Annotated in this window: 102 protein-coding genes and 1 pseudogene; 43 read left to right on the forward strand and 60 right to left on the reverse strand. The window is 59.7% G+C overall.

The window, feature by feature from the left end:
• Positions 1-204: 204 nt before the first annotated feature.
• Both HY795_08735 and HY795_08740 read left to right on the forward strand, forming a co-directional pair.
• Positions 205-693, forward strand: coding sequence for a hypothetical protein (locus HY795_08735; protein ID MBI4805306.1), 489 nt, complete (start codon positions 205-207; stop codon positions 691-693).
• Positions 694-730: 37 nt separating this feature from the next.
• Entirely contained in the window at positions 731-1,258 is a 528-nt protein-coding gene (locus HY795_08740) for a hypothetical protein (GenBank protein MBI4805307.1), read from the forward strand.
• Between the two features lie 135 nt (positions 1,259-1,393).
• Here HY795_08740 and HY795_08745 read toward each other — a convergent pair whose 3' ends face one another.
• Positions 1,394-2,365 (reverse strand): glucokinase, encoded by a 972-nt coding sequence (locus HY795_08745; GenBank protein MBI4805308.1) that lies wholly within the window; start codon positions 2,363-2,365, stop codon positions 1,394-1,396.
• 100 nt (positions 2,366-2,465) lie between these two features.
• On the opposite strand from HY795_08745, the gene HY795_08750 reads away from it, so the two are divergent.
• Entirely contained in the window at positions 2,466-2,960 is a 495-nt protein-coding gene (locus HY795_08750) for a hypothetical protein (GenBank protein MBI4805309.1), read from the forward strand.
• 53 nt (positions 2,961-3,013) lie between these two features.
• Positions 3,014-3,490: a protein tyrosine phosphatase family protein gene (locus HY795_08755; protein ID MBI4805310.1), complete on the forward strand. Its 477-nt coding sequence runs from the start codon at positions 3,014-3,016 to the stop codon at positions 3,488-3,490.
• On the opposite strand, the gene HY795_08760 is transcribed toward HY795_08755, so the two are convergent.
• Together HY795_08760 and HY795_08765 are read right to left on the reverse strand one after the other, a co-directional pair.
• A complete protein-coding gene (locus HY795_08760) occupies positions 3,487-4,821 on the reverse strand; it encodes a mechanosensitive ion channel (GenBank protein ID MBI4805311.1) in 1,335 nt (444 codons plus the stop codon). The genes HY795_08755 and HY795_08760 overlap by 4 nt on opposite strands.
• Position 4,822: 1 nt before the next feature.
• Positions 4,823-5,491, reverse strand: a complete 669-nt coding sequence (locus tag HY795_08765) for a class I SAM-dependent methyltransferase (GenBank protein ID MBI4805312.1) — start codon at positions 5,489-5,491, stop codon at positions 4,823-4,825.
• A 72-nt stretch (positions 5,492-5,563) separates the two neighbouring features.
• Here HY795_08765 and HY795_08770 point away from each other — a divergent pair, with 72 nt between their 5' ends.
• The 3 genes from HY795_08770 (at position 5,564) to HY795_08780 (ending at position 8,420) form a co-directional block, all read left to right on the forward strand.
• Positions 5,564-6,190, forward strand: a complete 627-nt coding sequence (locus HY795_08770) for a LysE family translocator (GenBank protein MBI4805313.1) — start codon at positions 5,564-5,566, stop codon at positions 6,188-6,190.
• A gap of 113 nt (positions 6,191-6,303) precedes the next feature.
• A complete protein-coding gene (locus HY795_08775; protein ID MBI4805314.1) occupies positions 6,304-7,197 on the forward strand; it encodes a carbon-nitrogen hydrolase in 894 nt (297 codons plus the stop codon).
• 152 nt (positions 7,198-7,349) lie between these two features.
• Complete coding sequence (locus HY795_08780) at positions 7,350-8,420, forward strand: agmatine deiminase family protein (GenBank protein MBI4805315.1); 1,071 nt, start codon at positions 7,350-7,352, stop codon at positions 8,418-8,420.
• Between the two features lie 180 nt (positions 8,421-8,600).
• Here the strand turns inward: HY795_08780 and cysQ are convergent, their stop codons facing one another.
• Positions 8,601-9,368, reverse strand: a complete 768-nt coding sequence (gene cysQ, locus HY795_08785) for a 3'(2'),5'-bisphosphate nucleotidase CysQ (protein ID MBI4805316.1) — start codon at positions 9,366-9,368, stop codon at positions 8,601-8,603.
• Positions 9,369-9,381: 13 nt separating this feature from the next.
• Entirely contained in the window at positions 9,382-10,767 is a 1,386-nt protein-coding gene (locus HY795_08790) for an ATP-binding cassette domain-containing protein (GenBank protein ID MBI4805317.1), read from the reverse strand.
• Positions 10,768-10,785: 18 nt separating this feature from the next.
• Between HY795_08790 and HY795_08795 the strand changes: the two genes are divergently transcribed.
• Together HY795_08795 and HY795_08800 are read left to right on the forward strand one after the other, a co-directional pair.
• Positions 10,786-11,355: a response regulator gene (locus HY795_08795; GenBank protein MBI4805318.1), complete on the forward strand. Its 570-nt coding sequence runs from the start codon at positions 10,786-10,788 to the stop codon at positions 11,353-11,355.
• A 7-nt stretch (positions 11,356-11,362) separates the two neighbouring features.
• A complete protein-coding gene (locus HY795_08800) occupies positions 11,363-13,996 on the forward strand; it encodes a pyruvate, water dikinase (protein ID MBI4805319.1) in 2,634 nt (877 codons plus the stop codon).
• An 11-nt stretch (positions 13,997-14,007) separates the two neighbouring features.
• Here HY795_08800 and HY795_08805 read toward each other — a convergent pair whose 3' ends face one another.
• The 8 genes from HY795_08805 to HY795_08840 all read right to left on the reverse strand — a co-directional run bounded on the left by HY795_08805 (position 14,008) and on the right by HY795_08840 (position 23,800).
• On the reverse strand, positions 14,008-15,144 hold the full coding sequence (locus HY795_08805) for an FAD-dependent oxidoreductase (protein MBI4805320.1): 1,137 nt from the start codon (positions 15,142-15,144) through the stop codon (positions 14,008-14,010).
• Positions 15,145-15,312: 168 nt separating this feature from the next.
• Complete coding sequence (locus HY795_08810; GenBank protein ID MBI4805321.1) at positions 15,313-15,714, reverse strand: response regulator; 402 nt, start codon at positions 15,712-15,714, stop codon at positions 15,313-15,315.
• Positions 15,715-15,786: 72 nt separating this feature from the next.
• Positions 15,787-16,224: a hypothetical protein gene (locus tag HY795_08815; protein ID MBI4805322.1), complete on the reverse strand. Its 438-nt coding sequence runs from the start codon at positions 16,222-16,224 to the stop codon at positions 15,787-15,789.
• A gap of 34 nt (positions 16,225-16,258) precedes the next feature.
• Positions 16,259-19,504 carry a PAS domain S-box protein gene (locus HY795_08820; GenBank protein ID MBI4805323.1) on the reverse strand — a complete coding sequence of 1,082 codons (3,246 nt, stop codon included), beginning with the start codon at positions 19,502-19,504 and terminating at the stop codon, positions 16,259-16,261.
• A gap of 116 nt (positions 19,505-19,620) precedes the next feature.
• Positions 19,621-21,408 carry a response regulator gene (locus HY795_08825; GenBank protein MBI4805324.1) on the reverse strand — a complete coding sequence of 596 codons (1,788 nt, stop codon included), beginning with the start codon at positions 21,406-21,408 and terminating at the stop codon, positions 19,621-19,623.
• A gap of 147 nt (positions 21,409-21,555) precedes the next feature.
• Positions 21,556-21,945, reverse strand: a complete 390-nt coding sequence (locus HY795_08830) for a sulfite exporter TauE/SafE family protein (GenBank protein MBI4805325.1) — start codon at positions 21,943-21,945, stop codon at positions 21,556-21,558.
• A 33-nt stretch (positions 21,946-21,978) separates the two neighbouring features.
• The gene (locus HY795_08835; GenBank protein ID MBI4805326.1) at positions 21,979-23,223 is read right to left on the reverse strand and encodes a sulfite exporter TauE/SafE family protein; all 1,245 of its coding nucleotides are present in this window, start codon (positions 23,221-23,223) and stop codon (positions 21,979-21,981) included.
• Positions 23,224-23,278: 55 nt separating this feature from the next.
• The gene (locus tag HY795_08840) at positions 23,279-23,800 is read right to left on the reverse strand and encodes a 4Fe-4S dicluster domain-containing protein (GenBank protein ID MBI4805327.1); all 522 of its coding nucleotides are present in this window, start codon (positions 23,798-23,800) and stop codon (positions 23,279-23,281) included.
• A gap of 486 nt (positions 23,801-24,286) precedes the next feature.
• On the opposite strand from HY795_08840, the gene HY795_08845 reads away from it, so the two are divergent.
• A complete protein-coding gene (locus HY795_08845; GenBank protein ID MBI4805328.1) occupies positions 24,287-26,368 on the forward strand; it encodes a molybdopterin-dependent oxidoreductase in 2,082 nt (693 codons plus the stop codon).
• 134 nt (positions 26,369-26,502) lie between these two features.
• Positions 26,503-28,731, forward strand: a complete 2,229-nt coding sequence (locus HY795_08850; protein MBI4805329.1) for a transglycosylase SLT domain-containing protein — start codon at positions 26,503-26,505, stop codon at positions 28,729-28,731.
• 11 nt (positions 28,732-28,742) lie between these two features.
• On the opposite strand, the gene HY795_08855 is transcribed toward HY795_08850, so the two are convergent.
• A complete protein-coding gene (locus tag HY795_08855) occupies positions 28,743-29,903 on the reverse strand; it encodes a DNA polymerase IV (protein MBI4805330.1) in 1,161 nt (386 codons plus the stop codon).
• Positions 29,904-29,992: 89 nt separating this feature from the next.
• On the opposite strand from HY795_08855, the gene HY795_08860 reads away from it, so the two are divergent.
• The 3 genes from HY795_08860 to HY795_08870 all read left to right on the forward strand — a co-directional run bounded on the left by HY795_08860 (position 29,993) and on the right by HY795_08870 (position 32,053).
• Positions 29,993-30,853 (forward strand): NAD(P)-dependent oxidoreductase, encoded by an 861-nt coding sequence (locus HY795_08860; GenBank protein MBI4805331.1) that lies wholly within the window; start codon positions 29,993-29,995, stop codon positions 30,851-30,853.
• Between the two features lie 97 nt (positions 30,854-30,950).
• Positions 30,951-31,469, forward strand: a complete 519-nt coding sequence (locus HY795_08865; protein MBI4805332.1) for a nitroreductase family protein — start codon at positions 30,951-30,953, stop codon at positions 31,467-31,469.
• A gap of 11 nt (positions 31,470-31,480) precedes the next feature.
• The gene (locus tag HY795_08870) at positions 31,481-32,053 is read left to right on the forward strand and encodes a flavin reductase family protein (protein ID MBI4805333.1); all 573 of its coding nucleotides are present in this window, start codon (positions 31,481-31,483) and stop codon (positions 32,051-32,053) included.
• Between the two features lie 185 nt (positions 32,054-32,238).
• On the opposite strand, the gene HY795_08875 is transcribed toward HY795_08870, so the two are convergent.
• On the reverse strand, positions 32,239-32,541 hold the full coding sequence (locus HY795_08875) for a 4Fe-4S binding protein (protein MBI4805334.1): 303 nt from the start codon (positions 32,539-32,541) through the stop codon (positions 32,239-32,241).
• A gap of 22 nt (positions 32,542-32,563) precedes the next feature.
• Complete coding sequence (locus tag HY795_08880) at positions 32,564-33,550, reverse strand: carbon monoxide dehydrogenase (protein ID MBI4805335.1); 987 nt, start codon at positions 33,548-33,550, stop codon at positions 32,564-32,566.
• Positions 33,551-33,863: 313 nt separating this feature from the next.
• On the opposite strand from HY795_08880, the gene HY795_08885 reads away from it, so the two are divergent.
• Positions 33,864-34,628 (forward strand): hypothetical protein, encoded by a 765-nt coding sequence (locus tag HY795_08885; protein ID MBI4805336.1) that lies wholly within the window; start codon positions 33,864-33,866, stop codon positions 34,626-34,628.
• 172 nt (positions 34,629-34,800) lie between these two features.
• Here HY795_08885 and serS read toward each other — a convergent pair whose 3' ends face one another.
• Positions 34,801-36,072, reverse strand: a complete 1,272-nt coding sequence (gene serS, locus HY795_08890) for a serine--tRNA ligase (protein ID MBI4805337.1) — start codon at positions 36,070-36,072, stop codon at positions 34,801-34,803.
• 82 nt (positions 36,073-36,154) lie between these two features.
• Between serS and HY795_08895 the strand changes: the two genes are divergently transcribed.
• Entirely contained in the window at positions 36,155-36,640 is a 486-nt protein-coding gene (locus tag HY795_08895) for a CinA family protein (protein MBI4805338.1), read from the forward strand.
• A gap of 165 nt (positions 36,641-36,805) precedes the next feature.
• Positions 36,806-37,072 carry an amphi-Trp domain-containing protein gene (locus HY795_08900; protein MBI4805339.1) on the forward strand — a complete coding sequence of 89 codons (267 nt, stop codon included), beginning with the start codon at positions 36,806-36,808 and terminating at the stop codon, positions 37,070-37,072.
• Positions 37,073-37,149: 77 nt separating this feature from the next.
• On the opposite strand, the gene HY795_08905 is transcribed toward HY795_08900, so the two are convergent.
• Positions 37,150-37,641 (reverse strand): hypothetical protein, encoded by a 492-nt coding sequence (locus HY795_08905; GenBank protein ID MBI4805340.1) that lies wholly within the window; start codon positions 37,639-37,641, stop codon positions 37,150-37,152.
• A 255-nt stretch (positions 37,642-37,896) separates the two neighbouring features.
• Between HY795_08905 and HY795_08910 the strand changes: the two genes are divergently transcribed.
• From HY795_08910 to HY795_08940, 7 genes are all read left to right on the forward strand, one after another.
• Entirely contained in the window at positions 37,897-38,436 is a 540-nt protein-coding gene (locus HY795_08910) for an RsbRD N-terminal domain-containing protein (GenBank protein ID MBI4805341.1), read from the forward strand.
• Positions 38,437-38,475: 39 nt separating this feature from the next.
• Complete coding sequence (gene dsrM, locus HY795_08915; protein MBI4805342.1) at positions 38,476-39,477, forward strand: sulfate reduction electron transfer complex DsrMKJOP subunit DsrM; 1,002 nt, start codon at positions 38,476-38,478, stop codon at positions 39,475-39,477.
• A 39-nt stretch (positions 39,478-39,516) separates the two neighbouring features.
• On the forward strand, positions 39,517-41,136 hold the full coding sequence (locus HY795_08920) for a (Fe-S)-binding protein (GenBank protein MBI4805343.1): 1,620 nt from the start codon (positions 39,517-39,519) through the stop codon (positions 41,134-41,136).
• A complete protein-coding gene (dsrJ, locus tag HY795_08925; GenBank protein ID MBI4805344.1) occupies positions 41,136-41,525 on the forward strand; it encodes a sulfate reduction electron transfer complex DsrMKJOP subunit DsrJ in 390 nt (129 codons plus the stop codon). The genes HY795_08920 and dsrJ overlap by 1 nt, the downstream gene beginning before the upstream one ends.
• A 1-nt stretch (position 41,526) precedes the next feature.
• Positions 41,527-42,303 carry a 4Fe-4S dicluster domain-containing protein gene (locus HY795_08930; protein MBI4805345.1) on the forward strand — a complete coding sequence of 259 codons (777 nt, stop codon included), beginning with the start codon at positions 41,527-41,529 and terminating at the stop codon, positions 42,301-42,303.
• 10 nt (positions 42,304-42,313) lie between these two features.
• Positions 42,314-43,477: a polysulfide reductase NrfD gene (gene nrfD / locus HY795_08935; protein ID MBI4805346.1), complete on the forward strand. Its 1,164-nt coding sequence runs from the start codon at positions 42,314-42,316 to the stop codon at positions 43,475-43,477.
• A gap of 71 nt (positions 43,478-43,548) precedes the next feature.
• Complete coding sequence (locus HY795_08940) at positions 43,549-44,469, forward strand: diguanylate cyclase (protein ID MBI4805347.1); 921 nt, start codon at positions 43,549-43,551, stop codon at positions 44,467-44,469.
• A gap of 83 nt (positions 44,470-44,552) precedes the next feature.
• On the opposite strand, the gene HY795_08945 is transcribed toward HY795_08940, so the two are convergent.
• Complete coding sequence (locus HY795_08945) at positions 44,553-45,128, reverse strand: VOC family protein (GenBank protein MBI4805348.1); 576 nt, start codon at positions 45,126-45,128, stop codon at positions 44,553-44,555.
• Positions 45,129-45,240: 112 nt separating this feature from the next.
• On the reverse strand, positions 45,241-46,095 hold the full coding sequence (locus HY795_08950) for a diaminopimelate epimerase (GenBank protein ID MBI4805349.1): 855 nt from the start codon (positions 46,093-46,095) through the stop codon (positions 45,241-45,243).
• Positions 46,096-46,247: 152 nt separating this feature from the next.
• On the opposite strand from HY795_08950, the gene HY795_08955 reads away from it, so the two are divergent.
• Together HY795_08955 and HY795_08960 are read left to right on the forward strand one after the other, a co-directional pair.
• Positions 46,248-47,057, forward strand: coding sequence for a hypothetical protein (locus tag HY795_08955; GenBank protein ID MBI4805350.1), 810 nt, complete (start codon positions 46,248-46,250; stop codon positions 47,055-47,057).
• Between the two features lie 181 nt (positions 47,058-47,238).
• Entirely contained in the window at positions 47,239-47,865 is a 627-nt protein-coding gene (locus tag HY795_08960) for a hypothetical protein (protein ID MBI4805351.1), read from the forward strand.
• Between the two features lie 81 nt (positions 47,866-47,946).
• Here HY795_08960 and HY795_08965 read toward each other — a convergent pair whose 3' ends face one another.
• The 8 genes from HY795_08965 to HY795_09000 are packed head-to-tail and all read right to left on the reverse strand — an operon-like array spanning position 47,947 to position 55,398.
• The gene (locus HY795_08965; protein MBI4805352.1) at positions 47,947-49,245 is read right to left on the reverse strand and encodes a phenylacetate--CoA ligase; all 1,299 of its coding nucleotides are present in this window, start codon (positions 49,243-49,245) and stop codon (positions 47,947-47,949) included.
• Positions 49,246-49,278: 33 nt separating this feature from the next.
• The gene (locus HY795_08970; protein ID MBI4805353.1) at positions 49,279-49,755 is read right to left on the reverse strand and encodes a hypothetical protein; all 477 of its coding nucleotides are present in this window, start codon (positions 49,753-49,755) and stop codon (positions 49,279-49,281) included.
• Positions 49,752-50,495 carry an ABC transporter ATP-binding protein gene (locus HY795_08975; GenBank protein MBI4805354.1) on the reverse strand — a complete coding sequence of 248 codons (744 nt, stop codon included), beginning with the start codon at positions 50,493-50,495 and terminating at the stop codon, positions 49,752-49,754. The genes HY795_08970 and HY795_08975 overlap by 4 nt, the downstream gene beginning before the upstream one ends.
• The gene (locus HY795_08980) at positions 50,495-51,259 is read right to left on the reverse strand and encodes an ABC transporter ATP-binding protein (GenBank protein ID MBI4805355.1); all 765 of its coding nucleotides are present in this window, start codon (positions 51,257-51,259) and stop codon (positions 50,495-50,497) included. The genes HY795_08975 and HY795_08980 overlap by 1 nt, the downstream gene beginning before the upstream one ends.
• The gene (locus HY795_08985; GenBank protein ID MBI4805356.1) at positions 51,252-52,205 is read right to left on the reverse strand and encodes a branched-chain amino acid ABC transporter permease; all 954 of its coding nucleotides are present in this window, start codon (positions 52,203-52,205) and stop codon (positions 51,252-51,254) included. The genes HY795_08980 and HY795_08985 overlap by 8 nt, the downstream gene beginning before the upstream one ends.
• Before the next feature lies 1 nt (position 52,206).
• On the reverse strand, positions 52,207-53,082 hold the full coding sequence (locus HY795_08990) for a branched-chain amino acid ABC transporter permease (protein MBI4805357.1): 876 nt from the start codon (positions 53,080-53,082) through the stop codon (positions 52,207-52,209).
• Positions 53,083-53,117: 35 nt separating this feature from the next.
• Positions 53,118-54,260: an ABC transporter substrate-binding protein gene (locus HY795_08995; protein MBI4805358.1), complete on the reverse strand. Its 1,143-nt coding sequence runs from the start codon at positions 54,258-54,260 to the stop codon at positions 53,118-53,120.
• A 4-nt stretch (positions 54,261-54,264) separates the two neighbouring features.
• Positions 54,265-55,398: an ABC transporter substrate-binding protein gene (locus HY795_09000; protein MBI4805359.1), complete on the reverse strand. Its 1,134-nt coding sequence runs from the start codon at positions 55,396-55,398 to the stop codon at positions 54,265-54,267.
• Between the two features lie 347 nt (positions 55,399-55,745).
• Here HY795_09000 and HY795_09005 point away from each other — a divergent pair, with 347 nt between their 5' ends.
• On the forward strand, positions 55,746-56,822 hold the full coding sequence (locus tag HY795_09005; protein ID MBI4805360.1) for an FUSC family protein: 1,077 nt from the start codon (positions 55,746-55,748) through the stop codon (positions 56,820-56,822).
• A gap of 180 nt (positions 56,823-57,002) precedes the next feature.
• Here HY795_09005 and HY795_09010 read toward each other — a convergent pair whose 3' ends face one another.
• Genes HY795_09010 through HY795_09020 form a run of 3 tightly spaced genes read right to left on the reverse strand, consistent with a single transcriptional unit; the run spans position 57,003 to position 61,886 of the window.
• A complete protein-coding gene (locus HY795_09010; protein MBI4805361.1) occupies positions 57,003-60,125 on the reverse strand; it encodes an efflux RND transporter permease subunit in 3,123 nt (1,040 codons plus the stop codon).
• The gene (locus HY795_09015; protein MBI4805362.1) at positions 60,122-61,252 is read right to left on the reverse strand and encodes an efflux RND transporter periplasmic adaptor subunit; all 1,131 of its coding nucleotides are present in this window, start codon (positions 61,250-61,252) and stop codon (positions 60,122-60,124) included. The genes HY795_09010 and HY795_09015 overlap by 4 nt, the downstream gene beginning before the upstream one ends.
• Positions 61,239-61,886, reverse strand: coding sequence for a CerR family C-terminal domain-containing protein (locus tag HY795_09020; GenBank protein ID MBI4805363.1), 648 nt, complete (start codon positions 61,884-61,886; stop codon positions 61,239-61,241). The genes HY795_09015 and HY795_09020 overlap by 14 nt, the downstream gene beginning before the upstream one ends.
• A 94-nt stretch (positions 61,887-61,980) precedes the next feature.
• On the opposite strand from HY795_09020, the gene HY795_09025 reads away from it, so the two are divergent.
• Both HY795_09025 and HY795_09030 read left to right on the forward strand, forming a co-directional pair.
• Positions 61,981-63,399, forward strand: a complete 1,419-nt coding sequence (locus HY795_09025; GenBank protein MBI4805364.1) for a DHA2 family efflux MFS transporter permease subunit — start codon at positions 61,981-61,983, stop codon at positions 63,397-63,399.
• Between the two features lie 63 nt (positions 63,400-63,462).
• Positions 63,463-64,998: a hypothetical protein gene (locus tag HY795_09030; protein ID MBI4805365.1), complete on the forward strand. Its 1,536-nt coding sequence runs from the start codon at positions 63,463-63,465 to the stop codon at positions 64,996-64,998.
• Positions 64,999-65,070: 72 nt separating this feature from the next.
• Here HY795_09030 and HY795_09035 read toward each other — a convergent pair whose 3' ends face one another.
• Entirely contained in the window at positions 65,071-65,727 is a 657-nt protein-coding gene (locus HY795_09035) for a hypothetical protein (protein ID MBI4805366.1), read from the reverse strand.
• Between the two features lie 310 nt (positions 65,728-66,037).
• Positions 66,038-67,147, reverse strand: a complete 1,110-nt coding sequence (locus HY795_09040; protein ID MBI4805367.1) for a hypothetical protein — start codon at positions 67,145-67,147, stop codon at positions 66,038-66,040.
• Between the two features lie 38 nt (positions 67,148-67,185).
• Here HY795_09040 and HY795_09045 point away from each other — a divergent pair, with 38 nt between their 5' ends.
• A complete protein-coding gene (locus HY795_09045; protein MBI4805368.1) occupies positions 67,186-67,479 on the forward strand; it encodes a metal-binding protein in 294 nt (97 codons plus the stop codon).
• 114 nt (positions 67,480-67,593) lie between these two features.
• On the opposite strand, the gene HY795_09050 is transcribed toward HY795_09045, so the two are convergent.
• The 7 genes from HY795_09050 to aprB all read right to left on the reverse strand — a co-directional run bounded on the left by HY795_09050 (position 67,594) and on the right by aprB (position 77,429).
• Positions 67,594-69,042, reverse strand: a complete 1,449-nt coding sequence (locus HY795_09050) for an FAD-dependent oxidoreductase (GenBank protein MBI4805369.1) — start codon at positions 69,040-69,042, stop codon at positions 67,594-67,596.
• A gap of 230 nt (positions 69,043-69,272) precedes the next feature.
• A complete protein-coding gene (locus HY795_09055; GenBank protein MBI4805370.1) occupies positions 69,273-69,935 on the reverse strand; it encodes a hypothetical protein in 663 nt (220 codons plus the stop codon).
• Positions 69,936-69,949: 14 nt separating this feature from the next.
• Positions 69,950-71,155: a quinone-interacting membrane-bound oxidoreductase complex subunit QmoC gene (qmoC, locus tag HY795_09060; protein ID MBI4805371.1), complete on the reverse strand. Its 1,206-nt coding sequence runs from the start codon at positions 71,153-71,155 to the stop codon at positions 69,950-69,952.
• Between the two features lie 12 nt (positions 71,156-71,167).
• The gene (locus HY795_09065; protein ID MBI4805372.1) at positions 71,168-73,480 is read right to left on the reverse strand and encodes a hydrogenase iron-sulfur subunit; all 2,313 of its coding nucleotides are present in this window, start codon (positions 73,478-73,480) and stop codon (positions 71,168-71,170) included.
• 6 nt (positions 73,481-73,486) lie between these two features.
• Positions 73,487-74,734: a CoB--CoM heterodisulfide reductase iron-sulfur subunit A family protein gene (locus HY795_09070; protein ID MBI4805373.1), complete on the reverse strand. Its 1,248-nt coding sequence runs from the start codon at positions 74,732-74,734 to the stop codon at positions 73,487-73,489.
• A 159-nt stretch (positions 74,735-74,893) separates the two neighbouring features.
• A complete protein-coding gene (locus HY795_09075) occupies positions 74,894-76,891 on the reverse strand; it encodes an adenylyl-sulfate reductase subunit alpha (protein MBI4805374.1) in 1,998 nt (665 codons plus the stop codon).
• Between the two features lie 43 nt (positions 76,892-76,934).
• Positions 76,935-77,429 (reverse strand): adenylyl-sulfate reductase subunit beta, encoded by a 495-nt coding sequence (aprB, locus tag HY795_09080; GenBank protein MBI4805375.1) that lies wholly within the window; start codon positions 77,427-77,429, stop codon positions 76,935-76,937.
• 469 nt (positions 77,430-77,898) lie between these two features.
• Here aprB and HY795_09085 point away from each other — a divergent pair, with 469 nt between their 5' ends.
• Positions 77,899-79,443: a PAS domain S-box protein gene (locus HY795_09085; GenBank protein ID MBI4805376.1), complete on the forward strand. Its 1,545-nt coding sequence runs from the start codon at positions 77,899-77,901 to the stop codon at positions 79,441-79,443.
• Positions 79,436-80,302 (forward strand): diguanylate cyclase, encoded by an 867-nt coding sequence (locus tag HY795_09090; GenBank protein MBI4805377.1) that lies wholly within the window; start codon positions 79,436-79,438, stop codon positions 80,300-80,302. Before HY795_09085 ends, HY795_09090 begins: the two co-directional genes overlap by 8 nt.
• A 279-nt stretch (positions 80,303-80,581) precedes the next feature.
• Here the strand turns inward: HY795_09090 and HY795_09095 are convergent, their stop codons facing one another.
• The 9 genes from HY795_09095 to HY795_09135 all read right to left on the reverse strand — a co-directional run bounded on the left by HY795_09095 (position 80,582) and on the right by HY795_09135 (position 90,606).
• The gene (locus tag HY795_09095) at positions 80,582-82,519 is read right to left on the reverse strand and encodes a SurA N-terminal domain-containing protein (GenBank protein MBI4805378.1); all 1,938 of its coding nucleotides are present in this window, start codon (positions 82,517-82,519) and stop codon (positions 80,582-80,584) included.
• A gap of 98 nt (positions 82,520-82,617) precedes the next feature.
• The gene (locus HY795_09100) at positions 82,618-84,534 is read right to left on the reverse strand and encodes an aconitate hydratase (protein MBI4805379.1); all 1,917 of its coding nucleotides are present in this window, start codon (positions 84,532-84,534) and stop codon (positions 82,618-82,620) included.
• 147 nt (positions 84,535-84,681) lie between these two features.
• The gene (locus HY795_09105) at positions 84,682-84,924 is read right to left on the reverse strand and encodes a hypothetical protein (GenBank protein ID MBI4805380.1); all 243 of its coding nucleotides are present in this window, start codon (positions 84,922-84,924) and stop codon (positions 84,682-84,684) included.
• A 136-nt stretch (positions 84,925-85,060) separates the two neighbouring features.
• Entirely contained in the window at positions 85,061-86,371 is a 1,311-nt protein-coding gene (gene sat, locus HY795_09110) for a sulfate adenylyltransferase (protein ID MBI4805381.1), read from the reverse strand.
• Between the two features lie 302 nt (positions 86,372-86,673).
• Entirely contained in the window at positions 86,674-87,282 is a 609-nt protein-coding gene (locus HY795_09115; GenBank protein MBI4805382.1) for a nitroreductase family protein, read from the reverse strand.
• Positions 87,283-87,342: 60 nt separating this feature from the next.
• The gene (locus HY795_09120) at positions 87,343-87,828 is read right to left on the reverse strand and encodes a YfcE family phosphodiesterase (protein ID MBI4805383.1); all 486 of its coding nucleotides are present in this window, start codon (positions 87,826-87,828) and stop codon (positions 87,343-87,345) included.
• Positions 87,829-87,832: 4 nt separating this feature from the next.
• Positions 87,833-88,459: an HD domain-containing protein gene (locus HY795_09125; protein MBI4805384.1), complete on the reverse strand. Its 627-nt coding sequence runs from the start codon at positions 88,457-88,459 to the stop codon at positions 87,833-87,835.
• Positions 88,460-88,617: 158 nt separating this feature from the next.
• Positions 88,618-89,982 carry a TolC family protein gene (locus HY795_09130; protein MBI4805385.1) on the reverse strand — a complete coding sequence of 455 codons (1,365 nt, stop codon included), beginning with the start codon at positions 89,980-89,982 and terminating at the stop codon, positions 88,618-88,620.
• 231 nt (positions 89,983-90,213) lie between these two features.
• Positions 90,214-90,606 (reverse strand): 3D domain-containing protein, encoded by a 393-nt coding sequence (locus HY795_09135; GenBank protein ID MBI4805386.1) that lies wholly within the window; start codon positions 90,604-90,606, stop codon positions 90,214-90,216.
• Between the two features lie 304 nt (positions 90,607-90,910).
• On the opposite strand from HY795_09135, the gene polA reads away from it, so the two are divergent.
• Positions 90,911-93,541: a DNA polymerase I gene (polA, locus tag HY795_09140; GenBank protein MBI4805387.1), complete on the forward strand. Its 2,631-nt coding sequence runs from the start codon at positions 90,911-90,913 to the stop codon at positions 93,539-93,541.
• A gap of 15 nt (positions 93,542-93,556) precedes the next feature.
• Positions 93,557-94,360 carry a hypothetical protein gene (locus tag HY795_09145; protein MBI4805388.1) on the forward strand — a complete coding sequence of 268 codons (804 nt, stop codon included), beginning with the start codon at positions 93,557-93,559 and terminating at the stop codon, positions 94,358-94,360.
• A gap of 113 nt (positions 94,361-94,473) precedes the next feature.
• Here HY795_09145 and HY795_09150 read toward each other — a convergent pair whose 3' ends face one another.
• The 3 genes and pseudogenes from HY795_09150 to dsrA all read right to left on the reverse strand — a co-directional run bounded on the left by HY795_09150 (position 94,474) and on the right by dsrA (position 98,800).
• Positions 94,474-95,895, reverse strand: coding sequence for a cobyrinate a,c-diamide synthase (locus tag HY795_09150; protein MBI4805389.1), 1,422 nt, complete (start codon positions 95,893-95,895; stop codon positions 94,474-94,476).
• A 127-nt stretch (positions 95,896-96,022) separates the two neighbouring features.
• Positions 96,023-97,471: pseudogene (dsrB, locus tag HY795_09155) on the reverse strand (dissimilatory-type sulfite reductase subunit beta).
• A gap of 15 nt (positions 97,472-97,486) precedes the next feature.
• Positions 97,487-98,800: a dissimilatory-type sulfite reductase subunit alpha gene (dsrA, locus tag HY795_09160; protein ID MBI4805390.1), complete on the reverse strand. Its 1,314-nt coding sequence runs from the start codon at positions 98,798-98,800 to the stop codon at positions 97,487-97,489.
• Between the two features lie 319 nt (positions 98,801-99,119).
• On the opposite strand from dsrA, the gene HY795_09165 reads away from it, so the two are divergent.
• Entirely contained in the window at positions 99,120-99,758 is a 639-nt protein-coding gene (locus tag HY795_09165) for a YkgJ family cysteine cluster protein (protein MBI4805391.1), read from the forward strand.
• Positions 99,759-99,921: 163 nt separating this feature from the next.
• Here the strand turns inward: HY795_09165 and HY795_09170 are convergent, their stop codons facing one another.
• Positions 99,922-100,314, reverse strand: coding sequence for a hypothetical protein (locus tag HY795_09170; GenBank protein MBI4805392.1), 393 nt, complete (start codon positions 100,312-100,314; stop codon positions 99,922-99,924).
• 10 nt (positions 100,315-100,324) lie between these two features.
• Positions 100,325-100,816, reverse strand: a complete 492-nt coding sequence (locus HY795_09175) for a YajQ family cyclic di-GMP-binding protein (protein ID MBI4805393.1) — start codon at positions 100,814-100,816, stop codon at positions 100,325-100,327.
• 110 nt (positions 100,817-100,926) lie between these two features.
• Here HY795_09175 and phrB point away from each other — a divergent pair, with 110 nt between their 5' ends.
• Positions 100,927-102,282, forward strand: coding sequence for a deoxyribodipyrimidine photo-lyase (phrB, locus tag HY795_09180; protein MBI4805394.1), 1,356 nt, complete (start codon positions 100,927-100,929; stop codon positions 102,280-102,282).
• 151 nt (positions 102,283-102,433) lie between these two features.
• Here the strand turns inward: phrB and HY795_09185 are convergent, their stop codons facing one another.
• Together HY795_09185 and HY795_09190 are read right to left on the reverse strand one after the other, a co-directional pair.
• Complete coding sequence (locus HY795_09185; protein MBI4805395.1) at positions 102,434-103,204, reverse strand: MBL fold metallo-hydrolase; 771 nt, start codon at positions 103,202-103,204, stop codon at positions 102,434-102,436.
• Between the two features lie 2 nt (positions 103,205-103,206).
• The gene (locus tag HY795_09190) at positions 103,207-103,665 is read right to left on the reverse strand and encodes a hypothetical protein (GenBank protein ID MBI4805396.1); all 459 of its coding nucleotides are present in this window, start codon (positions 103,663-103,665) and stop codon (positions 103,207-103,209) included.
• Between the two features lie 147 nt (positions 103,666-103,812).
• Between HY795_09190 and HY795_09195 the strand changes: the two genes are divergently transcribed.
• The 3 genes from HY795_09195 (at position 103,813) to HY795_09205 (ending at position 105,920) form a co-directional block, all read left to right on the forward strand.
• Positions 103,813-104,331: a hypothetical protein gene (locus HY795_09195; protein MBI4805397.1), complete on the forward strand. Its 519-nt coding sequence runs from the start codon at positions 103,813-103,815 to the stop codon at positions 104,329-104,331.
• An 8-nt stretch (positions 104,332-104,339) separates the two neighbouring features.
• Positions 104,340-104,660 carry a lipoprotein gene (locus tag HY795_09200; GenBank protein MBI4805398.1) on the forward strand — a complete coding sequence of 107 codons (321 nt, stop codon included), beginning with the start codon at positions 104,340-104,342 and terminating at the stop codon, positions 104,658-104,660.
• A 174-nt stretch (positions 104,661-104,834) separates the two neighbouring features.
• Positions 104,835-105,920: a glycosyltransferase gene (locus tag HY795_09205; GenBank protein ID MBI4805399.1), complete on the forward strand. Its 1,086-nt coding sequence runs from the start codon at positions 104,835-104,837 to the stop codon at positions 105,918-105,920.
• A gap of 188 nt (positions 105,921-106,108) precedes the next feature.
• Here HY795_09205 and HY795_09210 read toward each other — a convergent pair whose 3' ends face one another.
• The 3 genes from HY795_09210 to HY795_09220 form a co-directional block, all read right to left on the reverse strand.
• Positions 106,109-106,390 (reverse strand): hypothetical protein, encoded by a 282-nt coding sequence (locus HY795_09210; protein MBI4805400.1) that lies wholly within the window; start codon positions 106,388-106,390, stop codon positions 106,109-106,111.
• A 97-nt stretch (positions 106,391-106,487) separates the two neighbouring features.
• Positions 106,488-107,366, reverse strand: coding sequence for a M23 family metallopeptidase (locus tag HY795_09215; protein ID MBI4805401.1), 879 nt, complete (start codon positions 107,364-107,366; stop codon positions 106,488-106,490).
• Between the two features lie 2 nt (positions 107,367-107,368).
• Positions 107,369-108,808: a DNA integrity scanning protein DisA nucleotide-binding domain protein gene (locus HY795_09220; GenBank protein ID MBI4805402.1), complete on the reverse strand. Its 1,440-nt coding sequence runs from the start codon at positions 108,806-108,808 to the stop codon at positions 107,369-107,371.
• Between the two features lie 420 nt (positions 108,809-109,228).
• Between HY795_09220 and HY795_09225 the strand changes: the two genes are divergently transcribed.
• Genes HY795_09225 through HY795_09240 form a run of 4 tightly spaced genes read left to right on the forward strand, consistent with a single transcriptional unit; the run spans position 109,229 to position 114,679 of the window.
• Positions 109,229-109,729: a hypothetical protein gene (locus tag HY795_09225; protein ID MBI4805403.1), complete on the forward strand. Its 501-nt coding sequence runs from the start codon at positions 109,229-109,231 to the stop codon at positions 109,727-109,729.
• On the forward strand, positions 109,729-110,574 hold the full coding sequence (gene motA, locus HY795_09230) for a flagellar motor stator protein MotA (GenBank protein MBI4805404.1): 846 nt from the start codon (positions 109,729-109,731) through the stop codon (positions 110,572-110,574). Before HY795_09225 ends, motA begins: the two co-directional genes overlap by 1 nt.
• A gap of 3 nt (positions 110,575-110,577) precedes the next feature.
• Entirely contained in the window at positions 110,578-111,342 is a 765-nt protein-coding gene (locus HY795_09235) for a flagellar motor protein MotB (GenBank protein ID MBI4805405.1), read from the forward strand.
• 34 nt (positions 111,343-111,376) lie between these two features.
• Positions 111,377-114,679, forward strand: coding sequence for a response regulator (locus HY795_09240; protein ID MBI4805406.1), 3,303 nt, complete (start codon positions 111,377-111,379; stop codon positions 114,677-114,679).
• 62 nt (positions 114,680-114,741) lie between these two features.
• On the opposite strand, the gene HY795_09245 is transcribed toward HY795_09240, so the two are convergent.
• Positions 114,742-115,203, reverse strand: a complete 462-nt coding sequence (locus tag HY795_09245) for a response regulator transcription factor (GenBank protein ID MBI4805407.1) — start codon at positions 115,201-115,203, stop codon at positions 114,742-114,744.
• Positions 115,204-115,343 lie beyond the last annotated feature (140 nt).

The raw sequence follows: 115,343 nt of genomic DNA on the forward strand, positions 1-115,343 counted from the left end.
GCCTTTTCGGTTCCGAACCGGCGCTGGAATGTAATCAGGTCCATATCGTGGTAAGGTTTGGCCATGGCGAGCCTCCTCAACAGTCTAGATTCTTTCTATAAAGTATGGAAATTGCGGAGCGAAGGCAATAGCCACGTTTTTCCTAGCACAATCCGTATGTTTATTGGTATAGCTATTCCAAAGACTATTTATGCGGAGGGAAGTATGCCCATAGATACCGGCAAACTGTTTTCCGTTGTCAAGGCACTTAATCCTCAAGGATTCTCATTGGGCTTAATGCCCAAGGTAACCCACGGCTCCTTCAATGAGAAGGTGCACCTGCGCTGGCTCGGCCCCAATCGGTTCGAGTTCTTTCAACCAACAGGAGCCCCTCCCTTTTCATTCACCCGGCACACCGGGGAGAACATCATTCCTGGAGACATGCTTACTGACGGAGGGAGCATTCCACAGTTGTTCCAAGGGATTCCCGGTTTCTCTCCCTGGGAGTACGGTCCCGCTTTCATCATTCACGACTGGGAGTTTCAACAGCATGACCAAGGCGCTCCCAAGAGTTTTGAGGAGGCAAACCTCACCCTAGCCGAAGGCATCTGGACCCTTATGACGCAGGGAATTGCCCGCAAGGACAAAGTGGTACTTACCGCAATTTGGGCTGCCGTATCATCCCCGGTGGGAAGGCATATTTGGGATTCGTAGACTGAAAAGACACTTTCAATCCACGGAGGTGCTTGTCATGACGTCACAGTGGGAAAAATTGGGGAAGGTTTTGAAAGACAAGGCCCCGGAACTTGCCTCTGCTTTTTGCAGCCAAGACACCCGTCAAGGAGAAGCGGCCGCAGAGATCCTGAACATGATCCTAGCTGGAAAGGTCTCTTTAGTTGAATTACCGGCCATGATTGAAGAAGGCGAGGTTGTTGCAGCAGTTAAGGCAGCAAACACTATCTTCAAGAAGTACATTCTTGCTCAAGAGAAAAAAAGCGTTATCGACATATACGGTCCAGAGATCACAACAAAAACCAACCGGAACTTGGTCATCATCGCCTCAATTATAACAATCTCCTTCGCTATTATTTTTATCCTGATTTTAACAAAAGGTTTTGGACAACTCGACAAGGATACCTTCTCTAACAACGGTCCCCTCGGGATGCTCATTGGCGCGTTGATTTCTGCGTTTACTACAGTAGTGCAATATTTCTTTGGCTCCAGCGCATCGGGAAACCAAAAGGACGCTATGCTCTGGACTTCTTCTCCACCCAAGTAAGGATTCCATTTCTCTGGGGAGCATAAGGCCGGGGACATCCATTTGGAAGCCTCGTCCCGGGAACGCCCAGTCGCGAACATTGCCGAACTGAGAAGTACTGTTTTCTTTCCGCATGTGTAGGTCCATCAGCCAAACCTAAGAACACACGTTCAGTCCACGCGCCAGCAGCTTCAAACCGTGGGACGCTGCTCCCCAGAGCGCAACTTGTTGGTCAGTGACCAGGCGAATGGGCACCCTGGCCAACAAGTCAGAATGAGTGGCGCTTGAGAGGAATTCCTTCATGAACGCGGGGTGGATGAGCAGCAGATGGTTCCTGGTCACCACCCCTCCTGAGATGAAAAGCCCCCCCCGGGCCAGGACCTCCAGCACGTAATCCCGGCAGGCCCGGCCAAAGAATCTCGCGAACCATGCGGCTGTTGGCGACTCAGGAGTAAGTTTTGCGGCCACCTCGGCCGGGGCGAGTTTTTCCCCGGTCAGGAAAAGATGAATCAAGGCCAGCCCTGATCCAGAAACCACGCTCTCCCAGCGAACGTATGGTTCCCCCAGAACTTCAAGCGCGAATTCCTGAAAGCGGTGTTCCAGGTCACCGGTAACGGGGAGCGCCGCGTGCCCGCCCTCGGAAGCGCACAGTGCGTAGCCCTCGCTGCCAACCGGCACCAGGGCCGTTTTGCCAAGGCCTGTTCCAGGCCCGATCACCGCCTGGGTCAAGCTGACGTCCATTCGTCCCGGAGTCACTGTCGTGGAACGCTCTTCCCAAAAAAGGCGGCAGCCGTGCGCTTGGGCCGCGAAATCGTTCATCATGACTGTCCGCTTCGGGAGAAAACCGGACGGAAGATCGTCCAGATCCATGATATAGCCGATGTTGGGCGGGCGGCAGAAACGATCGCCCTCAACCGGCCCGGCCACGGCCAGCACGGCCGCCTGCAAAGAAGGCTCACCGAGGCCGGAGAGCGCTTCTCCTATGAGATCACGAAAACTGTCGAATCCCGATGTGACAAGCTTCACCTGCTTCAGGAGCTCAAGGTTATCCCCGGAAGAGAACAGGGCGAAACGGCTGTTCGTCCCCCCGATATCGGCCGCCAGTATGTGTGAAGTTTCCTTGCCCATCGTTGGTTTCTAGGTGGATTCGCTTTGGGGGGCAAGGCCGTGGTTGTCAAAACCGTAAGATTCTGGAAAATACGGGTACCGGACAACTTGAGGAGGCATCATGCGCGCACGCGCCCTGTTTACCGCTGTTTTCTTCGCCCTTGCCCTGGCTGGTAAGGCCCACGCCGAGCCCGTCAACTTCAAGGAACTCATCCCGCTGGTGAGCATCAACATTCCGGGCTGGACCCCTGGCACGCCCAACGGCACAACCGTGAAAGCCCCGGTTGAGGCCAGCGAGGCGGCCCTGGAATTCACCAAGGGGGACGCCAGCCTTGAAGTGGCCATTTTCGATGGAGGCCCTGCCCTTGGTTCAGCCACTGCCATGGTCAGCCAAGTGGACATGGAGAGCACCGAGGAAGTCATCAAGTCCCTGACCATCAAGGGATTCAAGGCCACCCTCTATCTGAACCTCAAAGAGAAAGAGTCGGATTTGGTGATCATGGTGCCCCCCCGGTTCGCAGTGACCGTGCACCTGTCCGGCGCATCGGATACCGAACTCTTGAAAAGCACGGCAGCCCAGATCGACCTGGCCAAGCTGTCCACCCTGGGGAAATAGCGAGCGTAGGTCCGGCCGAGAAGGCCGAAGATGCAACCTGAAGTGATCGCTCCATGATGAGTTCACAAGACATTCTGAACTTCACCACAATCGACGAACGGCTGGCCTCTTCAGGCCAGCCCATGCCTGAGCACTTTCCCATCCTTGCTGACGAAGGTTTCGAGGCCATCATCAACCTGGCCACCAACGCGTCCACCGGCCACCTGCCCAAGGAGCCCGAGCTGTGCTCCATGGCCGGACTTCAATTCACCTGGCTGCCCGTTGCCTGGGACGCACCGACCGTGGAGGACTACCTGGCCTTTCAGGACTGGCTGGACGCCCACCGCCACCGCAAGGTGCTGGTCCATTGCGCCAAGAACTGGCGCGCGTCCCTGTTCTGCGCTCTGTACCGGGTTATCCGTGAGGGGCTCGATCCGGCCAGCGCATGGGATGAAGTGCTCGGAGTCTGGGAGCCTGACGAGGTGTGGTCCAAGCTGGCCCGAAAGGTGCTCGCCCAGGCCGCCCCCGGGGTGGCGCCAACCTCTTTCTAGCTTTCCCCGTCCTGCTGTCCGCCTTGCCCGGGAGTCACGTATTCCACCTGAACCTTCAGGGGGTCCTTCACGTGCAGGTCCCTCTGCGGGAAGGGGAACTCGATTCCATTCTGGGTAAAGAAATCCCACATGGAAGTCTGGATGGCACTGGCAACGTTGGCCACTCCCCGCTCAGGATGCACCATCCAAACCCGAAGCTCCAGCACGATGCCGTCCTTTCCGAATTCCTTGAGGAGCACGTTGGGCGAGGGGTTGGCGAGCACACGCTCTTTGTCTTCTGTGGACTTGAGCATGAGTTCCATGGCCAGTTTCAAGTCGGTGGAATAGGCCACTGCCACGGGGATCTTCAACCGCACGCTGGGCCCGGTGAAGGTCCAGTTCACCACCTTCTCCTGAACGAGTTCGTCGTTGGGGATGAGGTACGACTTGCCGTCGCGGGTGACCATGGAAGCGAAACGCGCGTTCATGGACTCCACCCGGCCGTAGACGCCGCCCACTTCGATCACGTCCCCGGGCTTTATGGAATTGTCCAGCAAGAGGACCACGCCACTCACCAGGTTCGACACCACCTTCTGAAGGCCGATGCCGATCCCCAAGCCAACGGCGCCGCTGAACACCGTGAGCATTTGCAGGTTGATGCCCACCAAATCGAGGGCTGTCACAAAGGCCACGATGTAGAACCCGGCCTTGGTGAGTTTGATCATGAGCACCCTGACCCTGGGCTTCATCTCGGCCACTCGTTCCAGGCCTGCCTCCATCAGGGCACAGAACTTGTTTATGAGCGGCAGCATCACTGCCAGAAGCAGCACTGCCTTGACGATCTCCAGCACCGAGACCCTCTCGTTGTCGAAGGTCAGGGCCAACTTGTCCATGTAGGCCAGCATGGGATCGAGAATCCCCAGCACCTCAAGAAAAAAAGCACCCACAACAGCCGCGGTCACAGCTTTGGTCCATCCGGGAGGCAACAGGATGGACGCGAACAGCTGTATTACCAGCCAAGCCTCGGAAAACTTTATGCCGAATTCGGTCACGGCCAAGGGCCAACCCCGTGCCATGGAACTCCAGTAGACCACCTGGATCAACAACAGGCCAAAAAGCGGCGTGAGAAGCGATGAGAGCCTTGTGTCCACCCAGTCCTTCAGGCCGGGTTTGTCCAAACTTACATTGCCGAGCTTGGCGCACAGCTGCCTTGCCAGCAGGTATCCCAAAGCGGCCGCGCCCAGGAGGGCCAAGGCCTGCCAGAGTGCGCCCATGTGCCAGAAGTGGGTCTGGAACCACTCCGCCAGGTTGGCCTGCCCGTGAAAAACTTCCTTGAAGCGTGCACCCTCCATGTCAGCTCTCCTTCTTCACGGCCAAGCTCACCCCATCCCCGACCGCAGTCAGACATGCGTCCACCCTGGAATCGCAGCGTAAAAAATCGTTGAAGGCCCTGACGGCCCGGGTGTCCGGATCATCCACGGCCTGGTCGATCACCCGGCCGTACCACAGAGTGTTGTCCACAACGATCAACCCGCCGGGACGCAACAGGGTAAGGCAACGCTCGTAGTAGTTCCGGTAGTTCACCTTGTCCGCGTCGATGAAGGCCATGTCGAAGGTTTCAGCGAAACCCGATGCCAGCACAGTGTCCAGGGTGGCCAGTGCCGGAGCCAGGCGCAGCTCGATCTTTCGTTCCACCCCGGCCTCGCTCCAGTAGCGCCTGGCCACGCTTGTCCAGGATTCGGAGATGTCGCAAGCCAGCAGGTATCCGTCTTCGGGCAGGGCCAGGGCAGTACACAGGGAGCTGTATCCGGTGTAGACTCCTATCTCTATGGCTCGCCGTGCCTGGATGAGTTTCACCAGGAGCATGAGAAAGCGTCCCTGGTCCCAGCCTATGCGCATATTCGCCTTGGGGTCGGTGTCGGTCTCGGCCCCCAGGCGCTTCAAAATGTCCGGTTCATCGGGCTGCATGGCCCGCACATAGGCGATAAGGTCCTCGGTGATGCACAGAGGCTTGGTGGTCATGGCTGCTCCGCGTCTTGACAAGGTGCTCTGCCTGGGTTTTCTAGCACCTCCTCCATCCGGAAGAAACCGCCCATGCACGACGTTCTTACTTTTCTGCTCACCGGCACCACCCTGGGTCTGGCCGCCAGCCTGACACCCGGCCCTTTGCAGGCGCTCATCTGCGTGCAGACCATCACCCACGGTCCGCGCGAAGGCGCCAGGGTTGGCATGGCTCCGCTGTTCACGGACCTACCGGTGATGGCCCTGTGCCTGCTGGTGCTGGAAGCGCTTTCCAGCCAGGCATGGCTCATGGGGGCGATATCACTCATCGGGGGAGCGGTTGTGATGCGCTTCGGCTGGGGGTCAATGACGGCCAAGCCGGTGGACCTTGCCGGAGTGCCCACCCAGGCCAAGAGCTGGCGCAAAGGCCTGGCCACCAACATCTTAAACCCCAAGATGATCCTGTTCTGGGGAACGGTGGGTTCGCCCACCCTGCTTGCGGCCTATAAAAGCTCACTCGCAGCCGCCGCTGCTTTCCTTTTGAGCTTCTACCTTCTGCTTGTCGGCACCAACATCGCCCTGGCTTGGCTCTCCGGAAGGTTCTCGCGTTTTCTGTCCGGCCCTGGCTACGTCTGGACCATGCGGGTGCTTGGGGCGCTCCTCATGCTTTTGGCAGCCCACATGGTCTGGGACGGGCTTTCGCGCCTGGGTATCGCTTAAATCATTGCCGCAATACATCCGGGTTGCCCGGTGATGTATGCGAGGCACTTGTTCCCCGCGCCCCCACAGGTTATCAACTTTTTCTCAGCTCCGAGTATCAGCGAGGTACCCCCATGCCCCATCACAAGCCCTTCACAGTAGCCCTCATACAGATGGCCCCGGCCGACACCCCGAGCCGTTCCATAGAAAAGGCCGCCGACCTCTGCGCCCAGGCCGAGAAACAGGGAGCCAAGCTCCTGTGCCTGCCGGAGCTCTTCGCCACCCCCTATTTCTGCCAGACCGAGGACCACGCCCACTTCTCCCTGGCCGAGCCCATTCCCGGCCCGACCACGGACGCACTGGGCAAGGCCGCCAAGCTCTCCTCGGCCACCATCATCGCCCCCATCTTCGAGCGCCGGGCCGCCGGGCTCTACCACAACTCCCTGGCCGTCGTCGGTCCAGACGCGGGCATCATCGGTGTGTACCGCAAGATGCACATCCCGGACGACCCGCTCTTCTACGAAAAATTCTACTTCGCCCCGGGCGACCTGGGGTTCAAGCGCTTCGACACTCCTGTCGGCCCGGTGGGCACCCTAATCTGCTGGGACCAGTGGTACCCCGAAGCCGCGCGCCTCACCGCCATGCGCGGCTCCAATATCATCTTCTACCCCACGGCCATCGGTTGGCACCCTTCCGAAAAGGCCCAGTACGGGGTCGAACAGCGAGACGCCTGGATCACCATCCAGCGCGCCCACGCCATTGCCAACGGCTGCTACGTGGCCGCAGTGAACCGCGTGGGGCACGAAATTCCGGAAACGGGCGGCGACGGCCTGGAATTCTGGGGATCGAGCTTCATCTGCGGACCAATGGGCACCATTCTCGCCCAGGCCTCCACCGACAAGGAGGAGATCATCCTGGCCGAGGTGAACCCCAAGCAGGTGGACACCACCCGCACCCACTGGCCCTTCCTGCGAGACCGCAGAATTGATGCGTACGGGCCGCTGGAGAAGAGATTCATCGACGAGTAGGAGAAGACCGGGGGAAACCTAAGTGAACAAAAGGTTTCCCCTGCCCCCTTCCAAAAAACTTTAGCAAGCTTCGCGTCTGTCTCGAAAATACGTCGCGAAGCCGTATGGGAGTGCAGAGGGCGAAAGCCCTTTGCCCACCGGAGGCTTCTTACATGACCATGTCCGCCGACTACCGCCTTCCCGCAGAATGGGAGCCCCATGCAGCAACCTGGATTGCCTGGCCCAAGAACTCCAACGACTGGCCCGGCAAGTTCCACCCCATAGGCTGGGTGTTCGGCGAGATAGTGCGCAAGCTCGCCCCCTACGAGAAGGTGCGCATCCTGGTGGACGACGCCCTCTGGGAGGCTAAAGCCAGGCGCGTACTTGCCAAGGTGGGAGTGGACGCCTCACGCGTGCATTTCTACCATATCCCCACCGACCGTGGCTGGTGCCGGGACATGCTCCCGGCCTTCACCGTGCGCCAGAAGTCGCCCCGCGCCCGGGCCGTGCGCTTCGTCTTCACGGGCTGGGCCAAGTACTCCGACCATACCCTGGACGCCGCAGCCACCGCCAAGGTTGCCGAGGCTCTCAAAATCCCGGCCGTGGACGCTGTGCTGGGCGAACGCACCGTGGTGCTGGAGGGCGGCGGCATCGACTGCAACGGCCAGGGTGTGCTGCTGACCACCGAGGAATGTTTCCTGGACCCCGTCACCCAGGTGCGAAATCCGGGCATGGCGGCCAAGGACTACGAGCAGGTGTTCAAGAAGTATCTGGGAATCAAGCAGGTGGTCTGGCTTGGCCAGGGCATCGCTGGCGACGACACCCACGGTCACGTTGACGACCTATGCCGCTTCGTGGGGCCCCGCACCGTTGTACTGTGCAAGGAAAACGACCCTTCGGACGCCAACTACCGCCCCCTGCAGGAGAACCGGGAAAGGCTGGAGGGAGTGAGACTCGCGGACGGCGGCACGCTCGAGGTGATCGGCCTGCCCATGCCCGAGCCGCTCTTTTTCGACGGGGTAAGGGTCCCGGCCAGCTATGCGAATTTCTATATCGCCAACGGCACCGTGCTGGTGCCTACCTTCAACGACATATTCGACCGCAAGGCCCTGGGGATTCTAAGCGAGTGTTTCCCGGACCGGGATGTGGTGGGCATTCATGCCGTTGATCTTGTCTGGGGCTTCGGCACCCTGCACTGCCTGACCCACGAACAACCGGCCACCGGTCATTTGGGAGAAGAATAAAGAGGTAGAAAGCGGGGCTCCGCCCCGCCCCCCGCCAGGGGAAATGATTTCCCCTGGACCCCTCAATTCGTTTGCGCCCGATTTTCCGGCATGCCGGGAAATCGGGCGCAAACAATATGGGATTCCAAAGGGGCTTGGCCCCTTTGGCCGCCGGAGGCCTCTTCAACTCCAACAATCCAGCTATTCCACCCACCCCTTGGCTTCGAAACCGCCGTTCACCAGCTCTTCCTTGTTGTACAAAAATTCGCCGCCCCCCATGGCCTGAAAGCTCCCGCCAGCACCAAGGACAATGGCGTGCCCCGCGGCCGTGTCCCACTCCCAGGTGCGGTTGAATCGCGGATACAGGTGTGCCGCGCCCTCGGCCACCAGCCCGAGCTTCAAGGCTGATCCGGCCGCCACCATCCTGTGGTTCGGGAAGCGCTCAAGGTAGGCGGTCAAGCGCTCATCCGGGTGCGACCGGCTCCCAACCACGAGCAGAGGTTCCCCTGACTTTGGCGCATGGGCATGAATGGTCTGTTTCTCTCCGCCCTGGTACTTTAGGCTGCCCATGCCAGGCCCCCCGGCATAGAGGGTGTCCGTCACGGGCACGTACAAAACACCGAACACGGGCCTGCAATTCTCCACCAACCCGATGTTCACAGAAAATTCGCCGTTTCGCTTCACGAATTCCTTGGTGCCGTCCAGAGGATCCACCAGCCAGAAACGCTTCCACTTCCGACGCTCGCTGTAGGCTGGTTTGGGCGTCTCCTCGGACAATACCGGTATGTCCGGGTGCAGCGCCGCCAACGACTGGAGAATGATCTCGTTGGAGGCTCTGTCCGCCCTGGTGATCGGGGACTGATCGTCCTTTAATTCCACCTCGAAATCCGTTGAGTAGATCTGCATGATTGCCTGCCCGGCCAGGCGGGCCACGGCGCAGATGGCGTCGTAATCGATCGTGGAGGGCATGTCGGCTCCCTTTCTAAGGGTTGTAGGCGCCCAAAGCTTCTGTCACTGGGCCCGAGGCAAGTATGCGGCCGTGCTCGAGAACCAGGGCGTGATTCACGGCCGAGGGAATCTCAAGCGGATTGTGGGTGACCATCACCAGATTCTTGCCGTGGGCGGCAAGGTCGTCCAGGAGGGCCAAAATTCCGCTTCGAGCCCGTGGGTCTAGACCCCCCAGCGGCTCGTCCAGCAGGATGACCTCTGGGTCAAAGGCCAGGGCCCTGCCGATCATGGTTTTTCGGGCCTGCCCCTGCGACAGGGTGGACATAGGCCTGTCCGCCAGAGGTGACAGCCCCAGCCTGTCCATCCAGCTCGCGGCCGTGGCCAGCATGTCGGGGGTTGGTTCCTCGTAGAGCCCGAAGCTGCCGAAAAAGCCGGAGACAAGCGCTTCGCGCACCGTGAATCCGTGAGGATATTCCGCCTGCCATTCCCAGGAGACAAGGCCGATATGGGAGCGCAAATCCCACAAGCTGACCGGTTCCGCCAGGCCGAATCGCGTTATGCTGCCCGAAGCGGGATGCAGATCCCCGGCCAAAAGTTTCACGAAGCTCGACTTTCCAGCACCGTTTCGCCCGGCCACAACCCAATGCTGGCCCGGCTCAAGGGTCCAGTTGATGTCCGTGAGCACCTCGTTGCCGGAAAGAACCACACTTGCTTCACGCACTTCCAGGAGCGCCGGACCGGGAGGTGCCTTTGCTGGAACGGCCCGGCGAGCTTGCCGGACAGGAGAATGGCGTTTCGCCATTTCCTTGAGGCTGCCGCGCATCACCGCCCTGCCGTCCTCAAGCAGCGTGGCGTCAAAGCCCAAGTCAGGCAGGCTCGCGGGATGGTGGGTAGCGGCCGCCAATCCGACTCCCTGCCCGGCCAGCCGCTCCAACACACTGTGCAGCAGCCTTCTGGAAGAGACGTCCAGACCGTCGGTGGCCTCGTCCAGAAAAAGCCACTGCGGAGAGCGAACCATGGCCCTGGCCAAAAGAACAGCCATTGCCTGCCCCTGGGACAGTTCCTGGAACGGACGGTAGGCAAGCTCGGAGAGGCCCAGGGTTTCGAGTGCTTCCAGGGCGAGGCGCCGCTCATCTTCGCCCACTGTGCCGGAAGGTAGCGGGGAATCCGTCAGCCCGGACACAGCAATCAGCCAGCCCGAAGGGTTCCAGCCTCTGCGCCGATACAGGTCGCGCAGGTCGGCCCCGGCAAGACCGATTCGTTCGCGAGCTTCTATGGGGCTTGGCGTGACCTGCCCATCCACGATGTAGAGCCGTTGCCCCGCGTAGCCGCCGCCCGGAAGCTGATCTGGCCAGATTTCTCCGCGGGCAAGACGCAACAAGGTGGACTTCCCGGCTCCGTTGCCGCCCACCAAAGCCACTCTCCCTCCCGGGGGAAGATGCCACGATACACTGTCCAGGATGGGGGTGCCGCTGCGGCTCACCCGGACGTTGTCGAGTATGATCTCAAGACTCATGACCAACGGGATGTATCTCCGGGCCGGTCAAAAGGCCATACCCACGACCGCCTTGCATTTCGCGAGGTAAAGAGTAATTTTAAAACTCGTCTTGCCCAGGAGGATTTCGCCGTGAGCACGTGCAGGGTTTTGCTAGTGGATGACGAGGCCGAATTCATCGATACTTTGGGGAAACGCCTTTCCCGTCGTGGACTTACCGTCCACCTGGCACATTCCGGGCAGGAGGCCCTGGACACCGTGACTGCCCAGGAACTCGACGTGGTGGTGCTGGACGTGAAGATGCCTGGCATGGACGGCATCGAGGCACTGCAGAAGATCAAGGCCGTAAAGCCCGAACTCGAGGTGGTCATGCTCACCGCCCACGCCAATGTTGAGGTGGCCATGCGCGGCATGGAACTTGGAGCCTTCGACTACCTCATGAAACCCGTGGAGCTGGACGATCTGCTGTACAAGATCCAGGATGCCAACAAGAAGAAATGTCTGACGGGCTGATTCATCCGTGTTCACACGCCTGAAAACATTCTTCTCGAACCTGGTCGGCGGTGGCGAAGACTTGCGCCATGGTCTTTCCGACGAGGAGATTCTGGCCGAGTTCAAGAAACGCTACCACAATTTCCGGCTGCTTTTAACGGCCAACAAGAAAACCTTGGCCATCATGAGCGAGATGGAGCAGGCCATGCGCGGCCAGTTCATCTTCGGCATGTCCTTCGTGCGTTCCCAGGCCACGGCCGCTTCGGTCAACGTCTTCCGCATCGTCAAACACCTCTCGGAGATCGCACCGTCAAAATACGACGTGCTTTTTGACCGCCTAAAGGACATCCAGTCCCAGATCGGGGCCGTGCTGGACCGCCAGCCCCAGACCGTTGCCACTGAACTGGTGCTGCCTCTGGAAGAGGTGGGAAGGGAAAAAGCCGACCAGGTGGGCTCCAAGATGGCCAACCTGGGCGATATCATGACCCGGCTGAACCTCCCGGTTCCCGCCGGATTCGCCGTAACCTCGCTGGCCTACGCCCGTTTCATGGAGGACACGGGCCTCCTGGAAGAGGTCAACCGCATGATACAGGCAGTGGGCGCGGACGACCATGCCACGCTCTTGCCGCTGTGCTCGCAGATACAGCAGATGATCGTGAATGCCGAGCTTCCCCAGAGCGTGGCCGACGCGCTCACCGAAGCATATAAAAAGCTTGAATCTAAGACCATGCCCGGGGTGCGGGTTTCCCTGCGCTCAAGCGCCCTTGGAGAGGACGCCCTGGGGCAGTCCTTTGCCGGCCAGTTTCGCAGCGTCTTGAATGTAAGCGCCGAGGAACTTCTCATCACCTACAAGGAAATCGTGGCCAGCAAGTACAGCCCCCAGGCCGTGACCTACCGCCTGGCCAAGGGCATTCCCGACGAAGACGTGGCCATGTGCGTTGGCTGCATGGCCATGATCCACGCCAGGGCCGGCGGGGTCATCTACTCGCGCAACCCCATGTCCATCCGTGACGACGAGGTCTTCATCCACTCGTCCTGGGGCCTGGCCAAGACCGTGGTGGACGGGGCCGTGGCCTCGGACCTGTTCGTGATAAAAAGAGGCTCCCCCCCGAAGCTGGTGGACAGCCACATCTCCGTCAAGGACCGCATCTACAAGTGCGACGACGTTGCGGGCGTATGCCGCCAGGAGGAAGCCGGCCCTCTGGCCGGGCAACCAAGCCTCACCGAGGAGGAAGCCCTGCGCCTGGGCGAGATCGCCATCGCCCTGGACAAGACCTACGCGGAGCCCTTGGACATCGAATGGGCCATGGACGAGGACCGGCAAATCTTTCTTCTTCAGTGCCGGCCCTTGAAACAAATGGAGACCGGGCGGGCCAAGCGGCCTGAAGGCCAATTCGGCAAACCGCTGCTCTCCGGCGGAGTTACCGGAAGTCCGGGAGTGGCCGCAGGAAAAATTCACCTGGTCCGGCGCGACATGGACATGCTCACCTTTCCCGATGGCGGGGTTCTTCTCTGCGCCGAGGCCTTGCCGCGCTGGGCCACGCTTCTGAGCAAAGCCTCGGCCGTCATCGCCGAACGAGGCAGTTCCGCAGGGCACCTCTCCAACGTGGCCCGCGAATTCGGCGTGCCCGCGCTCATGGGTGTGGAAGGTGCTGTGGCCGCGCTCTCCGGAAAATCCGAGGTCACCGTGGACGCGGACGGCCTGGCTGTCTACTCCGGGAAGGTCGAAGGTCTTCTGGCCCTGGCACCGCCCAAAGAGGAACACCACAACCTCCTCTCGCCCATGCACGCCATTCTGCGGGACGTTCTGGACCTTGTGGCCCCCCTCAACCTTCTGGACCCAGGCTCGCCGGAGTTCATTCCGGAGAACTGCAAGACTCTCCACGACATCACCCGCTTCTCCCACGAAAAATCCGTGGTGGAGATGTTCCGTTTCGGCCAGGATTTCCAGTTCTCCAAACGGGCCTCAAAGCAGCTCAAGTACCGTGTTCCCATGAAATGGTTCTTCGTGAACTTAGACGACGGTTTCACCCATGAGGTGAAGGGCAAATACGTCACCATGGAGGATATCGCCTGCGACCCGGTCCACGCCCTGTGGGAGGGGTTCGTGGCCGTACCCTGGGAGGGCCCTCCTCCGGTGGACGCGGCTGGCCTTCTACACATCGTGGCCCACTCCACTGTGAACCGGAATATCGCCCATGTGGACCAGGAATACGCGCAGGGTAATTATTTCATGATCTCCAGGCATTACATGTGCCTGAGTTCGCGCTTTGGCTACCACTTCTGCACCGTGGAAGCCCTGGTGGATGAACGGGAGAATGAAAACTACGTGAGCTTCCAGTTAAAGGGCGGAGCCGCTGAGCAGGACCGGCGCGCACGAAGAGCCCGGTTCGTGTCCGAGGTGCTCGAAAGCTACAATTTCCGGGTGGAGAGACAAGTCGACGAAATGCGGGCCGTGTACGCCAAGGGCCCCATGGACGTGATGCTCGATAGGCTCCGGGTGATCGGCTATCTCTTGATGCACACCAGGCAGCTGGACATGGTCATGACCAACGAGGCCCTGGTGGCGCACTACCGGCAGCGTTTCGACAATGAGATCGGGGAGATCCTGCGTGAGGCCGGGGAAAAGCACATGGCCGAGGTGATGAGGGAGATGGCCTAAACATTGGCCGGCTACTCCTCTTCTTCCAGCTCCCCGCTTATCTGAAACTTCTTCATGAAGGCCCGGTCGATGCGGTCCTTCAGCCAGAACGCGGTCTGCCCCTCGTAGGCAAGCCACCCCTTGCCCAGAATTCCCCGGCCGTCGCCGCAGTTGAGTATCAGCAGATACCCCCCGGCGGTGCCGGTGAACTCCATGAGATCCCCACCGCCCAGCGCGGCCATCAGGTTCTGGTGCAGCACTGGGTTCTGCCGCACCGGGTAAACCCCGACCTTGTCCAGCTCCTTGGGTTCGAAACTGATGCAGTCCCCTCCGCCAAAGATGTTCGGATGGCTGACGCTCCGCAAATACTTGTCCACCAGGAGGCCACCCTTGGGACCCATCTTTACCCCGAAGCGCTTCAAGTCAGGCTGGGGCAACACGCCGATTGCCAAGAACGCCACGTCGTAAGGCACCTTCAACCCATCAGTAAGTATGGCCTCGGATTCATCCAGGCGCGACACGCCAAGCCCCTCGAATATTTTGATGCCCCGCCTGGCCAGCGACCTGTAGGCCAGCTGCCGCACTCTTTCCGGGAACCGTTTGAGCATGACCGAGCCCGGCGCGATGGACACGTCAGGAGTCTCCATGCAGCCACAATTTATCAACTGGCAGGCGTTCCCGGCCAGTTCGAATCCGGCCGGACCGCCGCCGATCACCAGCACCTTTGGGGTGCGCCCGCTCTTAAGCACCTCCTCGAGGCGGAGCTTGGCCTTGAGCAGGTTGTCGATGGGCTTTACCGGAAAAACCCCGGGCCTGCCGGAACCCGTCACCTTGGTCGGCGGCAGCGAACCGGTGTTGAAGGAGCAGACATCGTAGCCCACGGACATGTCGTTTTCCAGGTGGACAACGTTCTTCTCCGGTTCAATTGATACGGCCCTGCTCCGGATGAAGGTCGCTCCGCCTTGCTCAGCCATTTTGCGTACATGGAACCGGCATTCCTGAGGGGAATAATAGCCGGAGAGCATTCCCGGCCCCATTCCGGAATAATAGTGGTAGTCGGCCGGGCTCACCAGAGTGACGTGGTGTCCGGCGTCCTGATAGGCGGCGAGGTTCGCGAGAACCGTGAGGTGGGCGTGCCCGCCGCCCACGAGCAGAAGGTGTTTTCCCATGATCTCATCATGAGGGAAAGTCTGGGAGTTGGCAAGAGGCGATGACCACGAAAGCCCCACAGCGGAAATCGCAGCAAGGTTCTGCCTCAAAAAAAACGGACGGGAGATTTAAAAAGGATGCTGCCCTGCCCAAAGCAGGACGCGTAAAAAGAATGCGTCAGGCCCTGGCTACTCGTTTATGAGTTCGAGCCTTTTGAGCTCCGCGAGCAGGGCCTTCTCCTCGACGGGCTTCTGGAGGAAGGCAACCGCGTCGCCCAAGAACATGGCGTTGTGGGTGTCTTCAGCATCCTCGAGAACCGAGGTGATGATGATCTTGGCCCAACCGCCCCTGTCGATGCCGTGGTCCTTCTCCACCTCGCGGATCTCGCGCATAGCCTCGGCCCCGTCGACCTCAGGCATGCGCAAATCCATGCAGATCAGGTCGTAGGGTTTCTTTTCCTTGAGGGCCAGGTGAAAGGCCATGACAGCCTCCTCCCCATTTTCAGCCACGTCACAGACGGCATAGGGGTGGAGAATGTATTCCAGGAAGCTACGGCTGTAGTAATCGTCATCGACGATAAGCACGCGCATGTCCGTCTCCGGAGTTTGGCTGGCAATTTCAGGAGGATGCGCAAAGGGTCTAGCGCCCAGGTCCATGGGCTGTCAAGGCTGCTGGAATGGAATGAGATTCATGGTGTTTCCCGCGCAGTGACAATTCGAGTCATAGCGGGCCACATATTCAAGCCGTGACCGCAAGCAGCTGACCTGCCCGTCCTCGAACACCACCCAGACCCGGCCATACCCCAGGCACACATAGCGGCCGGATTGGACCGACGCCGCAACTCCGCGCGGCTCACCCAAAAAGCCCCGCACTTCGGCCATACCCATGCCGGGCCGTACGTATTTCCTTACCAGCTCTTCGTCGTCGCCAAGCTTCGTCTGAAGATCCCTGCCCTGCTCCTCGGCCTTGGCCTTGCGCTCGTGAAGCGACGGGGCTTCAGGCGAACCTGGCGTCGTTGGCCACACGTTTCCCCCCTGCTGGGCCCAGGCGGGAAGAGTAATGGCCAGTAAGGCAAGCAATGGCATCAACCGTTTGATCATGCCCCGAGCTACCATTTCCTTTGGAGTTTGGGAATCAGGAGGGCCTGAAATCCTTGCCGAGCAGAGCCTGGGCCTCCTCACACGGCACAGGTTTGGAAAAGAGGAACCCCTGCCCGTACTGGCAGGCCAACCCCTTGAGGCCGTCCCACTGTCCGTGCATCTCCACTCCCTCGGCGATCACCTCCAGGCCGAGGTTATGGGCCAGGTTGACTATGGCCCCGACGATATCCGCGTTCTCCTGGCCTTCGCTCATCTTGCCCACGAAGCTGCGGTCGATCTTCAGGCTGTCCAGGGGGAAGCTGTGCAGGTAGGCGAGAGACGAATATCCCGTCCCGAAATCGTCAATACTTATCTTCACACCAAGGTCCTTCAGGTGGCAGAGCATTCGCGACGCGAATTCCGCATTCTCCATGACCTTGGTTTCGGTTATCTCAAGCTTGAGTGACTCCGGCGGGATGCCTGTCTCCTCCAGGACCGCCCGTATTTCATGCACCAAATCCAGGTGCATGAATTGTTTGGCGGAGAGATTCACGCTCATGGTCAGGGTTTCATCCGCGGGCAGCAGCTTCTGCCAGAGGGCAAGCTGGCTGCAGGCGCTTTTGAGCACCCAGCTGCCGATGGGCAGGATGAGACCCGTTTCCTCGGCCAGGGGGATGAACTCGCCGGGAGGGGTAAGACCGCGCGTGGGATGGTTCCAGCGGACTAGCGCCTCGAACCCTTGGAGCCGCCCGGTTTCCATGTTCACTATGGGCTGGTAATGGAGCAGGAACTCCTTTCGCTCCAGGGCCAGCCTGAGGTCGGTCTCCAGCTGCAGTATAGAGGTGGCAGCCTGATGCATGGTCGGGTCGAATATTTCGTACCGGTCCTTTCCCAAAGTCTTGGCCCGGTACATGGCGATGTCGGCGTCGCGGATGAGGTGCTCGGGCCGTTCGTAGGTCCAGGTTTTGAGCACCACCCCGATGCTGGCGGAAGTGTACATCTGGCGGCCTTGGATCTTAAACGGCCTGGAGAGCTCGTCGTTTAGCCTGCTGAGCACCCGAGTGGCGTCCAATGTGCCGGATATGTCATCCACCAGCGCCGCGAATTCATCCCCGCCGAATCTGGCCACGGTGTCCATGGGACGAAGCGCCTGCTTGAGCCGGGCCGAGACCTCAACCAAAAGAGCGTCCCCGGCCATGTGCCCCAGGCTGTCGTTAATGATCTTGAATCGGTCCAGATCCAGGAAAAAGACCGCGAACCGGTAGCCGTGCTTGCGCTGGGAACGCCTGAGCGCCCATTCCAGCCGGTCCATGAACAGAATCCGGTTGGGCAGACCGGTCAGGGCGTCGTGAAAGGCCTGATGCCTGAGCTGCTGCTCCACGTTTTTACGAGCGGTTATGTCCTGGACCTGGCCTTCGTAGTGCTGGAGAACGCCGTCCTCGTTGCGCACTTCCCAGGCACTCTCGCTGACCCACACCATCACCCCGTCTTTGCGGTTGATTTCGGACACGAAATCCAGCACCTGCCCGGATTCGGAGAGGATCTTCCTGAATTCTTCCCGGCGGGCCCGATCGACATACAGCTGCTCGGCATGATCGCCCAGGTCCTCCATGAGCGCCTCGGGCGAGGAGTAACCGAAAATTCGCGCCAAGGCAGGATTGGCCGAGAGGTAGCGGCCGTCGGGAGTGGTCTGGTAGATGCCTTCCAGGGAATTTTCGAAAATGGAGCGGTATTTGGCTTCAGCCCGTCTGAGTTCCTCTTCGGCCCGTTTGCGCATGGTGATATCGCTCACCGAACCCTCGTAGTACAGGGGCTGCCCGTCCTCCCCCCGCACCAGCCGGGCGTGCTCGCTGATCCAGATAATCTTGCCGTCCTTGCGATACACCCGGGACTCGAAACCGGACACCCGGCCATCGCGCGCCATGATCTCCTTGAACTCGTCACGCTTGTCAGGGCGGACGTAGAGCATGTTCCCAATATCCGTGATCTCTTCAATGAGCTGTGTGGGAGAATCGTACCCGTAAATGCGGGCCAGAGCGGAGTTGGTTGAGATGTAGCGTCCGTCCGGAGTGGTCTGAAAGATGCCTTCCTGCGCGTTTTCGAAAATGGCCCTGAACTTTTCCTCGGCAAGGCGCAGACGCTCCTCGGCCAGTTTGCGGGCGGTGATGTTCTCCACCGTTCCTTCCAGGAAACGCTGGGAACCTGACGCCCCCTGCACGATCCTCCCGCTTAGCGCCAGCCAGATGGGCTGCCCGTCCTGCCTGTGGGTCGGCACTTCGAAACCGGACACTTCACCGTTTTGCTCCAGCAAACTCCAGAGTTCGCCGCACTTCTCGGGATCGTCCAGGAAGAGCTCGCACAGGTCGGGACGGGCGAGCAGTTCGTCGGTGGAGTTGCAGCCCAGAATGTCTGCCAGGGCAGGGTTGACCATGGTGAGCTTCAAATCGAGCGTGGCCTGGAATATGCCCATGACCGCGTTCTGGAAGACGCCGCGATATCTCTTCTCGGCAACGCGCAGCGCTTCCTCTGTTTTCTTGCGGGCGGTGATGTCCGTATAGATCCAGAAAAGACCGACGCGGATACCGCCGGCATTTATGGGGCTAACCACCACCAGCACATGGACCCGTTCCCCGTTTTTGCGCACCCGGACCGTTTCGCGCTGTACCATGCCGTCCTTGAACGCCCTGTTCCGCAAATCACTCGCCTCGTCCAGCATGTCCTGCGGGACAACCAACTCCGAGAGCGAACGCCCTTTGACCTCGCACGGCGTGTACCCGAACAGTTCCTCGAACCCCCGGTTCACCTCTATCACTTCGATATCATTGCCGGTAATGGCGATGGCCTGGGGGGAATTCTCAAAGAGCTGTTCAAAAAATGACCGCTGCAGAAAGAGAGAAGAGTCTTTTCCGGAAGCCGGAAACTCCGGCAGGCTGCTTCCAAGCACGCGCCGCAGGCTTTGGACCAGGTGATCGGTGTCGTCGAGCCCCACCCTCTCCAGGTACTGAAGACCTTCCGGAAGGGAGTCGTTCGCACCGGCGGCGGGATCTTGAAGCAAGAGAACCGGGGAGTCCGGACTCTTGGAGCGAATTGTTGCGAGAGCCTCTCTCATCGTGGTTCCCGGCAGGTGCGTCCCGGCCAGGACGACGTCCCAATCGTGAGAAGAAAGGCGCGTTTCGAGCGAGGCGTGTGAATCCACCCAGGCATAGACAGGAGAAAAACCCGCTTGCGACAGGATGCCCACCAGGTCTTCCGACACTTTCTCAAGGGCGTGGAGTATAAGGACACGGAGGCTGGATTTCACTACGGTCTCGGTAGCTGGAGGGTACTTCTACTCATGCACCAAAACGTCACTCCGAGGGTCCTTACGACCAACGAGCTCGAAAAGCCACCTAAATAAGTCGTATTGAATTCGGCAGGTTATATTGCCCTTGTCATTTCCTCCGCTGTCTGTTGCGCATGGAGGGAAAACTCACGCACCGCATGCTTGAAGGCCTCGAGCGCAGGGGGAATTCGAGTGGTATCGGACTCGCGGAGCGCGGATTCAAGCTCCAGTGAAGCCCGGCTGAGCTTTTCTCCCCCAAGGTTCGCCGCCAGCCCCTTGATGGAATGGGCCAGAACAACAGCGTCACCGGTCGCCCCGGATGTGATGAGTTCGTCCATGAGCTGCCCGGACTCCTCATACTCCCGCAGGAACCCCGTGAGCAGGCGGGCATAGAGTTCCCGGTTGCCCATAAGCAGGGCCAGTGCATGCCGGGAATCCATGGCGGCCGGTTCCCGCTCGCCACTGCGCCGGAGGGAGGCAAGCCGCAAGGCGGCGAACAGTGAAGCAGCGTCAATCGGCTTGGTGAGATGGTCGTCCATTCCCGCTTCCAGCGAACGGATTCTGTCTTCGTGGGAGACGCGCCCGGTGAGCGCGATGACAGGCAGATCCTTGCCACCCGGCAGTTCACGGATGGCCTTCAAAGTTTCAAACCCATCCATGTCCGGCATGGCAATATCAAGCAAGACAGCGTCGAACTCTTCACGCCGGAGCGCCTCCACGGCCAGAAGTCCGCTCTCGGCCACGGTCGCTACAATTTCCGCATGCCCGAGCACTTCTCTTGCCGTGTGGCGACCGAAGGGGCTGTCGTCCACTATGAGCACTCGCATGCCGGAAAGCCCCTCTACCAGTTCTGACAGGCTCTGGAGGTCGTTGCTATCGGAAAACGTCCCCGGTTTCCCCCGTGTTTTGGCATTCCCGCATTTAAGCCCACCGCCGTTGTTCTTTACCAATGCCCGGCTGAACTCTTTGGGAGGTTCAAGCCCCTTGGAAATTTGCCTTCGCTTACGGATTTCCTCTCCGAGGCCTTTGTTGACCATATTAAGCTTTGCGGTACGCAACGGCACCTGCGACCGTATTCGACCAGCTTGACGCAAGTGCAAGAAAAGTAGCACCGACATGGAAAGGGCAATGGCCGTGCCCCCAACATACCCTTCCCAGTATCCTCCAAGGCTCGCCAAGATTTCAGTCCTGCCAAGGAGCAGACGCAGTGTAACTCCCTTGATGTGCAACGGACGGACAGTGGTCATCGCCTTCCGTAAATACTCTCCGGACAGCAGTTCCCAATTATCCGATGCCCCTGCCCGCACCTCGATTCCATAGCCGTAGCCATATTCCGCCAGGGTTCCAAGCCCAGCAAGCTTCTCTGCCGTTTCAAGAGTCATCACCGCTGTTACGAAACCCAAGAGACGGTGTTGCCTCCCCTGTTCCTCAAAAACCGGGGCCCTGCCCATGAATCCGGTCTGGCCAGAGTGCAGCCTAAAAGGCCCCGAGAGCGTTGCGACGGATTCCTGGCTCTCACCGCCACTTGCAGCCCCGTGTTTCTCGGACCCAACCTTTCGGGAGGCGGGTCCAGGCGCATCCTCCGACGTGAACCCCATGGTTTCAACCCCGGGAAACGCCGCCCGGACAGCCGTGGCGGCTGTGTCGAAATTGCGTCTGTCCAGCGTGTCCTGGCTTATCAATGTGGCCAGCATTTCAGATGCGCGCAACAGCCGGGAGAGGATTTCCTCCAAGGTCTCGGCCTTGTGGGAACAGAGGACATCCAGTTCGGCGCCGAGCCTTTCGCGCTCCGTGTGCAACCGTGTGAGGCCATGCCAATGGGTTACCCCCATGACCAGCGCAAAGAGAAGAACGGGAGGCAGGAGTGTTTTTAGTTTGTCCATGACAGCCTGTTGCCGCACGGGTTGGGAACAGCTGCCCGTGTCCGGACCCAAAATAACTACAAGCGCCCAATGCTAATGTAAATGTAGCCCAATGAAAAAGCCCCGCCGTTTCGGGCGGGGCTTTTTGGTAACAACGACTGCAAGAACCTAATACACGCCCAACAGGGAAAGGCCCAGCAGGGTGAGCCCCACCACGGCCACGCGCTTCACCATCAAGGGGCTAATGCGCTTGGCGATCTGGGGGGCGATGAAGCCGCCCAGGATGGCCGCCGGGAACATGATGAGGAAGAAGGTGAGATCGAAATTGCCGAACTGGTAATGGCGTACGGAACTCATGAGAGTGTTGAACGCGATGGCCAGAAGCGAACTTCCCACCACCAGATACATGGGCAGGCCCAGGACAACGGTCATGAGCGGCACCATGAAGGGACCGCCGCCGAAACCGAACATGGAGGCCACGATGGCCAGAATGAACGCTCCGATGCAACCGACGATGATATTGACCTTGAACTCCTGGCCCCAGAATTCCACTGTGATATGCATAATGATGCTCCTTGATCCTTTTCCGGGTTAGCCCTTGGCCTTGGCCGATTCCTCAGCGCGTTTCTTGAACTCCTTGAGGATGGCCTGCTCTTTCTTGTTCCTTTCCAGATAGCCCGGGGTGGTCTGCCAGAGCATCAGGGCTGCAAGAATCAACAAGATGATGCCAAAGACGAACTTGAACTGGTCCAGAGTGATGAGCTCGGTGAGTTTGGGCCCGATGAAGCCGCCGGCGGCCATGGCCAGACCCATGATTATTCCGAGTTTCCAGCTGATGAACTTGATCTTGGTGTAGTTATAGACGCCCGACATCTGGGAAAAGAGCACTGTGGGGGTCACGGTTCCGGCCACGATGGTGTGGGGCAGGGCAGGCCAGATGGACAGGAGGATGGGGTTCAACAGGAAGCCGCCGCCCGCGCCCATGAGCACACCAAAAATACCGATGCCCAGGGTGAGCAGGAAGGGCCAGAACACGTTCAGGGAGGTGCCTGCGCCGGACATGTACATCACCGGGAAGGAAATTGCGTTGTCCACCACAACGGGTTTGGACTTGAGGTCCTTATCCGAAAATGCCGTGATGGTGTACTTTCCAGGGGCGCTGCCGTCAGGGATTTTCACCTTACAGGTGTAGGAGCCGTCCGGCTGCACCTGCACCGTGGGGGACAACAGCTTCCCCGGGGTGCGGAACCGGGCCTTCACCAGCTGCATGGAACGGCGTTTGTTCTCCTGGGGGTCCAGGGTCGCGAGCTTGTCACCGCGCGAGCCGAGAATGGAGGCCATAAACGAGGTCTGGTATGCGTCGATGGCGATCTTGGCAGGAACGCTGTAGGCCACGTCCGCGCCAAGTTCTTTCAGAGCGTCTGAATACGGGAACTTGCGCCCCTGAGCCTTGAACTTCTCAAAGACCTCCTTGGTGGAGGTGGGGGTGTAGATTTGATAGAAAGCCGGAAGGTCCTGGGTGAGGTAGAGCTTGTAGGGACGCTTGCCTTCCTTGTCCGGGCGGTCGTCGAAGAACACTGCGCGAACCTTGCTCTCGTTCGCCACCTCTATATACACGGGTTTTCCGGGCTGGGTCTTGCCCGAAACGGTTACCTCGCCGCCGTTGCTGAGTGAAGCTTTGTCAACGGAGAGGCTTAAGCCCCCGGCCGCATCCGCTGCCGGCGCGGCCTGAGCGGGAGCAGGTTTTTGATCCTGGGCTTGGCCGAAAGGCACGTAATAAGACGCCATGACGAGGCACAGCATTACCATCGCCACAATTGCGCGTTTTCTCGACATAGGCTGGGGCTCCTTATTGCGATGTTTCGATGCGTTCTATCCGTGAAACCGGGCGTTACACCCCCGGCTCTTCGAGCTGGTGCTTGAGCAACTTTTCTCCCCACTGGGAGCGAATGGATTTCGAGGCCTCGTTGGGCCTGACGAATTCCAGGGCGTGTGCGGTACAACCAGTGACGCAGGCGGGGTTCTTCCCGGCGTCGATGCGGTCGCGGCAGAAATCGCATTTAATGGCCTTGCCCGAGGCCTCGTCCCACTGCGGAACGTTCCAGGGGCAGGCGATGATACAGGCCTTGCAACCAACGCACAGCTTGGGCTGCACGAAAACGATGCCGTCCTTCTCGCGCCTGGTCATGGCCCCGGTGGGGCAGGCGGAGACGCACCAGGGCTCCTCGCAATGGAAGCACGGCATGAAAAGACTCATGATCTTCGGCTTGCCGCCCTTGCTCACTGGCCCGACGCTCACCAGCTGTCCAAGCCTTGCCCCGAGCGGCACCCTGTTCTTGGATTTGCAATGGACTTCGCAGGCCTTGCAGCTGATGCAGCGCTTGGCGTCCGTTTTGATGTAATAAAGGCTCATTCTCACCCCCGCTCCGGTCGGGGCGCACAGCTGTTTCGGAACCTCATGGATCGCGAACCCAGACGCCGCCCGTTATTCATAAGAACCATCTATGAGTAGCTTGAGAAAACTCAACACCGTCGATGCGAAAGGCAAAACATTACATACATGAAAGGATTCCCGCAAGGCAAGGCCCACCCCCACTTCCAGCCTGTCAGCGCGTGCCGCACCGGACATTATGATCCAAGCATGCGATAATGCCAGATCGCAAGGCCTCGCTGCGGCAATTCCACACATCTGCAGTATGATTTCCACTCATCAATCCCAGTTGGAACTATATACAGATTACAGGGAACACAGGCAACCCATGTTACTATTATCCCAATCTCCATGCAGTCTTGTCATGTTTTTTCGGAACTGCTACGGACAGGAAGAAACAGTCTGGGCCCGGATCGTTCATAAGAGAGCCGGACTTTGTTCCCAAGACGATTATGCCAGGAGGTCTTCATGTCCAAGAAGGAAATCTTCAGCGTCTGCGGTATGTGCACCGTGCGATGCCCCATAATGGTGGACGTGGAGGACGGCGAGATCCGATTCATCCAGGGCAACCCCCACTCTCCCCTCAAGGGAGCCCTTTGCGCCCGTGGCGCGGCCGGCCCGGCCCTTGAGGCCGACGCCGAACGGCCCCAATACCCCATGATCCGCCAGGGGGCGCGCGGCGAAGGCAAATGGGCCAGGGTCAGCTGGGATGAGGCTCTGGATTACGTCGCCGCGAAACTAAAGGAGCTCATGGACCGCCACGGTCCGCGCACTGTGCTTCTTTCCGACCGGGGCGGCCCCTTCGTGGACCTGCACCAGGGATTCATGCGCGCTCTGGGCTCGCCAAACTACTGCAACCACGACGTGGCCTGCGCCAGGAACGTGCAGCACGGCTGCCGCTCCGTAACTGGCAGGCCGCGTACCGAATTCGTCTACGACTACTCCAACGCCAAGCACATCGTTCTCCAGACCCGCAACATCTTCGAGGCCATCAACGTGGCTGAGGTCAACTCCGTGCTCGACGGCATCGGCAAGGGCTGCGAGCTGACCTGCATCGACATCCGGGCCACGGTCACCGCCAGCAAGGCAGACAACTTCTTCATGATCCGTCCGGGAACGGACTACGCCTTCAATCTGGCCGTGATCCACGAGCTTTTGCACAAGGGCCTCTACGACAAGGCCTATGCCGAAATGTGGATCAAGGACCTGGACCGCCTGCGCACCTTCGTTGAGCCCTACTCTCCTGAGTGGGCGGCCCGCGAGTGCGGGGTGGAGGCCAAGGCCATCTCCACCCTGGCCAAGGACCTCTCCAAGGCGGCGCCCCACGTCATCTGGCATCCGGGCTGGATGGCCTCGCGCTACAAGGACTCCTTCTACGTCTGCCGCACGGCCTACATAATAAATGCCCTGCTGGGCTCCATCGGGGCCAAGGGCGGCCTGCCCATCGCCAGCACCCCAAAGGATGTGGGCAAGCAGGGGATCAAAAAGCTCGTGGACCTCTTCCCCAAGCCCGAGGAGAAGCGTGCCGACGGCGTAGGCTGGAAGCTCACCGCCCACGATGCCGGACCAGGCCTGGTGCACAAGGCCTTCGAGGCCATCGACACCGGCGACCCGTACGAGGTGAAGGCCTACATCGCCTACCGCCACGACCCGCTCATGGCCATGCCCGATCCGGACGCCATGCGCCGCGTGTGGGACAAGCTGGACCTTTTGGTGAGCGTGACCTTCTCCTGGTCGGACACCGCCTGGTATTCCGACGTGATCCTGCCGCTCTCGCCCTATCTTTCCCGCGAATCCATCGTGGCCCAGAAGGGTGGGCTCAAACCCCAGTTCTTCTACCGCCAACGCGCTTTGCAGCCACGCTTCGAGACCAAGGCGGACTGGGAGATCTTGTGCGGGCTGGCCGAGCGGCTAGGTATCGAGGCTTTTGCCTTCAAATCCATCGAGGACATCTGGGCGTATCAGCTCGAAGGCACGGGCTACACCATCGACGACCTGGCCAAGAAAGGCTTCGTTGGGCTTGCCAGCGAGCCGCGCTATTTGCCTGTGGAGGAGCTGAAATTCGCCACCCCTTCGGGCAAGCTCGAGATGGTGAGTGAAAAGTGGGAAAAGGCCGGGTTCGAATCCCTGGCCCCGTATACGTCTCCCGACAAGCCAGAGGGCGACAAGTTCCGCATCGCATTCGGCCGGGTGGGCGTCCACACCCAGGGACATACCGTCAACAACCCCCTGCTGGCCGAGCAGTTCAGCGAGAACGTCCTGTGGCTGAACGCCGAACGCGCCAAGGCTCTGGGTATCCAGGACGGCGATCTGGTGGAAATTTCCTCCAACGGCTATTCCGGCAAGCTCAAGGCCTTTGTCACCGAGTTCATCCACCCCGAGGCGGCCTTCATGGTGCACGGGTTCGGGCACGACCTTCCCGTGGAGACCCGGGCCAAGGGCAAGGGAGTTGCCGACAACCGGCTCATGCCCGGCGGCTTGGCCGTGGAATCAGCTCCTGGCGGAGGCCTGGCCATGCAGGAGTTTTTCGTCACCGTGCGTAAGGCATAAGCTTCACCAGACAACAAAGATTCTCCAACACTCAGGCGCGGCGTGCATCAGCATGCCGCGCCTTTCAATTTTGCTTCTCCCCCCGCCGTCTTTTGCCTTTGCCCCCAGGAGCGATTCGGCCTAAAAAACTTCGCATGAAACGTCTGCTCATCCTGGCTGCCGCCCTGTTCCTGCTGGCCAATCCGGTTCTTGCAGCCGAATCCGTCCAGGACCTGCCTATGCCCCGGCCTCTGTCCCAGCCTATTGCCGGGCTCGCGGAAAAGATGAAGACCCTTGCGGCCAAGCCTCGCACACCCGAGAACGCGCTGGCCCTGGGCATCATGCAGGCCCTTTCCAAGCAATATGCCGAAGCCGGCCAGACCTTGGCTCCGGTGAAACAATCCCTCCCCTCCATGGCCGGATGGGCGGGACTGTTCCTGGGCTATGCGAAGTTCCGGGCTGGAGATTACAGAGGGGCGTTCGCCGAGTTCGACGCCATTGATCCGGCTGAGCCGGCCATCGGGCCGGAAGCCCTTCTCCTCTCCGCCTACTGTCTCGACGGGCTCGGCTCCCCTCAGGCCCTGGAGCGCTACCAACGTTTCCTGGCCTTGGGCGAGCACCCCATAAGGCCAGCGGCCTTGTGGCGGGGAGCTGCCACGGCCGCAACGGCAGGAGACTACACCACGGCGCAAAGCCTGCTGCGGGAACTGTACCTTACCGGGCCTTGGACAGCTTCGGCCGAGAAGGCCGAGCCCCTGGCCCGGGAACTGTTCAGGGCCGGACGCATTTCCTATTCATTAGACTCCCCGGACGCCCTGCGCGAGCGCATCGAGGTTCTGCTGGACAAGTCCCAGACAGCCAAGGCCCAGGCGCTGATCGACCAGTACTCCAGAACTCCGGGAGCGGATCAGGCCCGCGCGCTGTACCTGAAGGGCAAGGCGCTCTACTCGAAGCGCGACACCCAGGCAGCCATCCAGCATTTCGAGGACGCCGCACGCCTCTCAAAGGAACCTGTCCTGACGGCCTGGTCCATCTACCACCAGGCCAGGGCCTACTGGCGCTTCTCCGGACCGGAAGACGCCGCGCGCATGGAGGAGCTTCTGTCAGAAAGCCTGCGCCGGGCCCAGACCCTGCCCAACGGCGCCGACCTGACAGAGGCAGCCCGCCGACTCCTGCTGCTTACCCGCATAGAACGTGGCAGGTTCCAGGACGCCCTGCCCATGGCCACAGCTCTGGCGTCTCCGGGTTCTGTTCCTACCGAAGCTCGGGAACAGGCCGCCTGGCTCTCTGGGCTTCTCCGCTTCGCATTGAGCGACTTCTCCGGAGCCGAAGCGGATTTAGCCGCATTCCTAGCGTCATTCCCCAATTCCGACTATGCCCCCGGTGCCCATTACTGGAGTGCAAGGGCCAAGGAGGCCGCCGGGGACCCGGCTCGAGCCGTGGCTGGGCTGCGTACCCTGCTCGAGCGCTGGCCAAACGGATACTACGGCATGCTGGCCGCCAACAGGCTGGCCGCCATGAAGGGGACAGCCACAGCACCAGCGGCTTCGGCACCCGTGGCCGACGCCATCCAGCCTGGTCTGGATACAAACACGCCAGCAATCCCGTTGGAGGCCATGCCGGTTTCGCCCAAAACAGCAAACCCTTGTCAGGCAGTGAACGCCCTGAGCGCTCCGGATGAGGCCAACCCCTCCCTGGAGCGTGCGGCCATGCTTCAGGCCGGGCTCTTGCCGGAACTGGCCGAACGCGAACTGGCCGCCCTGAACGCCAAAATGCCCAAGGACCCGGCCGTGGCCATGCGGTACGCTAGGTTGGCCACGGAGCTTGGCAATCACATAAATGCCGTGCGCGCTACGTCCCGAGCCTTCTGGGGCTGCCTGGCCAGAGGATCCCGCCAGGAGCTTCAGCCACTTCGCGACATCGTCTACCCCAATCGCTTCCAGGACCTCATCCTTCGCAACCTGGCTGGAACAAGCGTGGACGCGAACATCATCCGGGGGCTCATACGCCAGGAGAGCTTTTTCGAGCCGGAGGCAGTGTCCGGAGCCGGAGCCGTGGGGCTCATGCAGGTGCTGCCTTCCACAGCCAGAACACTGGCCGAAAAGCTGGGGGAGAGAGGATTCAAGGCTGAGAGCCTGAAGGACCCGGCCGTGAACGTCCGTTACGGGGTGCGGTATTTCCTGGAGCGCTACGAGGAGTATGGCGGGAACCTGGCCCTGACGTTGGCCAGCTACAATGCCGGGCGGGTGAAGATCGGAGTGTGGCGAGAATTTCTGGGCGGGCTTGATCAGGAGCTTTTCGTGGAGTTCATCCCCTATACGGAGACCAGGGACTACGTGAAGCGGATTCTGGGCAACCAGGCCATGTACGCCCTGCTGTACTGAACCGCCCTGGCTTATTCGCCCTCAAAAAGCCGCCCCCGTTTCACTGCCGCCTTGCCGTGCTTGTCCCGGATGGCGTCCACGGCCCGGTCCAGCTTGCCGAGTCTCTCCTTGCCCTTGTCCGGCAAGAGGCTCAACTGGTCCGGCCCCTTGGAAAAATTGGACACTCCCACCCCGATAAGCCGAACCTTCCTTGTGAGCGATACCTGAGAAAGCAGCGCGCACGCGGCCTCGAAGATCACCTCGTCCAAGTCCGTCGGTTCTCCCAGGGTATGGCTTCTGGTTATCTGATTGAAATCCTCATACTTCACCTTGAGAGTCACCGTTTTGCCCAGCAAGCCGTGCTTGCGCAAATCCCGCCCCACCCGCTCGGACTGCCTGAACATCCAGCGCTTGAGTTCCTCCACGTCCGAAGTATCCTTCTCGAAGGTGTTCTCCGCGCTGGAGGACTTGGCCTCAGAGTGGGTCACCACGGTCGTGGACCCGATCCCTTGCGCCCTCTGGTGCAGCACCCTGCCCCACTCGCCAAGGTGGTTCTCCCAGAACTCCTGGGAATAGCGCAGCACATCCCCGCAGGTCTTCACCCCGAAAGATGCCAGCCGGGGAAGGGTTTTCCCACCCACTCCGGGAATCTTGCCCACGGGGAGGCCTTGAAGAAACGCTGCCACGTCTTGAGGTTCGATGATGGTCACGCCGCCTGGCTTGCGAAAGTCTGAGGCGATCTTGGCTAGAAACTTCACAGGGGCGATACCAACGGAGCAGGAGAGGCCAGTGGCTTCCAACACCCTGGCCTGTATGCGCCGGGCCAGTTCTTCTGGAGGGCCGAAAAGCTTATCCGTGCCGGTAACGTCCATATAGGCTTCGTCCACGGATGCCTGCTCCACCAGAGGGGAAAACTCGCCCAGAACGGCCATAACCTGGCGTGAAACCTCGGCGTAACGGCGCATGCGACCGCCAACGAAAATGCCCTGGGGACAGAGTTTTCTGGCCTGCACCACAGGCATGGCCGAACGCACCCCGAATTTCCTGGCCTCGTAGGATGCGGCGGACACCACCCCCCTGTCGCCTTTGCCCACGATCACAGGCTTGCCGCGCAGAGACGGGTCGTCCAGCTGCTCCACCGAGGCGAAAAAGGCGTCCATGTCCAGATGCAGGATGCGCGTTCCTACGACCATTGGCTTGACATCCCGGCCGTATTGGTATGGCTACGGCGTATGGTGTTTTACTTCCCTGCACCCATAGCGCAAGGACGTTGCAAATGAAACTGAAGGTGGGATTCGCCGGAATGGGCATCATGGGCAAGCCCATGGCCTTAAATATCGCCAAGGCCGGCCACGACGTGGCCGTTTACAACCGCACAAGACCCCTGCCCGACTCCATACCCGGGTTGGCCTATCACGACACTCCCCTGGCCCTGGCCAAGGAACGCGACATCCTGGTGGTCATGGTTACCGGGCCACAAGCCATCGACGCCATCATCTGGGGAGAGGACGGCATGGCCTCCGCCCTGGGGCAAGGCAAGACCGTGATCAACATGAGCACCGTCTCTCCCGAGTACACCGCGGACCTGGCGGCCAAAGTGGCGGACACAGGAGCCACGTTCATCGACGCCCCGGTCTCCGGTTCCAAAATTCCCGCCCAGCAAGGCACCCTGGTCATCCTGGCCGGTGGCCCAAAGAACGCGGTGGATGCCATGGAGCCGCTGCTGCTCAGCATGGGCAAAAAGGTGGTGTACTGCGGCGAAGCTCCCATGGGCACCATGATGAAGATGGCTGTGAACCTGCTCTTGGCCAACATGATGTGCGGCCTCTCGGAGATGCTCACCTTCGGCAAGGCCGGAGGCCTCTCCCTGGAGACCATGCTCCAGGTGGTGCTTGGCGGCCCCATGGCCTGCGACCTATTCAAAATCAAGGAACCATTGCTTACCCAGCGGCATTACCTGGCCCAGTTCCCTCTCAAGCACATGGCCAAGGACTTGAAGTTCGTTACCGATACGGCCTGCTCGCTTCGCTGCCCTGCCCCGAGCGCTTTCCAGAACCTGCAGCTCTTCAACCAGGGGATGTCCAAGGGATTGGGCGAGCTGGATTTCGCCGCAGTGATCCAGGTGCTCGAGGCCATGATTTGAGCAACGCCCGCCAGGGACACTTACATTTTGGACCGTACCTGGACGCAACTTCTGGTCGGGGGTACCAAGCAGTATCAATGCCACTCAGGAGGTATTCGTGAACACACTCGACTGCTTGTTCACCCGCCGGTCCATACGCAAATACACCGCCGACCCCGTGGACCCAGCCCTTATCGACACGGCACTCCAGGCGGCCATGGCCGCTCCCAGCGCTGGCAATGCCCAGCCCTGGCATTTCGTCCTCATCGACGAACGCGGCATCCTGGATACAATCCCGCAATTCCACCCCTATGCGGCAATGACCCTCCAGGCCCAGGCCGGCATCCTGGTATGCGCCGAACCCGGCCTGGAAAAGTATCCCGGGTACTGGGTGATCGACTGCTCCGCGGCCGTGGAAAACCTGCTCCTGGCCCTGCACGCCCAGGGGCTTGGAGCGGTATGGGTGGGCGTGTACCCTGACCAGGGCCGGGTGGAGAGCTTCCGCAAGCTCCTTCACATCCCTGACTCGGTCATCCCGCACAGCTTCATACCCATCGGCCACCCGGACCAACCCTCCGGACGGGCCGACCGTTACAAACCCGAACGCATCCACCGCAACGGATGGCAAACCGCCTGAAGGACATCTTTATGAAAGTATCGCTCGGATCGAAAACTTTGGCCTCGCCCACGCCCGCCTGGGTGGTGTGCGCCTACGACAAAGCCGGAAAAGCCAACGGTGCCACCATCGCCTGGGGGGGCATCTGTTGTTCGAAACCAGTCAGCATGACCATCTCTCTTCGGGCCGCCACCTACACCCACGGGTGTATTTCGGACACAAAGGCATACACCATCTGCATCCCTCGCCAGGACCATGCGGCCGTGACCGACTACTTCGGCATCGCCTCTGGCCGGGACACGGACAAGTTCGCCGCCACGGGCATGACCGCGGTCAAGAGCGACTTGGTCAACGCCCCGTACATCAAGGAATTCCCGCTGATCATCGAGTGCGCCGTTTCACACGTTACAGAGATCGGCTTGCACACGCAGTTCATCGGGGAAGTAAAGGACGTAAAGGCCGACCCGGACATTCTGGATCCGGACGGCAAGATTGACTTGGTAAAGCTCGGGACCGTTATATTCGCGCCAGGCTCGCGCCAGTACTACGGGCTTGGCCCTCTCCTGGGTGCCGGATTCTCCATCGGGAATGCGTACATGAAGTAGCCGGGATGACGTACCGCGCAATCCAATCATTTTAAATACTTCAACCGTTTCGCGCCGCTCACTTCTATTCCAGGTGAGCGGCGCGAAATATTTAGCGGGTCCAGGGGGATCATCCCCCTGACGGGTGCAGGGCGGAGCCTTGCCGGGGTCCAGGGGCGGAGCCCCTGCTCTTCTCGTCGCCCCTCTCAACAGCAGGTGGAACCGCCGTCTCCCCCGCAATCACACGTGGGAGGTCCTCCGGAAATCCAACCATGGATGATGGCCCTGGCGCATCCTACCCCCTGGCTCACGGATATCGCTTTCTCGCGGCAGTTGAGGGCGCAGGCTCCGCATTCCATGCAGGCGTCCAAATCCTCTATGCTGGCTTTGCCTGTCCCGTGCCCGAACACCCCATGGGGACAAACCTCGCGGCAGACGCCGCAGCCCGTGCAGGCTTCCTGATCCAAGCTAAGGGTTGCCACTCCCTCAATGTATCGCAGTCCCTTCATCGTCCCCCCCGGAAATGAACCATCACAAGCCCGCGAGTCCAAAGCGCCAAAGAATCACGGCAAGTATAAGCCCGCCAGCCTGGAAAGGAAGCGCCCGGCGCATCTCTTTCTCAACGCCGGAGGGGGAAGTGAACGTGGAAGAGCCGGTGAAGTTCATCCCGTACCAGGAACCCGCCACCACGCTGCCAAGCCACAGGCCGGCACTGGTGAGGCCAGGCACTCCCAGTGCGAGCACACCAAGTCCGGCCATGGCGCCGGCCACTGCACCCTTGAAGCTGAAAGAGCGCCCGGGCAGCCAGGGAAGGGTCAATGGGGTGAGCACATTCCCAGCCACGAACCCAAGTGAGTAGGCGGCAAAGCCGCTCCACAACCCGAGCCAAGCCCGGGAGAAGGAAAAAACATCCACTCCTATCCCGGCCAGAACGAACAACGCACAGGCCAATTGCGCCATGGTCTTTCGCTCGTTGGCGAATTCCACCAGACCGACCACCACACGCTCCAAGGCCGGGAAATGCACCCGGCGCATGTGCGGGGTGGCCTTCATGCCGGCTGCGAGAAAGGCCCGGACATCCGAGGCGCGCACCGGACCAAACACGACCCGGAATCCCGTGGAGGCCTTGACATCGTGTCCGGCAACGCCAGGCGCGCCAAGCTGGGGCACCACCACCTTGCGATGGTTCACCAGCTTCTCAAGGCCCACGGCACGAATCCGCGAGACGAGCTCCGCTGTGCCAAAGGTTGTCTTACCTGCCGCGCACCACACGTTCACACCCTTGGTGTCCAGCACCAGTATCCAGGCGTCCAAACCTGACAGCTCTTTGCGCAGGGAGTCGAAACTGAGCTTGTAGTTGGCCGTTACCAGCACAGGGCTTTCAGGTCCCGGGGTTCCCACTGCGTAGAGGCCGGGAGCAACCCGGTAGCGCCCCCGGCCGATGCCCAGGCGTACTAAAATAGCGCCGATTCGGTCTGGCCGTTCGAGACGTGTTATTACTCTGGGGACTGGTCCGATGGGAGTGTTGAGAAGACTGTCCACAAAATGCCATCGCCGGTATCCTGGAATTTGCGCCAACTCCGGTATGCCTGTTCCACAGCACGACACGCCCAAATTGAGCGGGACACCGGCTTGGCAGGATGAATCACCACGCGGAACACCCGTATCCTTGCTCAACAGTGAGTTCAGCTCATTGGACACAGGGGCATTATCGCAAGAAACCGACTGGACCGCCGGTTGTTTGGGTGGTCAGCAGGATTGTATCGGCTTACCGTTCATTTCATTCATGGCAAATGCTTGCCTCTCTCCCGTGCATTTTGCAAGATGGGGCATGGCCGAACCAAGCCCGGTCCAATCCTCGTTGGACCTCATCACCATTCCCGCAGCCGGCTACGCGGCATATTGGCTCTCCGTGAAGCGCCTCATGGACAAACGGCGTGGACCAGAGGCCCTGGCCGAGGAGCTCCAATACGCCACGGAACCCTACACCAGGCTGCTGCTCCAGGTGGCGTCGTCCGAATTGGATGACGACACGGCCAGGCGCATGGGAAAGAATAAATCCCTGACCCTGGCCCGGGATTTCCGCCGAAAGCTCCTGCTCATCCGCCAGACTGCCTGCTCCATCGCTTTGGGCGAAAACCCGGCTAAGACGCTCATCACCCTGGCCGGAGCGTTCGGCATGCCGGTCCTGGACGAGTCGCGAGCCATGGAGCAGGCCCAGGGACTTATCGAAACCATGCGGGCGGGCGACCTGGACCCGGCCGTTTTTCCCGACGTCTCCCACCTCACAAGGCCTGAAGAGCTCATCCTCAAGCTGCTCTTTTTCGTCCTCTGGGCGCGCCGCCAGGGTAAAACCGGGCTGCAGACGTTTTTGCCGGGCATATCCTTCCCCTTTCTGGGGGACGGGCTGCGCCTGTGCATAGACGGGTTGGAGGAACCGTTCATCCGCCGCCGCCTGGACGCCCAGGCCAGGGAATTGATTGTGGATGCCACCCACAAGATGCGTATGGGATTGGAATTGTCCATGGCGCTCAAGAACAAGCGCCCATACGAGGAAGTGCTGGGACTGGCCCGGTCGTTTCTTTTGGACATGTAGCGAGGCGGCGCTGCCAGAGCGAAAACCGAACTCTCCCGGCCCTACCTGCCCACCTTCTCCAGAACCCAGGCGGTTCCCCCGGCCAGCGCGGCCAGCAGAAGCGCCTGCCTGAGCTCCATGTAGAAGAGCGCGGCCATGGCGAAGACGCCCGCAGCCACCACCGCCGCGCGGATCACGATTTGAGCACGCTCTGGCCGTTCATGTAGGGCACCAGCGCCTCGGGCAGGACCACCGAGCCGTCGGCCTGCTGGCAGTTCTCCAGAAGGGCCACCATGGTTCGTCCCACAGCCATGCCTGAACCGTTCAAGGTGTGCGCGAGCTGGGATTTGCCGCCCTTGGGCTTGAAGCGGATGCCAGCCCGGCGCGCCTGGAAATCCTCGAAATTGGAACACGACGAGATTTCCCGGTATGCGTTCTGGCCGGGCAGCCAGACCTCGATGTCGTAGGTCTTGGCCGAGGAGAATCCCAGGTCCCCGGTGCACAGGGCGATCACCCGGTAGGGCAGGTTCAGCCGTTTGAGCACCTCTTCGGCATGGGTGGTCAAAAGCTCCAACTGCTCGTAGGACTCTTCGGGGCGGCAGAAGCGGACCAGTTCCACCTTGTCGAACTGGTGCTGGCGTATGAGCCCCTTGGTGTCCTTGCCGTAGGACCCTGCCTCGGAACGAAAGCAGGGGGTGTAGGCGCAGTAGGCCTTGGGCAGGTCGGCCTCTTCCAGGGTCTCGTCGCGGTGCAGGTTGGTCAGGGGCACCTCGGCCGTGGGAATGAGGTAGTAATCCTTGAAACCCAGCTTGAAGAGGTCTTCCTCGAATTTGGGCAGCTGGCCGGTGCCGCGCAAGCTGTCGGAATTGACAATGTAGGGGGGAGCCACCTCGGTGTAGCCGTGCTCCCTGGTCTGGATGTCCATCATGAAGCTGACCAAAGCCCGCTCAAGTCTGGCCAGATCGCCCCAGAGCACGGAAAAGCGCGATCCGGTGATCTTGGCCGCCCGCTCGAAGTCCAGGCACCCCAGGTTCTGCCCTATTTCCCAGTGTTCCTTGGGTGTGAAGCCAAGCGAAGGGATGTCGCCCACCGTACGGATGACCGGATTGTCCTTTTCATCCTTGCCCACCGGCGTGGTGGAATGCGGGACATTGGGGATGGAATAGAGAAAGGCCTCGGACTGCTCGTCCGCAGTGCGCACGCCTTCGTCCAGGATCTTGATGCGCTCGGACACGGCCGAGAGCCGCTCCATGAGGTGGGAGGCGTCCTGCCCGGAGCGCTTCAACTTGGCGACCTCGCCGGACGAGGCGTTGCGCTCGTTCTTTAAGGCTTCCACCTCCGCAAGCAAGGTGCGGCGGGTTTCATCCAGGCGGACAAACTGGTCCAGGTCCAAATTCATCTGGCGGTTGGCCAAGGCCTGGCGGACGACGTCCAGGTTCTTGCGCACGAAGCGCACATCGAGCATTGGCGGCCTCCGGGGAGCTTGTGTATGGTGGCCGGGGTCTTACGTCGCCGCAAATGCGGGGTCAAGCAGGGAGGCGTTTTTTATGGGATGGGACCACATCGGCGAAGCCGTGACGGAACTGGCCAAGGAGCTCACCTCGCGGGGCTGGTGGCTAGCCACGGCCGAATCCTGCACGGGCGGCCTGGTGGCCAGCGAGCTTACCAATGTGTCCGGCAGCTCAGACTGGTACGTTGGCGGAGTGGTGGCCTACGCCAACAGGATCAAGCAGGAGATGCTCGGCGTTGACGAAGATGTGCTGGCTTACCATGGTGCAGTAAGCCGCGAATCCGTCCTGGCCATGGTCCAGGGGGCGGCGGACAGGCTCAAAACCGAATGCGCCATTGCCATCTCCGGCGTGGCCGGGCCCACGGGCGGGACCCCGGAAAAACCGGTGGGCACGGTCTGGATCGGCTGGTCAGTGTCCGGGACAGCCACTGCCGAGCACTTCCTGTTCACAGGCGACCGGCTTGACATAAAACGCCAGAGCGCCCTGGCCGCGATAAAGGGCATGACTGCCCGACTTCGCTGAAATTCTTTCCGCAATCATATCGTCACCTTTGGGCGCTATGGTTTCCAGGAATGGAACCGTACCCCCTAAAGCAGGCCCACTGGACGCCTTGCCTGCTCCAACCACGCCGAGCGGAATTGGAGTCGAAAAGCCTGTGCGACACCTGCTTGTGAAAAGGAGAACAAGGTGAGTAAGAACAAGGTGAAGATGGAAGGCGTGATGGATGTGAAGGAAGTGATCGCCTACCTCGAAGACGTGGTTGCCGGGTTCAAGGCCGGCTCGGTCTGCATGACTGTGGGCGAGGACTGCCTGACGCTCAAACCGCGCGGCGTAATGGACGTGGCCCTTAAGGTATCCCAGAAAAAAGCTAAGGAAAAAATCGCGTTGGAGGTTTCGTGGCGCCGCATCGAAGATGCGAGCATGCGCATCGGCGCTCCGGACGAGGCGGCCTAGAATCCACCCGTTTCTTGAATTTCTTCTGCCCCTCCTGTTGCTTGGTTCAACATAAAAAGGCTCCTCCCGGAGCCTTCTTATGATGTCATTTTGGCCTTTTTGAGAGCCTGCTCACCTTTTCCGGATATTACATAGCCCTTGAGGGTTCGCTCCCCTTCTATCTTGAGCTTCATCTTCAAGATGTACCCTCTATTGAGCAGATCATCAAAGTCGCTTGAAATATACTGGGCCGCCTTCTTGGCGGGCATCATGCGGCGGTAGCGCGGCATTCTGCTGAAATGAAAGATGTCTTGCAGAATAAGAAGGTGTTCGTAAGCCAGTTCGCTGCACACTGGGCGGCTGGCTTCATTCCGACAAGCCTTTTCGAGCTGGCGCTGCCCCTCCGGAGTGAGGCGCAGGCCTTTCACTTCCTTGCCGCAACCATAGGTAAACTTGGCCCACTCCAGCAGGGCCTCGCCCACGAGGTGCGAAACATCCTCATCGCTGTAAGCCAAAGCGAGCTTGCGTGGCATGGTGCCGTGGTATTTGGCGACCTCAGAGAACTGCCCCACCGCACTGAGGATGGCCATTTGTGGATCAGACAACACCATGCCATTTCTCTCTTTTCACGACGCCCCGCCAAATCTTGAAGCGGGTGAGAACAGTTTTCGATATTCAGAAAACACATCCCTGTAAACCACAAGCATAATTTTTCCCGCAATTTTCAGCTCATGAACCCTCTCCAGAGCGTTTTCAATCTTTACAGGATGAAACCCTCGCGCTATGTGGAGTGGCGTTTGTGACGGGGCGAACAAGGCAACACCTTAGCCGCATGCAGGGCATCCATGAACACTGTCGAGGAACTTCTGGCCGCCAACCGGGAGGCCATCGTGCAGGATTGGTATCACCATATCCTGGACACGTACCCCCCGGAAACGGCCAAACTCTGGAAGAAGGGCGGCGACCCCTTCCATAATCCCGTGGCGGTCCGCACCCTTGAGGGGGTTCAGGCCGTGGTCGACTACCTTGTGAAAAAAGAAGATAGCAAGGCGCTCGAATCCGTCCTGGACTATCTTGACGAACTCATCCGGGTCCGTGCTGTGCAGAACTTCGCTCCCTCGCAGGCCGCGGGGTTCATCTTCCTGCTAAAGAAAACCATCAGGGAACGGCTCTGGTACGAGATCAAGAAGTTGGACATCTGGGAGCAGTTTGTGGCCCTGGAATCACGGATCGACGGGCTGGCCCTGGCCAGCCTCGATTTATATTCGAAATGCCGAGAGAAGCTCTTTGAGATCAAACTGCAGGATCTCAGACGGGAGCAGGTGCAACTTCTGAAACGCGCCCAACTGATCGTGGGCATCGGCGAGGGCGAGCCGGCCAAGTAGCCGGCGGAGCGCAAAGGTTCAACGCGAGGTGGAGGGTACATGGCTGGACTCGTAACCGCATTACTGGCCGTAGCGGCATTGGCCGCCCTGCCGGCCCTGGGGGCCGGGGCGGGAATGGCGAAGGTGTTCGGGACAATAGTCCCGTACGTGGCCGTCGCGATTTTCGTGGCGGGGTTCATTAAAAAGGTGATCGGTTGGGCATCTACGCCTCAGCCCTTCTCAATCGCCACCACGGGCGGACAACAGTACTCCCTGCCCTGGGTGAAGCAGGCGAAGTTCGATAACCCCTCCACCCCGGGCCAGACATTCATCCGTATGGCCCTGGAGGTCCTCTGCTTCAGGAGCCTGTTCCGCAACACCAAGCTGGACAACCGCCCTGAGGAAGGCAGAGTGGCATATGGGTCGGACAAGTCGCTGTGGCTGTTCTCTCTCATGTTCCACTACAGCTTCCTCATCGTATTCATCAGGCACTTCCGCTTCTTCCTGGAGCCAGTGCCCATGGTCATCACGGGCGTCGAGTTCGTGGACTCCATCCTGCAGATTGGCGTTCCCACTCTCTACCTGACCGACGTTTTCTTCGTGGTGGGCGTGACCTTCCTGCTGGCCAGGCGCATCTACGACCCCAAGGTCAACTACATCTCCCTGGCCTCCGACTTCTTTCCCCTGTTCCTGATCCTGGCGATCGCCCTGTCCGGCATCTACATGCGGTATTTCGCCAAGGTGGACGTCATCGCCATCAAGCAGCTGGTCATCGGGCTCGTGAGCTTCAAGCCGGTAATCCCGCCCAACATCGACTGGTCGTTCTACATGCACTTCTTCCTGGTGTGCGTGTTGTGGGCGTACTTCCCCTTCTCCAAGCTCATGCATCTGGGAGGCGTTTTCTTAAGCCCCACCCGGAACCTGCCCAACAATACCCGCATGGAGCGGTACATCAACCCCTGGAACGATCCGTCCATCAAGCCGCACAGCTATGCGGACTACGAGGACGACTTCCGCGAGAAGATGATCGAGGCCGGCCTGCCGGTGGACAAGGAAGCCTAAACCGCCCTGGGCTGGGCGTATTTCCACAAGGGAGATCGTATGTCGAAGATGGCGCCGCCTGAAGAAGTCATGAACGTCAACTATTCCACGCCTGCAGAGCCGTGGATGGACGTCAAGCCAGAGTTCAAGCTCGGAAACTACTCATACCCCGGCAAACCCGACGTGCTCAAATACCTCGGGCTGCCTAACCCCAGGGACTGGAACCCTGAGGAAGAGGACTGGAAGCTACCGCCCGACTGGAGAGAGATCATCACAGACGGGTTCCGCGAGCTTCTGAAGAAGTACCGCTCCCTCAAGGTGTTCATGGACGTGTGCGTGCGCTGCGGTGCTTGCGCCGATAAGTGCCACTTCTATATCGGCTCCGGCGACCCCAAAAACATGCCGGTGCTGCGCGCGGAACTTTTGCGTTCCATCTACCGCGGCGAGTTCACCGTTGCGGCCAAGATCCTGGGCAAGCTGGCAGGTGCCCGCAAGCTGGAAGAAGACGTGATCAAAGAATGGTTCATGTACTTCTACCAGTGCACCCAGTGCCGCCGCTGTTCGCTCTACTGCCCCTACGGCATCGACACCGCTGAGATCACCTTCCTGGCGCGTGACCTGATGAACCGCATCGGCGTGAACATCAACTGGATCCTGGAGCCGGTGGCCAACTGCAACCGCACCGGCAACCACCTGGGCATCCAGCCCCATGCCTTCAAGGACATGATGGACTTCCTTGTCGACGACATCGAGACCATCACCGGCAGGCGCGTGGAACCCACCTTCCACCGCAAGGGCGCGGAGATCCTCTTCATCACGCCCTCCGGCGACATCTTCGCCGAGCCCGGCATCTACACCTTCATGGGCTACCTGCTGCTGTTCGATTACCTGGACCTGGACGTCACATGGTCCACGTACGCTTCGGAAGGCGGCAACTTCGGTTCCTTCACCAACGACAAATGGATGAAGAAGTTGAACGCCAAGATGTACCACGAAGCCCAGCGTCTGGGTGTCAAGTACATCATCGGCGGCGAGTGCGGCCATATGTGGCGTGTGCTCAACCAGTTCATGGACACCATGAACGGCCCGGCCGACTTCCTGGAAGTACCCAAGAGCCCCATCACCGGCACGGTGTTCAACAACGCCAAGTCCACCAAGATGATCCACCTGGTGGAGTTCACCGCCGACCTCATTAAGAACAACAAGCTCAAGCTCGATAAGAGCCGCAACGCGGGCATCGTGGCCACCTGGCACGACTCCTGTAACACCTCGCGCGGCATGGGCTTCTTCGACGAGCCCCGCTACGTGCTCCAGAATGTGGTTGAGAAATTCGTGGATATGCCCAGCCAGACCATCCGCGAGCAGACCTTCTGCTGCGGCGGTGGCGCTGGCCTTAACAACGGCGAGTTCACCGAAATGCGCCTGCGCGGCGGTCTGCCCCGCGGGAACGCCCTTAACTACGTGCAGGAGAAGTTCGGGGTAAACACCATGAGCTGCATCTGCGCCATCGACCGCGCCACCCTGCCCGGCCTGGCCGACTACTGGGCTCCCGGGGTCACGGTCACCGGCCTGCACGAGTTGGTTGGCAATGCCCTGGTCTTCGAAGGCGAGGAAGAGCGCACCATGAACCTGCGCCAGGAAGACCTGCCCGGCATCGAAGGGTCTGAGGAGGAGGAATAATGTACAACGCCAAATACATCATCCCGGGCCTGATCATCTTCCTCGGCCTGGTGCTGTTCCCCTTCATCAAGGGGATCGGGCAGCCAGAGCTGAAAATCGAGACCGAGAAGCCCAAGAACGTCAAGGAATGCGTGCTCAAGACCGAAAAGATGCGCGACGTGCACATGGTTCTCTTGAACGAATGGCGCGACGACGTGATCCGCAACGGCAAGCGGGTCTACACCAACGAAGCGGGAAAGCAGTTCAACATGAGCCTGACCAACACCTGCATGGGCTGCCACGAGAACAAGGACAAGTTCTGCGACAAGTGTCACGAGGCGGTGGGCGTCACCCCCTACTGCTGGACCTGCCACAACATCTCGCCCGTGAAGAAAGAGGGGGGGAAATAACATGCAACGCTCCAGACGTGACTTCATGAAGCTGGCCGGCGTTTCGGCCCTGGGGCTCTCGGCCGGAACCTTGGGCTTCCTTGGACAGGGTGCCCAGGCCGCCGACGCCCTCCCCACCGCTACGGACTTTGCCAAGCCTATCACGGCCAAGCAGTGGGCAATGGTCATCGACACGGCCAAGTTCGACGACGCCCTGTTCAAAAAAGTTATCACTGCCTGCCACGCGTACCACAACGTGCCTGAGATTCCTGGAAAGCAGGAGATCAAGTGGATTTGGACCGATGAATTCCACGGCGCCTTCCCGACCGAGCGCCCGGCATTCCTGGCAGATGCCCAGGAGCACCGTAAGTACCTGCTTCTGTGCAACCACTGCGCGAATCCCGCTTGTGTTCGCGTGTGTCCCACTAAGGCCACGTTCAAGAACAATGAGGGCTTGGTGGTCATGGACTACCACCGCTGTATCGGTTGCCGCTACTGCATGGCCGGCTGCCCCTACGGCGCCCGTAGCTTCAACTTCCGGGATCCCCAAGACTTCATCAAGGACATGAACTTGCTCTACCCTCACCGTACCCGCGGCGTGGTGGAGAAGTGCACCTTCTGCGTGGAGAAACTGGCCCAGGGCAAGATGCCCCTGTGTGTCGAGGCCTCGGGAGGCGCCATGATCTTTGGCGACCTTGCAGACCCCAAGTCCGAGGTCCGCAAGGTGCTGAAAGAGAAGTACGCCATCAGACGCAACCCCAGCGCCGGCACCGAGCCGAGCGTCTTCTACATCCTCTAGGAGAGCGGTCATGATCGAAAAAGCCCTAAAGGGAAGCCCCCGCTACTTCGGAGTGCTGATGGCCTTTCTTGCCATCATGGGCATCGGCGGTGGTTTCTACCTCGTGCAGCTCAACAACGGCCTGATGATCACCGGCCTGTCGCGCGACGTGTCCTGGGGATTCTACATCGCCCAGTTCACCTATATGGTCGGCGTAGCCGCCTCCGCCGTCATGCTCGTGCTCCCCTATTACTTCCACCACTACAAAGCCTACTCCAAGATGATCATCATGGGCGAGTTTTTGGCCATCGCCGCGGTCATCATGTGCCTGGGCTTCATCGTCATCGACATCGGCCAGCCCCAGCGCATGCTGAACGTGCTGATCAACTCCACGCCGAATTCGGTCCTCTTCTGGGACATGGTGGTCCTTAACGGCTACCTAATCCTGAACGTGGTCATCGGCTGGACCAGCCTCATGGCCTACTGGAAGCGCGTGTCCCCGCCCGCGTGGGTGAAGCCCCTGGTGTATACCTCCATCGTCTGGGCCTTCTCCATCCATACGGTCACGGCCTTCCTGTACGCAGGCCTGCCGGGCCGCCACTACTGGCTCACCGCCATCCTGGCCGCCCGCTTCCTGTCCTCGGCCTTCTGCTCAGGCCCCGCGATCCTCTTGCTGATGACCCTTCTCATCTCGAAGGTCACCAAGTTCGATCCAGGCAAAGAGGCCGTGAAAACCCTGTCCACCACCATCACCTACGCCATGTGCGTGAACGTCTTCTTCTTCTTCCTGGAAGTGTTCACCGCGTTCTACTCAAACATGCCCGGGCACATGGACCCCATCCTGTTCCTGTTCAGCGGGTTCGAAGGCCACACCTACATGACTCCGTTCATGTGGATTGCAGCCCTGTTCGCCATCACCTCGCTCATTCTGCTCATTCCGTACAAGTGGCGCTACAACCGCGACGTGCTGGTTCCCGCTCTGATCCTTCTGGTCATCGGCACCTGGATCGACAAGGGCATGGGGCTTATCGCCGCCGGTTTCACCCCCAACCCCTTCGAGAAGGTCACCGAGTACCTGCCCACCGGGCCTGAACTCATGATCGCGCTCATGATCTACGCGGTTGGGGGCTTCGTGCTTACCATCCTGTGGAAGATTGCCCTGGAAGTCAGGGCCGAGGTGGAAGGGGGACTTTAGTAGCCTTCTTTACCTGTAATTCGTAGAAGGCCGCCCTTTTGGGCGGCCTTCTTTTATGCTATGTAAACACCATGATCTCACTGGCAGGACCGGTCGATCCGGTTTCGATCCTCAGTCACCTCCCTATCGCCCTCATGGTGCTCGATTCGGGCTCCGGCGGGATTCTCATGGTCAACGACAAGTTCAGCGATCTTTTCGGGTATTCCCAGTCCGAGCTCAAGCACGAGCGGGACTGGTGGCCCGTGGCTTTCCCGGAAGAAAGCTACCGTGATTTCGTCTCCAAGGAGTGGGAAATCCGGGTGGACTGGGCCAGGGAGAACGACTGCGAAATGGAACCCATGGAAGCAGTGGTCCGCTGCAAGAACGGCATGGACTGCTCCATCCGCACGCACCTGGTGAACCACAACGGCCTGGACATCATAACCCTGGTGGACATCAGCGACCAAAAGGTCCTGCAAAAAAAATACGAGATGCTGGCCGCCACCGACGCCCTCACGGGGTTGGCTAACCGAAGGGCCTTTTTCAACGTCCTTGAGCAACATCTCTCCCTGGCGAACCGCTATTCCAGGCCTTTGTCCATCATATTGGCGGACATCGACCACTTCAAGTCCGTGAATGATTCCTTCGGACATCAGACCGGTGACGCAGTGCTGGCGCATTTTTCCCGAATGGTGAAAAACACGCTGCGCACAAGCGACATAGCGGCGCGCATTGGCGGGGAAGAGTTCGCCCTGCTTTTGCCTGAAACCGGCAGCCAGGGGGCGTACTGCCTGGCCGAACGGCTTCGCTCAGCCGTGGTGGAGAACGTCTGCTACCATGCCGGGGAACCCATCCATCTTACCGTGAGCTTCGGCCTGGCCTGTCTTTCCGGGGAGTCTCATTCCGGAGCTCCAAGCTGCGACGAATTCATGCACTTGGCAGATGACGCTCTGTACTGCGCCAAGCGGGAAGGCCGCAACAGGGTGAACATGCACGAGTTCAGAACAGTCTGAAACCGCGACAGGCACTCTCACGATACAAAAACGCCCCTGCCGGTCCGTACCTTCAGGGGCGCCTTGCTTTTGATTTCCAGACATCATCCCTTGCCCAGAAGTTCCCTGCCCTCGCCAGGATAGATCTTCATGTCCTCACGTTTGACGGGTTCTGGAGTTGGCCATTTTCCAGGTTGCGGTCTTGGTCCTTCCAACCGGACCGGTGGAGGATCCTTGTCCACCAGGCGGGGCCTCTCGCGCAGGTTCACTCCAGGCTGGGTCCAGCTGAATTCGATGGCGATATTATTCGGGTCGAAGCTGTAGAGCGAGAGGATGAATCCGTGGTCTATAACCTCGGAGGCCCAGAAGCCGGCAGCCTCCAGCTTTGCCTTGATCTCCCACAGATCGTTGCGGTCCGCCACTCCGAAGGAGACGTGGTCGAACACGAAGGGATCCTTCACAGGCACCCCGTGGTCCTTGGGCTCCACCGGTTTGACCTCTGGCCACTCGAAAAAGGCGATCATGTCGGTCTCGGAGATTTCCAGAAAATAGTGCCTGTACCCTGCATGGCCCAAGCCAGCCACCAGGCGCATGCCGAGCAGATCGCGCCAGAACCGTATCGTGGCCTCCAGGTCGGACGTGGCCATGGCCAGGTGATTGATGCCAGTATAGCGGGGCATGGACGCTCCGGTTGCCACGTCCGTCTCCGTAAGCGGGCGCTTACGGAGACGGAGCAAGAAAAATTAACTCTTCCTCTTTGAAAAACAGGCGCCTGTTCCTCAAAGACCTTTCCTACACTCCCGGGAGCCCCATTGCCTTAGGGTACAATACTCCGCTGAAGCATATCACTGCGGCACCGCGTAAGGTAACGTTGCCGTCAGCGAGGCCAACACCGAGCACCTCGCCACCGGTGGTGGTCACATCCACCTCCGGGCCGGTGAGTCCAAGGGCGTTCGCGATTACGGCCGAAGCGCAGGCTCCAGTTCCGCAGGCGTAGGTTTCATCCTCCACTCCGCGCTCGTAGGTGCGCAGGAGCAAATGCCCCGTGTCCCTCACAGTGACGAAATTGGCGTTGGTGCCCTTGGGAGCAAAGGCCTGATGGAAGCGAATGGCTTTTCCGAGGCGCTTGACGTCCACCAGGGACACGTCGTCCACCAGCACCACAGCGTGGGGGACCCCAGTGTTGACGAAGTGAACCGTGAGTTTTTCCCCATCCACGTCAAGTTCCTTGCCCGTCTTAAGGTCCTTGGCCGGGGTAAGGCGAACCCGCACCTGCCCGCTGTCCAGCACCTCGCAAGCCACGTTGCCCGCGTCGGTTCCCAGAACGTGTTTCTTGGGGGCAAACCCTAAAAGATTGCCCAGCTTGGAAGCGCACCGCGCCCCGTTGCCGCACATTTCGGCCCGGGAGCCGTCGGCGTTGTAGAAATGCCAGAAAAAATCCGCCTGAGCCTTGTCTGTGGACGCCTCCAGGAAGATCAAACCGTCCGCTCCCACGCCGAAGCATTTGCGGCACACCAGCTTGGCCCATTCGGCCATGACCTCAACGGGGATCCTGAGTTCACGGTTGTCGATGATCACGAAGTCGTTGCCGCAGCCCTGCATCTTATGGAAGGCCACGCCCTGGCCCAGGGTGAAATCACTCGTCATGAAAAGCTCCTCTCAGCGTCGATGCCTGAATCTAGCAGAGAGAACGCCGCCAGGGAAGATGCTGCCCATGGCACGCGCCTCGCACTGTTTACGAAGTTACATTCCGTAAGGAAAAATTTTCCGGCGCGCAGTGCCGGACAGGAGATTCCTCCATGGATGCTGTTTCCACTTCCACATCCGCAAGCGCATCGTCATATTTCCAGGACATGATCCAGCGGCGCGAGCTCAACCAGGCTGATCGCATCGCCAAAGGCATCAGTTCGGGTCAGCTGAGCCAGACCGAAGCGGACCGCCTGGGCCGGATCGAAGCGAGAATCGGGCAGCTCAATCAGAAGGCGATGGCCGACGGCACCATGAGCCCCACGGAATTCGCGCAGATCATGCAGGCCCAGGACAAGGCGAGCAAGCGCATATTCCAACTGGGCCACAACAAGTCCACTGCCCAGAATTCAGACACCCAGAGTGCCGACGCCCTGGCCTCCAATGCGCAAATCCCGTCTTCCTCCGCTTCCAACGCGACGACCAGCGGGACTACTGTCTGGGGCGAGATGAGCAAGCTGTTTCAGGACATCGCCCAGGGCATCGTCCAGGACAGGCAGTCGCGTCTCGATGAGCGCATAAAAGCAGGGACCGAATCTGGCCAGCTCACAGCCGAAGAACTTCAGAAGCTGCAGAAAATGGAGACCAACGCCTCCGACACCATGACCAAGGCCATGGCCGACGGCACCATATCCCCGGTGGAATTCATGCAGGTCATGCATGCTCAGAACGTGGCCAGCAGGCACGTGAACCGTTATCGCCAGAACCAGACATTCTCCACCGATGCGAGCTCATACACGGCAGCCACAGCCGCTGCCGCCCTGGCATCAGCCACTACGGCCGCCACGACTGCAGCCGCAACCGCAGCTTCAGCTTCAGCCGCATCTCCGCCCACTTACAAACCGCTCAGCGTCTCGGTGTAACACCAAGCGGCCAGGGTTCTCCCTGGCCGCTTTTCTTCGCACCTATCCCGCCGGGGATCCCGCCTTCCACAGAATCCACTTTCCACCTGGAATATCTGGCACAATTCTGGCTTCTTTTTGAAAGATCAGCGCATCAGGGAACATATTTCCGGTCCGTGCCGTACAATGAGGAGCTTTCAGCATGCCAGACGTTACCGCCACTTCCTCTTCCATTTCTTCATATCTTAAGGACATCCTCGAACGCCGCCGCGACAGCATTGAAGAACGCATCGAGGACAACGACTCAGACGGCAAGCTCTCCAAAAAGAACAAGGCCTCTTTGGAGAAGATGGACGCAAGCATCGACGAGATGCAGAAGAAGGCCCTGGCCGACGGCATCCTGGACCGGGCCGAATACCAGCGCCTCATGCGCGCCCTGGACACCGAGAGCGCGTCGCTCGACAAAATCCTCAAGGTGAAGACCACCAAGACCACAGCCAACGCCTCTTCGGGAAGTCCCCTGCCCATGCAGGACCAGGATCAGACCCTGAAGCTCATCCAGAACATGCAAAAGCGAATGCACGAGACCATCACCAAGGCCTTGTCGGCCGGCACCATCAGCAAGAAGCAAGGGGAAGCCCTGACCAAGCTGGAGACATCTGAACAAGAGTTCATCGACAAGGCTATGGCTGACGGCTCCATCAGCAAAGGCGAGTTCGCTCAAATCGGCAAGGCCCAGAGCGCCCTTTCCAACACCTTCTCGAAATACCAGAAGGCACAGCGCCAGAACAAATACTCCGGTTCAAGCCTTTCCGGAAAAACCGTCTAACCCGGTTCCAAAGATGAACGGCCGGGGGTGCAAGCCTCCGGCCGTTTATTACTCTTTGGGCCGTGTAGCCCCGAATCAGCTCTACTCTTCGCGCTTATCCAGCACTCGCCTGGCCTTGTCTTCCTCGGAAGAGAGCTGGCCGGGCTCGGTCATGCGCACCTCGAAACCTACGCCAAGCTCGGAAGCCAAGCGCTTGCGCACCATGTCCAGGAAATGCTGCTGGTCAGCGATGCGGTCGAAAACGAATTTCTCGGCAACTTCCAGCTCCACCGTGGCCCTGTCCAGATTGCGCTCGCGCTCCAGCACGACCCGCCACTGGGGTGTGGTGCCTTCGATCTCTAGGAGGACAGCCTCGATCTGGCTGGGGAAGACATTCACTCCACGGATGATGAGCATGTCGTCCACCCGGCCGCGCACTCGCTCCATGCGTTTGAGCGTCCGTCCGCAGGGGCATGGCCCTGGCAGGATGCGCGTCAAATCGCCTGTGCGGAATCGAACCAGAGGAAAGGCCTCTTTGGTGAGAGTGGTGATGACCAACTCGCCTTGCTGCCCCTCAGATACTGGTTCTCCGGAGGCCGGGTCGATCACTTCCGCAAGGAAGTGGTCCTCGTTTATGTGCAGGCCGTTTCGCTCCAGGCATTCCCCGGAAACGCCGGGTCCCATCACTTCGCTTATGCCGTAGTTATCCGTGGCTGTGAGTTTCAGCCGATCTTCAATTTGCAGGCGCGCCGATTCGGACCAGGACTCAGCCCCGAACAGGCCGTAGCGCAGGCTGAGCGCGTTGGCGTTCACGCCCATCTCCTCCATGCGCTGGGCCAGATGCAGGGCGTAACTCGGGGTGCACACCAGCACGGAGGTTTTGAAGTCCTGCATTATGGCCACCTGGCGGCGGGTGTTGCCGCTGGAAGCCGGAACCACGGCCGCGCCCAGGGCCTCGGCTCCTTGGTGGAAGCCGAACCCGCCCGTGAACAGGCCGAAGTTGAAGGCGATCTGCACCACATCCTCGCGGGTGACGCCTCCGGCAGTGAGTACCCTGGCGGTCAGCGCAGCCCATTTTTTCAGGTCGCCGGCTGTGTAGCCGACCACGGTGGACTTCCCCGTGGTGCCGGAAGAAGAATGCAGACGGACAACTTCGCGAAGAGGCACAGCGAAGAAGCCGTAGGGATAGGCGTCGCGCAGCACCGCCTTGGTGGTGAAGGGCAGACGGCGCAGGTCATCCAGGGAGCGGATGTCGTCCGGGTCTATGCCCAGTTGCCCGAAGGTCTTGCGGTAGTAGGGGACGTTGCGGGCCACGCGGGTCAGCGTGGACTGGAGGCGCTCAAGCTGAAGCTGGGCCAGCTGCCCGGCGTCCATGGATTCGTATTTCGGTTCCCACATCATGACCTTGTCTCCTGCGCGAAGCCGATCGAAGTGCTACTTGCTGCCTCCAGCGGGCATGAACTGGCGAACAATGGGCCTGTAAACATAGCTCACATCGACCACCTTGCGGGTGTCGTCGAAACCCAATTCAATGGTCACGTCACCTGCCGTGTAGGTATATTGCTTTACGTTCACCTTGGGTTGGACGGCGGGGCCATAGGTGGCGTCGAAATAGGCTTTTAGCGTGTTGTAAGAGCTTGGGCCCTGGGCCGTGAACATGGCCAGACAGAATTTGCCCTTGTAAAAGCCATACATCTGATCCTTGACGGGCACGCTCTGGAAGGTCAGGTCGTCACCATACTTGGTGTAGAAGATAATATCCCCGCTTTGGCGAGCCTGCTTGAGGTGCTTGAATTCGGAAAAATCTTTCCCAAAGAACATACCCTTGTAGTCGAGGATGATTTTTCCCTGGGCGAACGCCATGGCGGCCAAGGCTAAAATCAATGTGGTAATAATGAACGCGCGCTTCATGAAAACTGCTCCTCTTGAGTTTTATCACGGCCTAAGTAGGCCCGCTGCACGTCGCGGTTGGCCAGGAGCTCCGAAGATTGACCCTGCAGAATGACCCGTCCCGTCTCCAACACATAGCCCCTGTCGGCAACGGCCAGAGCGCTCTTGGCGTTCTGTTCCACCAGCAGCACGGTGAGGCCGCGCTCGGCGCGCAATTCCATGACGCGCTTGAAAATATCGCGGCACACCGTTGGGGCAAGGCCCATGCCCGGCTCGTCCAGCAAAAGCATCTTCGGCCCGGACATGAGGGCCCGGCCGATGGCCAGCATCTGCTGCTCGCCGCCGGAGAGGGTGCCAGCGGGCTGGCCCGCGCGTTCCTTGAGCACAGGGAACATCGCGTAGACCGACTCCAGGTCCCTGTCCAACTCGGCGCGGGGAGTCCGCCCCCTGCGGGTGTAAGACCCCAAAAGGAGGTTGTCGGTTACGCTCAAGGGTTTGAACACCAGACGGCGTTCGGGAACGTGGGAGAGTCCCAGGCGCACAATTTTATCAGGAGCGGCCTTGGTGATGTCCTGGCCGTCAAACACAATGCCGCCAGCGGAGGGCCTCAACAGCCCGGATATGGCCGTAAGAAGCGTGGTCTTGCCCGCGCCGTTGGCCCCGATAAGGGCCACGATCTCCCCGGAGTCCACATGCAAAGAGGCGCGGCGCACTGCCGTTATCTTACCGTAGGAGATATCGACGTTGGTGAGGGTGAGCATCAGTCCTCGCCCAAGTAGGCCGCCACGACCTCGGGATTTTCTTGGATCTCTACCGGCGTGCCTTCGGCAAGCACGCTGCCGAAGTTGAGCACCATGATCCGGTCGGAGATGTCCATGACCAGCTCCATGTCGTGCTCCACCAGAACCACGCCAATTTTTAATTCGTCGCGGATGCGCCTGATGATGGTTCCCAACTGGGCCGTTTCCTTGTTGTTCATGCCTGCCGCCGGCTCGTCGAGCAACAAAAGCTTGGGATCCGAGGCGATGGCCCTGGCCATCTCCAGCAGGCGCTGCTCGCCGTAGGGCAGGTCAACGGCCAAGGAGTCCTTCTTGTCCGCCAACCCGACGAACTCAAGTTTTTCCATGCAGCGTTCTCGCATACGCTTCTCTTCGCGCGCAAAGCGCGGGGTGCGCAGCAGGCTGTCCAGCAGAGAATAGCCTATTTTCAGGTGCGCCCCGGTCAGCACGTTCTCCAGGGCGGTCATGTTGGAGAAAATTTCGAGATTCTGGAAGGTGCGCACCACCCCTTCCCTGGCCCGCTCATGGGTCGGCCGCCCGGTGATGTCTTTCCCGGCAAGCAGTACGGAACCAGAGAGAGGGGTCACCGCGCCGCTCACAACTCCAAGCAGCGTGGTCTTGCCCGCACCATTAGGGCCGATTATCGCGGAAATGTCGCCGGCCTTTACGGTCAGTTCTGCCCCGGACAAGGCCTGGATGCCCCCAAAGCGGACCGATACGTCGCGGACTTCGAGAAGCTCAGCCACGCAAGGTCCCCTTCAACCGGCGCAGCAACACCCGGGCACCGCCCGCCAGGCCGTCCGGCATGAACATCATGCAGGCGATGAGCAGCCCGCCGTATATGAGGATGTCTATCTCCTCGAACATGCGTAAGAATTCAGGAAGCGAGGTCAGGAAAAAGGCCCCGGCCACGGCGCCCCAGATGCTGGCCATGCCGCCCAGGACCACCATGGTCAAAAGCTGCACCGAGAAATGAAACCCGAAGGACGAGGGAGCCACGAAGGTCAGGTGGTGGGCATACAGGGTGCCCGCGATCCCGGCATACACAGCCGACAGGACGAACACGAAGCGTTTGTGCTTGGCTATGTCTATGCCCATGGTCTCAGCCGCGGATTCGCTTACATGTATGGCGCGAAGCGCCCTGCCCGTACGCGAATCGATAACCCTGGTTGATATGAGCGTGGCCAGCCAGAGCATCGCGGCAACCAGGCAGTAGTAGGATTTGTCCGATGCGAACGCGTAACCGAAAAGCGAAAGCCTTGGGATGCCAACGAAGCCCGAAGGCCCTCCGGTTATGTCCACGGCCTCGTTGAACACAATCGACACGATGATGCCAAATCCCAGGGTGGCCATGGCCAGGTAATGGCCGTGGAGCTTGAGCGTGGGGATGGCGATGAGCCAGGCCACCAGCGCCGAGACGCCCACCCCGGCCAAGATGCCCACCAGGATGGGCAGACCAAGAGTGGCCGTAATCACTGCCGTGGTGTAGGCTGCCAGGCCGAAAAAGGCAGCATGGCCAAGGGACACCTGCCCCGCATAGCCCATGAGCATGTTGAGCCCCATAACGATCAGGGCGTTCAGACAGCAGAGTATAAGGACATTGATGTAGTAGTCGTTGGGCAGGGCCAGGGGCAAGAAAGCCAGGGCAGCGGCGAAGACCAGCAAACGTGCATGGCGTGTGAGCGCGCCCATGCTACACCCGATCCGACTTGGGGCCGCCGAAGAGACCGGTTGGCTTCACGAACAAGAGCACCAAGAGGACGATGAAGGCGAAGGCGTCCTTGTAGGCCGAGGAGATGAACCCAGCACCGAACGACTCCAGGACTCCGAGGATAAGGCCTCCTGCAGCCGCCCCGAAGGGATTTCCCAGCCCGCCCAGGATGCAGGCCGCGAAGCCCTTGAGTCCGAGCATCACCCCCACGTCGTACGAGGTCAGGGTGATGGGTGCGAGGATGGCTCCGCCCACGGCGCCGATGAATCCCGAGAGGCCGAATGAGAACATGGCCATGCGTTCCACGGATATCCCCATGAGCGCCGCGGCCTTGCGCTCGCAGGCGCAGGCCAGCATGGCCTTGCCGTGGATGGTTCGGCTGAAAAAGAGCTTGAGCGCCGCCAGAACCAGAAGCGTAATGAAGAGCACCCAGAGGCTCTGGGGCTGAACCGCCGCGCCCAGTATGGCCAGCGGCTTGGTGCCGGTGAAGGCAGGCAGGGCGAAGGTGTCTTTGCCCCAAATGAGCATCACTATCCCGCGCACCAATATGGATGCGCCAATGGTGATGATGACCAGGTTCACGGGAGCGGACCGGCTCACCGGGCGGATCACTGTCCGCTCAATGAGGCATCCTGCCAGGGCGCTTATCGCCACGGCCAAAAGAATGGCCAGGGGCAGCGGCGCGCCCGCTTTGAGGAAGACGACGGAAAGCATACCACCAAGCATCACGAACTCGCCTTGAGCGAAGTTGATGATGCCGGTGGTGTTGAAAATCATGGTGAAGCCAAGGGCCGTCAGCCCGTAGGTGGCCCCCACCGTGAGTCCCGACACCAGGTATTGCGGTGCGCCTGAAAGCATGTGCGAAAAAAGGGCCGGCTATCCCGGCCCATGAGTTACTTCAGTATTTTCCAGTTGCCGCCCTGCACGATGACCATCTCGAAGGCATTCTCATTCAGGCCGTTGTGGTCATTTTCCGCAAAGGAGAACACACCGCCGATGCCGGGGAACCCGGTGATCTTCTCCAGATTGGCCCGGATGGCCTCGGGTTTGGTGGAGCCGGCCATCTCAACGGCCTTGGCCACCAGTTTCAGCCCGTCCCATCCATGGCCGCCGAACGTGGAGACGTCGGCCTTGAATTTATCCTGGTACTGGCCGGTGTAGGCCATGAGCAAAGCCTTCTGGGGCTGGGAGTCGGGCAGTTGCGCGGCAACGATGAGATGCCCGGCGGGCAGCATGATCCCCTCGGAGGCTTCCCCGGCCAGCTCGATGAACTTCTTCGACGCCACACCGTGGCTCATGTACAGCGGGATCGTTATGCCAAGCTGCATGCGGTTGCGGGCCACCACGGCCGGGCCTGGGTTCGTGCCCCAGCAGATCACCGCGTCCGGAGCCGCGTCCTTTATCTTGGTGAGCTGGGCGGTCATGTCCGTGTCCTTGGGGCCGAACACCTCGTCCGCCACCAGGGTGAAGCCCTGGCCCGGGACCAGCTCCTTCAAAACTTCGCGCCCGGCCTGGCCGAAACCATCGGATACGGTCAGTATGGCGATCTTCTTGTAGCCCTTGGACTGGGCGTGTTTGAGGATACGGCCCACAGCGTGGCGGTCGGACGGGGCTACCTTGAATATCCAGGGATTGACCGGGCTCACGATCTTCTCGGCCGCGGACATGGAAACCATGGGCACCTGGGCGGCTGGAAACTTGTTCATGATGGCCAGGGTGGAGCCGGAGGTGGTGGGCCCGATCACGGCGCAGACCTGATCCTTCTTCAAAAGCTTCTCGGCAGCCAGCACGGCCTTGTTCACGTCGGACTCGTCGTCGTAAACGATGAGTTCTATGGGACGTCCCTGCACTCCGCCCTTGGCATTGATTTCTTCTTTCACCATTTCCAGGGTGTTCTTTTCCGGCTCGCCCAACACCGACGCCGGGCCAGTGACGGACACCACCGCCCCCACCTTGATGGGTTCGGCCGCGAAAGCTGGTCCATTCCAGAGGGCCAACAGGGCCAGGGCACTCAGTACGCGAAGCATCATGCGCATCCCCTTATTTGAGAAGGACGAATTTTCCACCCTCGATCTTCACCATGGCGAAACTGGACTCGGTGAGTCCGTTGTGGTCCTTGTCCGTGAAGGAGAAGACTCCGGTGGCGCTCTGGAAACCTTTGACCTTCTCCAGCCCATCGCGCAAGCCCTGAGGCGTCACAGCGCCGGAATTTTTTGCTGCTTCGTTCAAAAGCATCAGCGCGTCCCAGGCGTAGCCACCGAATGCGGACGGCACGGTGCCGAATTTTTTCGTATAGTCCCCGATGTATCCCATGAGAAGTGCCTTGAAGGGGCCCTCGGGCATCTGGGGAGCCACGATGAGCCAGCTGGCCGGCAACACCAGACCGTCGGCCGCATCCCCGGCCAGTTCGATGAATTTGTCAGCGGCCACGCCGTGGCTCATGTACAGCGGGGTCTTCATGCCAAGCTGCACCCTGTTGCGGGCCACCACGGCCGGACCAGGATTGGTGCCCCAGCAGATCACGGCCTGGGGACCGGTGGATCCGATCTTGGTGAGCTGGGGGGTCATGTCCGTGTCTTTGGGACCGTAGACCTCGTCGGCCACGAGTTCCATGCCGGCAGCGGGGATAAGCTCTTTGAGAACCTCGCGTCCGGCCTGACCGAAGCCGTCGGACACCGTGAGGATGGCGATCTTCTTGTAGCCCTGAGCCTTGGCGTGAGCGAGGATGTTGTTGACGGCCAGGCGGTCGGACTGGGCGGTCTTGAACACCCAGGGATTGACCGGACTGACGATCTTCTCAGCCGCAGCCATGGACACAAGCGGAACCTTGGCCTCGGCCACCTTTCCCAGGATGGCCAGGGTGTTGCCCGAGATGGAGGGGCCAAGCACCGCCACCACCTGGTCTTTCTTGATAAGCTTCTCAGCGGCCAGCACGGCCTTGTTCACGTCGGATTCGTCGTCGTAGACGATGACCTCGATCTTCTTTCCGCCAATGCCGCCTTTGGCGTTCATCTGGTCCTGAAGCAACATCAGGGTGTTCTTCTCAGGCTCGCCCAAAAACGAGGCCGGACCGGTGACGGAAACCACAGCACCAATCTTGACCTTTTCGGACGCCATTGAGGGGAGAACCGAAGACACCACGAGCATCAAGGCCGCAAGGGTACGCCAAGCCATATGACCAGCTCCTTCAAAGCGTTGCGGGTGGGTACGAAGAGAATATGACTAAATCGTCATTGTGTTCACCCCGGATACTGGTTGCCTGGTGATTGGTCAAGGGAACGCTAAGGCTTTGGCTGCGTTCCTGGTAAAAAATGTCCAAAAACAATATCATACCTTCATGGTATTGTTTAAAGAAAACCATATCACAATTCTGGCAACGCGAATGAAGATACGTTAGGTGCGCGCCTGCGCATCGATAGGCACCTGGGAAACCGCAACGGCGCGGCAAACGCTGAAAACCGTTTTCGGCCACCGGCAACAATGCTATGAACAGTCCATTCTCCTGAAAGGCGACACCAGATATGAAGCTTCCTAAGGCGAGTCCCTTGCACGTAAAGCACGCCGTCAAGACCGCGCTCGCGGCCGTAACCACCTACGCCCTGACTGTTCTTTTGGGACTCCCCCAGGGATATTGGGCGGTCATAAGCGTCATCATAGTCATGCAGACCAACCTCGGCGGCTCCTACCAGGCCGGGGTGAACAGAATAATCGGCACCGCCGTTGGTGCCGTGCTGGGCGCCGCAAGCGTGGCACTGTTCGGTTCCGGGGTTTTATCCCTGGGTCTCGGGGTTGGCCTCTCGATCTTTGTCTGCGCCTATTTCATCCATCTCCACGAATCTTTCCGCATGGCCGGGCTCACTGCCACCATCATCATCCTTCTCAGCCCCCTTGGGGGCACGTTCATGGACTATGCCGTGTACAGGTTCCTGGAAATCAGCATGGGTGTTGTGGTGGCCCTGGCCTTCTCCATGCTGGTCTGGCCTTCCCGGGCGGGCTGGCACCTGAAGAAGGGAGTGGTCCAGGTTCTGCACGACGAAGCGGCGCTCTATTCCATCTTGCTCTCCTGCCGCATCTCGCCAGACTGCGACCAGCAGGACGAAACCGCCGCGGTCCTGCAACTGGAGACCACCAGGGACAAAAACCACGATCTGTTGGAGGAAGCCAAGAAGGAGCCCTCGGGATTCTCAAAAAAGGACCACATCACCATTTCGCTCTACAACTTCACGGAGCGCATCGCCGAGCACCTGCTCTCCATGGAGCTGGCCGTACACCATGAGGATCTGGAGTCCCTGCACGGCATGGTAGCCAAGGAAATGGACATACTAGCCCAAACCACCATCACCGTGATGACACGGGTTGCCCTGGCCATCTCCCAGGACAGGGACCCAGGACCCATCGACGACCTCAAACGCGCGGTGGGCAACGCCGAGGACGCGTTAGGGCGCGTAAGAAAACAACATGTGCTCCCCACATACGACCTGGAGCCTGTCATGCGGTTCTTCAGCTATTACTATAATATGCGGGAGATCGCGGTAGAATTGACAGGAATGGCCGACCGGGCGGCTCTCCTGGATGAGGAAAGAGCCACTCATTCGTAGCAATACCTCTGGGAAGATCGTCTCCCTTCAGGCAGGGCTTTGTGCCGGGCGCTTTCGCACCCGCGCGCTCCCGCCTGGAACTCTCTTCCTGGTGAGAATCGGCTGCAAGCCGACCTCATGACAGGCCAGACACCATTGCCGGCAAGATCAGTCACACCATCGCCGCTTGAAGCCGTCGCTTCAATGCGACGAATGGGATGAGTCGGCGCCAGGGACCACCTCGCCGCTTCTGAAGCTCTTGCCGAGCCAGGTCTGGAAGCGGTCAAGGTACACGTAATAGACCGGGGTGAAATACAGGGTGAGCAGCTGCGAGACCATGAGCCCGCCCACCACGGCCAATCCAAGCGGCCTGCGGGCCTCGGCTCCCGCCCCGAACCCCATGGCGATGGGCAGGGTGCCCATGAGCGCGGCCATGGTGGTCATCATGATGGGTCTGAAACGCACCAGGCACCCCTGGAAAATGGCTTCGCCCGGAGTGAGGCTTTTGTCGCGTTGCGCTTCGATGGCGAAGTCGATCATCATGATGGCGTTTTTCTTCACGATGCCAATGAGCATGATGATTCCCACGAAACCGTAGATGTCCAGATCCATGCCAAAGAGCTTCAGCGTGGCCAGCGCTCCCACTCCCGCGGCCGGCAGGCCGGAGAGGATGGTCAGCGGATGGATGAAGGATTCATAGAGAATTCCAAGCACGATGTAGATGACCACAATCGAAAGGATGACCAGCACCGACATACCGGCCATTGAGGACTGGAAGGCCTGGGCCGTGCCTTCGAACTTGGTGGTGAACGACGCGGGCAGAACCTGGCGCGACACGTCCTCCACGGCCGCAACCGCCTGGCTGAGCGAGGTTCCCGGGCGCAGGTTGAAGGAAAGGGTCACCGAAGGCAGCTGTCCGGAGTGGTTCACCGAGAGCGGCCCAACGCTGAGCGTCCGCTTCACCAGCACGTCCAAGGGAACGAGTTTGCCAGTGGCGGATGAGCGTACGTAAAGACGCGACATGAGCGTGGGATCATCCCGGAACTTGGGCAGAAGCTCCATGATCACCTGGTAGGAGTTGTTGGGCGCGTAGATGGTGGACACCTGGCGCGTACCGTAGGAAGTGTACAGGGCGTCCTCTATCTGCTGCACGCTGATGCCCAAGGCCGAGGTCTTGTCGCGGTCGATCTCCAGGTACACCTGGGGGTTCTTCAGTTGCAGGTCGGAGTTGACGTCCTGGAGTATGGATACTTCCTTGAGCTTTTCCTCCAGTTCGAGCGAATACTTGAACAGGTCACCCGTATCCGGAGCCTGGAGGGTGTACTGGTAGAGGCCCTTGGTGAAGTTACCGCCCAGGCGAATCGAGGGGGGATTCTGCAAAAAGGCCATGATCCCGGGGACCTGGGCCAGTTTCGGCCTGAGCTTCTGGATGAGCTGGTCGGCACTGAGCGGCCTTTCGTGGCGGGGCTTCAACTTCATGAACATGCGTCCGGAGTTGAGCGTGGCCACGGGACCGCCCGCGCCCACCACGGACATGAACCCCTCGATATTTTCATCCTGGCCCACGATGTCCATGAGCCGCTTCTGCTTTTCAACCATGGCCGTGAAGCTGATTCCCTGTTCGGCCTCGGTGATCATGAGCACCTGGCCGATGTCCTCGCTGGGCAAAAAACCCTTGGGGATGGAGGAAAAAAGCCATCCAGTGACCACCAGCAGCGAAATCGAAAAAAGCATGGTGATGCGCCTGTGGGATATTACCCAACGGAGGCTTCTTTCATAGGCGTGGAGCACGGCTTCGAATCCACGTTCGATGAACATGTAGAGACGCCCGTGGCTTCCTCCGTGGAGAGGCTTCAGCCATTTGGAGCACAGCATGGGCGTGAGCGACAGGGAGACGAAGCCAGAGAACAGAATGGCAACGCATATGGTGACAGCGAATTCCTTAAACAGCCTGCCCACCACGCCGCCCATGAAAAGCACTGGGATGAACACCGCCGTGAGCGACAAGGTCATGGACAGGATGGTGAAACTGACTTCCTTGGCCCCTTCGTACGCGGCCTTGAGAGGCGATTTGCCCATCTCCATGTGCCGCACGATGTTCTCCAGCATGACGATGGCGTCGTCCACCACGAAGCCCACCGAGAGCGTGAGCGCCATAAGCGAGATGTTGTTCAGGCTGAATTTGAATTGGTACATGAGCGCGAAGGTGCCCATGAGCGACAGCGGCAGAGCCAATGAGGGAATGACCGTGGCCGAAAGATTCCGCAAAAACAGGAAGATGACCATGATAACCAGGGCCACTGTGAGGACCAGGGTGAACTTCACGTCCTCCACGGATTCCCTGATGGACACCGACCGGTCGATCATGACCTCCATGTTCACCGCTTCGGGAAGCTGGACCTTGAAGCCGGGCATGAGCTTCTTGACCGCATCCACCACGGCCACGGTATTGGTGCCGGGCTGGCGCATGATGGCCAGCACGAAGCCGGGTTCGCCGTTGTAGAAGTTGCGACGGCGGTCGTTCTCCACGGAATCGATGGCCCTGCCGATTTCGTTCAAGCGCACAGGAGAGCCGTTCCGGTAGGCCACGATGACCGGGCCGAAGTATTCGGCGCGCAAAAGCTGTCCCGAGGCCTGCACCGTATATTCGCGTTGCGGGCCGGACACCGTGCCCGTTGGCAGGTTGACGTTGGCCTGGCGTACGGCCGCGGCCATCTCGTCCACGCCGATGTCCCTGCTGGCCAGGGCGTCCGGGTCCAACTGCACGCGGACCGCATATTTCTGGGACCCGTACACCACCACCTGCGACACACCTGACACCATGGATATCCGCTGCGCCAGCAGGGTCTCCGCGTATTCGTTCAGGTCGGAGAGGCGCATGGTGGGCGAGGTGATGGCCAGGTAGAGAATGGGCTGGTCCGCCGGGTTCACCTTGCGGTATGTGGGCGGGGTGGTCATCTCCGGCGGGATGTCTTTTATGGCCAGAGCGATTGCCGAATTCACGTCCTGGGCCGCGGCGTCGATCTCGCGGGCAAGGTCGAACTGCAGGGTGATCTTGGTGAGTCCAAGCGTGGAGCTCGAGCTCATGGAGTCCAGACCGGCGATGGTGGAAAACTGCTTTTCGAGCGGGGTAGCAACTGAGGCGGCCATGGTCTCCGGGTTGGCCCCCGGGAAGGAGGCCGTCACCTGGATGGTGGGGAAATCGACGTTTGGCAGGTCGGACACTGGCAGTGAGATGTAGCCCATAACCCCGAAGATAAGGATGGCGCTCATGACCAGGGTGGTCATGACCGGGCGTTTGATGAAGCCGGAAGAGAGGCTCATGAGCTTTTGCCTTCCTGCGCCTGGGCCCCCTTGACCTCAACCGGGGAGTTCGGCGCCAGCCTGACGTGTCCGTCGGTGACCACTGTGTCGCCCTGGGCCAGTCCTTTGTTTATTATAGTCCGTGCGCCCACCACCCCCCCGGTTTCCACAAGCCTGAACTCGGCCGTGTTCTGCGGCGTGACCACGTAGACGAAATTGCCCTGAAGCCCGATCTGCACCGCGCTGTTGGGCACCGTGAGCACATTCTCCCTGGCGCTCAGGTTGAGCGCAACCTTGGCGAACTGGCCTGGCCACAAGCGCTTGTTCTCGTTCTTGAAAAGACCCTTGAGCTTGATGGTCCCCGTGGTTCTGTCCACGGCATTGTCCACTGACACCAGTTCTCCCTGCTCCGTCTTGGATTCGTCCGAACCCACAGAAGCCAGCACCTCCAAGGGAATTTTGCCCATGCGCGAGGCAATATCCGGCAAATGCTGCTCCGGCACGGAAAAGCTCACGTAGATGGGCTGTATCTGGTTAATCACCAGAAGGTTGCGGTCGTCGTTGGCCTTGATGACGTTGCCCACGTTGACCATTACCGTGCCCACCCTTCCCGCGAAGGGCGCCCGGATGACCGAATACTCCAACTGGAGCTTGGACTGCTCGATGGCCGCTTCCGACACCTTGATGGATGCGCGCAGGCTTTTGGCATCGGTATTGGCCTGATCGTACTGCTGCTGGCTGATCACGTCCTTGCGCTGCAGCCCGGTGTAGCGGGTCAGATCGTCCTCGGCCCTTTTGAGCAGGGCCAGGTCCTTTTCCAGTTTGCCCTGAGCATCCTTGAGTGCTGCCTGAAAGGGGCGGGAATCCAACATGAAGATCACGTCACCGGCCGCCACTTCCTGGCCGTCCCGCACCCGCTGTTCCACGATGAGCCCGCCAACCTGGGTTCTCACCGCAACGCTCTGGTAGGGTTCCACGTTCCCCACACCTGTGATGCGCACCGGGATACTGCCGGATTCCACCGTGGCCACGGAAATGGGCACGGGCCGCTTGGCCTGTCCCTTCGTGTTCTTGCCGTCCGAACACCCGCCCAACACCATCGAAAAGGCCAATATTGCGGCAACGAACACGCTCTTAATGCTCTTCATTGTTTCCTTCCTGGCGATATCCGAGAATGGCGGCAAGGCTGAACCGCAGAATATGATCTGTAAGAGAGTCGATGCCGGAGACGTCGCACTTCATATCCGGAAAAAGTGTCTCGATTATCGTGCGGGCCCGGGAGTAGTGCTGGCATTGCCCCACAACGGAGAGGGCGCAGAATCTGATGTCCTCTTCGCGCGCGCCATCACCCAAAAGCGCTCCCACAATGGCCATGAGCCGCTCCATGTTCGGCCTGATGGAAGAAAGCACCATATTGCCGAGCGCCGGGGTCGGGTCCGCCATTTCCCGGGCCATGAGCCGGGCATGCCAGAACGGACGCCCCTCCCCGAGGGTTCTGTTCAGGAACGACCGGATGAACGCGGCCAGAGCCTCTTCGGCCCGGGCTTGGCCATGAAGGCCTGATGAAGGAGGGAAGCGCCGCATTCCCTCTTGGAAGCAGTATTCCAAAAGGGCCTTGTACAGTTCTTTCTTGCCGCCGAAATGGTAGTGCACGGAAGCAACGTTGGTACCGGCCACGGCGCAGATGTCTCGAATCGTCCCGGACCTGAACCCTTTCTCGGAAAAAACCTCACCCGCAGCGTTTAACAGCCTCAGTTTGGTCTCTTCCTGATCAGGATGCATCCGTTCCCTCTCAAACAAATGTTTGAATCGGCTGTTTAGCCACATTGCCAGCAGCTGTCAAAAGGCGTATTGGCTAAGCCCCTGCGGATCTTTCATGACCGACCACACACCTGACAATCCATTCGCCGCCAAACCCTGGGCCTGCTTAGGCGTTGCCGCGACCGGGACCTTCATGGCCACCCTGGACGGAGGCATCGTCAACGTCGCCCTTCCGGTGATCGCGGACAGGTTCGGGGCGGACTTGCCCTTCGCCCAGTGGGCCATTTCCATCTATCTGCTTACCATCGCCTGTCTGCTTCCCGCCTTTGGCCGCCTGGGCGACATGAGCGGGCGCAGGACCAAGTACCGTCTGGGCTTCCTTCTCTTCGCGATCTCGTCTGCCCTGTGCGGAGCCGCCCCGGGCATGTGGTGGCTCATCGCGGGAAGAGCGATCCAGGCCATCGGCGCGGCGCTGCTTATGGCCAACGGCCCAGCCATCGTCATCATGAGCTTTCCCGGGCATCAGCGCGGACGGGCCCTGGGAATCATCGGCATGGTGGTTTCCCTTGGCTCGCTGGCTGGACCCGCATTGGGCGGCCTGCTGGTTAGCTGGCTGGGCTGGCCCTCCATCTTTTACGTCAACGTTCCCATCGGCATCCTTGGAGCCATTCTTGCCCATAAGATATTGCCCGACGACAAACGGGCGCCCGTGGGCACCTTCGATCTCTTCGGTGCAGTACAGTATGCCGTGGGCATGGTTTTCCTGCTTGTGGCCATCACCCACGGCGGACGCTGGGGATGGGCTTCCCCAGGCATCCTGGCGTGTGAATTCGTTGCCCTGGCCTCGATGGGACTTTTCCTGCGCCGCCAGGCTGTTGTGAAACACCCCATGGTGGATTTGGCCCTTTTCAGGATCCGCACGCTCGCCCTGGGGAACTTGGCCTCACTATTGGCCTTCATGGCCCTTTTGACCAATGCCGTGATGCTCCCCTTTTTCCTTGTTCGGGTTGGGAACCTGAGCGCTTACCAGGCCGGCCTGGTCATGGCCGCGCTGCCTCTGGTGATGGCCTTTGTGGCACCCATAAGCGGCTATTTTTCAGAAAAAATCAGCCACAGCCTTCTCACGGGGCTCGGCATGGCCATCACCGCCGCCGGCCTCTACTCCCAAACGCTGCTCACGGCATCCGCGGGCTTTGGGCGCTTCGCACTGGGCCAGGCGATATTGGGCCTGGGTTTTGGCATGTTCCTCTCTCCCAACAACAACGCCGTCCTGGGAAGCGCACCCACCGGCAAGAGCGGAGTGGCCGGGGCGCTCATGGCCCTGGTGCGCAACCTGGGGATGACCAGCGGCATCGCCATAGCAACCGCCATGTTCGAGGCCTATCGAAACAGGGCTCAGGCTTCAGGCTTGAGCGAACTGCTCAGCTTCAATGCAGGGTTCGATGCTGCCTTGGCCTTTGCAACCGGCCTGGCCCTGGCAGGTGTGGCCGTGAGCGTTGTCCGTGGCTGGCCATTCTCGTCCAAACCCCACTAGCCTTTTATTCCTGGCGAAATTGCTTTACGCTCATTAGGCCGCCAAGGCATCGGGAGACGCCACATGAGCCAAGACGACCCCGCCGCACGAATCACAGGCTATCTGCCTACCCTTCGCCGCCTCAAGGAAACTTCCTCCAGGCGCGAGGTGGTGGAACGCGAAATCCTCCTGGCCGTGCTTGCGGCGAACCGCGACAGGCTCTCCGAGATTCCCAACCAGGATGCTGACCAGCAGAACCTGGCAGCCACCATCGCTGTCCGAAGCGAACTCCAGCCGGCCCATGAGCACTACCAGGACTGGATCACCCAGTTCCTGGCTCTCCTCTACCAGTATGACGTCGCCGTTCGAACCGGTGCCAAGGATCAGGATAACACCCTGCTCGACCAGATTCTCAATCTGGAAACGCTTCTGTGCAAATGTTTGCAGGGGTACGTCATTTTCGCCGGAGTGGTGCGTGACGAATTCAATGACATGATCCTGGCTCGCTTCGGCGAGGCCGCGCTGGCTGACATAGACGAGATCACCCACGCCGGTTTCTCTGACGACCACTACTGGAAAGCCCTGCTCGACCGTTTTGTTTTTGGTTTCGTGAACAAGGGATATGTGGAAGCTCTTGAGAAAGAGCGCTTCAAGCTCAGCCGGGAGGGGTCGTTCGTGGCCGTGCGATTCCCTCTGGACGCATTGCTTGAGCAAATGCCCGGAACAGACAAGCAGATCGACAAGACCAGACTCCAGGCCGCATTCGAGGCCACAGGCGAAGACCCTCTTGCAATTAAGGCGGCAGCAGCCTTCTCCTTGCTGCTTGCCGGCCTTTCAAAACCCGTACTTCCGCCCAAGTCCGCCAAGACAGACTTCGACTTTCTGGGAAGGGTAGCCGCCATGGACCCCTCGTCCGGACGATTCGTTGAGGTATTCGTGGACGGACAACTCATGGACGACGAGGAAGGCTCAAGAGAGCCAGGCACTGACAGCCCCGCGCGCAAGGCCGCCCGCATAGAGGGGCGCAAGGAATTCCTGAAGAATCAGTTATTGGCTATGGCCGTGGGTGCAGCTCTCAGCATGGGGACGCTCCGTGAAGATCTGGGCAAGGCCCTTCAGGGCTTCACTCCCCGGGAACAAGAAATATTATTCGGGGTACTGGCCTCTTTCAACCCCTCCGACCTGCTTCTGGCCCACACGTTCATGCTTGAATACGCCCTGAGCAAATTCCTAACCGACAAACTGGCCGAAGAAGGCGCCAAGGTTCAAGTGAAGAGCCTGAAACAACGCCGGGCCTCCCAACAGGAAGTGGATGCGCTCGCAGTAACGGGATTAAACCGCATTCGTCAGAAGCTCTTTTTCGACCACGACCCCGCCTCCGCTGAATGGCTTTTGTTCAAGGCCAGAAACGGGCAGGAACTGGCCGAGGCAATGAAGCTCTCCAACATCGAACCCGTTTTGGCCCAGGCCCTTACTGTTTTGTGGACAAAAATGAATTTCAAGACCGAGGTGGTTGTTCTGGTCAACCTCTCGCTGATCGCCAAAACCACCCAGAATGTGCAGGGCAAGGTGGGCGAAATCCTCTCCAAACTTGGAGTGGTAAAAGCCGGGCAGGCTTAAGCCTTAAGGACATACTCGTCTATCATAAACCGCGAGCGCGCCATTGAGACGCGCTCGCGGCAAAAACGCCGCCTATTTGCGAACATCCAACTTCAGAAGCGTGCTCCCCTCGCGCAGGTATTTGAGCACATCGATTCCCACCTTGTCCTCCTGCTTCGGCGGCATGGCCCCGCTGCCGGGCGCCGTCACCTGGGCCTCGCCCGCAGGCAACAGCTGAGCCAGGTCTTCCGAAGCCAAATCCGCTTCGCGCTGGGTCAAGGAAAGAGAGGACGCCACCGGCAGATAGTAGAAGGCAAGCTTCATGCCCCCGGCCTGATCCTTTTTGAGCTTCACCCGCACCGGCCCCTTTTTCCAACGGATCACCGTGGAGTCTCCCTCAACGGCTTTCTTGCCGGGGCCGTAAATCTTGCGCAGTTCCGCCGTCAGCTCGTCGTACCCGGTCGCATCCTTCAGGCGCAGGTGCACGGCGTAGAGCTTGCCGCCTGACAGGCCGTAAAACACCGTGGGCTTGCCGAATCCCTTCATTTCGTAGTTTTCGCGAAGGCTTACGAAGTAGTCGATGCCGTCATCGGTTCGTATCTTCAAGAAGCCCTGGCGTTTGCTCACGTCCTCGCCCCAGGCCACGGTTCCGAATCCCTTGGTTATTGCCTGCGGAGCCGCGCCAAGGCACGGAACAGCATAAATCACCATCAGGGCAACCATCACCATCAAACGGGTCATTACGGCCACGCGTTCCTCCACTCATGCGGTATTTTTATTAAATAGCCGTACAGTACAATCCTGGCAAGCGCATGGCACCCGCCCGAGCCCGGAGCGATTCAATGAGCGAGGCAGCCTGCTCTTGCTGGATGGACTCGATCTCGCCGTAGCATACCTGAACTGAAGCAGTGCTCTGCTAGAGAGCCAATTCTCTTGATACGCTATGCAGGCAAGATAATAAAAAGCGCGGCCAATTGGGCACGCGCCAGGAGTGAAGTGCCGTTGCAAAACGGACTTCGTGCCGGGTTGCCATGTCCCCGGCGGTGGGAATCTCCATCGCTTAGCTCAGGCTCTTACCGCCAAGCATGGCCAGGGCAGATTCTTTTTCATCCGCCAGCCTGGTTGACACCGCCACACGCAAACGCCCGCGTCCGGCGAACTGCGCCATGCGCTGGGAGTAGACCTCCTCGATGAGGGCCTTGTCCGACTTGTCCTGCCCTTTACCTTGGAGCTTCTCCACGGCCTGGGTGAAGATTTCAGCCGCCCCGTTGGGCCCGTGCTGCACAGCGGTGCTCCAGAGGACCTCGCGCACTGCCTGGGAACGTTTGGAAACATCTTCGCCAGCCGAGAGGGTTATGGATTTCAGAGCGGGCTGGTAGTGGGTTTCACGAATGAATTCGTGCTGCAGGGCTTCAAAGCGTTTGGGGTTCTCCGCTGCAATGCGCTTCCATTCGTCGGCCATGGTGCCTTGGCGGCCTCCGGTGTTTGCCGGGCCCGACGTGGAAAGCCTCGAGGCCAGGTCCGGGGCCTTGGTATTCAAGTAGTCCATGAAACGGCCCATGGTGCCCACGCCCGAAGCGATCTGGTAGAGTCCGTAGGACGTGCCGCCCCGGCCGTCGTACCCTATGGCGTCGATGGCCCCACGGGATTCGTACGCTGCCGATAAAATTCCTATCCTGCCGTCGCCAGAGTATTTGGAATCGTCCTTGGCCAACGTGGCCTGACGTTTGGCTGCAAGGAATTTCGATTCCGCTGCCGCGGCCGCGAACAGCAGGTCTTCCTCGTCTTTTGTGAAGGCGGTGCCCAGGCCCCCCTTGCCTCCGGTACCAGGCAAATGCCCCAGGTCCTCAGGGTGGCGCGCGTTCTGGTTGACTGCCCCGCGCACCTCGTTGGAAGCAACCTTGCTCTTGGCTTCTGCACGAGGTTGAGCCTGGGCCTGCGTTTGAGACGGAAGATTGACGTTTAGTATGCCACCCGGGCCTCTGGTAGGCATGCCCGTAACCACCGACATGGGGTCCTTGCCCTTGCCCGCCAGGACATCCTGGCTTACACCCAGCTGGCTGGTGAGCATGGTCTTGAACGCGCCCTGGTCCTGGGACAGCTTGTTCGGTCCGAACCTGCTCAGTTCCGGCCTGGCCACGAGGGCAGCGGCTATTTTTTGCGGCGTCATTACCATGACGTAAACCCCTTTCGTCGAGAGTTAGCATCATGGTTCAGCAATCCGCGTGCCAGGCTTCGCACTCCTTCTTTCAGAACAGGTCCTGCAGATACTTCCCGTGCCATTCCGGAGCCGATACGACGCACTTCAACTGCCTTTTCTGTTACTGCCCGCTCTATTTCCTGGAAGACTGCGGCGGCGACTTCGAAATGCTGGGAGGCATAAAGGACTGCAGCAAGTGTTTGAAGCCGCATGCATTCGACGGATATGAACGTACCGTAGGGCGTTTGAAGGAAGAACTGGAGAAACGGCGGGAGATATACCGCGAAGATCAGGAACGCTAGCCAGCCGCGAAGCAACACGGGATTCCAAAGGGCACGCGCCCTTTGGCCGCCGGAGGCTTCCCCAACAACAAACCAAAGAGGCAAACCTTCTCAGCTCGCCCCCACCTAACAAACTTAGCCGCAGGCCCGTCCCTTCAGCCCGAACACCAGCTTCAGTATCTTGGGGGCCACTCCGTCGAAAATCTTGGGGGCCAGGAACTCGCCTGCCACCCGTTTGCTTATCTCTCCCAAGGTCGGATACGGGTGCACGGCCTGGGCAAGAGCCGAAAGTTTCACCCCTCCCGCCAATGCGGCTATCCATTCGCAGAGCAGGTCCCCTGCCCTCGATCCAAGGATCTGGACGCCAACCACCTTTTCCTTACCGTCAACCAGCATCTTGATGAGACCTTCAGGCGTGCCGTCCGCCTGGGCCCGGTCGTTGTCTTCGAAACGCTGGACATGCGGTGTAACCGCGATGCCAGCCTTGGCTGCGGCAGCCTCGGTCAGCCCCACGGTGGCAAGTTCCGGTTCGCAGTAGGTTGCCTTGGGCATCAGGGTGTAATCCGTCTTTCGTGGGAGCCTGGCCACCGCGTTGGTCAGGGCCACACCGCCCTCGTATCCGGCCGCGTGGGTGAAGAGCCATTTGCCCAAGATGTCTCCTGCCGCGAAAATGTTGTCAGCAGTGGTGCGCAGCCTGGAGTCAGTGGGAATCCCCTTTTCAGTATAGGCCACGCCTGCCTTTTCCAGCTTGAGCCCGGCAACGTTGGGGCTTCGGCCCATGGCCACCAAAAGAAATTTTGCCGAAGCGACAGCCTCTTCCCCGGAAGCCAGAGAATAGCCCACGTGCCTGAGCCCGTAGGACACGCTGGCGAATCTGGCTTTGGCCCCGGTAATCACCGTGACCCCTTCGGCTTCCAGGCGCTGGCGCACCAATGCAGCCATATCCGGGTCCTCGCCGGAGAGGAGCTGATCGGAACGCTGCACCATGGTCACGGAGCTGCCCAGGCGCTGGAATGCCTGGGCCATTTCCACGGCCATGGCCCCACCGCCAAGGATCAGCAGGGATTCGGGAAGTTCGTCCAAGGAGAACAGGCTCTTGTTGGTAAGGTGCGGGGTATGGCGCAAGCCCGGAATGTCGGGGATGGCAGGCGAGGACCCCGTGGCCACGATCCAGCGGTCGGCCGAGACTGTCTTTCCGTTCAGGCTCACCGCATGCTCGTCCACGAACTCGGGCGAGCCGAATTCCACCTTGGCACCAAGCGAGCAAAAACGTTCCGGTGAATCGTGGAGCTGGATATGTTCGATGACCTGGCGGATTCTGGCCTTTATCTTACTGAAATCAACAGGCGGCAACTCCATGTCCGGCAGGCCCCAGCGCGAAGACGTGAGCATGCGATGGCGCAGGTTGGCCGAGGCGATGAGCGTTTTGGAAGGCACGCAGCCGTAGTGCAGGCAATCCCCGCCAAGTGCCGGCCCCTTTTCAATAAGGAGTACCTTGGCACCAAGGCGCGCCCCGCCAGCCACGGCCGTAAGACCCGCCGCTCCCCCTCCAATCACTCCCAGATCATAATCATACGTCGCCATTGTCCGGCTCCCTTACTGATGAAACTCGCCCCATTAAGCATGCGTCGGCCTTCCTGTCCATCCTGGAAGAATTCCGACTTCCGCTGTTACCCTCCTCATTTGGCTCTCCTTGTCTTTCATCACTCGCCCGACGTAGTTTCGCTCCACTATTTCCAGAGTGCATTGCATAAACATAAAAAAGGCCGCCCGTTGCCGGGCGGCCTTCTCATCACAGGCGTCCGCCTGATTTTCTACCAATCGGACTTGGTGAAGCTGTCTTCCACGCCGAAGTCCACAACCGGCTCGGGGGCAGCGGCAGGAGCACCGCCAGCGGCAGGAGCGCCGCCGCCGGCCACGGTCACGACGCCGTGCTTCTTCACGTCCTCGATCATCTTCAGAAGCTCATCCACCTTGCCGATGTACTCTTCGACCTTGGCCAGGGGAGCCACGAGAATCTTCTCGCTGTCCTTCTGGGCGGAATCCTCGAAGCGCTTCACCGAGGCTTCGGCGGCCTTCAGCTTGGCTTCCACGTCGATCAGGGTGGCGGTCTTGGCGGCCAGTTCAGCCTTCACTTTGGCGAGCTCTTCAGCCTGGGTTTCAGCGACGGTCTTGTATTCGGCCAGCTTGACGAACAGGGCGTTGATCTCGCCCATGGTCTCGGCAGGCAGCTTGGGCACGGACACGTTCTTGCCGGCGGAAGCCAGCTGGTTGGCGCTCATGGCGATCACTTCGGGATGCTGCTCATAGATCCACGCCTTGGCGATGGCGCCGGCGAAAGGAGCCAACTCCTCGTCAACGACTGTGTCGGCCATGTAGCTCACCAGCTCAACCACGCCCTTCTTCTGGCCTTCCTTGTCCACGCCCTTCAAGTACGACATGAAGGTGTTCATCGGGAAAACTTTCGTCTCAGCCATGGGAGTTCCTCCTCTTAGATCTCGAAAACTTTGTCTTCAACGCGCGAAAGCGGAAGCCTTCCGCTCATGCGCGCATACACCAGGGCCGTTGTGCGATACACCAGGTGCCCGAGCTTGGACCAGGGCAGGTAGGCGAACAGCATAAACACACTGATCAGATGCAGATAGTACATGGGGTAGGCCAGTCCGGCCACGCCAGCCAGGCGCAGCACGAACGCGCCGGTGCCGGTGACGAACACCGCCCAGACCACGCCCAGCAGATACCAGTCGTAGAAGCTCGATCCGGACTTCTGGGAGTCCTGGTTCAGCCGGCGGCGGGTGAGCATGGTCAGGCCATAGAGGCCAAGCGCCATGCCGGCCACGGCCAGCAGTTTCACCGGGCTGTAGAGCGGCATGGGGGTGTCGCCCAGGGAGTGCAGCCAGTGGAATCCAGGGACCTTGGAGCCCCAGTGGGACACCGCGACGACGCCGGTGACGATGGCCAGGGCCACGAAGGCGAAGACCAGTGTCCAGTGCCCCTTGAAGCGCTCGGTGTTGTCTTTTCCGCAGTCGTTCCACTTGCGGTGGGTAAGTATCTCGTCGCGCACCACGTCGATGATGGCCTGGACGAGGGTGGGCTTTTCCACCTGCTGACCGATGTTGAAGGTTTCCGGCAGGCTCTTGAACGAGTTCCACATGTTCATGACACCCTTATAGAAGCTCCATCCCATGAAAATGAATACCAGGATGAACAGGGGGTCGATGGTGTAGTCGCCGGGGTAGAGCTTGCCGAACTTGATCTCGCCCTGGGGAATGCTGAAACCGCCCTGGGTTATCAGCCAGATAACGGCGAAGAGAACGGCCGGGATGGCGATCAGGATGGGCAAGCCCTTGGAGGAGCTCATCCATTCGCCAATGCAGGCCGGGCCCACCAGCTTGCGGTAGGTCATGTTGCGGATGGCGGCCAGAGTGTCGCCAGGCCGGGCGCCGCGGGGACAGAGGTCCGAGCAGGTGCCGCAGTTGTGGCACAGCCACACGTCAATGTCGTTCATGAGCTTGTCTTTGAGGCCCCACTGCGCCCAGACCATCTCCTTGCGGGGATATGGGTTCTCGGACGGAGACAGAGGGCAGGCCACGGAGCAGGTGGCGCACTGATAGCACTTCTTGACGGACTCGCCGCCAGATGCCTGCAGCTCCCTGACAAAGCTCGGATCGGGTAGGATCCGGACCGGAGAAGACATAAGCAGGGCCTCCTAGTATCCTTTGAACGGGTTGGGACCCAATTTCGTGATCATTTTCATGAAGTCGTCGATCAGGTCGGGCACGGTGTCGTACTCGTCAATGGACACCTGGAGCTGGTCAACGCGTTCGGCTTCAACGCCCAGGCGGTTGAGCGACTCGGAGATGTTCTCCTTGCGGCGGTTGCACAGCTCGGAACCCTTGACGAAGTGGCACTGGTAGTCGTCGCCGTACTTGCAGCCGAGCAGCATCACGCCGTCGATGCCCTTGGACATGGCGTCGGCCACCCAGATGGCGTTGACCGAACCCAGGCAGCGCACCGGAATGACACGCACGTAGGGACTCCAGGCTTTCTTGCGCATGGCGGCCATGTCGAGCGCCGGGTAGGCGTCGTTCTCGCAGGCCAGGATGAGCACGCGGGGGCCGCCCACGTCCATCTTCGGGGGCACCTGCATCTCGCGGATCATGGAGCCGATCATGTCGATGTTGTAGTTGTCGAAGCTGATGACGCGCTCGGGACAGGCGCCCATGCAGGTGCCGCAGCGGCGGCAGCGCGTGGGATTGGGCATCGGGGTGCCCTTGGGATCGTCATCGAGAGCGCCGAACGGACATTCCTCGGTGCAGCGTTTGCACTGGGTGCAACGCACGAAGTTGAACACCGGGTAGCTGCGGTCGCCGGAGCGCGGGTGCACCGCGACGCCCTTGTTGGCGCTGGACACGCACTGGATGGCCTTGAGCGCGGCGCCCATGGCGTCGTCGCCAGCCAGAGCCAGCCCCATGGGCTGGCGCACCGCGCCGGCGGCGTAGATGCCGGTGCGGCGGGTTTCGTAGGGGAAGCAGATGTAGTTGGAATCCGCATACCCTTCGAAGAGCCCCAGGTCCGGGAAGGCCAGACCCTGGCGATACTCCAGATTGATCACCGGGCTGTGCGCCGTGGTGGGCACCAACGCGGTGGGCAGAACCACCAGGTCGGCCTCGATCTCAATGGACTCGCCCAGCAGGGTGTTGGCCATTGTGATGATCACGGAGCCGCCCGAACCGGATTTGACGCCCTTGATGTCGGCCTTGCTGAGCATGATGCCCGGCTTGTCCTGGGCGGCCTTGTAGTAGCGCTCGTTGATGCCTGGCACCATCATGTGGTCGTAGAAGATGTAGGCCGCGGCCTCGGGGTTCTTCTCGACCACATAGTTGGCCTGCTTGAGCGCCACCAGGGTGGACAGCTCGGAGGACAAGGCCAGATGGCGCTGGGATTCCAGGTCGCAGAAAGGAGCCGGACCGGCCTCCTCTCCTTCGGCAGGAGCCTCGGCTGCCTGCGCCGGGGGATCCTGCGGGGCGTCGCCTTCCTTGTCGCACTCCAGGGCCACGTCGGCCGGACAGGCCACTGTGGTGCACAGGGAGGTGTTAAGCAGGAAAGCAACGCTCTTGGGCACCTTATTGTCGGAAGGACGGGTGATAGCGCCGCCCTTGGCCATCTTTTCGAGCTCGGCGGTGGTGATCACGTTCTTGATCTCGCCGTAACCCAGGGGTTCCAGGTACTTGGTGTCACCCGGGTCCCAACCCGTGGCCAGGACCATGGAACCGATGTCCAGGGTCTGGCCGTTGGAGAGCTCGGCCTTGTACTGGCCGGGCGCACCGGAGAACTTCTCCAGGATGGTGCCGGTCAGAATTGTGACCTTCTTGTTGTCCTTCACCTGGGCAATGAGCTTGTCCAGGCCCGTTTCCTGAGCCTCGGTGTAGGGATAGCTCAGGGGGAAGGTTTTGTAGAAGTTGGCCACCTTGCCGCCCAGGGCATCGGCCTTTTCCACCAGGACCACGTCGTAGCCCAGGGAGGCTGCGGCATTGGCCGCGTTCAAGCCGGTCCAGCCGCCACCCAGAACCATGATGGTCTTGCAGGTTTCGGCCACCTCGGGGTTTGGAATGTTGGATTTGGTGAGCTTCACCACACCCATGAGGGCGTATTCCGTGCAGATAAGCTGCATGTCGTCGATGCCCTTGGCCTTTTCCAGCTCACCGGTCACCTTGTCGAAGGACCAAACGCCCTGCTCGCGCAGGTTGACCCTCTCCACCTGGACCTTGTCTCCGAAGGTGAACACGTCCCACTTGGAGCGGGGCGAGCAGGCGCAGAGGCACACGGCATCAAGCCCGGCCTCGGCGATGTCGGCCTCGATGGCCGCCTTTCCTTCAGGAGAGCACAGCACGGGGTGGGTTTTGATGACCGGGCACTGCGGCTGGTACTTATTCTTCACCGCTGTGCACACTGCGTCCATATCGACGGCTTCGCCTATGCCGCAGCCGCCGCAGACGTACACGCCTATTTTCTCGGCCATGAATCCTTACCTCCCCGCAACCGTTTGTATGGCCTTGAGCGCGGCGCCCGTGGCCGCCTGGGCCGAGCGCATCACGTCCAAGGGCAGCTTGGCGCAGCCCGTGGCAATAATCCCGGAACCCTCTGCACCTATGAAGAAGCCTTCCTCATCACGGGGCGCGTTCACGGCCACTGCCTCACCAGCCGATGAGGGCTGCATGCCGGTGGCCAAGACCACCAGATCGAATTCCTCGATGTTCTTGATGCCGGAGTCGACATTTTCCACCGTGGCCAGCACCTTGCCGGACGGGGATTCGACCAGTTCGGCCACCTTGCCCTTAACCAGCGACAGCTTGCCGTCAGCGGAAACCTTCTCCAGGAACTTCTGGTAGCGGCCAGGGGTGCGAAGGTCGATGTAATATATGGTGACCAGCGCCTCGGGCACCCGCTCGCGAACATAGGTGGCCTGCTTGAGGCTGGCCATGCAGCAGATGTAGGAGCAGTAGTTCAGGTGGTTCTCGTCGCGCGAACCGGCGCACTGCACAAACGCGATGCGCTTGGGCACGGCCTTGTCGGACGGGCGCAGCAGGAGCCCGCCGGTGGGGCCGTTGGGCGCGCACAGCCGCTCCATCTGCATGTTGGAGATGACGTTCTTTAACTTGCCCGCGCCCAGGTTCTCCAGCTTGGACATATCGTAGGGCTTCCAGCCGGTGGCCTCCACGATGGCGCCGACCTTGAAGGTCTGGGAGCGCTCCTGGTCGGCCAGATCGATCGCGCCATACTTGCACGAGGCTTCGATCTTCTTGGCCTCAGCCTCTGAGCAACGGTTCTTCTCGAACACGTAGCGCATGGGGAAGGAGAAGATGTTGGGCCTAAACGCCACTTTGCGCTCGCCAAGTCCCAGATCGAACTCGCAGGGCACCATGGTTTCGGCCGCCTCGGCGCAGTCGTTGCACGCAGTGCACTTCTCGTTGACGTGGCGAGGCTTGATGGAAACGGTCACGTCGAAGTCGCCGGGCTTGCCGGAGACCTTGGTGACAGAAGCCATGGTGAGCACTTTCACGTTAGGATTGTTGCGGATGCGCTGGAACTGAATCTCCAGTCCGCAGGATGGGGGGCAGAGCTTTGGGAAATATTGGTTGAGCTGCGCCACCCGCCCACCAAGATAGGGATTTTTTTCCACGAGGATGACCTCGTAGCCCATTTCGGCGGCCTCCAGGGCAGCGGTGATGCCGCTGAATCCCCCCCCGACCACCAGTATCGCGTTGCCAGACATTGACACCTCCCTGCTCGGATTTGACCTTTCACGGTCAAACGGCCTGATCCGGGACGCCTCGCCCCGGCGCGCCCCGGATCAGACCGTTTGGGACAAACGGCCGGCTTCCGGCTTGAAAAACGGCCGCGGGCAAGAGCCCGCGGCCGTGCTTGGTCCGACTTAGGCGTCGGGGATGATCTTGATGTAAGGACGCTTGAAGACCTTGGTCTCGCGGGTGGCAGGGTCGTACTTCGAGTTCACGAAGCACTTCCACTTGCTGTCGTCCAGGCCCGGGAAGTCACCACGGTAGTAGAAGCCGGGGTAACGGGACTCTTCACGGAAGGCGATGTGCTGCATGTGCATGCGAACGGTCCACAGGCGGTGGAACTGCTCCCAGCAGCGCATCAGTTCGTGCAGGTCGCGGGCGGCCAGCTTCTTGGAGTCCTCTTCCAGCATGGCCAGCAGCTTGAAGCCGGTGCCCAGCAGGGAAGCGGAGGTGGTGTACAGGGTGCCAACGCCTCCGCCGTACTCGTCGGAGCACTTCACGAGGCGCATCATGAAGTTCTTGGGAGAGATGAACTTCGGGTTGACGATGGGGTCGGTGGAGATGCCCTTGTTCTCTTCGAAGGTATACCAAGGCTGGTAGATTTCCTTCTTCAGATCAGCGGCCTTCTCTTTGATAGCGGGCTTGAAGTCCTTGTGGTCAACACACCAGCGCACCATCTGCTTGCCGACGATGCGGCCTTCAGCGTGGGAGCCGGAGGAGAACTTGTGGCCCGAGGCGCCAACGCCGTCAGCGCAGGTCCAGAGGCCGTTAACGGTGGTCATACGGTTGTAGACCTTACCGTTGTCAGCTTTGACCTTGTACTCGTCGGGAACCCACGGCTCGTCGGGACCGGAGGCCCAGATGCCGCAGCAGCCGGAGTGGGAGCCGAGCAGGTAAGGCTCGGTGGGCATGATCTCGGAGCCGGACTTCTCAGGCTCGATGTTCATGGCGGCCCACAGGTTGGCCTGGCCAACGCACATGTCGAGGAAGTCTTCCCACGCCTCGGACTCGAGGTGCTTCTGCTGCTCGGCATTCAGGTTGGCGAAGGTGGCCTGCAGAGCGCCCGCGGTGTCCATGTAGATGGGGCCGCGGCCGGCGCGCATTTCGGCGAGCATCATGTGGTTACGCAGGCAGGTCGGGATAACGTGACCCTTGGCGTAGCCGCGATCCTCGTAGGGCTTCAGCATGGCGCGGTTGGTGGCGCAGTAGTCTTCACCCTTGGAGTTGGTGGCTTTGGCCTTGAACAGCAGGAACCAGGCGCCGACCGGTCCGTAACCGTCCTTGAAGCGGGCGGGGACGAAGCGGTTTTCCATCATGGTCATCTCAGCACCGGCCTGAGCGCACATGGTGTAGGTGGAACCGGCGTTCCAAACGGGGTACCAGGCGCGGCCCATACCCTCGCCAGTGGAGCGGGGCTTGTACACGTTCACCGCGCCGCCGCAGGCTACGACCATGGCGTTGCAGGTGAAGATGTAGACCTTGTTCTCGCGGGTGGAGAAGCCCACGGCGCCGGCGATGCGGTTGGGGGTGTTGGCGTCAAGCAGCAGCTTAACGATGAACACGCGCTCCATGTAGCGGTCCTGGCCAAGGGCGTTCTTCGCGGCTTCAGCCACGATGCACTTGTAGGACTCACCGTTGATCATGATCTGCCAGCGGCCGGAGCGGACGGGCTCGGCGCCGGTGCGCAGGGACTTGCCAGCGGCCTTGGACTGGGCGCCGTCAAGGTTGTGGCCGTGCTCGTCCTTGGTCCAGCAGGGCAGGCCCCACTCCTCGAACAGGTGCACGGAGTCGTCAACGTGACGGCCCAGGTCGAAGATCAAGTCTTCGCGGACGATGCCCATCAGGTCGGTGCGGACCATGCGGACGTAGTCGTCGGCGTTGTTCTTGCCCAGGTAGGTATTGATGGCGGAGAGGCCCTGAGCCACGGCGCCGGAACGCTCGAGGGAGGCCTTGTCCAACAGCATCAGCGACAGGTTGCCGCCGACCTTGTCCATCCAGCGCACGGCCTCATAAGCGGTGCCGCAGGTGCCCATGCCGCCGCCAACCAGCAGCATGTCCACGTATTTTTCGACGATTTCCGGTTCGGCGAGGGCAACGCCCTTCGCCTCTTCTTTCATGGGAATACGGGGCATTTCGCGTGCTCCTTATATTCTTGTGGTTGCGCGTCGGTTCCGCTTATTTGCAGAAGCCATCCAGCCAGCACTGTTCGGTGCCCGCGTCGGCGATGGGGGCCTTCTCGCTGATGGCCACCTGGGGCACTGCCAGATCCCAGGTCTCGGTGAAGAGCTTCTCGTCATCCAGGCTACCGGGCTCGGGCTTGCCATCATAGGGCTTGATGGAGCCTTCAGGGGTGGTCCGGATGGGGAACTTGAAGCGCTTGGCGTTGCCGTTGCGGAACTTGACGGTCCACATGATGGAGTCAGCGGAACGCATGGGAATGCAAACGCCGCCCATGGGTGCGAAGTCGGCATAGGGCCTGGCTTCGATGGCGCCCTGAGGGCAAATCTTGACGCAGGAGTAGCACTCCCAGCAAGCCTCGGGTTCCTGGTTGAAGGCCTTCATTTCCGCCGGGTCGAGGATCATCAGATCGTTGGGGCAAATGTACATGCAGGCGGTTTTCTCGCCGCCCTTGCACCCGTCACATTTGCTCGGATCGACAAAGGTAGGCATACCACGTCCTCCACGCTAGTTTGATGGTTGATTCCTGTTTTCCCACACCACAAAACGATAAACGCAGCCCAGACCCCGAAGGGAAAAAGACGCCCGGCCAGACGAATGAAACGTCACAAGCCGGGCGGCAGATCATGCCGGGCTATACGCGGAAACGGCGAACGCGGCAAAGGCTCGCAAGCGAAGGATGAATTGACCCCACACGAAACTTTTCCGCCCCACCGTAAACCTCCTACTCCTGAGCCACCGGGACCGGCGGCTTGTGAGGAATGTAACGAGACCACGCCCCATCGTCAAGCCGAAAGTGAAATAAATTACAAAAGAACTAAAAAGCTGAAATCTTTATGAATATTACCCACAAAGGGTAGATCTATACAAGGATGGAAGGTTCGCCGGAATTGATTACCACTCCCCAGCTTCAGTGGCAAGGGTTTCTTCTTGAACTGGCCTTTCCTCCTTGCCTTCCGCGATGATTGAAGCCATACAGCCCTTTGTGAACATCCAGGACATGGCCACCGGAAGCGTTGAGAACCACCTTGCCGCCCTACTCGAGGCTGCAGTGGACGCCATCGTTATCATGGGGGCGGACAGGCGTGTTAAGGTTTTCTCAAATGCCGCTGAAAGGCTCTTCGGGTATGCTGCCCACGAAGTCGTCGGGCAAAACGTCAACATGCTTATGCCCGAGCCCTACCATTCGAATCACGACCGCTACGTCAAACGCCATATCGATACCGGCGAGAAGCACATCATCGGCATCGGCCGGGAGGTCGTAGCCAAACGCAAGGACGGCAGCGTTTTCCCCGCCTATCTCTCCGTGGGCGAAGGCACTTCCGAGGAAGGGCTTTTTTTCGTCGGCATCCTTCACGACCTTTCCCGAGAAAAAGACACCTTCCGCCGGGTACGTGAACTGGCGGCCATCGTCGATTCCACAGGTGACGCAGTGATCGGTAAAACGCTGGACGGGGTCGTCACCTATTGGAACAGTGGCGCGGAGGAACTCTACGGGTACACCGCGGCTGAAGCGATCGGCCGCCACGTTGCCGAACTTATCGTACCCGCCGAGAAACACGATGAGCTTGAACAGATTCACCAGGGCATCCTCAGGGGCCAGGGAGTCGCCCGCATCGATACAGTCCGTCAAAGCAAGTCCGGTCAGCGCCTCATGGTTTCGCTGACCATCTCTCCCATCCTGGACGCGGACGGAAAGGTCATCGGAGCTTCAGCCATAGCCCGGGACATCACCTCCAGGCGCATGGCTGAAAAGGCCCAGGCCGAGGCCCGCCACGCTGCCGAGGAATCCAACCGGATCAAGACCGATTTTTTGAGCATTGTTTCCCATGAACTCCGAACCCCGCTCACCATAATCCTGGGGAACGTGTCTCTGCTGACTGACCACCAGAACATGCCTGACCCAACTGAGGCCGCCGAGATCGCACAGGACATTGAAGAAAGCGCCAATCGCCTTTTGAGTCTCATTAATGATCTTCTGGATATATCAGATATGGAAGCCGGCCAGGCGAAATTAAGGCTGACCCCAGTCCGAGCTGACGATCTGGTCCAAGAGGTGGTTCAAACGGCCGAGTCCTTCGCCGCATCCAAGGATATTGTCGTCACGTCCTACTCCGAACCGCTTGAACTCATGGCCGACCCTTTGCGGCTCAAGCAGGCCCTGCTCAACCTGGTGGACAATGCCGTGAAATTCACGGACGCGGGAACCATCACCATCGGGGTGGAGAAAACCGGAAACAACGCCCTTTTCGCAGTGAGCGACACGGGGGAAGGGATTTCTGACGACGGAATTTCACGCATATTCGACGCGTTTCACCAAGCCGACACCTCCAGTACCCGCAAGGCGCAGGGGACCGGCCTAGGCCTGACCATTGTGAAACGGATCGTGGAACTGCACGGCGGAGTACTCAACGTGGAGAGCGAGCCTGGCAAGGGGAGTACCTTCTACATCGCTCTGCCCCTTACCCCGAGAGATACTCGAGAGGACTCCGAGACCGATGCCTGACAAGATATTGATCGTTGACGACAGCAACATGGTCCGCAAAACGCTCAGAAGGCATCTGGCCCGCGAGGACGTGCAGCTCGAAGAGGCGGTGGACGGCCAGGACGCCCTGGAAAAGACCGCCACGTTTCTTCCGGATCTCATGGTATTGGACGTTATGATGCCGCGTCTGGACGGCATAGAAGTAGCCAAGCGCGTCAAGGCCGACCCGAGATTTTCCCACATCTACATCATAATGCTCACGGCCATGCGTGAAGTCCAGGACGAGGTGAAGGGCCTCGACAGTGGCGCCGACGACTACGTCACCAAGCCCTTCAACTCCGAGACCCTCATGGCCCGCATCCATCGCGGGTTGCGCCTCTCCAAGGAGAAAAGCGCCGCCACGCGTGATCCCTTGACCGGCCTCGGCAACCGGCGGGCCTTCGATGCGTCCCTGGCCCACGAGCTGGCCCGGGTACAACGCTCTGGCAGTCCGCTGTCGCTCATCATGTGCGACATCGACCACTTCAAAAAGGTCAACGACTCCTTGGGCCATGAAACAGGCGATCTGGTCCTCAAGGAACTCGCTGAGATCATCAAGATCAATTGCAGGGAGCTGGACGTACCGGCCCGCTTCGGAGGTGAGGAATTCGTCATACTCTTGCCGGATACCACCCTTGAGGGGGCCGCGCTCGCTGCCGAGCGCCTGCGGGCCGCTGTGGAAACCCACGCATTTCCTGGGGCTGGACATGTGACCGTGAGTCTGGGAGTAGCGCAGGCGTCAGGAAACTCCGAAAATCTTGTAAAAGAATCCGACCAGGCCATGTATGCTGCCAAGCAGAGCGGCCGGAACCGGGTTTGCGTCGCACAACCGGTTCCCTAAAAGCTTTTCTCCCTGCTTCTCATTGAGCGAAGAAGCTCAATGCGTCATTTATCGCTTCGCAAAAAACCGCCAGATCACGCCTTCGACAACGTCCCACTTTCCTAACTCTTATTGAAACTGGACGCGCTTATTCTGTGCGCGTACGTGGCGTATACACATCGCGAGAGTCCTCACTGGCATTTGGCCTGCCCCTGTCTCATTGAAAACAAACCAATGCGCCCTGTCCAAAAAAAGAAGCGGCCGTTAGGCCGCTTCTTCTCATGCGCATGTTCGATGGAATTAAGATTTTCCCCCAGTCAGCTCCTGTGGAAGAGCCGCCGGCCCCAAGATGTCCTTGTTCACGATTTTAACGGGCATCTTTTCCAGCAGATACTGCATGTAGCTTCTGAGCAACTGCTCCTGCTGGAACGGCATGGCCTGGGCCATAATGCGGGATTTGTCGCGCTGCCACTCGGCATCCGTGGGGAAGGTCTTGCCCTTGAGCTTGGCTACGACGAATCCGCTGACCACCGCATAAGAACCGGGAAGCCACCCGGGCTCTTTGGCTGAGAACGCGGCTTCGGCCAAGGCTGGGGCCTGGCCCAACTCCTGTATGGCACCCTGGCGGCCAAAAGGCTCTGAAGCCTTGAACTTGCCCTTGTACTCCTGCTCGACCTTGGCCTGGCCTTCGGGAGTCTTGAGCATTTCGGCCACTTCCTTGGCCTTGGCTTCGGCAAGCTTGAGGGTTTCGTCCGCCAGAATATCGTTCTTTACGGTTTCCGCCACGATTTCCAGGGCGGGAATGTTCTCAGGCTTCACCTCGAGCACCTTGGCCAGAACGAATCCTTCGCCGGAGGTCATGGCCTGAGGCACAGGCTTGCCGGCCTGCTGCGCGAAAAGCAGGGTCAGGGCCTCGGGATTGAGATTCAGGTCCAGGGGCGGACGCTGACGGCTGAAGAACTCGGATGTCTTGGAGGTAAGCCCCTTGCTCTGGGCAAGCTTGGAAATATCCCCGCCGCCAATAAGCTCTTCAAGTAACTGATCCACAGTCTTGCCCAGGGTCTCGGCGGCCTTGTCCTCGGCCATCTCGCGCTTGATGTCTTCCTTGGCCTCGTCAAAGGGAGAAACTCCCTCGGCCTTTTTGTCCACCACCTGGATCACATGCACCCCGTACTGGGTACGCACCACCCCGGAGACCTCGCCCTTCTTCAGGGCAAAGGCAGCCTGCTCAAATTCGGGGACCATTGTTCCTTTGCCGAACCAGCCCAGGTCGCCGCCGGTGACGGCGGGCTGTCCTTGAGTCGAAAGAACCTTGTCCAGGGCTTCGCCCTTACGCAGACGCGCCGACAAATCAGCCAGACGCTTCTCTGCAACCTTGACGTCCTCGGGTTTGGCGTCCTGGGCAAGAAGGACGAGCAAGTGGTTGGCCTTGACCATGTCCGGATGTTTGAATTTGTCCGGGTTGGAGTCGTAGTAGGCCTTGGCCTCCTGGTCGGATACGAGCTTGGGATCAGCAAGAGCCGCCGGGGACAGCTCCAGATACTCGATCTTGGCTTCGGCAGGCCGCTTGTATTTTTCTTTGGAGGACTCGTAGACTTCCTTGATGCGCTCATCCGTGATGCTCACCTGGGAAGCGAATTCCCTGGCCGGGAAGGACAAGAAGTCCACCACGGCTTTCTCCTGGGAGAAATTATAAATGGAGCGCACCTCGCCGGGCGTGACGTACACCGGCAGGATGGAATAGAGCACCATCTTCTCGTAGAGCAGATCGCGCTTCTGGTCGCTCTCGAAGTTCTCGGGGTTCAAACCAACGGACTTGAGCTTTTCCTTGTACAGTTCGTAGTCAAACTGTCCCTTGTCGTTCTGGAAGGCGGGGACGCGGGCGATCTCCGCCTGGAGCTCAGCCTGGGACACGGCCACTCCCAGCTTCTCGGCCTGGTCGAAAATGAGCTGACGGCCAACCATCTGCATGAGCACCTGGCTCTTGAAGCCGAAGCGCTCCAGATCCTCCTTGGTCAAGGAGGGATTCTGGGCCTGGGCCTGACGCAGGGCTCCCTCGTATTCGGAGAAGAAGTCCTTGGCCAGAATGGGCTTTTCCCCCACATAGGCCAGCACGCCGCCCACGGACCGCTGGTCCTTGAACGAATAGATGCCGAAGAACACGAACACGGCGATAATGGCGCCGAAGATGGCCTTGATGAACCAGGACTGGGAGTGTTGCCGGAGAATATCCAACATATTTAGGGGCTCCTTGGGAACGTATAGCAAACCGTGGCAAAAAACGGCGGCCAGAGGGAAAGACCTCCGGCCGCCGCAAGCGGGTATCGCGGCTTTTGTTAGCGGCCGCCCACGGTATTGAGCAAACCGCCGGACAAAATAATCTCCAGCTCGTTCGCGGTCAAATCATTTGTGAGCTTGACTTTGAGCTTTCCGTTCACAATGGCCTCCACCGGTTTACCCGGCTTTATCTTGGCCACGGGGATGGAAAAGTCAGCCCCTTGAGACACTTTGTCGTAGTCGGCCTTGTCCACAAAAAGAAGCGGCAGAATGCCGAAGTTCACCAGATTGGCGCGGTGGATTCTGGCCAGGCTTTTTACAATCACCGCCTTGACGCCCAGGTGCCGGGGCCCAAGCGCCGCATGCTCGCGCGAGGAACCCTGCCCGTAGTTCTCACCGCCAACGATCACGCCGCCGTCCATCCCCTTGATGCGGGCCACAAACTCCTTGTCCACGTTGGTGAACAGGTATTCCGAGATGGCCGGGATGTTGGAGCGCAGGCTCATGATGTGGGTGCCGCCCGGCAGGATGTGGTCGGTGGTGATGTCGTCGCCCACTTTGAGAGCCGCCTTGGCCGCCACCGTATCCGGAGTTTTTCCGAAGCGCGACAAGGGAGCGATGTTTGGTCCGCGCCTGATTTCAACCTTGGAGCCATCCGCCGGCGGGAACACGAAGAGATGCCTGATGGACGGAACCTTCTTGGGCATGGCCACCTTGGCCGGGGGCGTTCCCCAGGTGGCCGGGTCCGTGAATTCACCCTTCAGGGCCGCCATAGCCGCAGTCTGGGGGCTCACCAGGTACACCTTGGCGTCCTGGGTGCCGCTGCGGCCCTCGAAGTTGCGGTTGAAGGTACGCGCGGAAACGCCGCCAGATGTGGGCGAGCCGCCATACCCCAGGCAAGGGCCGCAGGTGCATTCGAGAATGCGCGCCCCGGCGTCCAGATAGACCTGCAGCAGGTTCTCGTCCGCAAGCATCTTGAGGACCTGCTTGGAGCCGGGAGAGATGAACAGGTCCGTCTCGGGCTTCACCCGCTGCCCTTTTAGCATCAGGGCCACGGTCTTTAAATCCGAGTAGGACGAGTTGGTGCAGGAGCCGATGGCGGACTGGTCGACCTTGAGCCCGGCCAAGCTTTTGATTGTAGCCATGCGGTCGGGCATGTGGGGCTGGGCGGCCAGGGGAACGAGCTTGGAAAGATCGATAACGATCTCCTCGTCGTACTTTGCGGAGGGATCGGCCTTGAGCTGCGTATAGTCTTCCGGACGCCCCATGGCCGTGAAGAACTTTTTGGTAACCGCGTCGGACGGGAACAGGGAACCGGTGGCTCCGAGCTCCGCGCCCATGTTGGTAATGGTGGCGCGTTCCGGCACGGACAAGGTGGCCACGCCTGGCCCGGCGTACTCGAACACCTTCCCAACCCCGCCCTTCACCGTGAGCATGCCCAGCAAGTGGAGGATGATGTCCTTGGCAGTGGCCCAGCCGGTAAGCTCGCCCTCAAGCTGGACCTTAACGACCTTGGGCATGGTGATGTAGTAGGGCTCGCCGGCCATGGCCAGGGCCACCGAGAGTCCTCCCGCGCCCATGGACAGGCAGCCCACTCCCCCAGCCGTGGGGGTGTGGGAATCAGAACCGATAAGGGTCTTGCCAGGCTTGGCGAAATTCTCCAAATGCAGCTGGTGGCAGATGCCGGTTCCCGGAGGGGAGAACACGGCCCCATACTTGGCTGCCACGGTGCGAAGGAACTGGTGGTCGTCCGGATTCCGGAATCCTTGCTGCATGGTGTTGTGGTCAACATAGCTCACGGAGAGCTCTGTGGCCACCCGCGGCACTCCTATGGCCTCGAACTGGAGCCAGGCCATGGTGCCGGTGGCATCCTGGGTGAGGGTCTGGTCGATTTTAAGGCCGATTTCGGAACCGGTCTTCATTTTCCCGCTCACCAAGTGGGCGGCGATAATCTTCTGAGTGATGTTCTTGCCCATGGTCGTCCTCATGTAATCGTGAAAGTTGGGCCATGTGCCCCGTCTTTACAAAAGATGTCAAGGAGAGCACCCCTGCCGGCCTCCCAAACGTCACTCTGGAAGATTCAGGTCGGCCGGGTACACGCCGAGATTCTTCGGATGGAGGGTCTAGTCGCTGAAGCGCAACCTCTTGATCTTGCCCTGTCGGTACTGGATTTCAAAATCCAACCGAAGCTTTTCCTGCTGCGCGGTGTGAATTTCCAAGTTACGGAATATTCCCTTGGCCGGGTCCTCTTCGGCCCGCAAGGCCCGAATGCGCTCCATGGTTTCCGCCAACTGCTTTTCAAAATCCGCAATTTCAGCCTCAACAAGTGCGATCTCGTCGCTCATACAATGCTCCTGCGAAATCATCAGCGATGGCGGCCCCCAGACTTCTGTAACACCGGTGTGGCCGCCGGGGCCTTCATACTGCCAAATCCTCGAACATCCAACAAAAAAGGGAGGCGCCATGCGGCGCCTCCCCGGGTTCGGCGTAAGCCGAAATCGTCTATTTCTGCTTGGCGTGGTCGCCGGAGGCGGCGCGCTGCATCTTGACCTCGACCTTCTCGGTCAGGCCTTCGTAGTAGGTGCGCAGAATGGCCAGGCACTCGTCGCGACCGAAGTGGTCAGGAATGGCTTCGCCTTCGGAGAGCATCTTGCGCAGCTTGGTGCCGGACAGGATGACGCGGTCTTCCTTGGCGTGCGGGCAGGTGCGCAGGGAGGCCATGCCGTCGCACTTGAAGCAGTAGAAGGTCCAGTCGATGTTCATGTTCTGGCAGAGCAGAGCCTTGCCAGGGGCAACGGCGCAGGCGGCCTCGGGGGTCGCGTACGGGATGCGCTTGAAGATCTCCTGAGCCTCGAACATGCCGTAGAAGTCGCCGACGCCGGCGTGGTCGCGGCCGATGATCATGTTGTTGATGCCGAAGTTCTGGCGGAAGGTGGCGTGCAGCAGGCCTTCGCGGGGACCGGCGTAACGCATATCCAGGGGGTAGCCGGCCTGGATGACGTGGTCCTTCACGAAATAGTGCTCGACCAGGGTGTCGATGGCCTTCACGCGCACGTCGGCCGGAATGTCGCCAGGCTTCAGGTTGCCGATGAGGGAGTGGATGACCACGCCGTCGCACACTTCAACGGCGATCTTGGCCAGGAACTCGTGGGAGCGGTGCATGGGGTTGCGCAGCTGCAGAGCGGCGACCTTCTGCCAGCCCTTCTTGTCCATCTCGGCGCGCAGTTCGGCGGGGCGCTTGTAGATACCCTTGTACTTGTCGGGGTAGTTGCTCTCGGAGAGCACCTTCACGTTGCCGGCCAGGCTCACGGGCTTCTGGTTCATGACCATCTGAACGCCGGGGTGATCCTTCAGAGCGGTCTCCCAGAACACGTCGTCGGCGGAGTCGGGGCCGGCGCCCTTGAACACCTGGTAGCACTCCCACTTCTTCTCTTCTTCGGTGAGGGTGTACTTCTCGGTGACGGTGATGATGGCCATCATCTCGCCCTTCTCGGACTCGAGGGCCACTTCCTGGCCGACGTTGATGCCGGCGGCATCTTCAGCGGACACGGAGAGGGTAACAGGCACGGGCCAGAAGGTGCCGTCGGTCAGGGTCATCTTCTCGCACACGGACTTCCAGTCGGCCTTGCCCATGAAGAAGGTAATGGGCGAGAATCCGCCGATACCCATCATGATCAAGTCGCCCTTCTCACGGTTGGAGATGATGACCTTCTTCAGTCCGGCGGCCTTCTTCAGGGCCTCTTCGCGCTCGGCGCCTTCCAGAAGACAAATTGTGAGGCCTTTGCCACCATGCGGGGGAACCAGTCTGGACATGTTCGTTTCCTCTCCTTTTACGGATAGTGTGGTTTCTCGAGTTGCCGCCCCGGCCGAGACACGGCCGCCCATACGCCCGGCGTCTTGGGACTCCGGGACACCCTATGATAAAAAATTCACGTGGAGTGATTTATTGTGAAAAAAATGACTCTTTGTCAAGCCACTCCATTCATCCTGAGAGATCATGTGCTAACAGAAAGCCTGCGTTTTGCACAGTGACAATACGGCTTCATCGGCCGAAACCTTTTCAGCCGCGCACCATGCTGCGAGCATCGCCCCGGCACAAGGAACATCCCGTTAGCCTAGATCAGAATGTCTTCCAGGCTTTTGCGAGGCCGCGGCTCCGGATTCTCGCCGGGGTAACCAACGGCAAGAAGAGCCACGACGCCGAGGCTGTCCGGCAACCCCAGGCGTTCTTTAATCAGCTCCTCGTCCAATCGTCCTATCCACGTGGTCCCAAGCCCCAGCTCCACGGCCCGGAGCATCATGGCGGACATGGCGATGGCCAGGTTGAGCCCGGCCGCACCCTTGAGCACCGCCTTCGGCCCTTCCTCGGCGGGCTTGAGGTACGATTCGTTTACATCCTCGGCGAACTCCGGGGACATGAGCCCCGCTTCGCGCAGGGCTCGGATCGTGGCCCGTGAGTCGCACAGGTAGGCGGAGGTATCAACGCAGCACACGATCACGGCTCCAGCCCTGCCCACCCAGCGTTGCTCGGCAGTGGCCGGACCGCCGAACCATTCAATTTCTGAACTCCCCGTGACCAGTCGGAAACGCCAGGGCTGAGAATTGCACCCGGACGGAGAAAGTCTTGCGGCCTCGATGAGCTCCATGAGGCTTTCGCGGCTGACCGCCTCGCTGGTGAATTTTCGAATGGAACGGCGCTTGGCTATGGCGTCCTTGACAGTCATCTTCCGGCTCCCGCCTGTTACTAAATGATAAAAGAGACCAGGCCTCAAACGGGAATATCCTCACCCCTGCAGGGTGAAGCAACGAAACTCGACCTCAATGTTATCGCCCAGGCGAACGTAGGCCATGCACGGTTTTTCGTGCGACAGACTGCCAGGGTTCACCACGAGTGTATCCCCGAGCTGCAATTTGGTCTGGCGATGGGTGTGGCCGAAAAGTATCAGATCGAAACCCGGTCCGAACGCTTCGGGCAGCCTGGCCGGAAGCGACGGCCTGTCTCCCCAGCCATGGGCCACGCCAATGGTCTTCCCGGCGAGATTGAGCCTCAACATGCTCGGCAGTTCCTGGCTCACGCGCCAGTCGCAACAATTGCCGGCCACGCCGTGGAAATTGGGATGGTTTTGGGCCATGAAATCGTGAAGGGCTAAACCTGTCGTGTCCCCGCAATGGATCAGCGCGTCGGCGTGGCGCAGATGTTCGTCGAAAAACCTCTTGAACCAATCCGAAGGGCCGTCCAGATGCGTGTCCGATATCACCGCCAAAAGCACCCTGCTACTCCTTGCCGTTCTTGCGTTCCCACCAGCATGCATCCGGGCCCAGGAACCACCAGTCGGTATGGTCGGTGGTCATGATGGCCTGGGCCACCTCGCGCCCCTGGGGAGTGCGCAGGCGGCCAAGAGCGCAGTCCAACCATTTTTTCGCGTAGACGTTGCCCAGGTCCAGCGCCTCCTTGAGGTTCACCATCAGGTCCAGCTGGTCGGCGTCCTGGGCCAGCATGGCCTCAAGGGACTGGGCACTCTCCAGCTCGTCGTGCAGTTCCAGGACAGGCTGGGAAAGACCGGTACCCTTGAGGCCGTCGGCCAGGGCGCGGCGGGAATCCTGGGTATTGTAGAGCTTGTTGACGTAATTGAAGTCCCCGGTGCGGGCCTCGTGAATGTCGTGGAACAGGCAGAGAAGAACGGTCTGCGCCGCGTCGGCCCCGGCCATCTTGGCCAAGGAATACCCTATAACCGCTGTTCCGAACGAATGCTCGGCCACGTTTTCCGAGCCGGACCCCAAGAACTGATATCCCGTGCGCGGCGTACGCCTGAGCATGCTCACTTCAAAGAAGAAATCTGCCAACCGGGTCAGGCGGTCCCTGCCGGTCATGTCCACCGTTGAAACCGAATCCTTGTTCATGATGCCATCCTAAAAAACTGTGCGGCCTCTGGCGAAGCCGCATTTTTTTCTTAATCCAGATGCCCCCGGAATGCGAGCGTCTTTGGCACAGGGAGGAAAACGAAAGCGGGGTATGCCAATGACATACCCCGCTTCTTTGTCAGAATGCGATTGCCCGCTCAGGAGTCGAGCTTCAGGTTCTTGCGCCCGATGGAATAGTAGATGTTCGCGATGGCGATCTGGTAATCTGTAAGTGCCTGGGTGAGCTGGAACTCGGCTCTGGAAACGCGGGCCTGGGCGTCAAGAACGTCGGTGTTGGTGCCTACCTGAGCCTGGTAGCGCGCCACGGCCATGCGGTAGCCCTCGGCCGCCGCGGCGAGGCCGGTCTTGGCCACGGCGATGCGCTTGGCCGCGTCCTGAATGTTCAGGTACTGGGTTTTCACCTCCGCGCCCACGTCCAGACGCAGTTTGGCCAAATCGGCCTGCAGTTTCTTCACATTATCCGTGGCCTGGCGGTAGCTGAAAACGGTTTTGCCCCAATCCCAGGCCGTCCAGGTGAGAGAGAGCTGGAACTGATGCCGTTCCACATAAGCGCTCGAGCTCGAAGAGCTAATATGATCGCGAAGGGTGAGCGTGTCACCCTGGCGGATGTAGTCGTAGTTGGCCGTGACCTGAGGCAGCCCGGCGCTCATGGCGATGGTTGCATCCTTCCCGGCCATCTCCACGGATTTCACAGCGATGGCTATATCCGGACGCTCCTTGTAGGCCTCATCCAGGGCTTGCTGCAGCGTCAGCTTGAAAGGGATCTGGGAGAGTTCGCCCAAGTAATCCACAGGCTGCTCAAGTGGAATATTGAGAAACGCGTTGAGCTGGGCCAACTGGATGTCCACGGAGTTCTGGGCAGCCAGCAGAGCCTGCTCGGCGCTGGCCAGGTCGGACTCGGCCTGCAGCACGTCGAGCCTGGGACGCAGGCCCACGTCGTAGAAGGCCCTGGTCACCTTGAGCTGCGACTCCAGACGGGCAACGGAGTCGGCGTTCGATTTCACGTCCGCCCGAGCTTTTAATAATGTAAGAAACGCGGTCTGAACCGACCGCATCAGGGTGAGCTCGGTGCGCTTGTACAGCGATTCGGATTGGTCTTTGGCCAGTTTGGATTTTTGATACGTCGACAGCAGGCGAAACCCGGTGAAAAGCGGTTGGCTGACGTTTAAGTCCAACGTGGCAAAAAGAGAGGGGTCATACCAGCGGGTGCTCACGCCAGTTACGGTTGTACCATTGACGGTTTGCGACACTGTGAACGGAAACCGCGACGTGCTCGACGTCGCCGTATAGTTCACCGTTCCCTTGGCGGCAAACGCCGCTGCGGAGGCATACACGCCTTCCTGGGCGCCGAAAATCTGCTGTTTGGCGGACTGCATCTGCGGGTTGGCCTCAAGAGCGCGTAGGACGGATTTTTCCAGGTCCATACGCGGAGACTCCTGGGCAAGTGCCTGGGGCGCGGCGGCAGCGATGCACAACGCCAAGGCCAGGGAGCGGAGTATCATGGAGTACCTCCGGAGTATCGCTTTCATGGGAAACAGACGTCGCTCCCCATAGAGTCAATAGTCCTCAATTTTTAAGCGCCGGTTACTCGCGGCGTCAATGCTGAAACTGATGGTTGGCGACCAAAGCGTTGCCTAAGCCGGCACGGGTATAACCAAGTTCTCAACTGTTGAAAAGAGCAAAAAAAATCAGGGGCCGGGGCCCCTGACTGTGCTGGCATGTACTTAGGCTTCCTAAACGTCGAGCAGCACCACTTCTATCTGCTTCTTTCCAAACTGCAGTGCACGGTCCTGATCATTCATGTAGATGTCCACGCTCTTGGTTTTACTGTTGCCCATCAGATCCGTGATGACGAATACCCCATGATTTTTGATGTAGACCTTCTTTCCGAAGACCCATCCTTGATGGAACAGATCGCGGGAGACGGCCACAACACCCTCTTTGGGTTTGCTGAGTGACGCGGTGAGCAGCACTTGCTCAGGGGACGTCCTAAGTTCCACGGAGGTATAGGCGGTAACGGTAAGCATTTTGTTGGGAATGGGATCGGCTATCTTGGAGAGGTTGGCCATAACCACCATGCGAAGCAAAGTGGATTCGTCCCGGACCTTTTCCATTTCGAGACGCAAGTCGCATTTTTCATTCTCAACTGACGACAAAACAGATTCCAAGTGGACTGTTTCTTGACGGTAATGATAGGCTCCGAAAGCTAAACATGCCAGCAGTACGATATTAATGCATCTTATCATAGTAACCTCCAACAACGCGTCGCACCCTCTCGAGGGTTTCTCCCCAAGACAGATGAACACGCCAGGGTTTGTGATGGTAGCTCGAGTAGCAGATCACGATGGGGCATGCAACCTTTATTTCGTACACGGGTCCCGGTTGCGAGAGCGCGGCTAACCCGTTAAAAGACCAGAAAAAGGACCCCTCATGCCCCTGCGGGACCGACTCCCCCCCGGCGCCGAGCCGCTCATTCTTATCGATGGAACCTCTTACATATACAGAGGGTTTTATGCGTTCGGCGATCTTTCCCGTTCCGACGGATTTCCCACCAACGCTCTGTACATAGTTCTCAGATTGGCGCTCAGAATATTGCGTGAAGAACGCCCGCGCCATGTTGCCTTTGTGGTGGATGGACGCGGGCCTTCTTTTCGAGCCGGTCTTTTCCCCGCATATAAAGCGCAGCGGGAAAAAATGCCGGAGCCCCTGGCCCAGCAGATTGAACCCATCATGGAGGGCGTGAGGCTCCTTGGTTTCCCCGTGTTGCGGGAAGAAGGTGTGGAGGCCGACGACACCATCGCCAGCCTCGCTGCACGTTTTAAGCCCCGGGGACCCGTGGTCATAGTCGGCTCGGACAAGGACCTTCGCCAATGCCTGGACAATCAGGTGTTCCTCTGGGATCCCTCCGGAAAGCAGGAACGGTTCACCTCCCTTGCAGATTTCAAATCCGAATTTCCTCCCGGGCCATCCCATTGGCCCGACTACCAGGCCCTCATGGGCGATTCCAGCGACAACATCCCTGGGGTTCCCGGGGTCGGACCCAAGACAGCTTTTGAAATCGTAAACCAGTTTCCGAGCCTGGAGCAGCTCAAAAGTGGCATCGAGCAGATCAAGCCTGCCTGGCGAAAAAAGATCGAACCCCACCTGGAAGACCTTTTCCTTTATAGAGATCTCACTCGACTCAAACTTGACGCAGCCGAGGGCGTCACTCTCGAATCCCTGGCTGTGACCCCTGCCCCGCGCGACGTTGTCGCCGGCTTCCTTAATTCCTACGAGTTGCGCTCTCTCGTCCGGGAACTTCCCGCTGATGCTCCCTTGACCACCGCTGTTCCTGCACCTGCGGCTCCATTGCCCGGCAACGGAGGCCAACTTTCCCTTTTCGGAACTGAACCCAAGCCTACTCCTGAGCGATACACAGAGCCGCTGGACGCTCCAACGCCAATTGCCTCCCTCCCTCGTTTAGACGGCGAAAAGGTCGCACTGGTTCCATCCGATGGTATTTATTTCCTGGCAGTTCACGGGAGACAATGGGTTGTGGCAGCACCCGCAGGAGAGATCGCACCGCTGCTCGCCAAGGCCGAGCTGGTGGCAACACCATCTCTTAAAGATCTTCTCACGGCTGACAGCGCCTGGGAGGCCGTACCACTTGGGCTCTGGTTCGACTTAAGCCTCGCGGCCTACCTGTTAAGCCCAGAAGACCGAGTTTACACCTGGGACAGGCTTCTGGACGGACTCTGGTCCGACCCTGGGTTCAGCCCAGACGAAGTCCCTGGGGGTTCAAAAGGGCTGGCTTGCCTGGCTTTGGCCCGAAGGTTGGAGGATAGACTGGCGCAGGCCGGGCTCGATGAGCTGATGCATGAACTCGAACTTCCCCTTGTTCCCGTACTGGTCGATATGGAGCGGGCCGGTATAGGGATCGATAAAGCCGCGTTCGCCTTGTTTTCCCAGGAGGTGAACGCCAAGCTGGCCCAGCTCACCGAGCAGATGCACCGCCAGGCTGAAGTGCGCTTCAACATCCGCTCAAGCCAACAACTTGCAGACGTTCTCTACAACAGGCTCGGGCTCAAGGCTCCGGGCAAGACCCCCGGAGGCGCCGCCTCCACGTCCGCCGAGGTGCTGGAACGATTGGCTGGACAACATCCGCTTGTGGACTCCATCCTTGAGTTTCGCAAACTGGAAAAACTGCGTTCCACCTATTTGGACCCTCTCCCCGGACTTGCCGACGCCAACGACCGCATCCATTCCACGTTCAATCAGCTGGCCACTGCCACGGGCAGGCTTTCTTCCAGCGCCCCGAACCTCCAGAACATTCCTGCCCGAGGGGATTTGGGCCGACGCATGCGCGCACTGTTCACAGCAGCACCAAAGATGGTGCTCGCTTCGGCCGACTATTCCCAGATAGAGCTTCGGGTGCTGGCCCATTTTTCCCGTGACCAGGCGCTTTTGGAGGCATTTCGGCTAAACCAGGACATCCACTCCCGTACGGCCGCCCTTCTTTTCGACAGGCCCCAGGAAGCTATAACGCCTGAACAGCGCCGCCAAGCCAAAACCATCAACTTTGGGCTTCTTTATGGCATGGGGCCGCAGAAGCTCGGCCGTGAACTCGGCCTGAGCCTGAATGAAGCCAAGGATTTCATCCTCAAATATTTCGAGAGGCTTTCCGGACTAAAAGTTTACTACCAGTCCGTTGTGGACCAGGCCAAAGAGAAAGGGTACGTAATAACACTGGCAGGCAGAAGAAGACTTCTACCGGACATACGTTCCCGTAACACGCAACTCGAATCCCAGGCGCGCCGGCAAGCCATAAACACGGTCATCCAGGGCAGTGCCGCAGACATTATCAAGATGGCCATGCTTGCGGTGGCCAAAGATGAGACGCTGAAATCGCTCGGCGCGAGACTCATCCTCCAGGTGCATGACGAACTGGTTATCGAGGTGCCTGAGCAGCAAGGACCTGCTGCCGGCAATCGTCTTCTTGAACTCATGACCGGCGTGGTCGAATTGGACGTCCCCATCGTGGCCGACATGGGCGTGGGGCACGATTGGGGCGGAGCCCACTAACTCGAGGGTTGTTGGATGAAAATCACTGGCAAGACCATCAAGGAAGATCTGGCACGGTCCAAAAGTTCTTACCTTAAGAACGAAGACTTAAAGATGCTGGCTACCCTGGCAGCCGCGCTCAAGGCCTTCGTGACTGTGAAACTGCCCGGCACCGAGAAAACTGAAGTCGAGGGCCACTTCCGCGAGGCGTTCGCCAATCTGAGCAAAAGCCCCCGGGTCTTGAAGTTTCTCCCTAAGGGAATTCCCTACGTCAAGGGCCAGGAGCCCAAGCTCTTCCAATATGTGGCCGCGGTGTACAAGAAGGTTCAGGAGGATATCGAACGCGAGACCCTCGAACAGATGCGCCAACGCAAGCTACGTATCGACCAGTGCATCATCAAGGGCCAGAAGCTTCTCGAAGACGGCAACCTTGTTGAAGCGCAGCGCAACTTCCGCGAGGCCGTGACCCTGCACGTGGACGAAAACGGACTCTTCCCGATGCTGGCCATGAAACTCATGGACAAGGGCCACCACAAAGCATCGTTGGAGTATATCCGTGGCGCCATCGAGGTGAGCCCGGACAACTCCAGAGCCTACGACCTGCTGGTGACTGCTGTTGGGAAACTCGGAGAAGTTGAATCCGGGCTCAAGGTGCTAAGTGATGCCCGCAAGAAAATCGGCGAAAACCCCATGCTTCTGGCAGCCTCCGCCCAAATCAAGGTTCGAGCAGGAAAGTGGGAAGAGGTAAAGGCCGATGCGGAAAAAGCCTTGGCCGCGCAGCCTGACCTGGCCATGGCCCAGAAAGCCCTGGCGAGGGCCAACAAGCAGCTCGGAGCTTAAACATACGAGCCTCTTTCTAGCTGGTTCCTTCCAGCATTTCGACTAGCTCGTTGGCGCGGTGAAATTCAAACCCTGGCATGGATTACTCCGCTTCACGGCCAGCAGTCTCCATCTCACTCAGCCTGAGTACGCCCCACCCGTGCCTCTTTGGCTTTGGCAGCTTCGCGAACGAAATTGACAGCCCAATGCGGAGAGCCCAGGGCATGAATATGCGTATAGGCGGCGAAAGTGTTGCCAGAGACTACACCATCCAGTCCCTCCATCATACCTGAGCCCCGTTCCATCCTGAGAGCGAATTGCGGCCTTGCCCCCTGGCCTGTGAAATTCGACTGGGCCAGGCAACGGGAATAGTGGAACTCATGGCCCTTGAGCGTATAACCGACCGGGTGGAAGGGATTCTCCACCACGACCATGGCCTCGGCGTAACCAAGGCCCTGCGGCCTGGCGCAGAGAGTGGTGGCCAGGGGAAACACCCCGGCCATGGGGTATACCGCCCCATCGGCGTGGAGCTCCTGGCATAGATACATAAATCCGCCACACTCGGCGTAAATTGGCAGCCCACCCCTGGAAAGATTTAGCACCCGTGCACGTGCGGCTTCATTTTCCGCCAAGGCCTGAGCCTGGGTCTCGGGGAATCCCCCTCCGAGATAGAGTCCATCAAGAACAGGCCATTCGTCTGCTGAAAGCAGGCTGACCTCCACGAGTTCTGCCCCTGCCCTACGCAAAGCTTCCAGGTTCTCCTGGTAATAGAACCACAGGGCGGCATCGAGCACATACCCTATGCGAGGTTTTCGGCTGGTGACGATTTCCGGCCAGATATTCTCTTTGACCGGAGGGTATGTGCCGGCATCCCGGGCTATCATGAGCAGCCTATCAAGGTCGCAGCTCTCGGCAACCACCTTGGCCAGCCCGTCAAGAATGGATTCCTGTCCTTCGTATTCCCGATTCGAGATCAGGCCCATGTGGCGTTCAGGAATGGGATTTTCGCGCAGCTTGGGCAAAAGACCCAGCACAGGCACGTCCGTATAGTGCTCGATCGCCCCCCTGAGAATTCCACGATGGCGCTCACCTGCCGTCCTGTTGAGGATAACCCCGGCCAGATTCAAACCTGGCTCGAAGTTGGCGCAGCCCTGTACCACCGCTGCGATGGTGCGGGTCATCTTCGTGGCGTCTATCACCAGGATGACTGGGGCGTTCAAGCTTTTGGCAAGTTGGCTGGTAGAGAAACTTCCCAAAACGTCTCCACCATCGAAAAGGCCACGGTTGCCTTCCGTAAAGGCCAAATCCGCTCCTTGCGCTTTGTGAACGAACAACCCATTGAGCGTCTGAGCGTCCAGGAGAAACGGGTCCAGATTGCTGGCGTGGCGTCTGGCGGCCAGGCCCAGCCAGGCGGCGTCGATATAATCCGGGCCCTTCTTGAACGGTGCCACGGCAAGACCCTGGTTCACCCAGGCGCGAGTGAGCCCAAGCGACACGATGGTCTTTCCGGAGCCGCCGGAAAGACCGGCCAGAACAAGACGAGGGATGGGATTCATAAAGAAAGGGGACCTTCAGGCCCCGAAGACGAGAAGTCCACGCCCCGCGACCATCCACCCCGCAACAGCCCTGTGTTGCGGGGAAGACGGGCGCGGAACGCGGAGAAAGCTGACCGGCCGGGCCGGCTTATTCGCCTTCTTCGGTGCCGTGCTGCTTGCCAGCGCCCTTGAGGCCGATCATGGTGGTGGAACCGGAGGACCAGTATTCCAGGGTGCCTTCGGAAACCATGGTGTTGACCAGCTTGGATACGGCCATCTTCTTCATGTCGGGCAGGAAGGCGTAAAAGTCCTTCAAGTAGAATTTCGACTTGTTGGTCTTGGCCTTCAACGTATCGATGATGACTTGTCTAGCTTGCGCGTCGTCCATTGAGAACCTCGCTTGATTGTTACCGGGGGCGCGGTTTTACCCGCGCCCCCGGAGGTTTTCTTAGAACTTGAAGTTAGTGGACTGGCGCCAGGTGAAGTACGCCGGATCGCGGAAGTCGTCGATCAGGTGGTGGGTGAACTCCAGATCGCACTTCTTGAAGAAGCTCTCCCAACCGATACGTTCGGCCCAGTCGCCCAGGCGCTCGTACTTGTTGGCTTCAGCGGCGTAGACCTCGATGATCTTCTTGCACACCTTGGCCAGTGTGGGCCAACGAGGAGGCTCGTTGGGGATGAACGCCACGGCCACCTTGGAGAACTTGGGCATGGAGATGCGGTTGGACACCTTGCCGCCGACCATGATGATCATGCCGTCGCCTTCCTTGTCGGAAAGGGGCAGCGAGGGGCACATGGTGTAGCAGTTGCCGCAGTACATGCAACGCTCGTCGTTCACCAGGATGGTGTTGACTTTCTTGCCGTCGGGCAGATCGGTCTTGCCGGGCTTCAGAGCGCCAGTGGGGCAGGACGCGATGGCCAGCGGGATTTCGCACAGGTTGTCCAGGTACTCGTGGTCAACCAGGGGCGGCTTGCGGTGGAAGCCCACGACAGCCAGGTCGGAGCAGTGGCAGGCGCCGCACATGTTGAGGCAGCAGGCCACGGCCACGCGGACGATGGCGGGCATGCGCATGCTGGTGAACTCTTCGAAGAGTTCGTCCATGATCACTTTCACGGTGCCCGAGGCGTCGGTGGCCGGGGTGTGGCAGTGGACCCAACCCTGGGTGTGGACGATGTTGGACACGGAAGCGCCGGTGCCGCCGACGGGGAACTTGAAGGAACCCTTGTCGAACTTGCGGCCGTTCAAGTCGGCCTTAAGCTTCTTGGCGGTATCGAGCGAGGTCGTCATGAACTCGATGTTGTTGCGGGTGGTCCAGCGCAGGTAGCCATCGCAGTACTGCTTGGCGATAGCGCAGGCTTCGCGGATGTACTCGGTGGACACCAGGCGGGCGGAACCCACGCGCACGGTGTAGACCTTGTCGCCGCTCTCGGCCTCGTGGACCAGCATGCCGGGCTCGAGGATCTCGTGGGAGACCCACTTGCCGTAGTTTTTCTCCAGGACCGGAGGCAGGAATTCCTTGTAGAACCGGGGACCGATGTCGGTGATGCGGTTCTCCATCGGCTTGTCGGGATTGTACCCGGAAGAGACGAACGCCATATGTTGTTCCCCCTTTTAGCGCTGGTGCAGTTTGCGGTATTCGTTGATGTCGCGGGTCCAGCCGCCGGGCACCTCGTCTTCCTTCCAGAAGATGTAGGGGTTGGTGCGGGGCTCCTTGACGTGCTGGGCCTGGGCCTTGATACCGGTGACTTCCAAAGCCTTCTGGAAGCCAAGGCGCTTCAGGGTCTCGCCCAAGCGCTCGCGGTTCTTGCCTTCGTCCATCCACCATTCCCAGATGTTGTCGATAACTTCCTTGATCTCGTCGTACGGATCCTCGGCCGGGATGAAGGGCACGAGCAGGGAGCTCATCTGAGCGCCATCGAGAATCGGGGCCTTGGCGCCGATCAGGATGGAAGCGCCGCGCTCGTTACCGATGCGCAGAGCCTTGGGCATAACGTTGATGCAGTGCATGCAACGGTAGCAGTTCTTGGTGTCGATGGTCAGCTTGCCACCCTCGTAGCTCATGCACTGGGTGGGGCACAGACCGATGACTTCCTTCTGGATGTCGAACTTGCCCCAGTTGCGACCGGCGTGGGCGCCGGCGTTGGGCGGAATCTCGCCGCCGACGTACGCCTTCACAGCGGCCTGGTCGATCTTGATGTCGTCCTTCCAGGTGCCGATCACGGAGAAGTCGGAGCGGGCGATGGCGGCCACGCAGCCGTTGGGGCAGCCGTCGAACTTGAACTTGAACTTGTAGGGGAACTGGGGACGGTGCAGCATGTCCTGATACTCGTTGGTCAGAGTATGGCACATGTGCTGCGCGTCATAACAGGCGAACTCGCAACGGGACATGCCCAGGCAGCAGGCCGGGGTACGCAGGTTGGAGCCGGAGCCGCCCAGGTCCTGGTTGTGCTTGTGGGTCAGCTCGAAGAAGATCTCTTCCAGCTGGGGGGTGGTGGTGCCCAGCCAGATGATGTCGCCGGTGGAGCCGTGCATGTTGGTCATGCCAGAGCCGCGCATGTCCCACAGGTCGCACAGCTCTTCCAGGTACTCGGCCTTGTAGTAGAGGCCGGAGGGCTGGGCAAGACGCACGGTGTGGAAGTGGGCCACGCCGGGGAACATCTGGGGCTGGTCGCAGTAACGGCCGATAACGCCGCCGCCGTAACCGAACACGCCGACGATGCCGCCGTGCTTCCAGTGGGTTGTCCCGTCATTGTAGGACATTTCGAGCAGGCCCAGAAGGTCGTCGATGACGTCTTCGGGGATCTGCAGATTGATGCCCTTGGGGTTCTTGTGACGCTGCTCCGCGGCGTACTTCATGTCTGAGACGAAGCTGGGCCACGGACCGCTTTCAAGCTGGTCCAGCAACGGGGTCGGGTGTTTCGCCATGTGTTCCTCCAAAGAGAGTTGTAAGAGTTACAGCCCTGTTTACGAAAATCGCGCCCCGCCCTTGCGAGTGCGACGTTTTCCCGATGTTTAGACCATGCGCCCATACGGGTTCATGGCGCGAATATGGCTTGGGGTGGACGAAGCGAATAGAAGTATCCGGGATTGCTGTCAATCCTCCACAATTACCACGCGCGTGAACTTTCTAACATGCTTTCCTCCAGCCTGCAAAGAAAAATCGCGTTCCACCGCGCCGGAGGCTCTCCCGCGAGGTCTTGTCCTTGCCTATTCCTGGGTTACTCGTTATGAATTTCACAAAATAATGAACCCGAAAACCCCCACCCAATCCCCTCTCTGCCACCGGTGCGGAAAATGCTGCATCAAAGGCGGCCCGGCCCTGCACTTTAAGGATCTTCCCCTGATCGAGTCAGCGATAATTCCCAGGCGCAGGCTGGTCACCCTCCGCCAAGGGGAACCCGTGCACGAAAACATTTCCGGTGGTCTGAGTGAACTCGGGCGTGAGATCGTGAAAGTGGCCGGTCAGGGTCAGGGATTCACGTGCGGATTCTATGACTACACCGGTGCTGCCTGCCGAATACACTCCAACCGGCCCGCCGAGTGCCAGGCCCTCTTTTGCGAAGACACCGCCGCTATTGAGCGGATGTACTCGACCGATCGTCTGACCAGGGCGGACATCATGGATACCGGCGGAGCCCTGTGGGAGCTTATCATTTTTCATGACCAGGCTTTTCCGGCCTCCATGGCCGTGAGCCTGGCCCGCAAGGCGTCCGAAGGCCAGCGCAAAGCCCGCGAGAACCTGCTGGAGCTCGCCGAGGCAGAGGGGAATTTCCGTCGGGCATTTTTGGAAAAGACCGGGACAACTCCCGAGGAACTTGATTTCTACTTCGGTCGCAGCCTCGCACGGATATGCTCCCCATTTGGCATGAGAATTCCGGGGTAGCTATCCCCGGCACTCCAGCCAGAGTAACAGGATACTACATCATCTCGTTTCCGTCACCCCTTCGAGCTGCCGAGATTCTTTCGCGTGGCGTCTATGACGCCCCAGGACAAATACACAGCTGAAGCTGGACTCTCGATCTATTTCCTTGGCAATCGCAACCCGCTTACGGCTGCGTCCCTGGCTGCACCGGCTGTCCGCCCTGGCTGGGCGGGCCGTAGTCGAAATAATTGCGGCAGTACTTCTCGCACCAATCCGTGGCGTTGTTGATGGCCACGTTGCAATTGCTCACAGGGAAAGCCCGCCATTTGGCGGTTTGCAACTCGTTGCAGCCCCTGATGCACTCCTGTTTGCTGGCATGATCTTGGGTCAGGTAGTCTTTAAAGTCCTGACAAAGATTGTCATCCATGCAGTTGTAGTCGATCTGGGCGGGCCAACAGAACCCGTAAAACTCCTCCGGGGTCAGCGCCCGTTGCGATCCCGCGCAACCGGCCAGGACCATGCACATGCTAAGCGCCAAGGCTGCGAAGGGCAGGAGGCGTGCGACATGGAGGGACATATGGGGCTCCTTAGCTTTTCATGTTCACATACTGCAGGGGAGTGGGCAAATCGGCCTTTCCGAGGAGTTGCATCACTGCCTGAAGATCGTCGATTTTCTTTCCGGTCACGCGGACCATGTCGTCCATGATCTGGGCCTGAACCTTGATCTTGGAGTCCTTTATAATGGCCACGATCTTCTTGGCCGTGTCCTTGTCCACGCCCTCCTTGATCTTGGCCTCCATGCGCATGAGCGAGCCACCGGCTGGCTTTGCATCCTCGAACTCCACGCTCTTGGTGTCCACCTTGCGTTTGACAAAGTGGCCGATGAGCATGTCCCGCACGGCCTTGGCCCGCATTTCGCTTTCGGTGGTCACCACCACGGCCTTGGTCTTCTTGTCCAGGTTCACTTCCGTCTTCGATCCCCTGAAATCGAAACGGGTGGCTATTTCCTTGACCGTGTTGTTCACGGCGTTATCCACTTCCTGCAGGTCCACCTTGCTGACCGCATCGAACGAAGGCATGTGATTCTCCTGTGTCTTCGGGGTGTTCCCGGTATGGTGCAATTGTTTACCGTGCGCTACTTTTCTTTGCAAGACGAAAGAAAAAATGCATGACGTATTCGGAGGCAATCATGAACATCAGGAGAGCTCGCCTTCTCAAACAGGGCCGCCACGGCGAAGGTCCCGTGCTCTACTGGATGCACCGCGACCACCGGGTCCGGGACAACTGGGCTCTCAATTTCGCGTCCCTGCTCTCCCGCCGGGCCGAGGCCCCCCTGCTGGTGGTTCATTGCCTGGACCCGGCCTACCCCATGGCCCGGGCGGAGCATTTCCGGTTTCTGATCAACGGTCTGGAGGCTGTCCGCGACGGGCTTATGGCGCGGGGCATTGCCTTCGTTCAACTCCTGGGCGATCCGGCGATTCAGGTGGGAAACTTGGCCCGCACCCTGGACGCACACGCCGTGGTTTCGGACTTCGATCCGCTTCGTCACAAACGTCATTGGCTGGCTACGCTCTGCGAATCCACCGTCTGCCCGGTTCAAGAGGTGGATGCACACAACGTGGTCCCCTGTTTCATAGCGTCGGACAAGGCCGAGTATATGGCCCGGACCTTGCGCCCTAAAATTCACCGACATCTGCCTGAATTCCTGGATGATCTCCCCGAACCGCCCAAACAGTCCAGGCCATCAGGAGCCAATCCTGGCGGAATAACCCGGGACCAACTGGAGAGGGCCATCCCACATCTCAAAACCGCTCACCTCCCCAGTAATTTCCAGCCCGGAGAGGCAGCTGCGCTTACCGCGCTGGAAAGGTTCGTCACCTCCGGTCTGCACGGCTATTCTACCCGGCGCAACGACCCGTCACTAGACGGCCAGTCAGGACTCTCTCCCTGGCTCCACTTCGGCATGCTTTCGGCCCAGCGCACGGCCCTGGCCGTGGCGTCATCTATGGCCCCGTCCGAAGACAAACAGGCATTCCTCGAAGAACTCATCGTTCGCCGCGAGCTAGCCGACAACTTCTGCCTGCACCACGCGGACTACGACAGCACATCCTGCTACCCTGACTGGGCCAGACGCACCCTGGCGAAACACGCGGGAGACCCACGGCCCTACCTGTATTCGAAACATGAGCTGGAAGCCGGCCAAACCCACGACCCGGCCTGGAACGCCGCCCAGTTGGAGATGACAGCCACCGGCAAAATGCACGGCTACATGCGCATGTATTGGGGAAAAAAGCTTCTTGAGTGGACCTCATCGCCTGACGAGGCCCAGGAAATAGCCGTGTACTTAAACGACCGCTACGAACTCGATGGGCGGGACCCCAACGGATACGCGGGCATCGCCTGGAGCATCGGAGGCGTTCACGACCGCCCATGGGCGGAGAGACCCGTGTTCGGCCAGGTGCGCTACATGAACTTTCAGGGGCTTAAGCGAAAATTCGACGTGGAGGCGTACATCGCGAAGGTGGACATGCTCGCCGGCAAATGAGCCCTGACGATTCCCGGCGATCCAGTTGCTTTGGAAGCGGGGTTCTTCTGCAACCCGCACAACTATCGGAACACGGTTCAGGCGCAAGGGAGAATGATCGCAAATCCGGCCGCATTCAGGCCTCCCGGAACGGACCCGGCACCGGGGAGAACTACAGGCCGACGTGGTGAATGTGGCCCGGATTGGGCACGTATCCCGTGCCATCCAGACGGGTGACCACGTCCTGAAGGCGGTCCGAGCGCAACAACCGCTCCAGGTGGACCAAGGCCAGTGCTCCCGGATTGACCATGCGGGCCAACTGGATGGCCTCTTCCACTGAGCCGTGTCCCGGCGAGCCTGGCTCCATGGAGAAGGCTTCCTGGACAACAAGCCCCGCTCCCCAAGCCAGGGCCAGACACTCCGGTGCCGGAGCGCCATCCCCGGAATAGTAGAGACTTGCCCCATCGTCCTCAAGCCTGAGCGCCAGGCATGGTTCGGGGTGGGTGGTGAATGCTCCGCTGAAGCTAAGACCCCGCATTTCCAGAGGTTCGTCAGGGCGGCATTCCTTGAAATTCAGGGGGAAGTCCAGCTTGTCGCGCAAGTTCGGGTAGGACAGATCAAGAACCCTGGCCACCTGCGCCCCCACTCCTTGGCGGCCTGCGATGTAGAGTTCCCGTGAACGCCCGGCCTGTTTCATTCGGGCCAGCAGCGCGGGCAATCCGAAGAAGTGATCTCCGTGGAAGTGGGACAGCCACACCACATCCGGGCCGTCCGAACTGGCCCCCAGGGCCGGTCCGAAACGCCAGTACGAGTAGGGAGCGGTGAAACCGCAATCGAGAAGAACTTCGCGCCGTTCGCCCCTGGCGGAAGCCTCAACCAGCAGACAGGTGTTGGGCTGGGCCTCGTCAAAGGCCTCTCCGACACCGCAAAAAAGCACCCGCACGCTTAGAAGCCTTTTGTGCGCTTACGATCTTCCCAGTGGCCAAAAATGAAACCGCACAGAATACCCACTATGCAGCTGAGCATGCACATGATGCCGAAGAAGCCTATGAGCGAGTTGATCTCTCCAACGGTGCGCATTCCGAAAAGCATGTGGAAGAATGCGTAGAGCACCCAAATGATCATGCCCGCGTGGAAGCCGTAGAAGAGGCCGTCCATCATGCGGTCATGCACTTCCGAGGAATCAATGTAGCGGTAGCAGATGAGCTGGCTGATCACGCCGAAAAGAGTGATGGAGCCAAATGAAGCCAAGAACTGGATCAGGACGGTGATAACCGAGGCGTAGAAAGGATCTTTTTTGAAGACCGAAATGAGGAAGGCGGGAATGAGGCTGCACACCCATATCCCCACGACTATAAGGTCGCCCCGGTGCGGAGCGAGAAAGGACGACGATTTTTCGAGTATGCGCTTTTTTGGAACGATCATGGCCTTGGAGACTCCCGGATTTCACGGATTACCCCGTGCTTGAAAGAAGCTAATGCCATCGCAACCGGAATGCAAGCGGGCCAGGGGTCTTGCCAGCTAAATCCCCTTAAGGGTATCGTCTTGCGAATGCGAATCGTCCTCACTGCCTTCCTCCTCTTATTCGCTCTGGCGCGCCCAGGTATTCTAACCGCCCAGGGCGCCGCATCGCCGGAAGAGATGGAAGAATACGGCGGTCTCCTCCACAAATCGGGTGATAAATCGCCCTACACCGGGCTAGTCCAGGACTATCATCAATCCGGAAAAACGCGGCTTGAGGCGCGCTACGAAGCGGGAAAACTCGTCTCCAGCAAAGTCTGGTATGAAAACGGGCAACTGGCCGAGGAAGTGTCGGCGTCGCCAGACACCTGGGCCATCCGCCGCTACGGCGAAAACGGCCGCCTCGAAGAAGAAACCCTGGCCCGCTTCAAGGATGGCCGGAAAATCTCCGAGCAGGCAAAAGTCTGGTACGAAAACGGCCAGTTGAGAACCGAAGCCGGATTCCTGGCTGGCAAGCTGCACGGTCTTCTCAAAGAGTACGACCCCTCAGGGGTTCTGGTGCGCGACGAGCTTTATGAACAGGGCAAACTGGTCCGCAAGATCAAATAGGAGCGCCCATGAAACGTATCCTCGTGCTTTTTTCCTCGGTGGTCCTCTTGGCCGCATGTTCCGGCGAAGACCTCAAAAAGCAACTCGAGAAAAAGAACCAGCTCCTGGCCGCGCAGGAGGCGGAGATAAAGAAAATCAAGGACGACATGGCCGCCCGTGAGGCCGACCTGAAAAATCAATGCGAACAACGCATACAGAAACTCTCGGCCCAGCAAAAACACCAAGTGGACAGCCTGAACGCCAAGATCGCGGAACTCAACAAGCGAAAGGACAAGGACGCGGACAAGGGCCAGAAGACCGACGCATCCAAAACCAAATCCAGGCGCTAGGCCGGCGTGTCCCCAGGGACCGTACACCAGTGCAAGCGCCCCATCCTCCCCACATATTGGGAACGGGTGCGTATCCCCCGGTTTCGCGGGGCCACTGCGCGTCTCCTGCTCTTTTCAAGCGGCTACTTTCTCGAAAAAGAGATTGAAAGTTCATGCGCCCGGTTGGGTTGGCAATTGCTCAAGATTGTCCTGCCCAAGGGGGCGAGATGCTCCACAGCCTTCATCGAGCATCTTCTCACGGCCGCCGTTGAATTCAAACCGGACTTCGCACTGACCATCAACCATCTTGGACTTGATCGCCAGGGTGAGATCGCCACCCTGTTTGAAAAAATGGCCCTTCCACTGGCCTCGTGGTTCGTGGACAATCCCCGCCTTATTCTTCACGATTTCCCGAAGCAGGCCAATCCATGGTGCGCCCTGTTCACCTGGAACCAGGACACCGTCGCGCCTCTTACAGCTCTGGGCTTCGAGCTGGTGGACTATCTTCCCCTGGCGACGGACACCGAACATTTCAAACCCGGAGTTGTTGGCAAACCGGCTTGGCGCTCTCCCGTTTCCTTTGTGGGCGACTCCATGGTCCGCCCGGTCTCCAAGCTTCTCAATCGCCTGAAGCCCTGGCCGCAAGTCCTTGATCTCGCCAGACAGGCCGCATCCGGGTTCGCGTCGTCATGTGCCGGGGACTCCCTGAAATTCATGCGCACCGAATCACCCGCGCTTTTTAAACTCTGGGAGGAACTGCCCGATCCACTTCGCAGGCTCGACCTGGAGCAGTTCCTCACCTGGGAAGCGACCAGGCTCTACCGGCTCCAACGCGTCAGCTCCCTCCTGCCCTTTTCCCCGCTTATCGCAGGGGACTCCGGCTGGCGTTCCCTGCTGCCTCGAGGAAGCTGGAAACTGCTTGGCCCGCTCGATTATTACCGGGACTTGCCCGGCTTCTATCCGCTGAGCGAGGTCAACTTCAATGCCACCAGCCTGCAGATGAAAGGCGCCGTGAACCAGCGTGTGTTCGACGTCCCCGCCTGCGGAGGATTCTTGCTGTCAGACTGGCGGGAGCAAATGAAGGGCTTGTTTGAACCCGGCAAAGAGACGGCCTGCTATGGAAATGTTGAGGAGATAGGCGGGCTTGTTCGGCATTTCCTGAACCACCCTGACGAACGCCTCAAAATCGTTTCAGCCGCGCGCAACCGGGTTCTTGCCGAGCATGACTACACCCACAGGATGAAGCATATGCTGAAAACCCTTCGGAGGCGCTATGCCTGAGGTGAGCAGCAGGGCCGTGATCCCTGGAAGACACTCCCGCTCCCGAGAATACTGACAAAAAAGATCGCTCCCGCGACAGAGACCTGGCACGGGAGCGGACGGTTGCTCTCCTGGGAGCCTTACTCCCTCAACATAGCCGACAGGGACAGTACCCAACCCAAACCCGGGAAGAGACCTTGGCCGGCCGGCTACCAGGTCCGGTTGCGCCGGCGATCCTCCCATTCAATGGCCCGGGCTTTAGCTTTGGCATCGTTGAAGGTCGCACGCGCCTTCTTTATCACCTCAGGGTTGCCGGATGTTTCGGCCTTGGCTAGCGCGAGCTGGGCCTCCTGATACTCTTTGCCAACGAGGACCTTCTCGCTCTGGTAAGTCTCCATGGTCATATATTGGAGATTGCGCTCATAGACTTCGAACTTGCTGCACCCGACCGCAAGCAGCAGAACGGATATGCCGAGAAGAAGATATTTCATCCTGGAAACCCTTGGTTCAATTGTGTTGGCAACGATTTGAAATTGTACCCCAATATGGGCGGGTGCGTCCATCGATTCCAACGTTTCTGAACAAAGCTTAATTGAGCATGTAGTTCATGGGGTCCACGGCCTGGCCGTTCACCCGCACTTCATAGTGCAGATGGGATCCCGTGGTGCGCCCGCTCATCCCGGAGAAGGCGATGCGCGTCCCCTTGGTGACATCATCTCCGGCCTCCACGGTGGCGGCCTTCAGGTGCGCGTAGGCTGTGCTCACCCCATGGCGGTGTTCGATAACCACCATGAGACCATACCCGGACTCGTACCCCACGGACACCACTTTTCCATCCGCAGGGGCCACGATCGGAGTCCCTACCGGCACGCCAATGTCCAAGCCCTTATGGTATTCACGGGAGCGCGACATGTAGCGGTAGCCGAAGTCCGAATTGATGGTGCCGCGCACGGGCCAGATGGACGGCCTGGCAGCGAACTCCAGGGCTCGCTCACGCATGATGGAGGCCAGTTGCCGCTGACGGCTCTCCTGAAAAGCGATTTCCTCAACCAGGGCCCGAACCATGGCCGAAAGCTGCCTGGCCAGGCGTTTCTCATCGGTTATTCCGCCCTCCACCATGGCCGGAGACCCCACCGAATGCATCTCACCACCTGCATCTACCAGGCTGGTCACACTGGCCAGCTTGCCATTTAAGCTGACCACTGACGCCATGTCCTGGCGCAAGTCGCCAAGACGCTCGTGGGCGGCCAGCAACGCGGTGCGCTCCACCGCGCGCTGGGAGCGAACGGTTTGGACCCTGCCCCTAAGCTCACTCAGGCCGACAATATCAGGCAACCGCCAGACAAGGTGTGCCGCCCCGGCAATGGTCAGGGCCATGGCGGCGATCGGAAGCCAGCGCGGCATTCTCACGCCCCAGCGCAGCCTCCCGTCGCGAGTCCTTCGGTAAATGACGTATGAGACCCCCATGGTCACGCCTCCTGCAGCCATTTTTCGAGAGACGGGGGGTCAAGATCCAGATCGACTTCATGGCGCAGATCGCACATGGCGTTGAGCTGGAGCCCCCCCTGAAAGATGAACACCGGCGCGTCCGCGGAAACCACCACCACGATGATCCCCGGATGCATGGCCGTGAAGCGCAGGGCGGAATTGAACCGAGCCCCGCGGGAACGGTCCTCCGAACCCACATTCCTGCCGTCAAGAAGACAGGCGAAGGCGCGAAGCTCGCAGGAACCGGTAAGATGCAGAGCGCCGTCGAGTTTGGCCAGAGCCTTGGCCAAATCAAGGTTCTGCGGGTCGTTCAGCCATAATGGCGGGTCCACGTGCTGCCCGGCCATGAGGGGCAAGCTCACTTGAGGGTCCAGCACCAGCGTGCAGCCAAAGCCCTCCATCCGGGCTTCGTCAACTATGGCGCTGGCGATCTGGAACAAGGTATGGCCATGGTCCGGCCCCATGTCCGATTCAAGGAGGGCCTCCTCGAGCAGCACGAGATTTGGTTTACGGGTCGTCGACTGGTAAATGCCGTCCACAAAACTGCATACCGGCTTTCCGCCCAGGCGTAAAAACCCGAACCGGTCCTGAAAGTCCGCGGTAAGCCGGGCCGAAAGTCCGTTGGCCGGGCCGCTCACCCCGAGCACCCTCTCGCCGTCGCTGACAAGCCGGCGGCTGGAGTTCTCAACGCTGAGCAGCAGCTTGCGCACGTGCTTGGCATTATGAAGATAGGGGCGTTCCAGCTCCGGAAACCGGATAAGCCAGGGCACGTTGTTGGCGTCGGAGGGCTCGATAAAAATCATCCGTCCGGTGGGGCGCTCTCCCTCCTCGCGTGTGGTGGAGATGTTGAGCACCGCCTCCAGTATGGGATAGAGCGGGATTTGAGGAGGCCTGCCCAGGGTTCTGCTCATATCGGCGAAAATATGGTTGCGCACCGCATGGTGTTCGAACGCCTCCAGAGCATGTTTGGAGGCGGAAGTGAAGAATGCCCCTTCCGAAGCATAATCATGGGCCAGAAGCCACACCGCATGTTCCAACCATCGCTCGATGGGGCCAGTGGAGCACATGTTGGGGTGCAATTCGGTAAACCACATTTGGTAGAATAACGGTTGGGAATACCCTCCCGCGCAAATAAGACCCGTGAGGTGGAGCTTCTGCGCCCACGAGGTCTGCCCGAAGGGCTTCATGACCGCGGTATCCGGCGCGTTTTCACGCCATTCCGAGGTCTCCAGGTACATCTTGTTGAGCTTCGGTTCGTGGCCGCGCAACAGCCGCCTCGGGTCATGCACCAGAAGCTCCGACTCCGGCGTTTCAGCCATGATCAGAGCCGCGCGGCTGGGGCCGGAAAAACGGCTGAGCCCTTGGCGCAAGCCTTCGAGCACATTTCGTGCGGATATCTGCTTGGCTGTTCCTAGAATCATGTGCCCTGCTGGACGCAACGGCCTTGGGGCTCTCTCCGCGCCAAGAAGTCGTGGAGAACGTAACAGGAGAGAAATATTGGAAATCTCGGATCAAACTACCCCGATGGAGGCGTCCGTCCGGCCTGAATAAGGGAAAGACCCGTGCTTGGCAACCCCGGAGGATGCAGCATGCAGGCCTTGCACGACTGCTGCTACCTGCCACTGCAAATTGGATTTGCGAATTGCTACTTCATTTCAACTCGCACCCAACAACAGTCTTGCCTGTAGAGTGTGGGACGTGTAAGCATTACATGAGTGTGTAACGTTTTGCAGCGGGGGCATGACGTGGAGTCCTCGAACAGACGGGCCGATTACAGAGTTGCGGTTCCAGATTCCCTTGTCAGGGAACTGGCCGTATGGTTTTGCCCGCAAAAAGAATATATGCGCCTTGGGGCAGCCGAGCTGGGCAGACCGCACCTTACGATGTCCATGCTCGGCTCCGGACGCATGATCCTTACCGATCTCTCCATCAGGGGACTGGGAATGCATGCCGTCCTTCACCAGGACGTCGTGGCCCAGTTTCTCTCAGCCAAGGCATGTTTCACATACCTTCAACTATGGGATCCGACGGCGGATGACCCCTACGGGGTTCTGTCTGTCTTTACCTACAACAATCTGGTCCGGGTGGCGGAAAAAGACGGGGGGCTCATATTGGGGGCTCGTTTCGTCCGCTTCGCCGTGGGTTCCCGACTCGAAAAGACGCTGGAATTTCTCGATGCCCAGGTCTGCGGCGTTTCGGCCCTGGCCCGCTGGTGCGACAATGTCGCCCGCGGAGTCCATGTTGAGCCGGGACATCACTACGGCGGCCTGGACATGGACAACCTCCTCGCGGAGGTTGAAACCGCCACGAGCACTTCCGGCGAGCAAGGCGAGGAAGAATAATGATAGCAATTCTGGGCATCCTGGTGGTTATGGGCTGCGTCGCCCTCGGCTACCTGGTGGCCGGCGGGAAGTTCGGGGTGCTCCTCCAACCAGCCGAACTTTTGATCATAGGCGGAGCGGCCATGGGCTCCTTGCTCATCGCGTCCACCAAGACAACCTTGTCCCTGGTTTTCAAGAACATGGGGGACATCTTCTCCGGCAAGCATTACGGCCGCGAAGACTACCTGGAGGTATTGAGCCTCCTGTCGCGCCTGCTTATAAAAATCCGTAGAGAAGGCCTGGCCAGTATCGAAAACGACATAGAGCATCCCGATTCCAGCGGCATATTCAACTCCCACCGCCGGGTCCGACAGGACTGGCATGCCGTGCGCTTCATCTGCGACACGTTCAGGGTCTACCTGGTCACCGGTGAACCCGACGAGATCGAGGGGATAATGCACGCTGACATCGAGTCCATGCATTCTCTCTCCATGCTTCCTGTCAACAATCTTTCCAAGGTGGCCGAAGCCCTTCCGGGTTTGGGCATCGTGGCCGCCGTGCTTGGCGTTGTACTCACCATGCAGAAGATCACCGCGCCGCCCGATGAGCTGGGCCATTCCATCGGCGCGGCCCTGGTCGGGACTTTTCTGGGCGTGCTGCTCTGCTACGGTTTCGTGGGCCCAATGGCCACCAAGCTGGAAAACCGTTCCCAGGAACGCGAGGCCTTTTTCGGCGTCATCCGGGCAACCCTTTCCGGCATGGCCCACGGAGCAACCCCCATGATCGCCCTTGAATTCGGGCGGCGCTCCGTGCCAGAAATCTACCGTCCCACTTTCGAAGAGCTGGAACGCGTCATTCGGGGCTAGTTCATGAAGGGCAAGGGCAAGAAGAACTCACCCGCCATACAGCATGCCGGGAGGCGCCATACCAGCAGGCATGGCGGGAGCTGGAAGGTGGCTTACGCGGATTTCGTGACCGCCATGATGGCTTTCTTTTTGCTCATGTGGATTATGAACATCGTGCCCAAGGACGTGCAGAAAGCGCTGGAGACATACTTCAAGTCCGACACACCCATTGGCAAGGTGGCCATGGACCCGAACTCCCCCATAATTGGATCCCCTGACACAAAGGCCCAGCAGCTCACCGAGGAACAGGCGGCCAGGTACACCATCGCCATGCGCTTCAAGAAGATCATCACCGAGGACCCCTACCTCAAGCAAAGTTCCGGGGTCAGTTCGGACGATACCGGGGTGCTCTTGCGGGTCAACAACGACCTCATGTTCAAACCAGGCTCAGCTGAAATGACCCCTGAGGCGGGCAAGGTCATCCGGGAAGTGCAGGACGTGCTCAAAAGCTTCAACCTCAATCTGATGGTGCGCGGCCATGCTGTTCCCGGAGAATTCAAGGGAGGTCCTTTCCCCTCCAACTGGGAACTTGCCGGAGCCAGGTCCGGCGCGGTGGTGCGGGCCGTGCTCATGGAAAAAGCGATTCCTCCCAACCGCATTCGGGCGGTTTCCTATGGAGACACTCTCCCACTTGCCGCCCCATTGTCCCAGGAGAGCGAATTAATGAACCGCCGGGTTGAATTTTACTTCCACCGCCCGGAAGTCATGAACTACCGGGTTGTGAACTAGGAACAGCTTGGTTCCCCACTCCATTAAGAGCAGGGTGCTCCTTCTTGTAACAGCGCTCATGACCGCTTCCGCGGTGAGCGTCGTTGGGCTCATCTGGCTGACCTACAAGAACAGCCTGTTCCTTGAGCAGGAAAAACGTCTGTCCGAGACCCTGCAACTCGCTTCCCTGCTCATTCAGGACCACAACGAGGATCTGGCCGACCGGCTCCTCGACGCAATCACGGCCCAAAGGTCCGCGCTGAAAACCGACCTGGCCATGTTCATGGCCTCTCTCGAAGAGCAGTATTCCCATTCCACCCGGCTCGGCACGCCAGTGAAAGAGGCCCAACGGATTGCTTTGGCTGCGGCAACCAGGGCTTGCACGCGGACCGGACTCAACATTTTCATCTTCGACAAACAGTTCAACGGCCTGGCCCATTCGGATTCGTCGCTTGTGGGCGGGAGCTGGCGCGAGCTCAAAGGAGCCGCCGGAGCCAACGCCCTTGAATATTCCGCCTCCATCGCCAACCGGGACGGCTGGGACACCACCGTTCTCTGGTGGCCATCGACGGACTCAAGAGCTTCGAGCAAGCACCTAGCCTGCGTGACCACATTCGCGCCTTGGGGCTGGTATGTGGGGATAAGCGTCGATTACGCCAGGATCGAGGCCCAGTCCGCCCAAGACAAACACCGCATGCTCCTCGAAATGATCGACTCGCTTTCAAGGGTCCACCTCGGCCAATCGGGCCGCATCTTCGTCATGGAAACCCAAGGGTCGTCTTTTCTTCTCTCGCCAGGTGGCGAACCGCGTACCGTCCTTGAGTCCCATGAAAGCGATATCCGAACTTCCTTGAATAATGCCCGCCTCCCCGTCCGGTTCGCATGGGCCGGAGCACGTACCGAGTATATCGCGCAGGCTACATATCTTCCTGAAATGCATTGGATCATGGGCATGATCATGGACAGCGCCGAGCTCTCCGTCCCAGTGGTCACCTTGGCCACGAGGCAGGCCTTGGCCATCGGCGGCGTGTTTTTGGCCGGTGCTTTGGTGGCCTGGATTCTGACCAGAAGAATAACGAATCCGATCCTGGCGCTGTCCAGCAAGGCGGCCCGCATACGTCCTTTCGACGGTTCCGTACCGGAAATGGCCGAGGAGCTGCATGCTCTCGCAAGCCAAAATCCGGGAGAGGTGGGCGTTTTGGCCAAAGCCTGGGCCGAAACCCTGGATGCCTTGGCTGTGGGTGTGGCCAGACTCAAGACCGCATCCAAGGAGCAGGATGAGGCCGCCAGCGCGCTTGCGTCTTCAAAGCAGGAATTGGAAGAACTCAACCAGGAGCTGGAATCCCGGGTATCCCTGCGCACGGCCGCACTCGAAGCAGCCAACGAACGCTTACGCCACAGCGAAGCCCGCTACCGCAGCCTGTTCATGAATTCCCCGATTTCCTTCCTTGAGGTCGACTTTGCCGCCCTGGACGCTTTCCTGCGTTCCCCTGAAATGGAAGCGGTCAGCAACCTCTCCTCGCTGGTTGCGGACAAACCCGACTTCAGCAGGGATCTGCTCCGCATGGTGACTGTCCGGGACGCCAATCCCGCCGCGGTGGAGATGTCAGGTGCGGCCACCAAGGCCCATATGATTGAGAATCTGGATAAATTCATCATGCCGGAATCGTTGATCAACCTGAAGAATATCTTTGCCACCATACGTGAAGGGACCGCGGCGCGCGGCTATGAAGCCCGCTTCTCCACTCTCGATGGCATCACTCGCCAGTGCATTGTGGGTCTCCGGCCACTGCCCGGACATGAGAACACACTAAGCCGCGTTCTTATATCCATACTCGACGTCACGGAACTCAAGGAGGGCGAAGCCCTCCTTCGGACCGCCCACGAACAGGCCCAATCCGCAAGCAAGGCTAAAAGCGACTTCCTGGCCAACATGAGCCATGAGATCCGCACTCCCATCACGGCCATACTCGGCCTGGCGGAACTGTCTCAGCGCAACAGAAACCCGGCCAAGACGAACTCACAGCTGAAGATGATCGCCGAATCCGCGCGCACACTGCTTTCCATCATCGGAGATGTGCTGGACCTCTCGCGGGTGGAGGCCGGCAAGCTCACTTTGGAGAGGAAGGTCTTTGACCTTCGCCAGACCGTCCAACGGGCCGTGGAGACCTTCCTGCCCGCCTGCACTGAGAAAGGACTCACCCTCGCTACCCACTTGCCGGAGGAGCTCCCCGAGAGGCTCCTCGGCGACCCGGTACGGCTTGGGCAGATTCTGGCGAACCTGGTCGGAAACGCGGTCAAATTCACCCAAAGCGGAGGAATCTCCGTCCAGGTTTCCGAAACTCAGCCCAACCCCGATGAGGATGTCGAACTTCTCTTCTGCGTCAAGGACACCGGAATCGGCATTCCACCAGAGTATACCAACGCCATCTTCGACAGTTTCCGCCAGGTCGACTCCTCCTTCTCCAAGCCCTACCAGGGCGTGGGTTTGGGCCTCGCCATCTGCCGCGAACTGGCCGAGCTCATGGGCGGTAAAATCTGGGTTGAGAGCGCTCCGGGAAACGGCAGTGTTTTCCTCTTCACCGCCAGGTTCAAACACGCTCCACAGGCCTCTGCCCCAGCGGCGGCTCCGGAGCATGCGTCTTTTGAAACCAACGGGCCTGTCAAAATCCTTGTGGCCGAGGACAATCCGATCAACCGCCACGTTTTCACAGAATTTCTCTGCTCCCTGGGGCATGAAGTCACCACGGCCAACGACGGACGCCAAGCCCTGGACATGCTTGCCAGCTCTCCACAGGACCTGGTGTTTATGGACGTGCAGATGCCCAATCTCGACGGGTTGGAGGCCGTGCGCCGGATACGTGCAGGGGAATGCGGTGAGGAAGTTGCTCGCATCCCCGTGGTGGCCCTGACCGCATACGCCATGAGCGGTGACCGGGAGCGCTTTCTGGAGGCGGGAATGACCGCGTATCTGGCCAAACCTCTTTCACTCGACGCTCTTCAAGCGGCTGTGGCCGAGTTCGCCCCCCGCCGGGACGCCGCCGGGACCCCACCGGCCACTGCCGCAAGCGAAGCGCCCCCTGTGCGGGAGGCATGCCAGCCGCTCATGGCTGAATTTCTGGCCTACATCAGAGAACGCGCGGCTGCGGCCGAAGCGCATTTGGCTGCCGGGGAATTCGACCTTGCCGCCAAGGCCGGACACGATGTGAAAGGAACATCCATGGCTTTCGGAGCCGGGAAGGTGAATGCGCTGGGAGCGGACCTGGAAATGGCCGCGAAAAATGAAAACGCCGAAGCGGCGGCTTCGGCTATTAAAGAACTCTATGAAGAATTGGAGAACATCGATACGGGGGGGTGAGCACGGTCCAAGACAGAAACCGGGAAGACCACTTCAGGCCGGCAAGCTCCAGCCAGCTGGATTTAGCCGCTGCATAACCCGGGTTGGGCCCCCAGCAGGGCGGTTACTTCCACGCTCATGTACTGCCTTCCCGCAGCCACACTGCGGATAGCCGACACCAGTTCGTCCGCGCTGGCGTTTTTGAGCATATACCCATCAGTGCCTGCCAAAAGCGTTTTGCCCACCAGCTCGGGGTCGCCATGGGCGGTAAGGGCGATCACTCTGGTTTCCGGATGCTGGCGCTTGATCTCCGCAATGGCCTCCACACCGTCCATGCGCGGCATGGAGAGGTCCATGAGCACCACCTGTGGGGACAATTCATCCACCAGCTTCACGGCTTCAAGACCGTCCGCGGCTTCCCCCACTATCACCACCTCCGGAAAGGGGCTCAGCAAGGACACAAGCGCCTTGCGAAGAATCGCGATGTCTTCAGCCAGCATGACCCGGATGCACTCCACAGGATTTGGCTCCTTTCGAACAGACATTGATTCTCTCGACCTTAGATGTTCCTAGACCTGGGGGCAACAAAATTCGGCACCCTCTAACGCCGGGGGCGGCGGACTGACAATACCCGTGCAGCAGAAAGGCCGGCATGAGCCGGCCATGTCCGCAAAGAACCTGAAGA

It is taken from the genome of Desulfovibrio sp. (assembly GCA_016208105.1).
GTDB lineage: Bacteria > Desulfobacterota > Desulfovibrionia > Desulfovibrionales > Desulfovibrionaceae > Fundidesulfovibrio.

Coding starts and splice junctions, on each gene's coding strand:
- polA (MBI4805387.1), top strand. CDS start 90,911: ATGCCCCTGCGGGACCGACTCCCCCCCGGCGCCGAGCCGCTCATTCTT.
- HY795_08805 (MBI4805320.1), bottom strand. CDS start 15,144: ATGGGAAAACACCTTCTGCTCGTGGGCGGCGGGCACGCCCACCTCACG.
- aprB (MBI4805375.1), bottom strand. CDS start 77,429: ATGCCTACCTTTGTCGATCCGAGCAAATGTGACGGGTGCAAGGGCGGC.
- HY795_09075 (MBI4805374.1), bottom strand. CDS start 76,891: ATGCCCCGTATTCCCATGAAAGAAGAGGCGAAGGGCGTTGCCCTCGCC.
- HY795_08870 (MBI4805333.1), top strand. CDS start 31,481: ATGAAAGTATCGCTCGGATCGAAAACTTTGGCCTCGCCCACGCCCGCC.
- HY795_08775 (MBI4805314.1), top strand. CDS start 6,304: ATGCCCCATCACAAGCCCTTCACAGTAGCCCTCATACAGATGGCCCCG.
- HY795_08950 (MBI4805349.1), bottom strand. CDS start 46,095: ATGACGAGTGATTTCACCCTGGGCCAGGGCGTGGCCTTCCATAAGATG.
- HY795_08840 (MBI4805327.1), bottom strand. CDS start 23,800: ATGAGCCTTTATTACATCAAAACGGACGCCAAGCGCTGCATCAGCTGC.
- HY795_08770 (MBI4805313.1), top strand. CDS start 5,564: ATGCACGACGTTCTTACTTTTCTGCTCACCGGCACCACCCTGGGTCTG.
- HY795_09200 (MBI4805398.1), top strand. CDS start 104,340: ATGAAACGTATCCTCGTGCTTTTTTCCTCGGTGGTCCTCTTGGCCGCA.
- HY795_09095 (MBI4805378.1), bottom strand. CDS start 82,519: ATGTTGGATATTCTCCGGCAACACTCCCAGTCCTGGTTCATCAAGGCC.
- HY795_09090 (MBI4805377.1), top strand. CDS start 79,436: ATGCCTGACAAGATATTGATCGTTGACGACAGCAACATGGTCCGCAAA.
- HY795_08750 (MBI4805309.1), top strand. CDS start 2,466: ATGCGCGCACGCGCCCTGTTTACCGCTGTTTTCTTCGCCCTTGCCCTG.
- HY795_08765 (MBI4805312.1), bottom strand. CDS start 5,491: ATGACCACCAAGCCTCTGTGCATCACCGAGGACCTTATCGCCTATGTG.
- HY795_08740 (MBI4805307.1), top strand. CDS start 731: ATGACGTCACAGTGGGAAAAATTGGGGAAGGTTTTGAAAGACAAGGCC.
- HY795_09085 (MBI4805376.1), top strand. CDS start 77,899: ATGATTGAAGCCATACAGCCCTTTGTGAACATCCAGGACATGGCCACC.
- HY795_08735 (MBI4805306.1), top strand. CDS start 205: ATGCCCATAGATACCGGCAAACTGTTTTCCGTTGTCAAGGCACTTAAT.
- HY795_09005 (MBI4805360.1), top strand. CDS start 55,746: ATGAAGCTTCCTAAGGCGAGTCCCTTGCACGTAAAGCACGCCGTCAAG.
- HY795_09070 (MBI4805373.1), bottom strand. CDS start 74,734: ATGTCTGGCAACGCGATACTGGTGGTCGGGGGGGGATTCAGCGGCATC.
- HY795_08815 (MBI4805322.1), bottom strand. CDS start 16,224: ATGATCAAACGGTTGATGCCATTGCTTGCCTTACTGGCCATTACTCTT.
- HY795_09215 (MBI4805401.1), bottom strand. CDS start 107,366: ATGGGGGTCTCATACGTCATTTACCGAAGGACTCGCGACGGGAGGCTG.
- HY795_08850 (MBI4805329.1), top strand. CDS start 26,503: ATGAAACGTCTGCTCATCCTGGCTGCCGCCCTGTTCCTGCTGGCCAAT.
- HY795_09030 (MBI4805365.1), top strand. CDS start 63,463: ATGAGCCAAGACGACCCCGCCGCACGAATCACAGGCTATCTGCCTACC.
- HY795_09045 (MBI4805368.1), top strand. CDS start 67,186: ATGGTTCAGCAATCCGCGTGCCAGGCTTCGCACTCCTTCTTTCAGAAC.
- HY795_09165 (MBI4805391.1), top strand. CDS start 99,120: ATGAACCCGAAAACCCCCACCCAATCCCCTCTCTGCCACCGGTGCGGA.
- HY795_08965 (MBI4805352.1), bottom strand. CDS start 49,245: ATGATGTGGGAACCGAAATACGAATCCATGGACGCCGGGCAGCTGGCC.
- HY795_09000 (MBI4805359.1), bottom strand. CDS start 55,398: ATGGCTTGGCGTACCCTTGCGGCCTTGATGCTCGTGGTGTCTTCGGTT.
- HY795_09015 (MBI4805362.1), bottom strand. CDS start 61,252: ATGAAGAGCATTAAGAGCGTGTTCGTTGCCGCAATATTGGCCTTTTCG.
- HY795_09115 (MBI4805382.1), bottom strand. CDS start 87,282: ATGACTGTCAAGGACGCCATAGCCAAGCGCCGTTCCATTCGAAAATTC.
- nrfD (MBI4805346.1), top strand. CDS start 42,314: ATGATCGAAAAAGCCCTAAAGGGAAGCCCCCGCTACTTCGGAGTGCTG.
- HY795_09175 (MBI4805393.1), bottom strand. CDS start 100,816: ATGCCTTCGTTCGATGCGGTCAGCAAGGTGGACCTGCAGGAAGTGGAT.
- dsrA (MBI4805390.1), bottom strand. CDS start 98,800: ATGGCGAAACACCCGACCCCGTTGCTGGACCAGCTTGAAAGCGGTCCG.
- HY795_08845 (MBI4805328.1), top strand. CDS start 24,287: ATGTCCAAGAAGGAAATCTTCAGCGTCTGCGGTATGTGCACCGTGCGA.
- HY795_08930 (MBI4805345.1), top strand. CDS start 41,527: ATGCAACGCTCCAGACGTGACTTCATGAAGCTGGCCGGCGTTTCGGCC.
- HY795_09055 (MBI4805370.1), bottom strand. CDS start 69,935: ATGGCTGAGACGAAAGTTTTCCCGATGAACACCTTCATGTCGTACTTG.
- HY795_08975 (MBI4805354.1), bottom strand. CDS start 50,495: ATGCTCACCCTCACCAACGTCGATATCTCCTACGGTAAGATAACGGCA.
- HY795_09125 (MBI4805384.1), bottom strand. CDS start 88,459: ATGAACAAGGATTCGGTTTCAACGGTGGACATGACCGGCAGGGACCGC.
- HY795_08905 (MBI4805340.1), bottom strand. CDS start 37,641: ATGGCCATCCTCAGTGCGGTGGGGCAGTTCTCTGAGGTCGCCAAATAC.
- HY795_09050 (MBI4805369.1), bottom strand. CDS start 69,042: ATGGCGACGTATGATTATGATCTGGGAGTGATTGGAGGGGGAGCGGCG.
- dsrM (MBI4805342.1), top strand. CDS start 38,476: ATGGCTGGACTCGTAACCGCATTACTGGCCGTAGCGGCATTGGCCGCC.
- HY795_08885 (MBI4805336.1), top strand. CDS start 33,864: ATGGCCGAACCAAGCCCGGTCCAATCCTCGTTGGACCTCATCACCATT.
- HY795_09220 (MBI4805402.1), bottom strand. CDS start 108,808: ATGATTCTAGGAACAGCCAAGCAGATATCCGCACGAAATGTGCTCGAA.
- phrB (MBI4805394.1), top strand. CDS start 100,927: ATGAACATCAGGAGAGCTCGCCTTCTCAAACAGGGCCGCCACGGCGAA.
- sat (MBI4805381.1), bottom strand. CDS start 86,371: ATGTCCAGACTGGTTCCCCCGCATGGTGGCAAAGGCCTCACAATTTGT.
- HY795_08955 (MBI4805350.1), top strand. CDS start 46,248: ATGGATGCTGTTTCCACTTCCACATCCGCAAGCGCATCGTCATATTTC.
- HY795_08760 (MBI4805311.1), bottom strand. CDS start 4,821: ATGGAGGGTGCACGCTTCAAGGAAGTTTTTCACGGGCAGGCCAACCTG.
- qmoC (MBI4805371.1), bottom strand. CDS start 71,155: ATGTCTTCTCCGGTCCGGATCCTACCCGATCCGAGCTTTGTCAGGGAG.
- HY795_08895 (MBI4805338.1), top strand. CDS start 36,155: ATGGGATGGGACCACATCGGCGAAGCCGTGACGGAACTGGCCAAGGAG.
- HY795_09010 (MBI4805361.1), bottom strand. CDS start 60,125: ATGAGCCTCTCTTCCGGCTTCATCAAACGCCCGGTCATGACCACCCTG.
- HY795_09025 (MBI4805364.1), top strand. CDS start 61,981: ATGACCGACCACACACCTGACAATCCATTCGCCGCCAAACCCTGGGCC.
- HY795_09210 (MBI4805400.1), bottom strand. CDS start 106,390: ATGAAATATCTTCTTCTCGGCATATCCGTTCTGCTGCTTGCGGTCGGG.
- HY795_08780 (MBI4805315.1), top strand. CDS start 7,350: ATGACCATGTCCGCCGACTACCGCCTTCCCGCAGAATGGGAGCCCCAT.
- HY795_08990 (MBI4805357.1), bottom strand. CDS start 53,082: ATGCTTTCAGGCGCACCGCAATACCTGGTGTCGGGACTCACGGTGGGG.
- HY795_08825 (MBI4805324.1), bottom strand. CDS start 21,408: ATGGACAAACTAAAAACACTCCTGCCTCCCGTTCTTCTCTTTGCGCTG.
- HY795_08970 (MBI4805353.1), bottom strand. CDS start 49,755: ATGAAGCGCGCGTTCATTATTACCACATTGATTTTAGCCTTGGCCGCC.
- HY795_09235 (MBI4805405.1), top strand. CDS start 110,578: ATGAAGGGCAAGGGCAAGAAGAACTCACCCGCCATACAGCATGCCGGG.
- HY795_08835 (MBI4805326.1), bottom strand. CDS start 23,223: ATGTCGAGAAAACGCGCAATTGTGGCGATGGTAATGCTGTGCCTCGTC.
- HY795_08795 (MBI4805318.1), top strand. CDS start 10,786: ATGCCACGATACACTGTCCAGGATGGGGGTGCCGCTGCGGCTCACCCG.
- HY795_08945 (MBI4805348.1), bottom strand. CDS start 45,128: ATGCCCCGCTATACTGGCATCAATCACCTGGCCATGGCCACGTCCGAC.
- HY795_08875 (MBI4805334.1), bottom strand. CDS start 32,541: ATGAAGGGACTGCGATACATTGAGGGAGTGGCAACCCTTAGCTTGGAT.
- HY795_09245 (MBI4805407.1), bottom strand. CDS start 115,203: ATGTCTGTTCGAAAGGAGCCAAATCCTGTGGAGTGCATCCGGGTCATG.
- HY795_08995 (MBI4805358.1), bottom strand. CDS start 54,260: ATGCGCATGATGCTTCGCGTACTGAGTGCCCTGGCCCTGTTGGCCCTC.
- HY795_09195 (MBI4805397.1), top strand. CDS start 103,813: ATGCGAATCGTCCTCACTGCCTTCCTCCTCTTATTCGCTCTGGCGCGC.
- HY795_08745 (MBI4805308.1), bottom strand. CDS start 2,365: ATGGGCAAGGAAACTTCACACATACTGGCGGCCGATATCGGGGGGACG.
- HY795_08755 (MBI4805310.1), top strand. CDS start 3,014: ATGATGAGTTCACAAGACATTCTGAACTTCACCACAATCGACGAACGG.
- HY795_09065 (MBI4805372.1), bottom strand. CDS start 73,480: ATGGCCGAGAAAATAGGCGTGTACGTCTGCGGCGGCTGCGGCATAGGC.
- HY795_08855 (MBI4805330.1), bottom strand. CDS start 29,903: ATGGTCGTAGGAACGCGCATCCTGCATCTGGACATGGACGCCTTTTTC.
- HY795_08985 (MBI4805356.1), bottom strand. CDS start 52,205: ATGGGCGCGCTCACACGCCATGCACGTTTGCTGGTCTTCGCCGCTGCC.
- HY795_08810 (MBI4805321.1), bottom strand. CDS start 15,714: ATGCGCGTGCTTATCGTCGATGACGATTACTACAGCCGTAGCTTCCTG.
- HY795_09170 (MBI4805392.1), bottom strand. CDS start 100,314: ATGTCCCTCCATGTCGCACGCCTCCTGCCCTTCGCAGCCTTGGCGCTT.
- HY795_08940 (MBI4805347.1), top strand. CDS start 43,549: ATGATCTCACTGGCAGGACCGGTCGATCCGGTTTCGATCCTCAGTCAC.
- HY795_09020 (MBI4805363.1), bottom strand. CDS start 61,886: ATGCATCCTGATCAGGAAGAGACCAAACTGAGGCTGTTAAACGCTGCG.
- cysQ (MBI4805316.1), bottom strand. CDS start 9,368: ATGCCCTCCACGATCGATTACGACGCCATCTGCGCCGTGGCCCGCCTG.
- dsrJ (MBI4805344.1), top strand. CDS start 41,136: ATGTACAACGCCAAATACATCATCCCGGGCCTGATCATCTTCCTCGGC.
- HY795_09130 (MBI4805385.1), bottom strand. CDS start 89,982: ATGATACTCCGCTCCCTGGCCTTGGCGTTGTGCATCGCTGCCGCCGCG.
- HY795_08960 (MBI4805351.1), top strand. CDS start 47,239: ATGCCAGACGTTACCGCCACTTCCTCTTCCATTTCTTCATATCTTAAG.
- HY795_08910 (MBI4805341.1), top strand. CDS start 37,897: ATGAACACTGTCGAGGAACTTCTGGCCGCCAACCGGGAGGCCATCGTG.
- HY795_09145 (MBI4805388.1), top strand. CDS start 93,557: ATGAAAATCACTGGCAAGACCATCAAGGAAGATCTGGCACGGTCCAAA.
- HY795_09040 (MBI4805367.1), bottom strand. CDS start 67,147: ATGACGCCGCAAAAAATAGCCGCTGCCCTCGTGGCCAGGCCGGAACTG.
- HY795_09105 (MBI4805380.1), bottom strand. CDS start 84,924: ATGATTTCGCAGGAGCATTGTATGAGCGACGAGATCGCACTTGTTGAG.
- motA (MBI4805404.1), top strand. CDS start 109,729: ATGATAGCAATTCTGGGCATCCTGGTGGTTATGGGCTGCGTCGCCCTC.
- serS (MBI4805337.1), bottom strand. CDS start 36,072: ATGCTCGATGTGCGCTTCGTGCGCAAGAACCTGGACGTCGTCCGCCAG.
- HY795_09150 (MBI4805389.1), bottom strand. CDS start 95,895: ATGAATCCCATCCCTCGTCTTGTTCTGGCCGGTCTTTCCGGCGGCTCC.
- HY795_09100 (MBI4805379.1), bottom strand. CDS start 84,534: ATGGGCAAGAACATCACTCAGAAGATTATCGCCGCCCACTTGGTGAGC.
- HY795_08920 (MBI4805343.1), top strand. CDS start 39,517: ATGTCGAAGATGGCGCCGCCTGAAGAAGTCATGAACGTCAACTATTCC.
- HY795_09225 (MBI4805403.1), top strand. CDS start 109,229: ATGCGCCTTGGGGCAGCCGAGCTGGGCAGACCGCACCTTACGATGTCC.